This is a genomic window from Methanoculleus sp., from assembly GCF_030019085.1.
Taxonomy (GTDB): Archaea; Halobacteriota; Methanomicrobia; order Methanomicrobiales; family Methanoculleaceae; genus Methanoculleus.
Genome location: NZ_JASEFJ010000004.1, coordinates 1 through 113634, shown reverse-complemented (window position 1 = coordinate 113634; position 113634 = coordinate 1). Strand labels below are relative to the sequence as shown.

At 60.1% G+C, this 113634-nt stretch carries 111 protein-coding genes, 4 tRNA genes and 6 pseudogenes (1 of these 121 only partly in view); 53 read left to right on the top strand and 68 right to left on the bottom strand.

Annotation, left to right across the window (positions count from 1 at the left end):
* The 12 genes from oadA to QMC91_RS03635 all read right to left on the bottom strand — a co-directional run.
* Positions 1-1464 carry the 5' portion of a sodium-extruding oxaloacetate decarboxylase subunit alpha gene (oadA, locus tag QMC91_RS03690; RefSeq protein WP_300235512.1) on the bottom strand. 297 nt of this gene lie to the left of the window's left edge, so 1464 of the gene's 1761 nt are visible here — the first part of the coding sequence; its start codon is at positions 1462-1464; its stop codon lies off the left edge, out of view.
* 56 nt (positions 1465-1520) lie between these two features.
* Entirely contained in the window at positions 1521-2171 is a 651-nt protein-coding gene (locus tag QMC91_RS03685; protein ID WP_300235509.1) for a hypothetical protein, read from the bottom strand.
* The gene (locus QMC91_RS03680) at positions 2153-2851 is read right to left on the bottom strand and encodes an ATP-binding cassette domain-containing protein (RefSeq protein WP_300235506.1); all 699 of its coding nucleotides are present in this window, start codon (positions 2849-2851) and stop codon (positions 2153-2155) included. Before QMC91_RS03680 ends, QMC91_RS03685 begins: the two co-directional genes overlap by 19 nt.
* Positions 2851-3519 (bottom strand): energy-coupling factor ABC transporter ATP-binding protein, encoded by a 669-nt coding sequence (locus tag QMC91_RS03675; protein ID WP_300235504.1) that lies wholly within the window; start codon positions 3517-3519, stop codon positions 2851-2853. The genes QMC91_RS03680 and QMC91_RS03675 overlap by 1 nt, the downstream gene beginning before the upstream one ends.
* Complete coding sequence (locus tag QMC91_RS03670) at positions 3516-4016, bottom strand: biotin transporter BioY (protein WP_300235501.1); 501 nt, start codon at positions 4014-4016, stop codon at positions 3516-3518. The genes QMC91_RS03675 and QMC91_RS03670 overlap by 4 nt, the downstream gene beginning before the upstream one ends.
* 76 nt (positions 4017-4092) lie before the next feature.
* Entirely contained in the window at positions 4093-5073 is a 981-nt protein-coding gene (locus tag QMC91_RS03665; protein WP_300235499.1) for a biotin--[acetyl-CoA-carboxylase] ligase, read from the bottom strand.
* 5 nt (positions 5074-5078) lie between these two features.
* The gene (locus tag QMC91_RS03660) at positions 5079-5501 is read right to left on the bottom strand and encodes a DUF2111 domain-containing protein (protein ID WP_300235496.1); all 423 of its coding nucleotides are present in this window, start codon (positions 5499-5501) and stop codon (positions 5079-5081) included.
* A 31-nt stretch (positions 5502-5532) separates the two neighbouring features.
* Entirely contained in the window at positions 5533-6111 is a 579-nt protein-coding gene (locus QMC91_RS03655; protein WP_300235493.1) for a hypothetical protein, read from the bottom strand.
* Positions 6108-7544 carry an RtcB family protein gene (locus QMC91_RS03650; protein ID WP_300235490.1) on the bottom strand — a complete coding sequence of 479 codons (1437 nt, stop codon included), beginning with the start codon at positions 7542-7544 and terminating at the stop codon, positions 6108-6110. The genes QMC91_RS03655 and QMC91_RS03650 overlap by 4 nt, the downstream gene beginning before the upstream one ends.
* Positions 7545-7558: 14 nt before the next feature.
* On the bottom strand, positions 7559-7966 hold the full coding sequence (locus tag QMC91_RS03645; protein ID WP_300235486.1) for an archease: 408 nt from the start codon (positions 7964-7966) through the stop codon (positions 7559-7561).
* A gap of 3 nt (positions 7967-7969) precedes the next feature.
* A complete protein-coding gene (locus QMC91_RS03640; protein ID WP_300235483.1) occupies positions 7970-8239 on the bottom strand; it encodes a hypothetical protein in 270 nt (89 codons plus the stop codon).
* A 65-nt stretch (positions 8240-8304) separates the two neighbouring features.
* Positions 8305-8619: a DUF2551 domain-containing protein gene (locus QMC91_RS03635; protein WP_300235480.1), complete on the bottom strand. Its 315-nt coding sequence runs from the start codon at positions 8617-8619 to the stop codon at positions 8305-8307.
* A gap of 626 nt (positions 8620-9245) precedes the next feature.
* On the opposite strand from QMC91_RS03635, the gene QMC91_RS03630 reads away from it, so the two are divergent.
* From QMC91_RS03630 to QMC91_RS03605, 6 genes are all read left to right on the top strand, one after another.
* Positions 9246-10100, top strand: a complete 855-nt coding sequence (locus QMC91_RS03630; RefSeq protein ID WP_300235477.1) for a protein translocase subunit SecF — start codon at positions 9246-9248, stop codon at positions 10098-10100.
* A complete protein-coding gene (locus QMC91_RS03625) occupies positions 10097-11557 on the top strand; it encodes a preprotein translocase subunit SecD (protein ID WP_300235474.1) in 1461 nt (486 codons plus the stop codon). Before QMC91_RS03630 ends, QMC91_RS03625 begins: the two co-directional genes overlap by 4 nt.
* A gap of 60 nt (positions 11558-11617) precedes the next feature.
* Entirely contained in the window at positions 11618-11905 is a 288-nt protein-coding gene (locus QMC91_RS03620) for a thioredoxin domain-containing protein (RefSeq protein ID WP_300235472.1), read from the top strand.
* Entirely contained in the window at positions 11902-12552 is a 651-nt protein-coding gene (gene npdG, locus QMC91_RS03615; protein WP_300235469.1) for an NADPH-dependent F420 reductase, read from the top strand. The genes QMC91_RS03620 and npdG overlap by 4 nt, the downstream gene beginning before the upstream one ends.
* 919 nt (positions 12553-13471) lie before the next feature.
* Positions 13472-14269, top strand: coding sequence for an ABC transporter substrate-binding protein (locus tag QMC91_RS03610; RefSeq protein WP_300235466.1), 798 nt, complete (start codon positions 13472-13474; stop codon positions 14267-14269).
* 128 nt (positions 14270-14397) lie between these two features.
* Positions 14398-15354, top strand: a complete 957-nt coding sequence (locus QMC91_RS03605) for a nucleoside recognition domain-containing protein (protein ID WP_300235463.1) — start codon at positions 14398-14400, stop codon at positions 15352-15354.
* 8 nt (positions 15355-15362) lie between these two features.
* On the opposite strand, the gene purB is transcribed toward QMC91_RS03605, so the two are convergent.
* The 8 genes from purB to corA form a co-directional block, all read right to left on the bottom strand.
* A complete protein-coding gene (gene purB / locus QMC91_RS03600; protein ID WP_300235459.1) occupies positions 15363-16703 on the bottom strand; it encodes an adenylosuccinate lyase in 1341 nt (446 codons plus the stop codon).
* Positions 16704-16746: 43 nt separating this feature from the next.
* The gene (locus QMC91_RS03595; RefSeq protein WP_300235455.1) at positions 16747-17505 is read right to left on the bottom strand and encodes an AAA family ATPase; all 759 of its coding nucleotides are present in this window, start codon (positions 17503-17505) and stop codon (positions 16747-16749) included.
* Complete coding sequence (locus QMC91_RS03590; protein WP_300235453.1) at positions 17502-18527, bottom strand: hypothetical protein; 1026 nt, start codon at positions 18525-18527, stop codon at positions 17502-17504. The genes QMC91_RS03595 and QMC91_RS03590 overlap by 4 nt, the downstream gene beginning before the upstream one ends.
* Positions 18524-20458, bottom strand: a complete 1935-nt coding sequence (locus QMC91_RS03585; RefSeq protein WP_300235450.1) for an ASKHA domain-containing protein — start codon at positions 20456-20458, stop codon at positions 18524-18526. Before QMC91_RS03585 ends, QMC91_RS03590 begins: the two co-directional genes overlap by 4 nt.
* Positions 20446-21780: an acetyl-CoA decarbonylase/synthase complex subunit gamma gene (gene acsC, locus QMC91_RS03580; protein ID WP_300235447.1), complete on the bottom strand. Its 1335-nt coding sequence runs from the start codon at positions 21778-21780 to the stop codon at positions 20446-20448. The genes QMC91_RS03585 and acsC overlap by 13 nt, the downstream gene beginning before the upstream one ends.
* 4 nt (positions 21781-21784) lie before the next feature.
* A complete protein-coding gene (locus QMC91_RS03575; RefSeq protein WP_300235444.1) occupies positions 21785-22696 on the bottom strand; it encodes an acetyl-CoA decarbonylase/synthase complex subunit delta in 912 nt (303 codons plus the stop codon).
* A 13-nt stretch (positions 22697-22709) separates the two neighbouring features.
* The gene (gene acsB, locus QMC91_RS03570; RefSeq protein ID WP_300235441.1) at positions 22710-24746 is read right to left on the bottom strand and encodes an acetyl-CoA decarbonylase/synthase complex subunit alpha/beta; all 2037 of its coding nucleotides are present in this window, start codon (positions 24744-24746) and stop codon (positions 22710-22712) included.
* Between the two features lie 94 nt (positions 24747-24840).
* A complete protein-coding gene (gene corA, locus QMC91_RS03565) occupies positions 24841-25869 on the bottom strand; it encodes a magnesium/cobalt transporter CorA (protein ID WP_300235438.1) in 1029 nt (342 codons plus the stop codon).
* Positions 25870-26056: 187 nt separating this feature from the next.
* Between corA and QMC91_RS03560 the strand changes: the two genes are divergently transcribed.
* The 4 genes from QMC91_RS03560 to QMC91_RS03545 are packed head-to-tail and all read left to right on the top strand — an operon-like array spanning position 26057 to position 30081.
* Complete coding sequence (locus QMC91_RS03560; RefSeq protein WP_300235435.1) at positions 26057-28066, top strand: ATP-dependent DNA helicase; 2010 nt, start codon at positions 26057-26059, stop codon at positions 28064-28066.
* Positions 28054-28521 carry a methylated-DNA--[protein]-cysteine S-methyltransferase gene (locus QMC91_RS03555; protein WP_300235433.1) on the top strand — a complete coding sequence of 156 codons (468 nt, stop codon included), beginning with the start codon at positions 28054-28056 and terminating at the stop codon, positions 28519-28521. Before QMC91_RS03560 ends, QMC91_RS03555 begins: the two co-directional genes overlap by 13 nt.
* Before the next feature lie 25 nt (positions 28522-28546).
* The gene (locus QMC91_RS03550) at positions 28547-29458 is read left to right on the top strand and encodes a 2-dehydropantoate 2-reductase (protein WP_300235430.1); all 912 of its coding nucleotides are present in this window, start codon (positions 28547-28549) and stop codon (positions 29456-29458) included.
* Positions 29459-29475: 17 nt separating this feature from the next.
* On the top strand, positions 29476-30081 hold the full coding sequence (locus QMC91_RS03545) for a molybdenum cofactor guanylyltransferase (protein ID WP_300235428.1): 606 nt from the start codon (positions 29476-29478) through the stop codon (positions 30079-30081).
* 10 nt (positions 30082-30091) lie between these two features.
* Here the strand turns inward: QMC91_RS03545 and QMC91_RS03540 are convergent, their stop codons facing one another.
* On the bottom strand, positions 30092-30859 hold the full coding sequence (locus tag QMC91_RS03540) for a dihydroorotate dehydrogenase electron transfer subunit (protein ID WP_300235525.1): 768 nt from the start codon (positions 30857-30859) through the stop codon (positions 30092-30094).
* Positions 30852-31739: a dihydroorotate dehydrogenase gene (locus QMC91_RS03535; RefSeq protein WP_300235425.1), complete on the bottom strand. Its 888-nt coding sequence runs from the start codon at positions 31737-31739 to the stop codon at positions 30852-30854. Before QMC91_RS03535 ends, QMC91_RS03540 begins: the two co-directional genes overlap by 8 nt.
* Before the next feature lie 131 nt (positions 31740-31870).
* Between QMC91_RS03535 and QMC91_RS03530 the strand changes: the two genes are divergently transcribed.
* Together QMC91_RS03530 and QMC91_RS03525 are read left to right on the top strand one after the other, a co-directional pair.
* A complete protein-coding gene (locus QMC91_RS03530) occupies positions 31871-32749 on the top strand; it encodes a lactate dehydrogenase (RefSeq protein WP_300235422.1) in 879 nt (292 codons plus the stop codon).
* 7 nt (positions 32750-32756) lie between these two features.
* Positions 32757-35195, top strand: a complete 2439-nt coding sequence (locus tag QMC91_RS03525) for a DNA-directed DNA polymerase (RefSeq protein ID WP_300235523.1) — start codon at positions 32757-32759, stop codon at positions 35193-35195.
* A 23-nt stretch (positions 35196-35218) separates the two neighbouring features.
* On the opposite strand, the gene QMC91_RS03520 is transcribed toward QMC91_RS03525, so the two are convergent.
* Positions 35219-35650: a hypothetical protein gene (locus QMC91_RS03520; protein ID WP_300235419.1), complete on the bottom strand. Its 432-nt coding sequence runs from the start codon at positions 35648-35650 to the stop codon at positions 35219-35221.
* A gap of 572 nt (positions 35651-36222) precedes the next feature.
* Here QMC91_RS03520 and iorA point away from each other — a divergent pair.
* The 6 genes from iorA (at position 36223) to QMC91_RS03490 (ending at position 41188) form a co-directional block, all read left to right on the top strand.
* Entirely contained in the window at positions 36223-37992 is a 1770-nt protein-coding gene (gene iorA / locus QMC91_RS03515; RefSeq protein ID WP_300235416.1) for an indolepyruvate ferredoxin oxidoreductase subunit alpha, read from the top strand.
* Entirely contained in the window at positions 37989-38576 is a 588-nt protein-coding gene (locus QMC91_RS03510) for an indolepyruvate oxidoreductase subunit beta (protein WP_300235411.1), read from the top strand. The genes iorA and QMC91_RS03510 overlap by 4 nt, the downstream gene beginning before the upstream one ends.
* Complete coding sequence (locus QMC91_RS03505; protein ID WP_300235408.1) at positions 38573-39898, top strand: class I SAM-dependent methyltransferase; 1326 nt, start codon at positions 38573-38575, stop codon at positions 39896-39898. Before QMC91_RS03510 ends, QMC91_RS03505 begins: the two co-directional genes overlap by 4 nt.
* 123 nt (positions 39899-40021) lie before the next feature.
* A tRNA-Tyr gene (locus QMC91_RS03500) sits at positions 40022-40128 on the top strand.
* Between the two features lie 16 nt (positions 40129-40144).
* Positions 40145-40217 (top strand) — tRNA-Asp (locus tag QMC91_RS03495).
* A gap of 464 nt (positions 40218-40681) precedes the next feature.
* Positions 40682-41188: a HEAT repeat domain-containing protein gene (locus QMC91_RS03490; RefSeq protein ID WP_300235406.1), complete on the top strand. Its 507-nt coding sequence runs from the start codon at positions 40682-40684 to the stop codon at positions 41186-41188.
* 6 nt (positions 41189-41194) lie between these two features.
* Here the strand turns inward: QMC91_RS03490 and QMC91_RS03485 are convergent, their stop codons facing one another.
* A complete protein-coding gene (locus QMC91_RS03485) occupies positions 41195-41920 on the bottom strand; it encodes a protein phosphatase 2C domain-containing protein (RefSeq protein WP_300235403.1) in 726 nt (241 codons plus the stop codon).
* Positions 41921-41976: 56 nt separating this feature from the next.
* Positions 41977-42909 carry a radical SAM protein gene (locus QMC91_RS03480; RefSeq protein WP_300235400.1) on the bottom strand — a complete coding sequence of 311 codons (933 nt, stop codon included), beginning with the start codon at positions 42907-42909 and terminating at the stop codon, positions 41977-41979.
* Positions 42910-43012: 103 nt separating this feature from the next.
* Between QMC91_RS03480 and QMC91_RS03475 the strand changes: the two genes are divergently transcribed.
* The 3 genes from QMC91_RS03475 (at position 43013) to QMC91_RS03465 (ending at position 45258) form a co-directional block, all read left to right on the top strand.
* Positions 43013-43918 carry a hypothetical protein gene (locus QMC91_RS03475; RefSeq protein WP_300235397.1) on the top strand — a complete coding sequence of 302 codons (906 nt, stop codon included), beginning with the start codon at positions 43013-43015 and terminating at the stop codon, positions 43916-43918.
* Positions 43890-44468, top strand: coding sequence for a type IV pilin (locus tag QMC91_RS03470; protein ID WP_300235394.1), 579 nt, complete (start codon positions 43890-43892; stop codon positions 44466-44468). Before QMC91_RS03475 ends, QMC91_RS03470 begins: the two co-directional genes overlap by 29 nt.
* A gap of 328 nt (positions 44469-44796) precedes the next feature.
* On the top strand, positions 44797-45258 hold the full coding sequence (locus QMC91_RS03465) for a universal stress protein (RefSeq protein WP_300235392.1): 462 nt from the start codon (positions 44797-44799) through the stop codon (positions 45256-45258).
* Here the strand turns inward: QMC91_RS03465 and QMC91_RS03460 are convergent.
* Positions 45217-45810: a DUF99 family protein gene (locus QMC91_RS03460; protein ID WP_300235389.1), complete on the bottom strand. Its 594-nt coding sequence runs from the start codon at positions 45808-45810 to the stop codon at positions 45217-45219. The two genes, QMC91_RS03465 and QMC91_RS03460, sit on opposite strands and share 42 nt — an antisense overlap.
* 41 nt (positions 45811-45851) lie before the next feature.
* Between QMC91_RS03460 and aglJ the strand changes: the two genes are divergently transcribed.
* Positions 45852-46778 (top strand): S-layer glycoprotein N-glycosyltransferase AglJ, encoded by a 927-nt coding sequence (aglJ, locus tag QMC91_RS03455; protein ID WP_300235385.1) that lies wholly within the window; start codon positions 45852-45854, stop codon positions 46776-46778.
* On the opposite strand, the gene QMC91_RS03450 is transcribed toward aglJ, so the two are convergent.
* From QMC91_RS03450 to QMC91_RS03435, 4 genes are all read right to left on the bottom strand, one after another.
* Positions 46749-47297 carry an aldolase gene (locus QMC91_RS03450; protein ID WP_300235381.1) on the bottom strand — a complete coding sequence of 183 codons (549 nt, stop codon included), beginning with the start codon at positions 47295-47297 and terminating at the stop codon, positions 46749-46751. The genes aglJ and QMC91_RS03450 overlap by 30 nt on opposite strands.
* A gap of 156 nt (positions 47298-47453) precedes the next feature.
* A complete protein-coding gene (locus QMC91_RS03445; RefSeq protein ID WP_300235378.1) occupies positions 47454-48038 on the bottom strand; it encodes a nitroreductase family protein in 585 nt (194 codons plus the stop codon).
* A 93-nt stretch (positions 48039-48131) separates the two neighbouring features.
* Positions 48132-48485, bottom strand: coding sequence for a type II toxin-antitoxin system PemK/MazF family toxin (locus tag QMC91_RS03440; protein WP_300235375.1), 354 nt, complete (start codon positions 48483-48485; stop codon positions 48132-48134).
* A gap of 91 nt (positions 48486-48576) precedes the next feature.
* Positions 48577-49401: a hypothetical protein gene (locus QMC91_RS03435; protein WP_300235372.1), complete on the bottom strand. Its 825-nt coding sequence runs from the start codon at positions 49399-49401 to the stop codon at positions 48577-48579.
* A gap of 1009 nt (positions 49402-50410) precedes the next feature.
* On the opposite strand from QMC91_RS03435, the gene QMC91_RS03430 reads away from it, so the two are divergent.
* Positions 50411-51274, top strand: coding sequence for a cupin domain-containing protein (locus tag QMC91_RS03430; RefSeq protein WP_300235369.1), 864 nt, complete (start codon positions 50411-50413; stop codon positions 51272-51274).
* Positions 51275-51316: 42 nt separating this feature from the next.
* Here QMC91_RS03430 and QMC91_RS03425 read toward each other — a convergent pair whose 3' ends face one another.
* Entirely contained in the window at positions 51317-53278 is a 1962-nt protein-coding gene (locus QMC91_RS03425; protein WP_300235367.1) for a cation-translocating P-type ATPase, read from the bottom strand.
* Between the two features lie 151 nt (positions 53279-53429).
* Here QMC91_RS03425 and QMC91_RS03420 point away from each other — a divergent pair, with 151 nt between their 5' ends.
* Complete coding sequence (locus QMC91_RS03420) at positions 53430-54083, top strand: hypothetical protein (RefSeq protein WP_300235364.1); 654 nt, start codon at positions 53430-53432, stop codon at positions 54081-54083.
* Here QMC91_RS03420 and bcp read toward each other — a convergent pair whose 3' ends face one another.
* From bcp to QMC91_RS03405, 3 genes are all read right to left on the bottom strand, one after another.
* The gene (gene bcp, locus QMC91_RS03415) at positions 54084-54572 is read right to left on the bottom strand and encodes a thioredoxin-dependent thiol peroxidase (RefSeq protein ID WP_300235361.1); all 489 of its coding nucleotides are present in this window, start codon (positions 54570-54572) and stop codon (positions 54084-54086) included.
* 69 nt (positions 54573-54641) lie between these two features.
* Positions 54642-57851, bottom strand: coding sequence for an exodeoxyribonuclease V subunit beta (locus QMC91_RS03410; RefSeq protein ID WP_300235358.1), 3210 nt, complete (start codon positions 57849-57851; stop codon positions 54642-54644).
* Positions 57838-60894, bottom strand: a complete 3057-nt coding sequence (locus QMC91_RS03405; protein ID WP_300235356.1) for a PD-(D/E)XK nuclease family protein — start codon at positions 60892-60894, stop codon at positions 57838-57840. Before QMC91_RS03405 ends, QMC91_RS03410 begins: the two co-directional genes overlap by 14 nt.
* Before the next feature lie 113 nt (positions 60895-61007).
* Between QMC91_RS03405 and QMC91_RS03400 the strand changes: the two genes are divergently transcribed.
* From QMC91_RS03400 to QMC91_RS03385, 4 genes and pseudogenes are all read left to right on the top strand, one after another.
* The gene (locus tag QMC91_RS03400) at positions 61008-61184 is read left to right on the top strand and encodes a hypothetical protein (protein WP_300235527.1); all 177 of its coding nucleotides are present in this window, start codon (positions 61008-61010) and stop codon (positions 61182-61184) included.
* Positions 61100-61282, top strand: a complete 183-nt coding sequence (locus QMC91_RS03395; protein ID WP_300235353.1) for an ADP-ribosylglycohydrolase family protein — start codon at positions 61100-61102, stop codon at positions 61280-61282. The genes QMC91_RS03400 and QMC91_RS03395 overlap by 85 nt, the downstream gene beginning before the upstream one ends.
* Before the next feature lie 32 nt (positions 61283-61314).
* A pseudogene (locus tag QMC91_RS03390) lies at positions 61315-61413 on the top strand (ADP-ribosylglycohydrolase family protein); the annotation flags it as partial.
* Positions 61414-61484: 71 nt separating this feature from the next.
* A pseudogene (locus QMC91_RS03385) lies at positions 61485-61682 on the top strand (ADP-ribosylglycohydrolase family protein); the annotation flags it as partial.
* Between the two features lie 122 nt (positions 61683-61804).
* Here the strand turns inward: QMC91_RS03385 and sugE are convergent.
* The 3 genes from sugE to QMC91_RS03370 form a co-directional block, all read right to left on the bottom strand.
* Entirely contained in the window at positions 61805-62134 is a 330-nt protein-coding gene (gene sugE, locus QMC91_RS03380) for a quaternary ammonium compound efflux SMR transporter SugE (protein ID WP_300235350.1), read from the bottom strand.
* A gap of 435 nt (positions 62135-62569) precedes the next feature.
* Entirely contained in the window at positions 62570-63022 is a 453-nt protein-coding gene (locus QMC91_RS03375; RefSeq protein WP_300235347.1) for a DUF5814 domain-containing protein, read from the bottom strand.
* Positions 63019-63657, bottom strand: a complete 639-nt coding sequence (locus QMC91_RS03370; protein ID WP_300235343.1) for a DUF2150 family protein — start codon at positions 63655-63657, stop codon at positions 63019-63021. Before QMC91_RS03370 ends, QMC91_RS03375 begins: the two co-directional genes overlap by 4 nt.
* Before the next feature lie 529 nt (positions 63658-64186).
* Here QMC91_RS03370 and thiI point away from each other — a divergent pair.
* Positions 64187-65383 carry a tRNA uracil 4-sulfurtransferase ThiI gene (thiI, locus tag QMC91_RS03365; RefSeq protein WP_300235341.1) on the top strand — a complete coding sequence of 399 codons (1197 nt, stop codon included), beginning with the start codon at positions 64187-64189 and terminating at the stop codon, positions 65381-65383.
* A 198-nt stretch (positions 65384-65581) separates the two neighbouring features.
* Here the strand turns inward: thiI and pscS are convergent, their stop codons facing one another.
* Together pscS and QMC91_RS03355 are read right to left on the bottom strand one after the other, a co-directional pair.
* Positions 65582-66760, bottom strand: a complete 1179-nt coding sequence (gene pscS / locus QMC91_RS03360) for an O-phospho-L-seryl-tRNA:Cys-tRNA synthase (protein WP_300235338.1) — start codon at positions 66758-66760, stop codon at positions 65582-65584.
* Positions 66757-66939, bottom strand: coding sequence for a hypothetical protein (locus tag QMC91_RS03355; protein WP_300235336.1), 183 nt, complete (start codon positions 66937-66939; stop codon positions 66757-66759). Before QMC91_RS03355 ends, pscS begins: the two co-directional genes overlap by 4 nt.
* Positions 66940-67059: 120 nt before the next feature.
* Between QMC91_RS03355 and QMC91_RS03350 the strand changes: the two genes are divergently transcribed.
* Genes QMC91_RS03350 through QMC91_RS03335 form a run of 4 tightly spaced genes read left to right on the top strand, consistent with a single transcriptional unit; the run spans position 67060 to position 73993 of the window.
* The gene (locus QMC91_RS03350) at positions 67060-68220 is read left to right on the top strand and encodes an exonuclease SbcCD subunit D (RefSeq protein ID WP_300235333.1); all 1161 of its coding nucleotides are present in this window, start codon (positions 67060-67062) and stop codon (positions 68218-68220) included.
* Positions 68207-71380 carry an AAA family ATPase gene (locus QMC91_RS03345; RefSeq protein ID WP_300235328.1) on the top strand — a complete coding sequence of 1058 codons (3174 nt, stop codon included), beginning with the start codon at positions 68207-68209 and terminating at the stop codon, positions 71378-71380. Before QMC91_RS03350 ends, QMC91_RS03345 begins: the two co-directional genes overlap by 14 nt.
* On the top strand, positions 71380-72417 hold the full coding sequence (locus QMC91_RS03340) for a DNA double-strand break repair nuclease NurA (protein WP_300235325.1): 1038 nt from the start codon (positions 71380-71382) through the stop codon (positions 72415-72417). Before QMC91_RS03345 ends, QMC91_RS03340 begins: the two co-directional genes overlap by 1 nt.
* The gene (locus QMC91_RS03335; protein ID WP_300235322.1) at positions 72395-73993 is read left to right on the top strand and encodes an ATP-binding protein; all 1599 of its coding nucleotides are present in this window, start codon (positions 72395-72397) and stop codon (positions 73991-73993) included. Before QMC91_RS03340 ends, QMC91_RS03335 begins: the two co-directional genes overlap by 23 nt.
* A 72-nt stretch (positions 73994-74065) precedes the next feature.
* Here the strand turns inward: QMC91_RS03335 and QMC91_RS03330 are convergent, their stop codons facing one another.
* Complete coding sequence (locus QMC91_RS03330; protein WP_300235320.1) at positions 74066-74575, bottom strand: nucleotide-binding protein; 510 nt, start codon at positions 74573-74575, stop codon at positions 74066-74068.
* An 11-nt stretch (positions 74576-74586) separates the two neighbouring features.
* Complete coding sequence (locus QMC91_RS03325) at positions 74587-75459, bottom strand: formate/nitrite transporter family protein (RefSeq protein WP_300235317.1); 873 nt, start codon at positions 75457-75459, stop codon at positions 74587-74589.
* A gap of 870 nt (positions 75460-76329) precedes the next feature.
* Here QMC91_RS03325 and QMC91_RS03320 point away from each other — a divergent pair.
* On the top strand, positions 76330-78222 hold the full coding sequence (locus tag QMC91_RS03320) for a chloride channel protein (protein ID WP_300235314.1): 1893 nt from the start codon (positions 76330-76332) through the stop codon (positions 78220-78222).
* A 10-nt stretch (positions 78223-78232) separates the two neighbouring features.
* On the opposite strand, the pseudogene QMC91_RS03315 reads toward QMC91_RS03320, so the two are convergent.
* From QMC91_RS03315 to QMC91_RS03280, 8 genes and pseudogenes are all read right to left on the bottom strand, one after another.
* Positions 78233-78706 (bottom strand): annotated as a pseudogene (locus QMC91_RS03315) (4Fe-4S binding protein); the annotation flags it as partial.
* The gene (locus QMC91_RS03310) at positions 78682-79266 is read right to left on the bottom strand and encodes a molybdopterin-dependent oxidoreductase (RefSeq protein WP_300235520.1); all 585 of its coding nucleotides are present in this window, start codon (positions 79264-79266) and stop codon (positions 78682-78684) included. The pseudogene QMC91_RS03315 and the gene QMC91_RS03310, both read right to left, overlap by 25 nt.
* Positions 79267-79356: 90 nt before the next feature.
* Positions 79357-80595, bottom strand: coding sequence for a hypothetical protein (locus QMC91_RS03305; protein ID WP_300235311.1), 1239 nt, complete (start codon positions 80593-80595; stop codon positions 79357-79359).
* Between the two features lie 12 nt (positions 80596-80607).
* A complete protein-coding gene (locus QMC91_RS03300; protein ID WP_300235309.1) occupies positions 80608-81477 on the bottom strand; it encodes a site-specific DNA-methyltransferase in 870 nt (289 codons plus the stop codon).
* A gap of 154 nt (positions 81478-81631) precedes the next feature.
* On the bottom strand, positions 81632-81910 hold the full coding sequence (locus QMC91_RS03295; RefSeq protein ID WP_300235307.1) for a hypothetical protein: 279 nt from the start codon (positions 81908-81910) through the stop codon (positions 81632-81634).
* The gene (locus QMC91_RS03290) at positions 81900-82211 is read right to left on the bottom strand and encodes a hypothetical protein (RefSeq protein WP_300235304.1); all 312 of its coding nucleotides are present in this window, start codon (positions 82209-82211) and stop codon (positions 81900-81902) included. Before QMC91_RS03290 ends, QMC91_RS03295 begins: the two co-directional genes overlap by 11 nt.
* Before the next feature lie 264 nt (positions 82212-82475).
* Positions 82476-82548, bottom strand: a tRNA-Thr gene (locus QMC91_RS03285).
* 51 nt (positions 82549-82599) lie between these two features.
* Positions 82600-82872: a DUF504 domain-containing protein gene (locus QMC91_RS03280; RefSeq protein WP_300235301.1), complete on the bottom strand. Its 273-nt coding sequence runs from the start codon at positions 82870-82872 to the stop codon at positions 82600-82602.
* Positions 82873-83359: 487 nt separating this feature from the next.
* On the opposite strand from QMC91_RS03280, the gene mmp10 reads away from it, so the two are divergent.
* Positions 83360-84586: a methyl coenzyme M reductase-arginine methyltransferase Mmp10 gene (gene mmp10 / locus QMC91_RS03275; RefSeq protein ID WP_300235298.1), complete on the top strand. Its 1227-nt coding sequence runs from the start codon at positions 83360-83362 to the stop codon at positions 84584-84586.
* Here mmp10 and QMC91_RS03270 read toward each other — a convergent pair.
* Positions 84574-85131 (bottom strand): hypothetical protein, encoded by a 558-nt coding sequence (locus QMC91_RS03270; protein WP_300235296.1) that lies wholly within the window; start codon positions 85129-85131, stop codon positions 84574-84576. The two genes, mmp10 and QMC91_RS03270, sit on opposite strands and share 13 nt — an antisense overlap.
* A complete protein-coding gene (locus tag QMC91_RS03265; RefSeq protein ID WP_300235293.1) occupies positions 85128-85808 on the bottom strand; it encodes a diphthine--ammonia ligase in 681 nt (226 codons plus the stop codon). Before QMC91_RS03265 ends, QMC91_RS03270 begins: the two co-directional genes overlap by 4 nt.
* Before the next feature lie 104 nt (positions 85809-85912).
* Between QMC91_RS03265 and QMC91_RS03260 the strand changes: the two genes are divergently transcribed.
* On the top strand, positions 85913-86110 hold the full coding sequence (locus tag QMC91_RS03260; protein ID WP_300235291.1) for a hypothetical protein: 198 nt from the start codon (positions 85913-85915) through the stop codon (positions 86108-86110).
* A 36-nt stretch (positions 86111-86146) separates the two neighbouring features.
* Here the strand turns inward: QMC91_RS03260 and QMC91_RS03255 are convergent.
* Together QMC91_RS03255 and QMC91_RS03250 are read right to left on the bottom strand one after the other, a co-directional pair.
* Positions 86147-86231: transfer RNA gene (locus tag QMC91_RS03255), tRNA-Leu, on the bottom strand.
* Between the two features lie 197 nt (positions 86232-86428).
* Positions 86429-86557 carry a hypothetical protein gene (locus tag QMC91_RS03250; RefSeq protein WP_300235289.1) on the bottom strand — a complete coding sequence of 43 codons (129 nt, stop codon included), beginning with the start codon at positions 86555-86557 and terminating at the stop codon, positions 86429-86431.
* A 156-nt stretch (positions 86558-86713) separates the two neighbouring features.
* On the opposite strand from QMC91_RS03250, the gene QMC91_RS03245 reads away from it, so the two are divergent.
* The 6 genes from QMC91_RS03245 (at position 86714) to QMC91_RS03220 (ending at position 94157) form a co-directional block, all read left to right on the top strand.
* Positions 86714-87349, top strand: a complete 636-nt coding sequence (locus tag QMC91_RS03245) for a DUF4013 domain-containing protein (RefSeq protein ID WP_300235286.1) — start codon at positions 86714-86716, stop codon at positions 87347-87349.
* 297 nt (positions 87350-87646) lie between these two features.
* On the top strand, positions 87647-89173 hold the full coding sequence (locus tag QMC91_RS03240; RefSeq protein ID WP_300235284.1) for a 2-isopropylmalate synthase: 1527 nt from the start codon (positions 87647-87649) through the stop codon (positions 89171-89173).
* Positions 89130-90809, top strand: a complete 1680-nt coding sequence (gene ilvB / locus QMC91_RS03235) for a biosynthetic-type acetolactate synthase large subunit (RefSeq protein WP_300235282.1) — start codon at positions 89130-89132, stop codon at positions 90807-90809. The genes QMC91_RS03240 and ilvB overlap by 44 nt, the downstream gene beginning before the upstream one ends.
* The gene (gene ilvN, locus QMC91_RS03230; RefSeq protein WP_300235280.1) at positions 90806-91309 is read left to right on the top strand and encodes an acetolactate synthase small subunit; all 504 of its coding nucleotides are present in this window, start codon (positions 90806-90808) and stop codon (positions 91307-91309) included. Before ilvB ends, ilvN begins: the two co-directional genes overlap by 4 nt.
* A 194-nt stretch (positions 91310-91503) precedes the next feature.
* Entirely contained in the window at positions 91504-93048 is a 1545-nt protein-coding gene (locus tag QMC91_RS03225) for a sodium:solute symporter (RefSeq protein ID WP_300235277.1), read from the top strand.
* An 833-nt stretch (positions 93049-93881) separates the two neighbouring features.
* Positions 93882-94157: a hypothetical protein gene (locus QMC91_RS03220; protein ID WP_300235274.1), complete on the top strand. Its 276-nt coding sequence runs from the start codon at positions 93882-93884 to the stop codon at positions 94155-94157.
* A gap of 45 nt (positions 94158-94202) precedes the next feature.
* Here the strand turns inward: QMC91_RS03220 and QMC91_RS03215 are convergent, their stop codons facing one another.
* The 7 genes and pseudogenes from QMC91_RS03215 to QMC91_RS03185 form a co-directional block, all read right to left on the bottom strand.
* On the bottom strand, positions 94203-94466 hold the full coding sequence (locus QMC91_RS03215; RefSeq protein WP_300235271.1) for a hypothetical protein: 264 nt from the start codon (positions 94464-94466) through the stop codon (positions 94203-94205).
* Entirely contained in the window at positions 94402-95730 is a 1329-nt protein-coding gene (locus tag QMC91_RS03210; RefSeq protein WP_300235268.1) for a hypothetical protein, read from the bottom strand. Before QMC91_RS03210 ends, QMC91_RS03215 begins: the two co-directional genes overlap by 65 nt.
* Positions 95720-95986, bottom strand: coding sequence for a hypothetical protein (locus QMC91_RS03205; protein WP_300235266.1), 267 nt, complete (start codon positions 95984-95986; stop codon positions 95720-95722). The genes QMC91_RS03210 and QMC91_RS03205 overlap by 11 nt, the downstream gene beginning before the upstream one ends.
* Before the next feature lie 280 nt (positions 95987-96266).
* Complete coding sequence (locus tag QMC91_RS03200; RefSeq protein WP_300235263.1) at positions 96267-97433, bottom strand: Fic family protein; 1167 nt, start codon at positions 97431-97433, stop codon at positions 96267-96269.
* 89 nt (positions 97434-97522) lie between these two features.
* Positions 97523-97744, bottom strand: a pseudogene (locus QMC91_RS03195) (transposase); the annotation flags it as partial.
* A 139-nt stretch (positions 97745-97883) separates the two neighbouring features.
* Positions 97884-98489 (bottom strand): ATP-binding protein, encoded by a 606-nt coding sequence (locus QMC91_RS03190; protein WP_300235261.1) that lies wholly within the window; start codon positions 98487-98489, stop codon positions 97884-97886.
* An 18-nt stretch (positions 98490-98507) separates the two neighbouring features.
* Complete coding sequence (locus QMC91_RS03185; protein WP_300235258.1) at positions 98508-99350, bottom strand: DUF4062 domain-containing protein; 843 nt, start codon at positions 99348-99350, stop codon at positions 98508-98510.
* Positions 99351-99710: 360 nt separating this feature from the next.
* Between QMC91_RS03185 and QMC91_RS03180 the strand changes: the two genes are divergently transcribed.
* From QMC91_RS03180 to QMC91_RS03170, 3 genes are read left to right on the top strand one after another with little or no spacing between them, the layout of a single operon-like run.
* On the top strand, positions 99711-100766 hold the full coding sequence (locus QMC91_RS03180) for a hypothetical protein (RefSeq protein ID WP_300235255.1): 1056 nt from the start codon (positions 99711-99713) through the stop codon (positions 100764-100766).
* Positions 100757-100897 (top strand): hypothetical protein, encoded by a 141-nt coding sequence (locus tag QMC91_RS03175; protein ID WP_300235252.1) that lies wholly within the window; start codon positions 100757-100759, stop codon positions 100895-100897. The genes QMC91_RS03180 and QMC91_RS03175 overlap by 10 nt, the downstream gene beginning before the upstream one ends.
* Positions 100894-101184: a UDP-glucose/GDP-mannose dehydrogenase family protein gene (locus QMC91_RS03170; protein ID WP_300235249.1), complete on the top strand. Its 291-nt coding sequence runs from the start codon at positions 100894-100896 to the stop codon at positions 101182-101184. Before QMC91_RS03175 ends, QMC91_RS03170 begins: the two co-directional genes overlap by 4 nt.
* Positions 101185-101317: 133 nt before the next feature.
* Here the strand turns inward: QMC91_RS03170 and QMC91_RS03165 are convergent, their stop codons facing one another.
* A complete protein-coding gene (locus tag QMC91_RS03165; RefSeq protein WP_300235246.1) occupies positions 101318-101707 on the bottom strand; it encodes a DUF86 domain-containing protein in 390 nt (129 codons plus the stop codon).
* Positions 101667-102284: a nucleotidyltransferase family protein gene (locus QMC91_RS03160; RefSeq protein ID WP_300235243.1), complete on the bottom strand. Its 618-nt coding sequence runs from the start codon at positions 102282-102284 to the stop codon at positions 101667-101669. Before QMC91_RS03160 ends, QMC91_RS03165 begins: the two co-directional genes overlap by 41 nt.
* Positions 102285-102434: 150 nt before the next feature.
* Here QMC91_RS03160 and QMC91_RS03155 point away from each other — a divergent pair, with 150 nt between their 5' ends.
* The 6 genes and pseudogenes from QMC91_RS03155 to QMC91_RS09970 form a co-directional block, all read left to right on the top strand.
* On the top strand, positions 102435-102626 hold the full coding sequence (locus QMC91_RS03155; RefSeq protein WP_300235240.1) for a hypothetical protein: 192 nt from the start codon (positions 102435-102437) through the stop codon (positions 102624-102626).
* 299 nt (positions 102627-102925) lie between these two features.
* Entirely contained in the window at positions 102926-104326 is a 1401-nt protein-coding gene (locus QMC91_RS03150; protein WP_300235237.1) for an ATP-binding protein, read from the top strand.
* A gap of 107 nt (positions 104327-104433) precedes the next feature.
* Entirely contained in the window at positions 104434-104697 is a 264-nt protein-coding gene (locus tag QMC91_RS03145) for an NAD-dependent epimerase/dehydratase family protein (RefSeq protein WP_300235234.1), read from the top strand.
* 587 nt (positions 104698-105284) lie between these two features.
* On the top strand, positions 105285-106679 hold the full coding sequence (locus QMC91_RS03140) for an ATP-binding protein (RefSeq protein WP_300235231.1): 1395 nt from the start codon (positions 105285-105287) through the stop codon (positions 106677-106679).
* A gap of 498 nt (positions 106680-107177) precedes the next feature.
* A complete protein-coding gene (locus QMC91_RS03135; protein ID WP_300235228.1) occupies positions 107178-107651 on the top strand; it encodes a UDP-N-acetylglucosamine 2-epimerase in 474 nt (157 codons plus the stop codon).
* A gap of 27 nt (positions 107652-107678) precedes the next feature.
* Positions 107679-108947 (top strand): annotated as a pseudogene (locus QMC91_RS09970) (nucleotide sugar dehydrogenase); the annotation flags it as partial.
* Positions 108948-109253: 306 nt separating this feature from the next.
* Here QMC91_RS09970 and QMC91_RS03120 read toward each other — a convergent pair.
* From QMC91_RS03120 to QMC91_RS03095, 6 genes and pseudogenes are all read right to left on the bottom strand, one after another.
* Positions 109254-109775 (bottom strand): GNAT family N-acetyltransferase, encoded by a 522-nt coding sequence (locus tag QMC91_RS03120; protein WP_300235219.1) that lies wholly within the window; start codon positions 109773-109775, stop codon positions 109254-109256.
* 4 nt (positions 109776-109779) lie between these two features.
* Positions 109780-109926: a hypothetical protein gene (locus QMC91_RS03115; RefSeq protein ID WP_300235216.1), complete on the bottom strand. Its 147-nt coding sequence runs from the start codon at positions 109924-109926 to the stop codon at positions 109780-109782.
* A gap of 69 nt (positions 109927-109995) precedes the next feature.
* Entirely contained in the window at positions 109996-110127 is a 132-nt protein-coding gene (locus QMC91_RS03110) for a hypothetical protein (protein ID WP_300235213.1), read from the bottom strand.
* Between the two features lie 151 nt (positions 110128-110278).
* Positions 110279-110326: pseudogene (locus tag QMC91_RS09965) on the bottom strand (hypothetical protein); the annotation flags it as partial.
* A gap of 374 nt (positions 110327-110700) precedes the next feature.
* On the bottom strand, positions 110701-112101 hold the full coding sequence (locus QMC91_RS03100; RefSeq protein WP_300235208.1) for an ATP-binding protein: 1401 nt from the start codon (positions 112099-112101) through the stop codon (positions 110701-110703).
* Between the two features lie 289 nt (positions 112102-112390).
* Positions 112391-112897, bottom strand: a complete 507-nt coding sequence (locus QMC91_RS03095) for a hypothetical protein (protein WP_300235205.1) — start codon at positions 112895-112897, stop codon at positions 112391-112393.
* A gap of 389 nt (positions 112898-113286) precedes the next feature.
* Here QMC91_RS03095 and QMC91_RS03090 point away from each other — a divergent pair, with 389 nt between their 5' ends.
* A complete protein-coding gene (locus QMC91_RS03090; protein WP_300235202.1) occupies positions 113287-113430 on the top strand; it encodes a DUF4258 domain-containing protein in 144 nt (47 codons plus the stop codon).
* A 112-nt stretch (positions 113431-113542) separates the two neighbouring features.
* Positions 113543-113634, top strand: a 92-nt coding sequence (locus QMC91_RS03085; protein ID WP_300235518.1) for a helix-turn-helix domain-containing protein, incomplete at its 3' end; no start/stop codon positions are given.

The following is a 113634-nucleotide window of genomic DNA, read 5'->3' as shown; positions in this document are numbered from 1 at the left end:
GATCCGGACAGAGAAGATCTCACCATCCACCTCAACCTCCATGGAGTGCGGGATCTCCGCAACCCTCATCGGCGCAACCTGCGGTGCCTTATCAGGGATGACCTCCGGCTGACGCTCGCCCCGGAGGAACGAGGGAGCGATGCTCGGGTAGAGGATGTAGGTTAGAACATCCTCCTCCTTTGAGATCAGACCCAGTTCCATCGCCTCCTTCTTCATCTTCTCGTAGATCGGTTCAAGCAGATCCGCCGGGCGAACCGTTATCGGTTCCTCATCACCTATGATCCGCCTCCTGATCTCAGGGCGGATCGGGGCCGGTGGACGGCCGTAGAGCCCGAGAACATAGTCCTTAACCTCACGGGTCACGTTCTGATAGCGTTCCCCGCCCATGAGGACGTTGAAGACCGCCTGGGTGCCCACGATCTGACTTGTTGGTGTCACAAGCGGGGGATAGCCGAGATCCTCCCTCACACGCGGGATCTCGCGGAGCACCTCATCCAGGCGGTCGAGCGCGTCCTGCTCCTTGAGCTGCGAGACCAGGTTTGAGATCATCCCGCCAGGAAGCTGGTAGATCAGCACGTCCGAGTCGACCCGCTCGGAGATGGAGTTGAAGAGCGGTTCATATTTTTCCCGTATCTCACGGCAGATGTTACGGACCTTCCGCAGTTTGAAGAGATCGATACCGGTATCGCGTGGCGTCCCCACAACGCTTGCGATGACACTCTCCGTCGGAGGCTGGGAGGTGCCAAGAGCAAACGGCGACATCGCTGTATCCAGGATATCCACGCCTGCATCGATCGCCGCCTGATAACTCATCGGCGCAACACCGCTCGTGCAGTGCGAGTGGAGACAGACCTTAACGTCCGCCACCCTCTTGATCCCGGTAATCAGATCGCGGGCGTCGTGCGGCATGATCAGGCCGGCCATATCCTTTATACAGATCGAGTCACAGCCAAGCGAGTAGAGTTCCTCCGCCATACCGATGAACCCCTCAACGGAATGAACGGGGCTTGTCGTGTATGATATCGCACCCTGAAGGTGCGCTCCGACGTTCCTGACCCCCTCCATTGCCTTCTTCATATTCCGGATATCGTTCAATGCATCAAAGACGCGGAATATATCGACCCCGTTTCGCGCCGCCGCCTCAACAAACTTCTCCACCACATCATCAGGATAGTGCCGATAGCCCACGAGGTTCTGGCCGCGCAGGAGCATCTGGATAGGAGTGCGCTTCAGTTCGGCCTTCAGCGCCCGCAGGCGGTCCCATGGGTCATCATCCAGAAACCTGATGCAGGTATCAAAAGTCGCTCCGCCCCAGGCCTCGACCGAGAAGAACCCCACATCGTCAATTGCACGTGCGAGCGGGACCATATCCTCAGTTCGAAGACGGGTGGCAATGAGAGACTGATGGGCGTCCCTGAGCGTGGTATCCGTGATATGGAGTGGACCTAAACTGGCAGCACACATCGAATAATACACCTCGAAGGGCCGAGAAAATATCAATAAAGCCTCTCAAAAATTCATCATACTAATATAAAAACGTCGCGAAGGAGAAGGGCGGGTAAAAGACCGAGTAAAAACGCGGATATAGATGCCAGAATCTCGTTTAAACTCGTCTGAAACCGCGGACATACCACTCCTCCCGCCGTGTAGCCCCTGACGGTGAGCAGCCGTGCAATCTCGTCGGCTCGGCGGATCTCCGTTATGACAAGATTGAGGGCAAGCGGCACGATAGAGCGCAGACCGGGCCGGATCCCCTTCAATCTCATGGCAAGCCCCACCTGCTCGATCTCCTCCCGGATAATTCCAAGACCGGCAAGCCCCATCTCAGCGATAAGCCCGATATCAAACCCTGCACGGTTCCCGAACGCCCAGACAGCCACGGCAAGCGCCTCGCCCTCCGCCGTCGCTGCATACGCCCATGCCGCAAGGAGTAGGATCACGCTCATCCGTATGAAGTAGGAGAGTCCGTTCCCCCCACCCCACGCCGAGACGAGCGCGGTCAGGCCAACCATTGCAAAGAGAGGGAGGAGCACGCGAGGCTGAAGCATGGCATCTGTGCGCCGTCTCGCAACCACCAACCAGACGAGAGCACCAAGCGCCCCCCAGACACTCAAGAACGAGGCAAGCGAGAGGACGGCGATGGAAAGAAACCTCAGTCGCGGATCCTGCATAACGCCTCACGGGCATCGGAAAGCCTGATGTTCTCCGGTTGCGCACCCCTCTCCAGAGCGTAGGTAAGGTATGCCGGGGCGTGCCTCCATGAGGAGATGGCCCCGGGAACACTCCCGCGTCCGATCAGGGCGCCATCCTCCATCTCCCAGATGGCATCCACCCGCGGGAGAACCGATTGTTCGTGCGAGAAGATGATCGTCGTCCCGGACCCGCGCTCCTCGATCATACCGCAGACCCACCTCTTTGTCTCACAGTCCAGCGAACTGAAAGGTTCGTCGAGCAGCAGCAGGTCAGGACATTTGATAAACGCACAGGCCAGGGTCAGCCGTTTCAGTTCACCCCGGGAGAGGTGAAACGGATCGTCATCCGCACGTTCCTCAAGTTCTGCAAGTGCAAGCACCTCATCCGGGGCGATTCCCCAGGAGGCGGCCTCCCGTGCAACCGTGGGGGCTGTGACCTGATGTTCTGGGAACTGGAGCAGGAGCAGAACCGATTTGACATCCTGCCGCCGGACGGTGCCTCTGTCTGGAGTGAGGAGACCTGCAAGCAGGAGAGCAAGCGTAGATTTCCCGCTCCCCACCGGGCCGCTTACGAGGTGGATCCCCTCGCCGAAGGTGCCGCTTCCACGCAGGCAGAACCCATCCCGTCCAAAGACCACCTCTCCAAGTTCAACCCTCATCAGCGGAGCCTCCAGATTGCCGGATAATAGCAGGTCTCCTTGAGGATCTCAAAGACCTCTTCCGGAGTCCCACTATACCGAACGCGGCCCCCCTCCATGAAGATAACACAGTCCGCCATTGCCGCGGTATCCATCGACTGTGTGCACCAGAGGACGTGAGCCGCCGGGCTCTCCTGAACCACCTGCCTGAGACGTTTGGCCGTCACGGCATCCAGGTGAGAGTCGGCCTCGTCGAGGACAAGCACCTCGGGCTCGCCGGCACAGGCCGCAGCCAGCGCGACCAGCACCTTCTCGCCGCCGGAGAGCGAGGCGACCCTCCTTTCGAGGAGATCTCCGATGCCGACCATCCTCGCAGCCGCCATAACCATCCGCTCTGTCTCCGGGCAGGGTTGGTGGCGGAACCTTGGCGTCGACGCCACCTCATCGTAGACCCGGGAGAAGAGCAGCGTCCGGTCGGGAAACTCCCCGACCCAGCCAACCCTCAGCGATGATGGCGATCGTCCCAGGATCCGGATCGTCCCGGTCCCGGGCTCCTCGATCCCCGAACAGACCTCAAGCAGCCTTGTTTTGCCGCTCCCGTTCGGCCCGATAACGGCAATGTGGCGTGCATCCAGCGTAAGCTCGGGGATCTCAAGCCCCCGGTGCCTGAGATCGTTTATACGGATCATGCCAGCCGCTCCCCTATAGCGTATGCAGCCGCGATCTTAACCATGTCACCGACGATAAACGGCGCAACTCCGAGGAGTATTGCCTGGTAGATAGGGAGCGACGCCGAGAAGGAGAGCCACGCCACCCCGAAGACGTAGGTAACCGCGGTAGCCGCAACCAGCCCGGCAGACCGGAGTTTCGGGGACTTGTGCTCGTAGGCAACCCCGGTGACAAGGGCAGCCGGGATGAAACCGACCAGAAACCCTCCGGTAGGCCCAAGGAGTATCCCGAGACCTGCCGTGCCGTTGTGAAAGACCGGGAGCCCGGCAGCGCCCAGGAGGACGTAGAGGGTAACGGGGATCACCCCGTAGCGTTTCATGACGATCCCGGCAAGGAGCACAAATAGGGTCTGGAGTGTGAGCGGAACGGGTGGCAGCGGTATGGAGAGCCAGCTCCCCGCAGTGATCAGCGCAATAAAAGTGCCGCTAAGGGCAAGAATCCTGGCCCGCTGGATCATGTCAACCCTCCCATAATGAGACGGTTGACAATAAAAATCCTGTCAACCAAAGATAGACAGATGGTTGACAGGAAGATCAGATCTGGAAACAGTCCCCGGCTATTACCCGTTCAATCTTCCCGTTATCCTTCCTGATGAGGAGGGCACCGTGTTCATCGATATCTATAGCCTCCCCGGAGAAGGTCTTATTGACCGTCCGGATTGCCACCCGTCGATCGAGCGTCAGGGAGAGGCTCTTCCACTCGCGGATTATGGACTCATACTCTCCATCCTCGAGCTGCTGGTAGCGTAGCTCAAACTCGCGCAGGACGCGGGCAAAGAGCGAGACACGGTCGACCGGGTGACCGACCTCGGTCGCAAGCGTTGTCACCGTCTCCCGGAGGGGTGATGGAAGTTCATCAGGGGAGACGTTAGCGTCGATCCCGATCCCCAGGAGGGCGTAATGAACCGTATCTGCCTCCGCAGAGATCTCCAGTAGCAGCCCGGCGACCTTCCTGTCGCCGATGAAGATATCATTTGGCCACTTGATGAGCGCGCTGAGATCGTACTCCTTGCGGATGGCACGGGCGATCGCGATCGACCCGGCCATGGTGATCATGAAGAGGTGATCGAGCGGTATCTTCGGTCTTAAGATTATGGTGGCCCAGATTCCACCGGGAGGAGACACCCAGGCGCGCCCGAGCCTCCCCACTCCACCGGTCTGCTCCTCAGCGATGATCACCATGCCATGCAGTTTCTCCGGATCTGTCTCGGTAACAAGTCTCTTTGCGACCCAGCCTGTGGAAGCGGTTCGCTCAAAGTGGCGGATCTGCCTGCCTATGACCTTTGTGCGCAGTTTCTTGTTGAGTTCATACGGAAGAAGCCGATCTGTCCTTGCCTCCAGACGGTAGCCTTCCGTCCGTGATGACGATATATGGTATCCCAGTCGCCGGAGTTCACGTATCTGTTTCCAGACGGCCGATCGACTGATCCCCAGTTGCTCTGCAATCTGTTCACCCGAGATCGGGCCGGGCGACTCTTCAAGAATCTTCAGGACTTTGATTGCCGTTTCGTTCATGTCCATTACCTTTTCGCTGCAGGTGACTCGGTCGGGAGCGGGCACGGATCCTCGCCGCATACCTCTTTCCGGATCGCCGAGGCCTGCTCCATGAAATCCACAAGATCAAAGATCCCGGTAACATCAACTATACCGATTGCAGCGATGACACTACCCTCATCGTCCCTTATCGGTGCCACCACCACCGGGATCCCCTTGTAAGGCCCACTCTGGGGTCTGACCCGTTTTGTGACGTTCCCGGCAAGCACTGCTTCGAGAACCGGGCCGGTATAGGCTCTGTCGATAACCCTCCCCTCTTCGAGACGAACGCCGGGCTTATCACGTGATCGTGCCGTGACGGGCAGCCGATTGAGCAGTTCGTGGATGCACATCGCAAGCGGGGCGAGATCGCGTGCATCTGAAGACGCGGAGATGATATATTGATCCATGGCCGTATCCATACTGTTCATCACGGTTGATCTAAAATAAGGTTTCCCTATCAGCACACGAGAACTCCGCCAAAAATTCTCGTGATGGATATTCATGAACACTGGTAACCAGGATCACACCCTCTCCAATCTCCTTACTGATCAGGAGCGCCTCCCCATCCGGTGTGGCGGCAAGAGTCTCCCCCCCGTGGGATGGAAACGTTCCGTCGCACTCTACAGCGTTCAGATCGTAGCCGGAGATGAGAGAGTTGTAAGGGCTATCAGCGGTAAACCGGACAGCACGAGGCCCATAGGAGTGCACATACGTCACCGGGATGGGTAGCCAGTCGTAGGCGTCCTGACGCGTAGACGCTGCGCCAAAGACCAGTAACCTCCCACCGTTCTCAACGAAACGCTCAATCCGGCCGCTTGAGGCCCGCAGAGCCGGCAGGAGTTTTGAGTATGTCGGGTTTGCAAACCCCGTAGGCACTATTAGCGCGACAAACCTTCCGCGCCAGAATGGGGTTGCAAGCATATGAGGGGTGATCGCCTCACAAGACGCACCGCAGTCTTCGATCAGCCGCGAGAAGATGAGAGGGGTGTCCCAGAGCAGCCCGACCCTACAGGTCATCCCTTGATCACCCCGAGCGGTTCCAGCCTGGCGACGATCGCTGAGAGACCCAGAACGTGCACCACACGGACAACCTCCTGGCTTGGTTTGTAGGCCTGGGGCGCCTCTTCCGCGATGGCCGCATCGCTGTGTGCACGTACCAGAATACCTTCACCCGCCAGTTGTTCCCTGACCTCTTTCCCGAGAACCTCTTTCTTCACCTTCGACCTGCTGAGCACCCTTCCTGCGCCGTGGCAGGTGCTGCCCCACGTCTTCTGCATCGCGGTCGTTGTGCCGCAAAGCAGGTAGGAGGGTGTCCCCATGCTCCCGGGGATGATCACAGGCTGTCCGACTCCGGCGTATTCATGTGGGATCTCAGGGGCTTTCGGCCCGAAAGCCCGTGTTGCGCCCTTGCGGTGGACGCAGACCTCCACGGGTCTGCCATCGACCTCGTGGCGCTCGAACTTGGCGACGTTATGGGCTACGTCGTAGACGAGTCGCATCTCGTCGTAATCAAGCCCGAACATCTTTGCAAATACATTCCTGGCCTCGTGCATGATCACCTGCCGGTTCGCCCAGGCGTAGTTTGCAGCGCAGACCATCCCCCCGTAGTAGCCCCGACCCTCAGGGGAGTCGATTGGGGCGCAGGCAAGCTGGCGGTCAGGAAGGTGTATACGGTATTTGCTGAGCGCCGCTTCGAGCGTCCGGAGGTGATCGGTTGCAACCTGGTGGCCAAGTCCGCGTGAACCGCAGTGTACCATGAAACAGACCTGTCCCTCTTTGAGCCCGAAGGTCTCTGCTGTCGCAGGGTCAAGAATCTCGCGCACCGCCTGAACCTCCAGGAAATGGTTTCCGGCGCCGAGCGTCCCGAGCTGCGGCACGCCGCGCTGGCGTGCCTTTGAACTCACGGCGTCAGGATCGGCCCCGCTCATCGCGCCTTCAGCCTCGCAGCGGGCAAGATCGGCCTCTGTGCCAAACCCGCGCTCAACCGCCCAGCGTGCGCCCTCGACCATGACCCTGGAGAGATCCTTATTCGAGATCCGCAGCGTGCTCTTTGCCCCGACACCGGTCGGTATTGCTGCAAAGAGCCGCTCGATCAGTTCCCGCCTCTTCCCGGCAAGGTCAGATTCGGTCAGGGGGGTCGTGATCAGTCGGACACCGCAGTTGATATCAAACCCGACCCCGCCGGGAGAGATGACCCCCTCGGTCATATCAAACGCGGCGACCCCACCTATTGGAAACCCGTATCCCCAGTGGATGTCGGGCATTGCAAGTGAGTACTTCACTATACCCGGCATAGTTGCAACATTTGCGAGCTGACGCACCGCCCCCTCTTCAAGCGTCCCGGCGAGTGACGCCGAGAGGAAGAAACGTCCAGGGACGCGCATGCCCGGGACGTAACCGATCGGGACCTCCCACTCGAGGTCGCCAACCCTATTGATTCCGGCAAGCATATGGAATAACTCCTTCAGACATCAAGTATGATCTCAACAACATAACCCTCTTCGTCTCTCCTGATCTCAAGCCCGGAGTAGGACACGCCCTTGATGAGCGTCCCGCCAGAGTGACGGGCAGGGTCGAGAGGCTCGCCACGCAGAACGGCGGTGAGACGGGTGCCCTGGATATTTACATCAAATGTGCAGAAGACGACATTTTCAACATCGGTGATGAAGAGCAACTCCGAGAGGTAGTCAAAGAGGAGGGAATCCAGGCTCTCTGCCTCAACTTCGATCCTTCGCTCTACACCCCTGTCCTTGCAGCACCCATACATCACCTGAAAGATCGCCCGGCCCGCCTCGGCAAAGATCTCATCCAGGGTCGCGCCCCGCACCCGCAGACGGAGATCGGCGGTGTGCTCCAGTTCCTCAAAACTCATGATCTAGTAATCGTCGTAAAAGAAAGGGATCATACCCCTGTGGATGCAATCGAGGTAGCGCGCCTGGTACTTCGAGACGTATATTGTATAGTCACCAACCGGGATCTGCAGATCGGTCGTTTTCGGTGGTTTAACAGATACCGGCAGGAGGATGGGTCCCCCACAGGATGTGCTCACCCTGAAGTCGCGTTTCCTCTGGAGGATGTATGATCGAACATCCTCTGTTATATAGATGCTCTGTGACTGGCCTGGCTCCTCAACGTCGCTTTGCATGATGATCACCTATCTTGGTGCTTTGTGTAAAAAGAGGTATGGGTTTTCAGGTTTCCTCCAGAGGACTATGTGGTCCCCAGGATCTTTGTCACCAGATCCACGTACTGCTCCTTCAGCTCATAGATAGAATTTGTCCCCTCAGCGTTTCGTCTCACGTGCAGGATACCTATCCGGGATGCAATAATGCCGACCATGGATGCGATGGAGTGGTAGGTGATTGTGAAGCGTTTACGCAGTGTCTCGTAGATCTGTGGTATGGTGAGCGCCCGGACCTTCACGAAGAGACCGAGCAACTCATGCCGGAGTCCATCCCGATCACGTGATAGATAACTTTTGAGTCGATCCTCTATCTCTTTTTTGAGCTCCCCGGGGGATCTCATATGTGCTTGTAATTGGGTATTTTATATATATCTTTTCATTTTATTCGTTTATCGGGTATTCTGACGCCTGGACGACAATTGTCTGACAATTCATTGCCATATCCATTATAATGACGTCGTTTCCGGACGGAGTGGTGAAAGGTCTGGATGAACGAGCGAATGGACGAGTGCAGGTTTTGAGGCGATCTCAGGGCGAATGCCCTCGTTTTCGTGCGCTCACACGAGGCGGCGTGGGTGCCCGCACTCACCCCGGAGGAGCTCGTGCCCCATGCCCGCAAAGCACCCAACGAGAAAAGAAGTCCCCTGTCTCGGCGTGTCACCGGAAAGACATCTTAACCTCTGGAAAACCCCCCACCTCCAGTCTCCTGCATCCCCGCTAAAGATCTTTCGTGGCTGGCCGCCCGTGTCTTCTCGCAAAAGCCTCACAAAACCCCGGTAAACCCTGGCCTGGCCGAGAACCATGTGGACAGAAGTCGTGGCGATACAGATCACCTGAAATCCGCCCCCCCCCGGCGTCCATCCCGGAGAGGTTCATCAAACCGGGAAAAAACTGGATCGAGTGGCCAGACTCCAATTATCAACAAAGCAACACTCTTTATCAGTTTACAGTTCTACACTGATACAGCATGGAATTTGCCAGATACGACGTCAACAAATACACTCCGCGGCAGATGGTGACGCTGCCACTGGTTATCCTCCTCCTGGCGCTGGTGGTGCTCGGTTACACCACGCTCTCCACGGGCCTGCCCATAACACCGGGCATCGACTTTGTTGGAGGAACAGCAGTCACCCTCTTCACGTCCGAGAACAAAGAGACGATAGAGGCTGCCTTCGCCGACTATCCGCTGTTGTCTGTGGGTGAGGGGATCGGCGGCGGGAGATACATCCAGTTCGGGCCGATGGACGATGCAGAGTATCTGAGTCTGGTGACGCTCATAAGCGAGCGCTATCCTGATGCGAAGATCGACCAGATCGGCGAGACGTTTGGAAAGACGCTCCAGCGTCAGGCGTTCCTCGCACTCCTCTTCTCGTTCATCGGTATGGCCATTGTGGTCGTTATCGCGTTCCGAAATCTTGTGCCAGCAGGTGCGGTCGTCCTCTCGGCCTTTGCCGACATGGCCATCAGCGCGGCAGTCATGCAGATCGTAGGGATTCCGCTCTCGCTCGGGACGACCGCCGCGCTCCTGATGCTGATCGGCTACTCTGTCGACAGTGACATCCTCCTGACCACACGGCTACTGAAGCGCAAGGGAAAACTCGATGAAAAACTTGCCGGCGCGTTCAGAACGGGGCTTATCATGACGACCACGACCCTTGCGGCCATCGCCGCGATGTGGGTCGTCGCAACGGTCGGGCAGATCCAGATCATCAGTGAGATAGCAAGCGTCCTCCTGATAGGTCTCGTGGTCGACCTGATGAATACCTGGATGCTGAACGCCGGGATCCTCAAAGGATACATTCTCCGGGGGGGTAAGAGATGAATACCGAAATCGTCAAGAAACTTCTCAAAGACTGGAGGGTCGCTCTGCTGATCCTGCTCGTGATCGGTTCACTTGTGGGCATCTATCTTGCCCCTCCAAACCCGGAGAAAGGGCTTGAGGGTAACCTCCAGTTCGGTCTTGACCTCGAGGGGGGCTCGTGGCTGCAACTGGAGTTCCAGTCGGTTGTCGTGGGCTACTCAACCGATGGATCGGTTGATGACCTTGTGGCGAACCTTCGGACGGCCCTTGATACCGAGGTCATACCCATAGATGAGAATCATCTTGAGATCCGAAAGAACGTCCAGCGTGCAGACCTTGAACCGATCTTTGCCGAATCAGGCGCTTCGATCGTCACCTACCAGCAGGGGGTATCTGCCTACACCGCAGACGAGGTGAAGCGGATCCTCAACGAGAAGGTGAACGCTCTCGGGATGCAGGATGCCAGGATCAACCTGCTCACCCCGACGGGTAGCGGCTTCCCCCAGTACGTGCGGATAGAACTTGCCGGCGTGGATATGGCGACTGCCCAGGAGATCGTCGGTAAGCAGGGTGTCTTTGAGATCAGGATCCAGACGGCGGGCAACGAGACACAGCACGTCCTCTACGGTGACCAGATAACAAGTGTCAGCGTGCCGCAGAAGGATCCATACACCCAGGAGTGGGGTGTCGGGTTCACGCTCTCCGAGACGGGCGCCCAGGCGTTCCGGGAGGCCGCCCTCAGATACGGCGCTGTTGACAACCCTGCGGCCCACAATCTCATAATGCTCCTTGACAACAAAACCGTCTACAGCGCTCCACTCTCAAGCGACCTTGCAACACAACTCCGCACCGCCCCGGTCAGGTCGCTCTCGGCCACCACCGGCACCGGCGATGCCGGACTTGAGTCCGCGATGGCGCTTGAGATACACCTGCGGGCAGGCGCCCTGCCGGTCAAGGTGGATATAGTAGGTTCAGGTTCGGTGCCTGCAGCGCTTGGAGAGCAGTTCAAGATGACGGTTGCCATTGCCGGGTTGCTTGCGCTGCTTACGGTAGGAGTTGTTGTCTACTACCGATACCGTGAACCCGCGATCGTGCTATCGATGGTTGCGATCAACCTCTCGGAGATCATCATCCTGCTCGGGATCGCACGGTTCGCAATCCAGCTTGACCTTGCCACCATTGCCGGGTTGATAGCGGTGATGGGTACCGGTATAGATCAGCTCGTAATCATCACGGACGAGGTACTCCACGAGGGCCGGGTCCCATCGCCGAACCTTTATATGAAACGTTATGGACGGGCGCTCGGGATCATTGCGCTGGCCGCTGCAACGGTCGTAATAGCCATGCTGCCGCTGGCGCTGATGGATCTCTCCACCCTGAGAGGTTTTGCCATCATCACAATCCTTGGTGTACTGGTCGGCATCCTGGTCACCAGGCCTGCCTATGGAAAGATAATTATGACAATCCTCTCGAGATAATAACCCTACACAACCTTTATTGCCCCGTTTTTACACAGTGTTTGAACGGGGTATATTTGTATGGGAAAACCGGTTTTAATGGATTTTTTCGCCGAGTGGTGCGGTCCGTGCCACCAGCAGTCGCCAATTATCGATGAACTCAAGAGGAGAATGGGCGATCGGGTTGAGATCAGGAAGATCGATGTAGGTGTCGATTCTGAGGAGACGCGGAGGTATGCTATGAAATACGATCTTCAGTTTGTACCCACGATCGTCATCGAGAAGGACGGAGAAGTTGTCCGGAAACTGGTGGGCGTTCAGGACCTGGCCACGCTTGAGAGCATCTTGAAACCGCTGGTGGAGAAGTGAAGATCGGGATCGTAGGTGGAACCGGTGAGATCGGGGAGGGTATGGCGCTCCGCCTCTCGCCGAAGTATGATGTGATTGTCGGGTCGCGGGAGGAGACAAAAGCTGTCACGACCTGTGAAGCATGCCGGGAGGCATTGGCGGGGCAGGGTATCCCCTGCAGTCTGAGTGGCGTTTCAAACCAGCGTGCGGTTGATGAGGGGGATGTCGTCGTCCTGGCGATACCATTCAAGCATGTGGCACCAACGCTGAAAACGCTGGGAGGTTTTGAGGATAAGATCGTTATCAGCCCTGTAAACCCGATCGAGCGAGAGACCTACTTCTACTATGCCCCACCACCAGAGGGTTCTGCGGCCATGATGATAAGAAGTATGCTTCCAGAAACCGCAACCGTATGCGCCGCGTTCAACAACATCGCCGCGAACAGGTGGAAAAAGATCGACGAGGAACTGGACTACTCGGTCGCCGTCTGCTGCGATGATGCAGCAGCCAAACAGACGGTGATGGAGATCGTCAACAACGTCTCGCACCTCCGTGCCTACGATGCGGGGCCGCTTGCGGCCGCATCGATGGTCGAGAGCGTCACACCCCTCCTTCTCAATATCGGGCGGTTCAACAGGATGCGGGATGTCGGCGTCAGGTTCGTCTGAACACCTTACTTTTGACCCGGGTGAAGTAGTCCCCGGGTACGAGATCCCCCCCTGTTTTTGGTTTGACCGGCATCACGCACAGCCACCAATACCGTGGCGGTTGAAGGGTGGCAAGCGAAAGTGCTCAACGATGGCGGTGTTATACCACTGTAGCCCCCTCCAGAAACACCTGGATCTTCAGCCCTATTTTACCGTTAGATCCGCACTTCAAGGCTCAAAGATCGCTCCTCTTGCAAAACTACACTCGCTCTTGGCCTGATATCGGATCCTGGTAGTTTAAAATCGTGAAAATGTTTATCAGTTGCATTGTTGGCGGTGATGTAAATTGCCAGAAACACGGGGGAGACTCTGGAGAAGACCCATGCACGGCCTTGCCGGGAGGTGGGGGTGGTGTTCCGCGAATACTGTTCCCGGTGACACGTCAAGACTGGGGCGGGGAACGTTCCGTCCCCCTCCCCGTCAGCCCCTCTCCCTGAGGGCGATTCTCCATGGATACCGTGTCCGGGAAGGTATCTCTCAGGATCGTCTCACTCACGCTCCCGTGCAAGGCCAACCGGGCCTATCGCCACGGACTGCCCGCCTCCCCCCTAAGGGGGCGGGGGGCGGGCAGCGAAGGCTGTTCGACCCGAGATGCAGGAGACAGGGGCGATTCCACATCGACACACTGCTCTGCAGGTATCTCTACTGGTATCAACACAACTCCATCACCGAGATCCTGTTTCTGCCCCTCGCCCCCGAGGTTTAGAAAGGGATCCTTCGCTTTATGTGGAGTCACTGAACCGTGGTGCTCCGGGAGCAGAAGATCTGTCGAAATGCCCGGGCAGGTTGAGGGTAAGGTCTTGCAAAGTGGGTTTAAAGAAAGTTCCTGGAAGAGGCAGATCAAAAGGTTAATTGTACGCATCCAACAAACTCCTCCATCATGAGAAAGCAAGGTATTCTCACGCTGCTTGTCTGTATTGTCGCAGTGCTGGCAGTTGCAGGTGCAGGTTGCACCGGCACAACCGAAGAGAACGGTGCCGCCGGAGAGGCGAGACTGAAAGACTCCTACATCGTCGGTATCGACGGGGCGTATCCGCCGTTCAGTTATGTCGACAAGGACGGCAAGGCCCAGGGATTTGATGTCGAGTCCATGAGGTGGATCGCCGAGAAGCATGGCATCGACGTTACGTTCATGGCAGTAGACTGGGATGCCATCATCCCCACGCTCCAGGCTGGAAAGATCGACATGGTCTACGCCGGAATGACCATCACCCCCGAGCGTCAGGCAGTGGTGAACTTCACCAACCCCTACTGGACGGTCGACCAGGACGTTGTTGCCCGTGAAGACTCAAACGTGACGATCGAGGACGTTCTTGCTGGCAGGGCGGTTCTCGGAACGCAGCGCGGATGTACCGCTGCGCTCTGGATCGAGGAGAACCTGATCGAGACCGGGAAGATGCCGGCCGCGAACCTGAAACTCTATGACAACACCCCGCTTGCCGTCAACGACCTTGAGATAGGGAGGATCGATGCGGTTATGTACGATGACCTCTCCCTCAAAGACATAATCGAGGGTAAACCCGTGAAGGTCATCGGTTCCGTCGAGACGGGGGAGCAGTTCGGCGTCGCCATCCGGAAGGAGGATACCGCACTCCTTGAGTTCATGAACCAGGCGCTTGCAGAACTTCAGGCCGACCCCTACTGGGAGGAACTCATAGATAAGTACAACCTGAGGTAAAGCGGGGCAAAAACCCCCTATTTTTGCGTTAACTACCCCGCGCCTCCCCGAAGAGGGATGGTTCACACCAGTTCCTGTCACCGACATGGTTACGGCCGTTTGATGACCTATAACGTCTGGAGAGGGATGTGGGAGTGGTGCCGGTGTTATCCTACGCGGTGAGGGCCGTCCTGCTCGTGACCCTCGGGATTGTCATAGCAAACATCCTCGCCGAGACCGGGATCTTCTCCCGGTTTTCATCGCTAACAGGCCCGTTCTGCAGACTCTCCGGCCTCCCAGAAGCATCTATCCTCTCGATCATCGCGATGGGGGTCAACGCAACGGCGGGAAAATCGATGCTCGCCAACTATTACCATGAAGGGAAGGTAAGAGAGCAGGAGGTGATCCCGACCCTCATCATGGGCGCATTCCCGGTGGTCCTTGGCGAGTCTCTCTTTCGGGTCCACCTCCCGGCAGCGCTGGTTCTCCTTGGCCCGGTTGTTGGTGGGATCTATACAGGGTTGAACCTCTTTTCAAGCGGCATCCAGGGATTCTTTGCTCTCCTCTACAGTCGCCGGTTCCTTGCAGATCATGGGCGTCCACAGGTACAGGTTTCGGCTCCCGCTGCACCGGATACACCTATCGCACTCAACCGCGAGGTCGTAATATCGGGGTGCAGGAAGGCAGTCCCGACACTCAGGCGCGTTGTCCCGGTCACCCTGGCCGCGCTGATAGTCTTTGGCCTCCTCTCAGAGACGGGGGTCATGAAGATCGTTGGAGCAGCGTTTGACCCTGTCCTGCAGATCGTCGGGCTCCCGGGCGAGAGTGCCGCGGCGCTCCTGGCCCAGTTTGTTCATTTCTCTGCCGGTTATGCGATCGTTGCATCACTGATCGAGACCGGCATCCTCACAACCGGGACGGCGCTCGCCACGCTTGTCCTGGGGAGCATGGTGGTCATCACCATGATCTACATCAAGTACTCGGTGCCGCTCTACCTCTCGCTATTCGGCCGGTTTGGTGTCAGGGTTTCGCTGGTCACCTACGCGGCAAGCATGGCCGCAAAGGTGGCAACTCTTCTGCTGGTGATGGTTGTGGTGGTGATGTAACTCCCCACTCACGAGCAGAGCGGCCGGAGTTTCTCGATCACCCTCTCCACCTGCCTGACCGCCGTCCCGATATAGACCTCAGGGTCAAGAAGAGCGTGAAGTTCATCGGGGCTGATAAACTTCGTCACCTCCGGGTGCTCGCCGAGCACCTGGGCCAGGTCGCGGTCCCCGGCAAGTGCCTGCATGCTCGCCGTCCGCATAACCTCGTGCGCCTCCTGTCGGTTCATGCCCCGCTTCGTCAGTTCGATCATCACCGACTCGGCAAGGTTCACGCCGCGCAACAGCATCAAGTTCTTTCTGATCCCCTCATGGTTGATCTCGAGCCCTTCCAGCACCTCGATCATCACCTTCAGGATGTGGTCGGCAAGCACCGAGGCCTCCGGGAAGATCACCCGCTCAGGAGCGGAGTTTGTAAGGTCACGTTCGTCCCAGAGAACGTTGTTTAACAGCGCCGGTTCGACCGCGGAACGGACGATCCTGGCAAGCCCACAGACCTGTTCGCTCCTGATCGGGTTTCGTTTATGCGGCATGGTGCTTGAGCCCACCTGCTTCTTCCCGAACGGCTCTGCAAGTTCACCGATCTCCGAGCGCTGCATCAGCCGGATCTCAAGCCCGATCTTGTCAAGCGTCGTTGCGACGTTTGCAAGGAACATAAAGTACTCCGCGTAGCGGTCGCGCGCTATGATCTGGTTTGAGACGTCCACAGACCCGATCCCCAGGATCTCCATCATAGTTGCCTGGATATCTATACCGGCATCACCGAGCGCCGCCTGCGTCCCCACCGCCCCCGTGAGTTGACCAACGATGACCCGGGACCGCATCTGGCGGAGTCGCTCGATATGACGCGCAACCTCGCTTGCCCAGATCGCGAATCGGAGACCGTATGTTGTCGGGACGCCGATCTGGCCATGGGTACGGCCGGCACAGACAAGGGTCTTCGTCCCCTCGCTCCGGTCAAGGAGGACTGATAGGAGTCGCTTAAGTTTCTCCTCGATCAGTGCCAGGCTATCACGGATCTGAAGCGCGGTTGCCGTATCCAGGATATCGTTTGAGGTCGCTCCGTAGTGGATCCAGCGGCCGGCGTCACCGCAGACCTCGGCGATCGCCCTGACGATCGCCATCATGTCGTGGTTGATCTCGGCCTCGATCTCCTTTGCCCTCTCCGGCCGTGCCCCGGGCGCGCAGACCGCGATCGTCTCAGCATCCTCGGCGGGGATCATCCCGTGCGCAGCCTCCGCACGGGCCAGAGCCACCTCGACCGCGACGATCGCCCGGAAACGGTTCTCCTCGCTCCAGACGGCACGCATCTCCGGTGTGCCGTAGCGGTAATCGATGGGGTGAATTGCCATGGTTGGTACCTGTTTGGCCTGTCGCGTTAAAAAGGGGTCGCGGTCATCCCCGTCGTCTCTGGTCACAGATCTCGACCACCCTGGAGGCGAGGTCACGAACCGCCGCTCGCGCCGGACTCTCCTCCGGTATACCGACGATCGGCGTTCCCCCGAGGTCTGCCTCATCGACCGCCGGGTCCTCCGGGATCCTGGCGATAACCGGGAGACCGCTCTCGAGAACAGCGTCCCCATGGTCACGGTTGACGACAAGGAATACCTTCTCCCGCTCAAGACCGAGCGACTCTGCAAGGTCGCGGATGCGGTCGGCAGTCCGGATCCCCCGGGCACCAGGATCGCTTGCTATCAGCAGGATATCCGGTCTTCTGATCGTCCCACGGGCTATGTGTTCCATCCCGGCCTCGGAGTCCACGATGACATACCGGTAGTCGCGTTCGAGTGTCTCGATGCACTCGGTGAGGAGCGCGTTTGGGAAACAGTAGCATCCCGACCCCTCCGGTCGTCCCATGGCAAGGAGGTCGTAGCCCTCCGCCTCCGCAAGCGCCCGGCGAAACCGGTACCTGATGTAGCCTGTCCGGTCCATGCCGGGCGGGATGGAGCGGGTAAAGGCCTCCTCGCGCATGCTCCCGAGCGTCTCGTTGAGCGTGATCCCGAGAGCCTCGTGGAGGTTCGCGTTCGGATCGGCATCCACGGCAAGGATCGGACGCTCGCCTGCCCTGACCATTGCGTCGATCAGGAGCGCCGAGATCGTGGTCTTTCCCGTCCCGCCTTTCCCGGATATGACAACTGTGCACGGCCGGGTCATACCTCCTCACCCCTCAGGCGGCGGGAGAGCGCGGCGGTCGCCTCCATGATCGCAACAGCCTCACGCACACCCGTGGTCTTGATCCCGCAGGTCGGCGTGATCATCGACTGGTGGTCAAATAGGCCGGGATCGATGGTTCCGGTTGCACGGGCGCGGATCTCCTGAAACCTGGAGAAGAACGAGTCTGGACCCTCCGCGGCAAAGACGGTGTAATCAGCCGGGACGATCCCCCAGGCCACAACACCGCCATCCTCCATGTATTCCGCAATCTCATCGAGGTATAGCAGAAACTCGCGTGCGTAGGTCCAGGCGTCGATCGAGACCACGGCCGGCCGGAGACCCAGGACGAAACTCCAGTCGGTGTTTGCGCAGCAGTGGACGCCGAGCCCACCATCCAGGAGAGCGGCGATATCCTGGAACGCAGACTCTGCGACCCCTGCATCCACCGGCACGACCGATGATCCAAGCGAGGAGAGATAGGGATCGCTCAGCACCACCAGCGTCTCCCGGGCCCCCATCCGCTCGCGCATCGCGACCTCACACCACCGCGCCCGCAGGCCCAGGAGTTTTCCAAGCAGGTCGGCGTACTCGGGGTCGTAGAGGATGGGTCGGCGCGTCTCATCCACCACCTGCATCCCGAACGTGACCGGGCCGGTCACCTGGCACTTGACCAATAGCGCGCCCGAAAGGTCGTGGGCCATCATCGCATGAAACCCGGAACCGTAGTCCCTCCCGACCGCATAGGGTTCAACGTTCCCCTCAAGGTAGTCGAGCAGGATCCGCTCCATCGCCTCAGAAGGATCGATGCTCCTGTCGACAACGAGTCTGCCGTCCCTGATCACGCCACCGGGCAGGTGCTCGGAGTCCGCAAAGACTATCCCCTCCAGAAACCCCCGGTTCGGCAGCGTGGGCACGTATGGGATGCGGGGAAACGCAGCAAGCACCGCCCGGCAGGCCTCCTCGGGGTCGCGGTGGGGGAGCGCCCCGACCCCCGTCGCATTGAGTTCTGGGGACGGTATCATCCCTGTCGTGACCCCACCCCCTCCCTCAGTCTGCACGCCTCCAGCATCTGCTGCACGCGCGGGAATAGCGAAAGATCGGTGTGCGGCAGGAAACAGCTAGATGTATAGCGGTCCATGAAGGAGGGGTCGGCGTTCAGTTCGATGTAGGTGATCCTCCTTGCAAGGCCGTCGAGTTCTTTCCGCCGTTTGCGGTTGACCAGCGCGATGTTCGCGCCCGTGATCGCGCCGTTCCCGATATTCTCCACACGTTCAAGAGGCACCTCCGGGATCAACCCGACCGTGATTGCGTTCTCCTTGTTGATGTAGTTCCCGAACGCCCCCGTTAAGCAGACCCTCTCGATATCACGGGGTGCCAGACCTGCTGCATCGAGGAGCGTCATGCAGGCGCCGTGGATCGCGGCCTTGCTCATTACGAGGTTTTTAATGTCGTTCTCGGTGATGACGATATCTTTCCCTATCGGTGTCTCTTCTTTCCAGGCCACAACAAACTCAGGGGCATACCGCCCCCTCCTGATCCGGGGGTGATCGATCTCAAGGTTGATCCCGCCCGTCCTGTCGATTACACAGGCGCGGAGCAGCTCCGCAAGCAGATCGATGAGGCCCGACCCGCAGATACCACGGGGCGCCACACCGTTGATGGTTGTGTAGGTGGGCGTGAGTGTCTCGGGATCGATCCTGACGCTCTCTATCGCGCCGGGGTTTGCCCGCATCCCAAACAGCACCTCCCCGCCTTCGAGGGCGGGGCCGGCAGCGCCCGAACAGGAGAGCATCCAGTCGCGGTTGCCGAGCACAACCTCAAAGTTCGTGCCTATATCGATCAGAAGCGTGACCTCCTCGCGTTCCGTCATCCCGGTGGCCAGGATATCGGCGATCACATCGCCGCCAATGAAGTTCGAGACAGCCGGAAAGGTGTAGATCCCGGTGTTCTCATGCGTCGCGATACCGACCCGTCGGGCGGCCGTCGAGAGCATCCGCTGCACCACCGGGATGTAGGGCTCGGCGATCATGTATCCCGGGTCGATCCCGAGAAAGAGATGGGTCATCACGGTATTTCCGGCAACCATCACCTCAAATATCTCCTCAAGATCGACCCCGGCGGCATCCGCGGCTTTCTTCAGCGCCTCGTTTATGCTCTCCGCTGCGAGTTGCTGTAACCGTGCAAGACCACCCTTCCTGGAGAAGTTCACCCTCGAGAGGATATCCTCGCCGCAGGAGATCTGCCGGTTGTAGTTGGACGCCGTTGAGAGGATCCGGCCATCTACCAGGCTCCAGAGGTAGACCACGATCGTGGTGGTCCCGAGGTCGACCGCCGCCCCGTATAGCCGGCCGGTGGTGTCGCCATCATCCACATTGCTCAGTCGGTACCCGCCGGGCACGAGCGCGACCGTGGCGGTCACGTGCCAGTCGCTCCGGCGGAGCACCTGCGGAAGGTAGCGGAGGACGCCAAGCGGCGCGTAGACACGGTTGGGTGGCGGTCCACCCACCCCTTCAACCCCTTCCAGCAGTCGTGTGAGGTCGGGTGTGGTGTCATCGAGTGACGGCGGACTCAGGTAGACCTCATACTTCCTGACGGCAGGGTTGAGCGGGATCTCCTCTAGCCCCTGGATCTCCACCAGGATCTTCTGCTCCTGAATGAGTGATCCTTCAGGGACGTCTACCTGGACGTCACCGGTAACGGTCGTCTGGCAGGCAAGGCACGCACCGCGCGCGATCTCCGGATCAGAGAAGAATTTGCGGAACTTATCGCGGTCAAACGAGACGCTCCCGGTCTTCACGAAGACCAGACACTTCCCGCACTTTCCCTGCCCGCCGCAGACCACGTTCATCGCAAGACCGGCCGCACGTGCTGCATCAAGTAGGCTTGTCCCTTCGGGGACGCTCACCTTCCGGTAGCCGGGAAGAAACGTCACCGTCGGCATCAGGTCTTCCACTCCTTCTCGAGGTACTCCGGGAGATCGGCTGCATCCCTGGGTCCGACCATCACCTTCCAGCCGGTTGCGTCCTCGATCTTGCCGGAGAGCGGAGCGGCGTAGCCCGGGATGATCAGGATCCTGTGATCCACCAGGTCGGCGACGCCAAACTTCTTTAGAGCATCGGCCACCATAGTCTCCGTCAGTTTACCGCCGGCAACCGAGGTTAGAACCGAGAGCCCTTCCGTATCCACGATCAGGAGGTGGCAGGGCATCCGGGAAGCCTCGAGATAGCCAACAATCGTGAAGTAGGTGAGCGAGAAGTTCACCGTGAGGAGGACGGGCGCGTCCCGCTCCGGGTTGTTGATCGGGTAGACCCCGGGCGTAACCTGGATGGGGTGCTGCGGGTCGGTGTAGATGTTCTGGCGCAGGGTGAGCGCCGCCTCCCGTGAGGCACGGGAGAATCGTGGGGTGACGATGATCCCCGCATACTTCAGGATGCCTGTAGCGACTGCAGCATCGGTCTCCCCCAGGGCTCCTGCGTCCAGGTAGATCGGGTAGCCAAGTGCGGGTTCCGTCCGCTCGATGGCGCTCCTCCGGATCTCGGTCGCGACGGTGATATAGCCCTGGAGCGACCCCGGTGCAGGGTCGATCAGCAGGTCGGCGACCCCTGCCTCCGCACACTTTGCGGTGATGGCAGCGAGGTCTGCCGGCGTCCCGGCCCGGACAACAAGAGGCGATCCATACTGTTTTGCAAGCGCGGCCAGTGGCTCCCAGTTATCAGCGGTCGCCGCGTGGATCAGCGGCCGGTACTGCCCCGCTATCGCAAGGGCTGCTTCAAAGGCCGTGGGATCGTCGGAGATCAGCACCAGGGGGAGACTGCTCCCGCCGCCGGCAAGCCTCACGGTCTCTGCGAACCGGTCGGCGCTCCCGCTCTCGTTTCTCACCGCCACACCGTTGAGGACGAGGTCCTGGCCCACGCGATGGACGACCGTCTCCCTGACCTCATCCACAACGGATCGCACCTCCACCTCAGTCCAGGTATCGGAGACCTCAACCATGATCCCTGGCGGGTGGTAGAAGGTCTTCTCGTGCCTGAAAAGGACAAACTCCTCGCCTATGGTGACCGATCGCTCGCCTGCACCGATCGTGACCGCCCTTACCGGCGGCCTTGTCACTCCCCCGAGAAGCGCCTTTGCCCCCGGATCGAGGTCAGGGCAGGCCTCAACATCCGCCTTTCCCGTCGCAAGTTTCATGGCGAAGGCCAGGCAGGTCGGGTAACCGCACTTCTTGCAGTTCGTCTTCGGCAGGTGTTTATAGATATCAAGTGCTTTCATCGCCATCGGTTCAGGCCTCCAGCACCTTTTTGAGTCTCTCCACGGTCAGCGGATGGCGTACGCAGACGACCGAAGCCCCGGCAACAAAGGCGGAGTATGCCGTATAGAACTCCCATGCGACCGCCATAGCATCCTGCTCCTCCGGTGCGGCCTCCCGTACCTCCCGGATGGAGAGTGTGTCGGTAGGAGCGCTGATCATCGGCATCGCCAGGTCGTCATCGCCGGCGATCGCGGCAAGACGTATCCGCTCCATCACCGAGTAGGAATACTCGAACCCGTATCCAAGCGCCCCCGTGTAGGGGTCGATCACTATGCGGTCTTCCGGCACGCCCGTCTCGCGGAGGAGGATGTTTAACTGTTTGGCCAGGTTGACATCGATGGGCGACTGTGCGATCACCAGATGCCCGTATGCCAGCGCCGCAGCGGCGACGCTCCGGTATCTGTCGGCCTCTGCCGTCCCGAGGAGGAGACGCTCCCCCTCACCCGCTTCACCGCACCGTCGGAAGACCTCGCTGTCAACCTGGGGGTCGTTACTCCCCTCGATTATCAGGGGACGGGTCGTTGCCTCAAGCACGCGCTCTGTTGTCGAGGCGATATCTGCGAACGCATTAAACCCTCGTTTTTTGGTGCTGGTAAAGTTCAACCGCACAAGGTCTGCACCGTATCTGCGCTCCGCTGCCTGTGCCCAATCCTCGGGGTTGTTTACAAGGTCGCCCACGTAGTTGCGAACGACCGGCGGCCAGATCGCCGGGTCGTCGCAGATCTCAAGTGCCACAAGGCGTCGGCCGGCATCGTTGCCGCAAAAAGGCAGACCCCGGTCTCCACCTATAACGTAGGAGACTTCCCTTGTTCCCCCCTCAGCGCGTGTTGCGCCGAGACGCACCTCCCGGATGGCTAACTTATCAGGACTGTTTTCACTCACAGATAACTCCTCCTCAGATCAGCGGTTTCATAGCGAGCGCCGGATGCTCGACCCGTTCGAGGAACGCGATCAGGTCCTCGATCGTCGGTGCCGTGACCTCGTCCGCGATCTTCTCATACATCTCAGGGATCCCCGCCGCTGCAAGCCTCTCCCGCAACCGGTCGCCGAGTTCCTCCCTTAAGGAGGTCGGCATCCAGACCACCCGGGCAATACCGCCCTCGGCCTGCAGGAACCTCTCGCTCAGGATGTAACTCTTCGCTATCCCGAGGAACCCGGGGGTCTGCGCACCGCCCCCGATCGTCCCGGCAAGCGTCGAGAAGGTCATACCGAGCGGCGTCTCCCCCCGGTAGTCACGGTTCACGATCAGGACACCGTTCACCTCCGGGACTATAGCCGCGATACACTCAAAACACCCACAGGCGGTCATCGGATAGTCTATTATGCTGTAGAGTGAGACCCGTTCGGTCTCGCCGTGAGAGGTCTTCTTCACAAACCGGTTCACACCTGCAAACTCACCGCGGAGGGCTTCGATCACCTCCCCCTTCTCAACCGGCTGGTTTGCCCCGGAGGGCGTGATCTCGTGAGCAATCCTGGCATCGAGCCATGTGATCGCGCCGCAGAGCGCCGGGCGTTCGGGGGTTATGATGCAGACGTGGTTTGGGGCAAACGTCTGGCAGAGGGTGCAGGAGTAGAAGACCTCCACATCGTCATCCTTCATCCCGGCAATCCGTTCGTCCCGCCTCTTATAGATCTCACGCGCCTGCGGGAGCAGTTCCTCGACCTTTGCTCTGTCGGTCACAAGTGTCACCTGGATCGCCTCGATGTGATCCGGAAACTCCATCTTGAGTTTGTGGGCAAGCAGTGTCCCGATATCACGGATCCTGACACCTTTTGCCACCGCATCCTTCGATAGCCTGACCCAGATCAGGTCGCGCTGGGCGACGTGCCAGGACCCCTCACCGTAGTTGATGAAGGTGTGGATCCGCCTCTCAAGCACAGGTTCGTAGTCTGGCTTCATCCTTTCGCCGGCAACGTCCACCAGGATCGCAAGCGGGAGGGCGGAACCTGCCGGGACGTCATCGACCTCAGGACCGATGACGGTGACCTTGCCGTCCTCGACCTCCTCCCGCGGTCGCGTCCGGAGGAGTTCGAAGGCCGGTGTCCGACCGCCGCCAAACTCAACATACATCTCCTCTTTGCGGATGCTTTTTCCCTCAAAAGCAGGGGAACAGGCCATCGGGATCGGGATCGCCGTAATTGTGACCCGTATTCCGCGCAAATCCATACCCTTCTGCACGGCCTCGCCAGAGGCGACCGGGATCCACTCCCCGCCCCGGTAACCCCCGTCGACGGTCAGGATAGGCATCCCGAGAGCCCGGAGTGAGTCGACAAACGCTATCTCCTCATCGGTAAGGCCGGGGAAGACGATAACAAACGCCTTTGCCCTCTCAGCGGCGTAGACGAGAAGGGCAGAGGCGTCCCCGGGTTTCACCCCACCAAACATCATAGCAATCCTGGCAAGGATGTCAGCGAAATGGATCCCGCGGGCGCTCTCTGGACCGAGCGGCACCAACCGATACTCAAGTCCCAGCCGGACACCGGCACCGGAGAGCGCCTCCACCACGCCGCCGGCGAGGAAGGTAAGGAGGTACTTCTCCTGCATCTCCCGGCAGATGGCGGCGGCCGCATCTGGGCTCTCCGGCCTCCCTACGATGAGGCCAAGACCTATGACGCTACCGTCGACCAGGGTGTAGCCGAGCTGCCGGAGAACGGTGTCCGGGATGAAACCAGTGTATGGCGGTTCAACCGCTCCTTCAGCAGCCATCAGGCATTCGCAGGCGACAAGAAGGTTGTTGCCGGACTGCCGGTATGCTTCACGCGCTCCTTCGGCGTCACGAACGGCAATCCCGGTGAGGGCATAGGTCACCGGGAGGGCGTATGCGGTATCGGGATATTCTGGTTTGCCGGAGAGGGTTTGCAGCCGTGCATCGAGTCTGATGCGGCCGCGTTCTATAGCCGCATCAAGCAAGTCCGTCTCTATCTCGTTCATGGTGCCATCAGGAGGAGTTACTCCTTACGCGCCCATAAAAGGTTGTTTTGCGTGCACGACAACGGGGCGACCCGTCATACATCAGGATTCTGACTCAGATCCATCCCTTCCTCCTGAAATAGATGAGCATGGTGGCTGCAACGACCATCATCGAGATGAGGGATGCCTGGTATCCAAGCGGGTGGGAAAGTTCGGGCATGTACTCAAAGTTCATGCCATAGATCCCGGCGATGAACGTAAGCGGAATGAAGATCGTGGCGATGATGGTCAGGACCTTCATTATCTCGTTCATACGGCTGCTCTGGCTTGAGAGGTAGATATCCAGGATCCCTGACATCATATCCCGATACGTCTCCACGGTCTCGGCAACTCCTACGGCGTGGTCGTAGATATCGCGGAAGTAGATGTGGAGGGCGTCACTGATCAGGGGCGACTCTCCTCGTTCGAGCTGTGCAACAATGTCACGGAGCGGCCAGGCAGAGCGCCGGAGCGCGATCAGTGAACGTTTCAATGAGTATATCTTCTGGAGCGTCTCCCGGTCGGGTTCCGCCATCACCTCCTCTTCGATAACCTCTATTCGCTCTCCAAAAACCTCGATCACGCCGAAGTAGCCATCGACGATTGCGTCCAGCAGGGCGTAAAAGAGGTAATCCGGACCCACGCTCCTGACCCGGCCTCCGCCTGCACGTAACCGCCCGAGAATTCGATCGAATGTCCCGTCGGGCTGCTCCTGGAAGGATACGATGTAGCCATTCCCGAGCAGAAGGCTGACCTGCCTGCTCTGAAACCCCTCGTCACCATCGACGGCGACCGCACGAACAGCGACATAGAGGTAATCCTCGTACTCCTCGATCTTCGGTCGCTGGCGGGTGTTCATGATGTCTTCCCGGGTCAGGGGGTGTATGCCGAGAGCGGTCCCGATAGCCTCGACAATTTCGGGGTCGTGGACACCGTCGACGATGATCCAGGTGACCGTCCGCCGGGAAGAGGGGAGCCGGATCTCCTCCGGGCGACTGCACTTCCACTCGGAGAAGTGTGTTGCATCGTAGTCGATGACGGTGACCGTTACAGGGCGTGCATTGGACTCGTCCAACCCGGGGTTCGAATCCTCTGGCTGGCTCATTGGAGGTAAGATGGATCCCGGCTATGATGAACCTATCGAAAGGTAAAAACGGGTGCTGCAGGGTGCGATCTTACCGGCATCCTCAGGATCTATGGGGAGTGGCCGATTCCACGCACCGGAACAGATAGTCGTTCACTTTAACACCGGAGACCCAAACTAAATTCATACAGACGACAAACCTAATGTAATGGACGCTCTCGACGACTGGTTCCCGTACCGCGAATACCGCCCCCACCAGCGGGAGATGCTTGAGGTGGCCGCATCCACCGCACGTAATGGCGGCATCGCCATGATCGATGCGCCGACCGGGAGCGGCAAATCGAGCGTTGTCGCCGCGCTCCTCTCCGAGAGTCGAGGGCGTAAAGTGCTCGTCGCTGTCAGGACGATCAGTCAGCTTACAACATTCATGCGCGAACTCCAGTTCATCCGGCAGAAACGCGGCAGGCTGAAGTTTGCCTACCTGATAGGTAAGTCCAGCATGTGCCCTCTCGGCGGCGAAGGGGACGTCTACCGTCGTTGTGAGGGGGTAAAAGCGTTCTCGACAGCACTGATGAGGGAACGGGCGCAGAAAGGCTCCCTTGTCCCGGCAAACGATCGCCAGATCCGGCAACAGATCCGTAAGATTGACCCGGAACACCCCCTGATCTGCCCCTACTTCATCCAGGGTAAATCGTTCATAGAACCCGAGGACGGCGGACTCAAGATGGTCGCCTCCACGGCGCTCCGCGTCCGGGCCGAACGTGTGAGCACCGAGTTGATCCTCCCCGAGCACCTTATCCGTTTCTGTGGTGATGTCTGCCCCTACGACACCATGATGCATGCCGCCCGCGATGCCGACGTGGTGCTTCTGAACTTCTATCACCTCTTCGACGATACCATCCGGGAACAGATCTACATGTCGCTCGGAATCGAAGCGAAGGACGTGCTTCTCCTCATCGACGAGGCGCACAACTGTGGTGACGTCGTCCAGAGCATCGAGAGCGTGACGATCGAGGAGCGTGACATACTGCAGGCCGGCCACGAACTCTCCGGCCGGGGACAGTCAAAACAGGCGGAGGCCGTCTCCAGGATCCTGCCCCAGATCACCCGGTTCATGGAGGCGCTCAAAGACTCACACGAGGTAGAGGACTGGTTTGACCCCGGTATCTTCCAGCGGATGACCCTCTCCGGCACGCTCTATCGGAGCATTGATGAGGTTGTGGACGACCTCCTCAAGATCAGTGAGGGGATCCGCGAGAAGAACATGCAGGTAGGGGAGTTCCGGGAGAGCGCGATCGAGCGGTTGACCGGTTTCTTCTACCGGATCCTTCGTTCCGCATCCGACCCGGCCTACATAACCGTCTACAGGAAGGGAGAGGACGGGAGCGTGACGCTTGAGGTCCGAAACATCGACCCCGGCACAAAACTCCAGGAGATCGCCGGGGCGCACGCCTGCTGTGTGCTCATCTCCGGCACGCTCGCTCCGATCGAGAGCTACCGTCGCTACTACTTCGGCGATCTCCCCGTCACCACGATATCCATCCCGAACGCCTTCCCCCCGGAGAACCGCCGTATCCTCTGCGCAGAGGACATAACCACCGCCTACTCCATGCGCCGCAACGCCCAGAACCTGGCGCGGACAGAAGACTACATAACCGCGTTTGCCTGCCTGCCGGGGAACCTGGCGATCTACTTTCCATCCTACGACCTCCTCAACAACTTTGCCGAACGCTGTTCAAAGCGGATCCGTAACAAGCGGATCTACATCGAGTCCCGGAACAGCCAGGAGTCAGCCGCAATGCTGCGGGAGTTCATGAACCTCCCAGGAACCGGTACCTCCGGTATCATATTTGCCGTCTGTGGCGGAAAGTGGAGCGAGGGTCTCGACTACCGCGGCGAGATGCTCTCGGGCGCGCTCGTCATCGGTCTCCCGCTCGCGCCGTTCAACCGCGTCCGCAGGATGGTGATCGACTACTTCAGGATGAAGTTCGGCGAGGAGGGCGAGTTTATCAGTTACACCCTCCCCGCGATCAACCGCGCCCTTCAGGCGCTCGGCCGTGTGCTCCGGACACCGGAAGACCGGGGGATGCTGGTACTCGGAGAGAGACGGTTCCTTGAACCGGGGGTTCATGCCGCCCTGCCGCCCTGGATGCAGGAGGAGATGATCCCCTGCACCATCGACCTATTCCGGGAGGAGGTGGAGAGATGGCGATCCTGACCGGATCCTGCCGGTTCGGGCTCTGGCACGTCCACGTCTCCTGGGAGGGTAATCTGGTCTACAGGGTGCGGTTTGCGCGCCAGGGGATCGAGGGGCCCGTCCCCGAAGAGATCCGGCGCTACTGTGCCGGCCGGCCGGCAAGACTCGCCGACCTCCAGAGCATCGCAACCGCTGGTGGGGGGGTGTACCCCCGGATATACCGTGCCGTCCGTGAGATACCCTGCGGCGAGACCACCACCTACGGTGAGGTCGCCCGGACGGTCGGCACCGCGCCACGTCTGGTAGGCCTGGCGATGTCCCGGAACCCAACGCCCATCGTTGTCCCCTGCCACCGCGTCGTTGCAAAGACCGGTATCGGCGGTTTTTCGCCCGATCCAGCGATCAAGGAGGAGTTGCTTACCATGGAGAGACGGGGAACTGTCTGCAGGTCAGAAATGAGAGAAGTTAACAGGTAACGCTGTCCATAATATAGTTGTTAAGATGAAGGTCGTGTTAATGGGCGCCGGGGCTGTAGGCCTGACCATTGCCGCAAAGTTGTCCCGCGTCGCTGATGTTCATGCTGTCGCCCGCAAAAGACATGCGGATGCGGTCAAGCAGCAGGGTTTCCGGATGACCGGTATATGGGGCGAGGGGACCTATCGGTTCAGCTGTTCCGAGGAGATCCCGGCCGCCTGGCAGGATGCCGATTACTACATCATCACCGCGAAGTCCACCGAGACGGAGGCGATATGCCGCCAGTTCGCCGAGACCATCAGGGGGCGGGAGGTGGTGAGCCTCCAGAACGGTATCGGAAACGAGGAGATAATCGCCCGGTTCACCGATCGCGTCATCGGTGCGATGATCATCACCGGGTTTGAGTGGCAGGGCGATGCTGCCGTCCACGTATCCGTCGAGGCTGCGCCCATGAAACTCGGGCGATTCCCCTCCGGCACCGACGAGGCGGTGGAACGGCTTGCCGCCCTTATGCGGGATGCCGGTATCCGGGCAGAGACTACCCCAAACATAAAGACCGATATATGGTCAAAGACCCTCTACAACTGCGCGCTCAACCCGCTGGGCGCGCTCATGAGCGTCCCCTACGGAGCGCTCACCGACCCCCACGCCTGGACGGTTGTCACCGCGATCGTGAGGGAGGCCTACATCGTCTCGGAGGCCGAGGGTATCCCCCTCCCCTGGAAGACGGCAGACGCCTACCTTGACTACCTCAGGGAGGATCAGTTGCCCGCAACGGCCGCCCACCACTCATCGATGCTCCAGGACATCAACCGCAAAAGAAAGACCGAGATAGACTTCATGAACGGCGCTGTGGCAACGCTCGCCGAGAAACACGGGATCGCCGCGCCCTACAACACCTGTATCACCGAACTGATCCGGTTCAGGGAGCGACTATAAGGAAGGGTGATGAGCACATGCGGTCTGCGATCGTCCTTGTAGGCGGGGCGGCAAGGCGTGCCGGAGGGAGGGAGAAGTACTTCTTCACGTTCCAGGGCAGGACGTTCATCGAACGCCTAATAGAGAGACTGCAGGGGGTGGCAGACGAGATCGTGGTGGTTGCACGTGACCCCGAGCAGTGCGAACGGTTCTCTCACCTCGACGGCATCAGGTGTATACCGGATCTCCGGCAGGGGCTTGGTCCCATCGGCGGACTGCATGCGGGGGCGCTCGCCGTTAACGGCGAATACGTCTTTGTCGCCGCCTGCGACATGCCCTGCATCCATCCGGGTGTGGTGAACCTTCTCTTTGATGCCGCCGTAGGGTATGATGCCGCCATACCCTGCTGGAACGCCGACATGCTCGAACCGCTCCATGCGGTCTACCGGACGAAGGCGCTGCGCGACTACCTTGGCGAACACGACTCGCTCTCGCTCCGGCCGATGATCTGGAGCATGAATACATGTTACGTCCCCGTGGAGAAGATCCGCGAGATCGATCCCGACCTCATGACGTTTACAAACATCAATAACATGGAAGACCTGGAGTCGATCGACCCCTCATCCGAGCGCGAGTCCTGTTAGGCAGGGGTTTTTACACCCTCTGCCTTCTTCCGCTTGCATCACGCGCGTAGCGCCCGAACTCGCTATCCCGCAGGACCGTGCCTGGAAAGACCGGGCCGTCCCTGCAGACCCGGAGACCATGGGGGTCGATACAGCACGACCCGCAGAGGCCGACCCCGCACTTCATGTAGCGCTGGAGAGAGAACTCACCCCGCCCGGCATACCCTTCCCGCTCGAGTATCCGGAGGACGGCCGCCATCATGACCTCGGGGCCGCAGACACAGATCCGGTCGAACCCTCCCAGGTCGACCCTCGAGATCAGTTCGGTAACAAACCCATGATGCCCGGCGGTGCCGTCATCGGTTGCAACCATCAGCGTCGCCGCGCTGCTTATCCGGTCGGTAAAGAGGAGCTCGGATGCCGTCCGTGCGCCGAGGAGGAAGACCTCAACCTGGCCGGCCGCGACGAGTGGGAGCAGCGGCGTGGCGCCGACGCCACCGGCGATGGCAAGCGCCCGGTGCCCGGATACGGAGAAACCGTTCCCGTAAGGCCCCCTGATACCCATAACGTCGCCTTCCTGCATCGCGAAGAGCGCGGCAGTCGCGTCCCCGACCTTCTGGACGGTGATCGAGGTGGGGGAGGAGAGAGCCATCGGGATCTCATCCACGCCCGGTACCCAGACCATCACAAACTGTCCTGGCCGGGCGGAGATCTCGTGGTCAAAGTGAAACGTCCTGATCGAGGGCGTCTCCTCCACGATCCTGGTTATCTTCACCCCGATTGGCATCCCCTCATGCATGAGCACACCCCACGATCTCTCGCGCGTCCAGACCGTCGCTGCCGTAGAGGTCGTCAGCGATCGAGGCGAAGATACGGGTATCCTGGACGACCGCGCTCCCGATCTCGACCGCACATGCCCCGGCCATCATCATCTCGATGACGTTATCAGCGGTTGAGACCCCACCACAACCTATGATCGGTATAGAGCACGCCTCGTAGAGATCGTAGACGCACCGGACGGCAACCGGGAATATGGCTCTCCCCGAAAGTCCGCCAAACCGGTTCCCGAGCACCGGTCGCCGGAGAGATGTGGAGATCCGCATCGCCTTCACCGTGTTGATGGCAACCAGCGCGTCAGCCCCGCCCCGCTCCGCGGCAAGCCCGATCTCGGTGATATCGGTGACATTAGGTGTGAGTTTCACCCATGTCGGAACCCCGAGCGACGCCACCGCCCGGGTGCATTCCTCCACAACGTCAGGGTTGCTCCCGATCGCAGCCCCGTAACCCTCGGCGTGGGGGCAGGAGAGGTTCAACTCGAACCCGGATACCCTGGCGGCGAACCACCCGGCAACCGTCCGGAACTCTTCCGGGGTCCCGCCGAAGATGCTCGCGATCACCGGTTCGCCCTGAAGAACGCCCAGTTCCTCCGTAAACGCGGCCGAGGGGTTGGGCAGGCCCATGGCGTTGACGATACCATCTTCGAGGACTACCAGGCAGGGGCCGGGGTGCCCCTCCATCGGCGCAGGACCGATGGATTTGGTGACCACGCCGCCTGCACCGCACCTGAGGATACGGGCAAGCGATGCCCCCGTGCTACCGAGGATCCCGGCTGCCAGAATGAGATGGTTCTTCAGTCTTATACCGCCGACCTCGACCGGGCCAGGATTAAGCACAACCATTGAAAAAAGGTAGGAGCAGGGTATTATTATACTCTCGCGCCAAGTATACTGAGAGAGAACTGGCCGTTTTCGTGCGGAGAAATGACCCATTCTCGTGCACGAGTTCTCAACCAGAATCCAGATCGATAACCATGACCTCGCTTGCAATCCTTGGCGCAGGAAAAGTTGGGGGCGAGACCGCGTACCTCTCCGCTGTGCTCGGTCTTGTGGACGAGATCGTCCTATACGATGTATACGAACCCCTCCTCCGGGCGCAGGTGTTTGACCTGCAGCATACCGGTCTTGATCTCACGATATCCACCGATAAGAGGGCGATGCGGGATGCCGACATCTTTGTCTTTGCAGCAGGGACTCCGCGAACGCCGGAGATCAGGACACGGGCCGATCTCCTGGAAGCAAATATCCCGGTGGTGAAGAGTTGCAGCGACCTTCTGCAGGGCTTTACCGGGGTTGTCATCACCATTACAAACCCCATGGACGCAAACAACTACGGGTTATGGAGGATGGCGGGGATCGACCGGGAGCTGTGCATCGGGTTTGGCGGGCAGCTCGACAGCGCCAGGTTAAACGGGTTTCTAAGTGAGGCCGGGATCCCGGGGCAGGGCATGGTGCTCGGGGAGCACGGGGAGCACCAGGTGCCGGTCTTCTCGAAGACGGGTTTTGAGGTCCCCATAACAGAGCGGGAGGCGATCCTTGAGAAGATGCGGGGGGCGAGCATGGAGGTGATCCGCGGTAAGGGCGGCACCGTCTTTGGACCTGCCTACCACATCGTTATGCTGGTCGACGCGGTCCTGCGTGATCGGCGCCAGGTGCTCCCCTGCTCGTGCGTGCTTGACGGTGAATACGGTCTATCCGGCTGTTCCCTCGGTGTTCCGGCCAGGATCGGTCGCGAGGGGATACTTGGGATCGAGGAATGGAGGCTTGACCCCTGGGAGTCCTCAAAGATGGCAGAGGCGGGGTCGTTTGTGCAGCAACTCTGTAGGAGATTCGATGGCAAACCAGGTTCATGAATCGGTTATGACTGTTCCGACAACGCTGGAAGACTTCGGGCGGATCCGGATCGGTATCCACCAGGTGGAGTACAGCACAGGGGCAGGGTTTGAGATCCCGGTTATCCATATATTCGGGAGGGACGCCTCCGGAAAGGCTGTCAGGGTTGATGTCACCGGGTTCAGGCCATACTTTTATGCGCCGGTCGATCAGGTCGATGGCAAACCCCTCCCGCAGGAGGTTGAGGTAGAGCCCGGGACAACCTATCGCTCCATACGGGGAGACCTCCTCCGACGCCTCCACACCAGACGCCCTTCTGACGTCCGTAACGTCCGCGATAAGTTTGCGCCTCACTTTGAGGCCGATATACCGTTCACAACACGGTTCATGATCGACTGCGGTCTCACCGCGGGTGTTGAAATTACCGAAAATGCCGCTCGATCGCCGGATGGCGCCTATGTGGTGGCGTATCAGGACCTGAAACCGGCAGATATCAAGGCCCCTGCCCGGGTCTGTATAATGGATATAGAGTGCGTCGATGAACACGGTTTTCCGGAACCAGAGCGCGACCCGGTTATCGCTGTAACCTGCTGGGACTCGTTTGAGGACGACTACACTACCCTGCTATGGCAGCCGGGCGTTGAGCCCGGCGACGCCTCCGAACTCCGGGTCGATGAGCGGCACAGGGTCGTCCGCTATCCGGATGAGGTCTCGATCTTCCGGGGGCTTGCGGACTACATCAGGGAACGTGACCCGGATATCCTTTCAGGCTGGAACTTCGTTGATTTCGATATTAACTACATTATAAAGCGGATGGCGGCACTCGACCTGAGGGCGGAGGATCTGGCACGTCTCCCGGGGCGGACGGAACGCGAAGCCATACGGGGGAGGGCGGTCTTCGATCTCCTGGCCGCTTACCGTAAGATGCACCAGGCCCAGAAGGAGTCCTACAGGCTCGATGCGATCGCGGAGGAGGAACTTGATGTGAAAAAAGTCCGCTACAGCGGAACGATCACCGACCTCTGGCGTTCCGACCCGGCGCACCTTGTGGAGTATAACTACCGTGACGTCGAACTCTGTGTCGGGATCGATAGAAAAAACAGTCTCATCGAGTTCTACCGGGAGATTGCCCGCTATGTCGGATGTCCGCTCGAGAATACGCTGAACTCATCAAACGTAATCGATATCTACGTTCTGCGGAAGGCGTCAGGCAGGTTTGTCCTCCCCTCAAAGGGGCATGCTGCCGGGGACGAGTTTGAGGGCGCGCTGGTCTTTGAGCCAATCATCGGTCTGCGGGAGAACGTGGTGGTCCTTGATTTGAAGTCGCTCTACCCGATGGCGATGATGACGATCAACGCTTCGCCCGAGACGAAGAACCCGAACGGTGAACTGCGCGCTCCGAACGGCGTCCGGTTCTCCCGTGAACCGGACGGGCTGACAAGGAAGATCCTTGCCGAACTCTTAAAGGAGCGGGACGAGCGAAAACGTCTCCGCGACCGATATCCCTTCGGATCGCCGGAATACGTTCTCTACGACCTCCAGCAGAACGTCCTGAAGGTTCTTATGAACTCCTACTACGGGGTATCGGGCTACCCGAGGTTCAGGTTGTACGACCGCGAGATCGGGTCTGCCGTCACCTCGGTCGGCCGGGCGATCATCCGGCATACGAGGGATCTCATCAGCAGACTGGGTTACACCGTCCTCTACGGCGACACCGACTCCTGCATGGTGGAGATCCCGTCGGGCAACCTCCAGGAGACCATTGCCCGTGCAAAAGAGATCGAGGCGCAGGTGAACGCGAGTTACGATGAGTTCGCAAAGACCGAACTGAACGCCGATAAGCATTACTTCTCGATAAAGTTCGAGAAGGTTTATCGCCGCTTCTTCCAGGCCGGGAGGAAGAAACGGTATGCCGGGCACCTGGTCTGGAAGGAGGGGAAAGAGGTCGATGAGATCGATGTTGTCGGGTTTGAGATCCGGCGTAGCGACTCGCCCCAGATCACACGAGAGGTGCAAAGCACGGTACTTGAGATGATCCTTCGCGGGGATAGTTTTGAGGAGGTGCGGGAGTACCTCCGCGATGTCATAAGGAGGTATCGTCGCGGTGAGTATTCCCTGGACGAGGCCGGTATTCCCGGCGGGATAGGGAAGAACCTGGACGGTTACGAGAACGATGATGCCCACATCCGGGGGGCGAAATACTCAAACGAGTATCTCGGGACCGACTTCAAGCGCGGTAGTAAGCCGAAACGGGTCTACATCAAGGCGGTGACGGGGAAGTACCCGCGGACGGACGTGATCTGTTTTGAGTACGCCGATCAGGTGCCGCCGGAGTTTGTAGTGGACTGGGAGACGATGCTTGAGAAGACGCTGAAAGGCCCAATATCGAGGATCATCGAGCCGCTCGGTTGGAAGTGGGCAGACATCGACCCGTCGCGGACGACGCTCTTTGATTTCGGGATGTGAGAAAAGGGTTTGAAGGGCTGACCTTACGCGAGGCCCCTCTTTGCGAGTTGTTCCTGGAGGACGGCGTTACGTTTGAGGTTCTTTGACCAGATGATACGGCCGCTGACGATCCGCCAGGCGTCCATCTCCAGAACTTCGATCCACGCGGGAACGTCGTGAACGTCAGCTCCGGCAGGCACCACCAGGACCGCCCTGTCGACGTTGATATTGTTTGCGGCAAGTTCGCGGCAGATCTTCTGGAGTTCGTTGACGGCGTTCGGGGAGACCTTTGAGGTCATCTTAAAGTTTACAACCACCCGCTCCGTCCTGCCGGCAACCCGGCGGGATAGCAGGTAGTCGGGCTGCACATTGCCGTAGACCGGTTTTTGCTCGTAGCGCCAGCCATCCTGCGGAGAGAATCGCCTGGAGAGTGCCTTCTCGACATCAAGATACGTTGAGTTCTTTATGCCACCCATATCAATATCCTCAGGCTTAGTGTATGGTCATGGTCGGTTATAAGTGTTGTAGTATTCTGTTCGACGGTTTCACGCCGGGTTGAAACTGTTCGCGGGGGTGATCTGAGGGGATGTTGCATGCAGATGAAGACGTGAGATGGGGGCAACCCCCTGTCCCGACATGTCGCCGGGTGAGTATCTTAACCTCTGGAAACCCCCCAACCTCCCGGCCTCCTCCCGCCCCCTCAAGGGGGCGGGCAGTGAGGGGTGATTGGCCCGGTGGCGGTGCACGGGGCAGAAGCAGGAACGCCAGGATGACTCCACAGTAACGCGGGAAAGACACCCAGGCGACCCTACCGGTGGTCAATCCCCCCGCGGGTGGGGCTGACGTGGAGGGGACGGAACGCTCCCCCGCCCCCGTCTCACCGTGTCACCCTGGCACTCTCTTTCCTGAGAGGAGTGCACCCCCCCGTCCTGGCATGCCAGCCAAGATGTCTCCCGTAATGGCCCGGCCAAACTCTCAGACCCCAGACCCCGGAAGGACCAGATCGCTATGTTCAATGCCGAGGATTCAGGTACACTTGAGTAGAACAATGACAATACAATACCTGCTAGGAAACGAGGCCATTGCTCACGCATGCCTGGAGGCAAAGATCGATTTTGCCAGCGGTTATCCGGGGACACCGTCCTCCGAAGTGATAGACACCCTCCGGATGCAGGATGAACGTTCCCTCGCACTGGAATGGTCAACAAACGAGAAGGTCGCCCTCGAGAACGCGCTCGCTGCCGCATGGTGCGGTCTGCGCGCCATCTGCACGATGAAACACGTCGGTTTGAACGTGGCGGCCGACCCCCTGATGACAAGCGCATACACCGGCGTCACCGGGGGACTCGTCATCCTCTCGGCGGACGACCCCTTCGCACACAGCTCCCAGAACGAACAGGATACCCGGCGGTATGCCCATTTTGCCCGGCTCCCCTGCCTGGACCCCTCGTCCATCCAGGAGGCGCACGACATGGCCCGGGACGCCTTCACCCTCTCCGAGGAGGTAGGGCTGCCGGTCATCCTCAGATCCACAACCCGCATCTGCCACTCAAAGGGTGATGTGAACCTCGGCGAGATCGGTACGGAGCACCGGACTGCCACGTTCCAGCGCAACCCCAAACAGTACGTCGTCATCCCGGCTCACACCCGGCCGCTGCATAAGGCCCTGAACGCAAAACAACCGGCGATCAGAAAGCGACTCTCAGAACTCGGCTACAACCGCTACACCGTCCGCGGCAGGACCGGCGTCATCACAGGCGGCGTCTCGGCCGCCTACGTCCAGGAGGTGCTCGGCGACGACGTCTCGCTTGCTATCATCGGAGCCTACCCCATCGACGAAGACTGGCTCCGGGAGTTTGTCGACCAGCACAGCAAGGTCCTTGTCGTCGAGGAACTCGACCCCGTCATAGAGGAGGTCGTCCGGCGGGTGGCGACGAAGACAGAGGTCTACGGCAAGATGAACGGTACTGTCCCCTACGAGGGAGAGTTCACCCCGGCAACGGTCGCAAACGCCCTTACTGCGGCCGGTATGACCGCGGCGACGACCTTCCCGACCGTAAACCCCGTTCCGGGAGTCCCGCCCAGGCCGCCGATCCTCTGTGCCGGGTGCATGCACCGCTCTACGTTTTATGCGATGCGCCGGGTATTTCGCGACGCCATCTTCCCGAGCGACATCGGGTGTTACACCCTCGGGCTCCAGCTTGGCGCCGTGGACACAACCATATGTATGGGAGCCTCGATCACCATCGGGAGCGGGATCGCCCGCTCCGGGGAGAAGCACCCGGTCGTCTGCACAATAGGCGACTCGACCTTCCTCCACACCGGGATCCAGGGGCTCCTGAACGCCGTCTACAACGGCGCCGATATGGTCGTTGTCATCCTGGACAACCGGACCACCGCCATGACCGGTCACCAGCCAAACCCCAACACGGGGGTCAGGGCCACCGGTGAGGAGAGCACCCCGATCTCGCTTGACGCGATCTGTCGCGCATGCGGCGTCTCCTGGGTCGAGACGGTCGACCCCTACGACCTCCCGCTGCTGCTTGAGACCTTCCGCCGGGCAAAGGAGCGGGACGGCGTCAGGGTGATCATCGCAAAACAGCCCTGTGTCATGATCGCACGCAGATACGGCATCCGTCGCAAACCCTATACGGTCGACCCCGGGCGGTGCACCGGTTGCGGCACATGCCGGGCGTTCGGCTGCCCCGCGATCGCGTTTACCGGGGAGACAGCAACGATCACCGACCTCTGCGCCGGTTGCGGCGTCTGTGCAGATATCTGTCCGTCGGGCGCGATCATACTGGAGGGACGGAGATGAAACCATCGTTTGATATCCTGATCGTCGGGATCGGCGGCCAGGGAACGGTTCTCGCCTCAAACGTCATCGGTGAGGCGTGCATAATCGAGAACCGGAGCGTGCGCAGCGCCGAGACACACGGTATGGCGCAGCGCGGAGGGTCGGTGGAGAGCCATGTCCGCATCGACGGCAAACACGGTTCTCTGATAGTGCCCGGGACGGCCGACCTCCTTATAGCATTCGACCTGCTTGAGGCACTCCGCTACCGCCACTACCTCTCCCCCGGCGGGAGGCTTATCGTGAACCGGCACCTTGTCGTCCCGACGCCGGTCTACCAGCAGGGGATGGAGGCGCCGGGCGAGGAGGATATACTTGCAGCCCTCTCTGACCTCGATCTCACCTGCATCGATGCAGCAGCAATCGCAGAGGAGGCGGGAAACATCCTCTCGCAGAACATTGTTATGCTAGGGGCGGCGTCGGCGGATATCCCGCTTCGGCCGGAGAGTCTGGAAGAGGCGGTGCGACGCTGTGTGCCGCCAAAGACGGTAGATGTAAACACAACCGCCTTCCGACTGGGGCGGGAGAGGGGTGCAGGGTCGTCGTGAGTGAGCTGGATACCGTCGGGGCGATCAGGGTCGATGAAGCCGGGCGAAAACGGCAGATCGAGTTCTTTGAGGATCCCCGCCTCCCCGGCTACATGGAGCGGTTGATCGAGTCATACATCGAGAAGAAGACCGGGAAGCCCCCGGACGACCAGGTGGTGCTCGATCGGATAGCAAATGCCATCCTTGCCCAGAAGAGCAGGTACTGGAAGGAGCGGCAGGTGAGTTATCGGAAGGCCTACCACGTCCTTGGCTACCTGGTCTACCATGCTCCGGTCTACGTGGTGCAGTTTGAGCATATCCTATGGCAGATCATCGAGCAGGGGCTTTCAAAACAGCATATGCGTATCCTCGACCTCGGCACCGGGCCCGGGGTGGTGCCGCTCGCAGTCATCGACCTTCTCAACCGGATCGGGAGCGGGACGGCGGAGGTCCATGCCGTCGAGCGCTCTGAGGAAAACCTGGAGGCTTACAACGCCATCGTCCCGGCCGCTGCTGCAGCGGCGGGGGAGAGGGTGCGGGTGGAAAGACCTATCCGCGCCGATATCGAGAGGCTTGACCCCGCCGACCTCCCCTGCGGGATAGACCTCATGGTCTTCTCAAACGTCCTGAACGAGGTTCGTAACCTGGAGATCGAGCAGCGCGCCGAGATCGTCGTCGCTCTTGCAGATCGGCTCTCGTCCGACGGGACGATCGTCGTTGTGGAACCCGCTGACCTTGCCAACTCGACCACGATGCGCCGGACGGTTCGGGCGATCGCAGACCGGGGGCTTACCATATACGCCCCCTGCTCGTTCATCCAGGGAACCGCCTGCAACCCGGTGCGGTGCTGGACGTTTGAGCAGAAGGGCGAGATCCGGCCGACACGGTTGATGGAGCGTCTCGCGGCGCGGAAAGACGGTTACAGGTTCGTCAATCTCGATCTCAAGTACTCGTCGGCGCTCCTTCGAAAGGACGGAAAGACGCAGCACACATACCGCGTTCCGCCGGGGGCGAAGTTCGCACGGCTCTCTCACCTCCGGCAGCACCGCGACAGGAAGATAAACGTTGTCGGGTCGCTAATATCAGGGAACCTGGGCGATGCCAGGACGAAGGTCTACAGGGTCTGTGACGGGACACCCGCAGACCCGGTCTATGCTGTCATCCCCGCGAGCCTCCGCGGCACAAACCGTGAGGTGCTTGATGCGGTTGCCTATGGTGATATCGTCCGGTTCTACGGTGTTCTTGTCCGGTTCAACCGGGATCACGACGCCTATAACCTTGTGATCCTGCCCACGACCAGGATCGAACCTGTCAGGGAAGTGCAGCCAGCGGGTGCTACATGAGGGACGCTCTGCGGGGAGATACCGGCGGAGAGGGAGACCCCCGGGAGACGTCGGTCGTCGCAACAGTCTCCGATTCTGCGAAATGTTTAATAGCAAATCGCTCTAACAATGTTAGAGCAGGGACCCGCCTTAACTCAGACTGGTAGAGTGCGCGGCTGTAGTATGGTCATCGCTTTCGGGCGAACTGCGCGGCTACCGCGATGTCCCCGGTTCGAATCCGGGAGGCGGGATCTCCTTCACGAGTGTGCCCAGGTAGTGTAGTGGCCTATCATGACGGCCTGTCACGCCGTCGACACGGATTCGAATTCCGTCCTGGGCGTCATTTTTTCTCTCTTATATGGCAAAGTGCCTCGCCGTCTGCTGAACGGGGAGCCATTTACTCTGTTGTATAAATATTTGGCCTCATTACCCCTCTCTAATCTGTGAGATCGGGCCTTTTCTCAAGGAGAGATAAATAGAAAGTGTTAAGTAGGTGGTTTAAATTTTATTTTAATGAAAAGATATATATCGTAGAATAAACATCTACCTTTATGCACGCTGTGGGGAACTGGTTTGCAGGCGATCTCTTATTCTATGCTCTCGGGAGAGTCATCACCGGGGTGGGAATTTTTCTTTCACTCTGCCTTATCCTTTATATAATTGGTAATCTGATCTGATGAGCACTGGGTGCCCTCCAGGATACGACGCGTCTCCAGCGTCTCCCGGAGGGCCTGATGACTTATTATTTACCCACTGCAACGTATGATCGATGTTCTCAGCATACACCGCGGATGTGAGACCCCCATGACCCCGAACCCTGTGGCATCCGGAGACGACCGTCTGGAGAACCAGATAAAGGAACTCGTATCGATGCTCTCAAGCCCGGAAAAGGGGGTGCGGGAGGATGCGATGCACGGGTTTGTGGCTATAGGAAGACCGGCCGTGCCCGCCTGCATCACCCTCCTGGAGAGCGCTGACTGGAGGGTGCGTTACCGTGCGGCCGAGGCTCTCGGGTTGATCGGCGGGCGTGAAGTGTACGACCCTCTCCTCTCTGCCCTCCATGACAGCAAAGACCACGTCCGTTACATGGCGGCAAAAGGGCTCGGGTTGATCGGCGACTCCCGGGCGGTCGCCAGCCTTGCAGCCCTTCAGCGCGACGAAAACGAGTTCGTGCGGCGGAGTGCCGCCCGCTCTCTCGGTCAGATCGGCGGCGAGGAGGCGGTCAGGGCACTGCGTCAGGCCCTCGAGATCGAGACGGAAGACGGTGTTCGCACGGTCATAATTCAGGCGCTCAGGGATGCCGGGCAATAAGCAGGGTCATCGCGGTTTCGCGACGATGACCGTTGTGTTATCGGTGCTTCCGGCATCCCTCGCAGCATCGATCAACTTCCGGCACGCAACCTCCGGATCGTTTGCCATCACGATCCGCTGGATGACTTCTGCCGGTACGTAGTCATGAAGCCCATCAGAACTGAGCAGCAGGACCGACCCGGGAGATAGTTCCATCTCGTCGAGATCGACCTTTACACCGGCTTCCAGGCCGAGCGCCCTGGCCAGGATGTTCTTTGCCGGGTGATAGATCGCCTCCGCCGGAGATATCATCCCTGCATCCACAAGACTCTGGACGTAGGTATGGTCGTGTGTGTGCCAGACCGAGGATGACGTTATGATATACGTCCTGCTGTCGCCGACCGTCCCGATCCAGCACCTGGCCGACTCCCCTGCAATCGCCACTGAGAGCGTTGTTCCGGCGTTCAGGCCCCGTTCCTGGTTGAAGGCAAAGATCGCGGTGTTGATCCGCCGGAACGCGTGTTTGAGCACCTCCGCAGGATCGATCGCAGAGAGTTCCTCGCTGGCGGTCTCTTTCAGGATCTCGATCGCCATCCTGCTTGCAACATCCCCGCAGGCGTGCCCCCCGAGCCCGTCTGCGATGCCAAAGACGTGATAGCCGTTCAGCAGGCTGGCAAAGCAGGCATCCTCGTTTCGCTCCCTCATGCCGATATCGGTCAGCACCGCATACCGGAGCCAATCCCCTCCCCTCACCTCTGATCAGGAGTCTAGTCTTTCCGCTCAACCTGATAGTCTTTTTGCATCACCTCTTAGAGGATCCCACGATGGAGACCGTTCTCTCGCGCGCACCTGACAGTGCAGGCATACTCCTCCGCAGTGATCGGACGCCGCAGCGCTGCAAATGCCGGGTTTAGCCCGCCCCGCAGCACTCTACCCGCCGGGCGGTACTGGCCCATGATGTTCACGTAGGAGTCACGCGACACCTCCCTGGCGATGAACTCTATCACGATCTCACTGTTTGCAAGGTTTGCCGGGAGCACAAGGTGCCGTATTATCATGCCCCTCAGAGCGATACCGTCCTCGATCACCAGGTCGCCGACCTGCCGGTGCATCTCTTTGAGTGCAGCCTTCATGCTGGCAGTGTAGTTCGGGGCGTGCGAGAGCGCCAGTGCCACATCGTCCCGCCCGTATTTTGCGTCCGGCATGTAGATATCAATGACACCCTCAAGGAGTCGCAGCGTCTCCACAGAGTCGTATCCGCCGCTGTTGTAGACCAGCGGGATCTGCAGATCCATCCCGGCGGCAATGTTTACAGCCATGAGGATCTGGGGGACGACGTGTGTGGGCGTTACCAGGTTGATGTTATGGCACCCCATCTCCTGCAACCGGAGCATGATCCCGGCGAGGTCGTCGCAGGTGATGGCGTAACCGACCCCACCCTGACTGATCTCGAAGTTCTGGCAGTAATCACACCGCATGTTACAGCCTGAAAAGAAGATTGTTCCAGACCCTCTCTGGCCGACAAGCGGGGGTTCTTCCCCAAAATGCGGGTTGTAACTTGCAACAACCGGCAGGAGCCCGTTCCGGCAGAACCCGGTCTCGCCCTCTATACGGTTCACATGGCACTCCCGGGGGCAGAGAACGCAGTCGCGGAGCACCTCATACGCTCTTTCTGCACGCTCTTCCAGTTCGCCGCTCCGGTGGAGGCGCAGGTATCCGGGTGAGTGCCCTGGTTCTGCCATTGTACTCACCTTGTTGCCCCGGGGTGAAGTAATTTTGTTCCGGGCGGGGCTTCACCCGATCATTTTGAAAAGGTTAATCCTGTCAATGAAGAATAACCAGCTTATGCCTGGCGATCGTTCACCTTTGCAGGGAGCCACCATCATCTGGTTCTTCATCCTCGTTTGTATCATGGGGGTGGCAGTCCTCCATGGTGCGGAGATCGCCTCGACCGTGGAGACGTTTGTAACCGGTGCGCCCGCTACGGGGGAAACCGGTCAACCGGTGGTAAACATCACCGACCTTGAGACCGGGCCAAAGACCATCAACCTGCCATATGTCCTCCGCGGTCGGCCCGGTTCGATCCGGTTCGATGCCTACCGGGGCGTCAATGACTATCTGTCCACAAAGTATCCTGTCTCATACCCGGATGAGCTTGACTACTGGCTCCAGTTCATCGATGAGAGCGTTCAGGATCGATACATGAACCGTCTGGTCGACAGCATCCGGGCCGCCGAACCCGACCGCGCCAACCAGGTGCGGGCCGCTATCAGTCTGGTCCAGAAGATCCCCTATATAGACTACGAGTTCGATACGCCGGCCAAGTATCCCTACCACGTCCTCTACCATCAGAACGGAGACTGCGACGAGAAGTCGCTCCTGCTCGCCTACCTCCTGCGCGAACTGGGATACGGTGTGGCACTCTTCGAGTTCGAGGAGGAGGGGCATATGGCCGTCGGCATCAGGGCTCCCGAAGACTGCTGTTACCGCAACACCGGCTACGCGTTCATCGAGACCACGATTGCCTCCATCCCGACCGACGCCCTGGGCGAGTATGGTGAGGAGCGGGTCAGACTGAGGTCAGATCCAAAGGTCTTTGTTATATCAGAAGGAGAAATTTTTGAAGAGATCCGGCGCGAGCATGCTGATGCCATCGAGTGGAACAGGATACGTGACATTGGCGGAGACCTGGATCAATACAACTACGGACGTTATCAGACGCTTGCCCGGATCTACGGAATGGACTACTAGAGCCCGACCGCCCCGGAGGGGAGCAGCCCCCTCCCGGCGGGCCGCAACCAGCGAAAGCGGTGTTTCTGACACCCATGGCGTTCTCATCCTGGTCGGCGTCACCGTCATCCTCGCCGTTCTTGTCCTGCTGATGGTGCTTGCGATGATCCCGTCCTGGTCATGGGCGGAACCGTCTCAACCACCGATCATCATAACAGGGGTCTCTCACACAAGCGCGGCTACCGGTAAAATGACCTACGCGAGCAGGGTGACCATCCTCAACAACGGCAGCACGGTATACGAGAACGATTACCTGAAGGCGGAATTTTACGTGAACGGCCAGAGGGTATCTATCGTCCAGACCCTCAACGGCTACCGTTTCATCCAGTCGCACCATTACGGCGTAAAGACCGTCGGCGGTGAAGGCTGCCGCACCCAGTACTGGAACCCCGGGGAGCGGATAGACATAGACCTCTCTGACGCGACCTTCTACCCCGGTGCCGAGGTTCGTCTGGAGGTCATCGATAAACGCGACGGGAAGGTGATCTCAAAGCATGCGGTGAGGGCCTGAAAGACTCAAAGATGGTGGAGATGCATAGACCGGGGGAAGGGGTGGTTGGCTCCTTACAATCCAGCATCTGAATACATCCTGCTGACACGTCAAGACATTGGCGGGGGGCCGTTCCGCCCCCTCCCCGGATGGTGATTCTTCATAGATACGGTCTCCAGGGAGAGACAACCTCCGGATCGTCTTATTCCACCTCAGGACACGGCCTTCCGGGCCTATCGCCATTCGCTGTCCGCCCGAGGAGGGGAGGGAGCGGGCGGGAGGCGCCGGTCTCCTCAAGTAAAATACCGTTCCCCATACTTTTTCTACCGGGACGTTCTTAGAGAGAGGCATGTTCAGATCGATACTCGTGGCAGTCGATGGCTCGGATATCGGCCAGAAGGCGCTTGAGCAGGGGCTTGCCATCGCCCGCGCCATGGAGATCCCGGTGCACGCCGTGCACGTCATCCAGACCGCTGTCTACCCCGCACTGGTCCTGAGCGATCTCCCTCCCCCTGATATTGCCCAGCAGGCCCTCCTTGACGCCCTGGAGCGGGAGGCCGACGAGATCCTGGCCGACGCGGAGAAGACCGCAGCCGCCGTCGGTGTCCCGATAACCACCCACAAGCAGGTAGGCCACCCGGGAGCGGAGATCATCGCACTTGCGCGGGAGGTCGGTGCCGACCTGATAGTCGTTGGATCACACGGCAAGGGCAGGCTCGGCCGGCTATTCCTGGGGAGCACCGGCTCATACGTTGTCGATCACGCAACCTCAACGGTCATGGTAGTCAGGGGCGGGCCCGGGAGTTCCTGAGGATCGGACGAGACCTCTGGCGATGAGCCGCGCCACACGGACAGGTTCGGGCACCCTCCCCTCGTAGGTGAAGTTGTTGCAGAGCCGTGCGGCATCTTCCTCTGCAATGCCGCAGGAGCGGATGAATAGGGTGTAGCCGGACCGCAGCCCGACCGGCATCCTCTCACCGAGCCTTCGGTATGCAGCGAGTCGTGCATCGTCGCCGGGGAAGTAACGGCGGATATCCTCCTCGAGCCCCTCCGAGTCCTCGTATGTGACGATGATCACAGGGAGACCGGTCGCCTCGTGCACCGTCACCGGGTCGATTATGTTATACCAGGCGATGACGTTTCCACCGATCATCAGGAAGTTGATATCCCGTCGGGAAAGGCGCCTGTAGAGCCGAATAACCGCATCGGTGGCGTCCATGCCTCCGACGGTCACCCGGGCAAAACCAACGCCGTCGATCCGGAGATCCTTACGCATGACCACACCGGCAAGCGTGGAGTATTCGCGGCCGGTGTAACTCTCCGCGATCCCGAGAGCGCGGAGCCCCGGTTTGGCTATGTGCATACGAAGTGCTTATTGTTGCCGACCGGGATATAGTACATTCGATGAGCATCGAGCGCGGTGAGGTCTGCGTCCTCATCCCGACGCTGAACGAGGCCCCGACGATCGGTGACCTGGTCAGAGGGTTCAGGGAGCGCGGTTATGAGCATATCCTTGTAATTGATGGAAACAGCACCGACGGGACACCCGAGATAGCACGCGAAGCGGGAGCGGTTGTGCGGACGCAGACGGGGAAGGGTAAGGGCAACGCCATAATGGAGGCTCTGGAGATTATAGATAAACCCTACGTGCTGATGCTCGACGGCGACGGCACCTACTCGCCGGATGATGCGGAGAGGGTGCTCGAACCTCTCGGGCGGGGGTTTGACCACGTCATCGGAGACCGCCTGGCCTGTCCGGAGAAAGGGGCGTTCACGAGGTTGAACCACCTTGGTAACCAGATCCTCAACCTGGTCTTCAGGATCGCCCACGGCAAGGATCTACACGATATCCTCTCGGGCTACCGCGCTTTTACACTCCGCTCGATCCGGCAGATGAACCTTAAAGAGGCAGGATTTGAGATCGAGACGGAGATGGCGGTTGAGGCGGTTAGAATGGGGCAGCGAGTAGCGGTCGTCCCCGTTCGCTACCGCGCAAGGCCGGGGACTGTCACCAAGTTAAACCCGCTCCAGGACGGGATCCGGATCTTCTCGACCATATACCGTCTTGCGAAGATGAACAACCCGATCTTTTACTTCGGGATCATCGGGCTCTTTATATCGATCATAGGCGGGATCATCGGCGTCTACGTGGTTCTCGAGTGGTTCAAGAACATCGAGCACCTGCCGCTCACAATCCTTACCGTCCTGCTGATCATGATGGGATTCCAGATGTTCATGTTCGGGGTTATAAGCGACATGCTGCTCGGGTTTCATCGCGAGACGATACGCCAGATCGAGCAGTTACGCAACCCCCCGAAGCCTCCCCGATAGGATGAGGATCCGGCAGGCATACTCGGCGATTGAGGTGTAGATATACGCTTCATCCAGCGTTTTTCCGGCGGCAAACGTGCCGTGCCCCCGGACCATGACGATATTCCCGCGAAAGAGCGCTTCGGCAACGTTTTTTGCGATCTCGTCAGTTCCAGGCTCCCCGGTCACAACCGGGATCTCCGGGCAGAGCAGTCTCCCCTCGCTGTCGGCGGGCCGGATGACCTCGAGATCGAGCGATGCAGCGACGGCGTGGACGGGGTGCGCGTGGACGATTGCACGGTGCGGGGTCGCCCTATATACCGCCCGGTGGACGCGGTACTCGCTCGAGGCCTCCGGAGGGGCATTGCCTTCATAGGGCACGAAGACGGGCATCTCACCTGAATCGAGGTACGCGCCGGTCCTGGTGATGCGAAACCCTGCCTCCCCCTCTGCCCGAACGCTCATATTCCCGAAATTTGCACCGACCAGTCCCTCTGAAAAGAGGCGGTCTCCAATCCGTTTAAACTCCTGATCCAGCATCTCCTGGCCACTCCAGCGTTAATTGTTCTCTTCGTGCCGGGATATCTGCATGCCGTTTGAGGCTGGTCCCGGCGGGAGAATAAAGGGGGGGCGGTGTTGAGAGGGGGTGCCCGCCCCACAGTGCCAGCTATACGCGGCTTTCAGGCGGCCAGGGTATCACGGGATCCAGGTTATCACCGGTTCACGTCGTGCCGGTTTCGGCGGGAGGGTGGCGGGATACCCGAAGACCAGCGGTGCCACTATGCGGTAGTCGCCTGGAACCTTTAACTCTGCAAGGAGGTCCGGGTTCTTCTCGACTATTGTCGCAGAACCGATCCAGCAACTCCCGATTCCAAGCGCCCAGGCGGCGAGCATCATGTTCTCTGCACAGAGTGCGCAGTCTATGATACCTGATTGTGCCTCCTTTGCGCTGAGAACAAGAACCAGCACGGGGGCGTTGTGGAAGAGGTTGAACTCAGGACTCCTGAGCACTGCCAGAAACTCCTCTGAACCCGGGCCGCCCGCGCTGCTGACTATCTCTGCCAGGATCGGTCTGCAATAGTCTGAGACCCGCTGCATCAGGTCGCGGTCTTTCACAACCACAAACCGCCAGGGCTGAAGCCCCATCGCGGTGGGGGCCTCAATGCCCGCAGCGATGATACTCTGCAATACATCACCCGGAACGTCCCGGTCGGCGTAGTTGCGAATGCTCCGACGATCCCGGATCACGGAGAAGACCGTGGACTCTCTATCTGTCTGCATGGTACACCGGTAACCGCCGACGGTATTTATACCCTGCACCCTGTCCTGATACTTCCGCTCACGATCGCGATACCGTCACCGGCGATCTGCGTCTCAACGGTGGCGCCCGGCCGTCCCGTGCACCCGTGTCATGGCCTCCCGGATGACAGCAAGCGTCCCGGGCAGAAGCGAGCCTTTCTTACCGGCGACGTCCCCCGCCCGGATGGTTACAGGATGTGCGGCCAGGACGTAGCTCTCCGTAAAGAGGTCGAGTCCACCAATGGCAAAGTCGTTAAGCGAGATCGGGATCGAGATACCATCGCTGGACGGGCCGCTCGAGACCGGGCAGACCAGCAACCGTCCCCTCTCTCCCCCTGTTATGACCACCACCGGGCGTACCTTCCGCTCACCGCCGTCTCCGATGCGCACGGAGGCCAAAACGACATCGCCGCTGGCGTAGCGCCCCATGTGATTTATCTCTGGCAGCAGAAACGATAAATGGGTTGATCCGGGCAGGCGACACCGAACCCGCGAAGATGGCGCCCTGCCCCCCGCCTGATCAGGTACCGGAAATACGTTCGCGGTCACGCATTTTGGTCTGGTCCTTCGTCTTCTCCCTCACCCTCTCTATCAGGGGATACCCATCATCGGGGTTGCCGGACGCCGGTCCCTTCCTGTTACCGGGCTTGATGAGAGAGACGGCACCCCTGCCAACGACCGTGACGTAACCATCCCCGGTCACCGCGCTGCCGTTAATGGTCAGGTTGCCATCGCCCGCCAGGGGCGCAACGTCCGCCTGCCGATACTTCAGGATGAACGTGCCGCCATCCTTCATAGAGTAGTTGACCTTTGTGGGGGTTGCGTTTCCGATTGTAAATGTCGATGGATCCGCCATCGTCACGTTTGTGTCGCCGGTTTCGGCAAACCCGAGCCACTCAGAGACGCCGACAAAGATTGTCATGAGACCTCTGCTCTTCTGGTTCAGGACTCCCGGGGCCACCTTCACCCCCGCTGTCTGCGGGTTCACTGTCACGTTCAGGGAATCGGTGGCCACGATGCCGGTAACGTTGTTCTCAACCGTCACAGTGACCGTGTAGATACCTGCAACCGGGTACCTGTGGGTTGCATGGATGGTTGCGTTCTTCTCGTCGCCTGCCACAATCTCTACAGGGCTTCTCACTGTGCCCCAGTCGATGAAGGCTGAGAGGTTCAGCAGATCGATACCGTCCGTGTCGCTGCAGGTCGCAATAACGGTTACCGGTTCGCCGGCAAGCACGCTACGGTCTTCACCTGCATCGACCACCAGCGCGGCCTGCACCGCAGGGGCCAGCAGGGTAACAGCGATCAGCAGCATGCTGATCTGAGTGGCAGTAATCTTCTTCATGGATACTTCACCTCGACCTGATACTCTCCTTCATCCCCTATTTGAGCGCATTGAGCTCCCTGGTTAGTTCAGTAAACTGGATGGTGGCATGGTCATTACGGGATCTCCTACCGGTCTCTGTAAAGACCCTATCGGCCACACCCCAGAATCACGGGGGGCCGGGTATCATGGGTCACGGTGGCGGTCGATGATCTGGAGAGGGACCACCATCGTCAGCGTTTCAGACACCGGTCATTTGTTCAAGAGGATTCGAAGGTGGCGATCTTGTTTATGGCCCCCTCAAGATTTCACCATTCAGCCACCTTTCGAGTCTTCGTCTTCGCGTTAACGCCAGGTGTGATGGTCGCCCCTTCCAGAAGTACAATCACAACAGCGGTATTTTTACAATTATCCAGAAATAATAGCATGATTCTCGTAAATAAGCTGTTCAAACATACTTTGCAGGGCCCTACCCTCATCTACCCGGGCATTGCGGCAGGTAGTCTGCTCCCGGAGCACCACGGTTCGGCGACTCCACATAAAGCGAAGGTTCGCTTTCTCCACCCCGGGGGCGAGGGGCAGAAACAGGATCCCGGTGATGGAGTTGTGTTGATACCAGCAGAGATACCTGCAGAGCAGTGTATCCATGGAGAATCGCCCCTGTCTCATCGTGTCACACAGACACTTTCTTCCCTGGATGGAGAACACCGCCACCTCCCGCCCCTTCAAGGGGCGGGCAGTGATCGGCGATAAACCGGATGGCCGTGCAAGGTAGGTTCCACCCTGGTGCTGGAGATGCACTCCCGGACACGGTATCGATGGAGAACCACCCCCGTGGGGTAGGGCTGACGGGGAGGGGACGGAACGCCCCTTCCCCTCTCTTGACGTGTTACCTGGAACAGTATTCGCTGACCACCCCCACACCACCCGGCAAGGGTCTTATCCAGAGTCTTCCCCGTGTTTCTGGCAATTGCCCGCCAGCAACGCAGATGATACACATTTTTCATCCTTCCACCGCAGAACTTTCAGCATGTACAGGATTGTCATTCTCATCCTCGCCTTTATCCTCCTCTCCAGCGGATGTATTGCCACAGATAAACCTCCGATGGAAGCTGGAGTCAGCCTGATCGCGCCGTCGGACCCGGTATCCATATTTGACGGTCAGGCAACATATACCGGGATCATCGGCGAGGAGACCCCGCAGATTCAGACAAACTACAGCATGGGCCTTGTCGTCATCGCACCGGGCAACGCGACACCGCCGCACCGCCTTATCAATGCGACAGAACTCGTTTACGTGCTCGATGGTGAGGCTAAGATTTGCTGTGAGAACGAGACATTAGAAGTCCGCGAGGGAGAGACCATCCTCCTGCCGGAAGGAATGCTGCAGTCGATAGCACAGGCGGGGGAGACAGATCTCCGTTACATCACCGTGATCCAGCCACCCTTTACGCCTGCAGTCGAGATCCTGGGTGACGCGCCCGGGGCGATCGACGGGGTAACAGACCGTGCGCTGCTCGTCGTCGCCGACCCGCGAGAGGGGACGGAGTGGAGCCTCGAAACAGGAGTGGCGGTCCACACCCTGATCAATCCGGTGTTGATGAACATGACCGAAACACCGATCGACTACAGCATCGCCTACGTTGAACTGCTCCCCGGCGGGTATCTTAGATATGACGGGATTCTCGGCTCTTCCGACCTCCTCTACGTGATCGATGGTGAGATCGAGGTTTCAACACCACTTGGAGAGACGATACGCGTTTCTCCCGGGAGCGCCGCACACATCCGACCAGACCAGGTAAAAGAGACCAGGAACACCGCAGACTCGACAACACGAATCCTCTCTCTCATCGACCCTGCATGGACGCCGGAGAAGACCTCCCTCTTTGAGTAGATCCTCTCCTTTTTTGCCAGATATTCGTCTTCCGAGGCCCTACTATAAAGGATTGTCCACACCCGGCCGACCTATCCGGAGAGCGTTTGCGATGACCACAAGCGAGAGCCCCATGTCCCCGACCGCCACCGCCACCCAGAGAGAGACCAGGCCGAGTATGGCAAGCGCGGCTATCCCGAGTTTAACGACAACCGCCGATGTGACGTTCTGCCGGACGACCGAGACCGTCTTCTCCGAGAGAGATACAAGGTAGGCAACACGGGAGACCTCATCTTCCATCACGACGATATCCGCGGCTTCTATCGCAACATCCGAGCCCATCGCCCCCATCGCCACACCCACATTTGCCCGGGCAAGTGCGGGGGCGTCGTTCACACCATCGCCGACCATAACCACGATACCGTAGCGCTCCATCAACCGCTCGACCATCGTCACCTTCTCCTCCGGGAGGAGACCGGCATAACACTCATCGATCCCGATGCGCCGGGCCACCGCCTCGCCGACACGCTCGTTATCCCCGGTGAGCATCACCGTCCGGATCCCACGCGCCCTGAGAGCGGCAACCGTCGCCTGCGCGTCTTCCTTGATGACATCCGAGAGCGCTATAAGCCCGATAACCCCTGACACAGTCCCGACGAGAACGACTGTCTTTCCGTCAGCCTCCAGCCGTTCATAGACCGACCGCCACTCTACGGTATCCTCACCGGCAGATGGTGCAGAGTTTCCAACCGTGTAGACCCTGCCACCGATCCTTCCCTGAACGCCCTTTCCCGCAGTCGAGACGAACTCATCGACTTCATGGAGAACGAGACCCTCCTTTTCGGCACGCCGGAGGATCGCCTCCGCGATCGGGTGTCCGGATCGCGACTCAAGTGAAGCAGCGATGGAAAGCACCTCCTCCGCCGGAACGCCGAACCCCACAACGTCCTCCACCTCAAACCTCCCGGTTGTGAGCGTCCCGGTCTTGTCAAAGACTATCACCCTTGCGCGCCCAACCGCTTCCAGGGCGTCACGACCCTTGATCAGCACGCCGTTGTGCGCCGCGGTCGTGATCCCGGAGACCATCGAGACCGGGGTGGATATGGCAAGCGCACACGGGCAGGCGATGACGAGCAGGACGAGCGCCCTGTAGAACGCGTCAAGGAACGGCACGCCAAGAGCAACCGGAGGAACGATCGTCAGGACGACGGCGATGAAGATCACGGCCGGCGTGTAGTATCGGGAGAACCGCTCGATGAACGTTTCTGTGGGGGAGGGATGGGCCTGGGCCTCCTCGACCAGCGCCGCAACCCGGGCTATCGTGCTCTCCTTCACCGGTTTCGTCACCCGGACCTCAAGGTAGCCCTCGATGCACTGCGTCCCGGCGTAGACCGCGTCTCCTGCACCCTTTGCCACCGGAACGCTCTCACCGGTGATCGCAGCCTGATCGACCGACGACCCGCCGGCAACGACGACCCCATCGAGCGGGATGGCGTCCCCCGGTCTCACGATCACGATCTCCCCGACACCAACCTCTTCAACACCGACCGTCACCTCAGCACCGTCACGCCTGACCCGGGCCGTCTGTGGTGCCAGTTGCAGGAGCGAGGCTATCGAGCGTTCAGCCCTCCCCGCGGCGTACTCCTCCAGGAACTCAGCGATGGCATAGAGGTAGAGCACGGTCGCCCCTTCGGCGGGATTCCCTATCAAAAATGCGCCCGCTGCAGCGATGGAGATGAGCACCGCGATGCTGAACCGGAACTCGATAAGAGAGATGATCGCAGTCTTCAGGACATCGCGCCCGGATACGACCGCTGCAACGAGCAGCAGCAGGGCTCCAGCGAGCGTCCAGGTGGTGGTATAGACAGCAATTATCCCGAAGAGCAGCAGAAGACCCGAGACGATAAAGACCGCGATCTCCCGGCGGTCGACGACCGGGCCGTGGATCACGCAGACCCCTTCACGACACATGCTACAGGACGTTGATACTTCACGTTCACGTGCCGTCGCGGCCACCCCCGCCACGCCTCCCTCTCGCGCTGAACCGCTGCATGATAACCTTATCTTCTGTATCGCAGCCATAAAATATGATTTGAGGGCTACACCACAGGTCGTCGGGGATTGAGAGATCTCTAACCGGTCTGTTTTTCACCGACCACCACCAAACCCTCCCGGCATGGTAGACAACCCGGAGATCACCAGATCAGCGCTCAGGATGGCGCGCGAACGCGGGGCGGACGTGGCCGGTGCTCTCCCGGCCGCAACCCTCCTTGACTGCCCCTCGGCGGTCGCGGAGGGATGGCGGGGAGCACGGGACGAACGGGGGACCTACATCGTCCTTGGCCTCTACCACGACCCCGATAAACCCGAACTTGACCTCTGGGAACCCGGTCGAGGGACGCCCGGGGACCGGATCCTGGCGGGGATCGGGAGAGACCTCGTCCACTGGTTGCGGGAGAACCACGACATCAGCGCACGTCTCATCCCCTACCAGATCGAGGATGGCGGGATCTACCTCAAGGACGCGGCCTGCCTTGCCGGGATCGGGCGGATGGGCAGGAACAACCTTGTCCTTCTCCCCCGTTACGGCCCCCGGGTGCGGTTCCGGGCGGTGTGGGCCGACCTGGACTGCCCGGAACCGGACCGTCCCGAGAGGGAGGATCCCTGCAGAGACTGCCCGGGCTACTGCATCGCCGCCTGCCCCATGGACGCTTACGCCTCCGGCCGGTATGACCGGGAACGGTGCATGGCACGGATGAACGCCGACAAAGCCTCAGGGGGGAAGCGGATCGACCACTGCCGGGCCTGCGAACTCGCCTGCAGGGAATGACTATGCAGCGGCAGGCCCTGCCGCCAGTTCCTCGAGTTTTGCCTTCACCTCGTCGACGTGTCCATCCACCTTCACGTTCCGCCAGACTGCGGCGATCTTTCCATCGGGATCGATGATGAAGGTACTCCGGTCGACACCCTCATACTCCCTGCCGCAACGCTTCTTCCTGACCCAGGCACCGTATGCCCCGATCACCTCGTGGTCGGGGTCGGAGAGGAGATGAACGGAGAGGTTGTTCTTCTCGGCAAACCGCTTGTGGCTGCGGGGCGGGTCAGGGCTGATGCCGATAACCCTGGCGTTCAGGCGTTCAAACTCCTCCATCTCCTCCGAGAACGACCTGGCTTCCAGGGTGCAGGCCGATGTGTTGTCCTTCGGGTAGAAGTAGACCACCAGATAGGCACCCCGCATATCCCGGAGAGATACAGGCCGGCCGTCTGCATCCGGGAGGGTAAACTCGGGCGCCGGCATGCCGGGTGAGAGTTCTGTCATAGAAGTGAGAGATACCCTTCGAGGATATAAGAATAACCCTGAACATACGCCCGGTTTCCAGCGGCAGGGTCATCGGATCTCCCGCCCTATAGCCTCAAATACCTCCTCCTCGTCCACCACAACCTCCACCCAGCGGTCGGCGTCGACAAAGTAGAGGAATGGCGTGACCGGAGCTCCGAGGATCATTTCGGCTGCGTGCCGGTAGATTGTCATCTGGACGGCGTGGTCCCGGGGGTCACCCGGCCGTCCTGTCTTGTAGTCGATGAGCAACCACGTCCCGTCCTGCCGCTTTACCAGACGGTCGATCACGCCGTGGACGGTAACGTTCCCGAACCGGACCAGAAACGGCACCTCGCGCCGGTCAAAGACCGCATCCTGCATGAGGGGAGAGGCAAGGAACCGGTCGTAGAGTTCCTGAAACTCCGAAGCCCGGGCGCCATCCATCCCGTAGCGCCGCAGCACAGCGGCGGGGTCACACCCAAAAAAGACCTCATGGACGACCAGACCGCGGATCCGCGCCTCCTCTCCCGGAACCATCCGGTCGTGGAGACGCGCCTCGATCTCGCTCACGGAGTAGACGCGCTCCTCGTCACCGGCCAGAAGGTCGGGCGCCGGAACCCCGGGGGGCTCCTCCGGTAAGATCGGCAGGCAGACGGGAGCGGTATCCGGTATATTCACCGGGATATCTGCCGGGTCAAGGGTGATCGGGATCCGCAGTCTCCCCAGGATCGCCTCGCCCCGCTCGTAGACCTCATCGGATAGTCCAAGGGATGTGGCAAGCCAGTCCATCCGCGTCCTGCCCTTCGCAAGGCTCTCGGGGGCGGCGGTCGGCCTCTCCCCGCTGAGGACGAGGTGGCTGGCCGCCCTCGTCAGGGCAACGTAGAAGAGACGTTTGCGTTCTGCCTCCTCCTTCTGCCGGTGTTCCTCGTTGAGTAGCCGGAGGATCGGTGTATCCTCGCGCTCGTGATCGTTTGCCGGGTTCGGGATCGAGACGCCGAGCAGCAACCCCTCGCCCTGCATGATCTTTGCTCTTGTTGCGCGCGGCGTCTCCGCAAGGTCGGGGACCACGACGACCGGGAACTCAAGCCCCTTTGCAGCGTGCACGGTCATGATCGAGACCGCGTCTGCTGACGCAGGGTCAAGAGGGGCGTCGCCTTCTCGCCCGGCGTCGTCGATGGAGCGTCCCAGGTCGTCAACGAACTCTCCGAGCAGTGGGGATCCTGCGTCCCTCGCGATCGCGATAAGTTTCTCGACGTTTGCTACGGCCTGTTCGCCCCTGGCCATCCCGCCAAAGACTGCAAAGACCCCGGACTCCTCAACCACCCTTCGCAGCAGGAGGGCAGGATGGAGTCTCCGGGAGAGCGAGAGCCAGCACCGCAGGGTTGCCGCTGCGCTGACCGCATCCGCGCCCTCGTCCGCCTGCAACCTTTCCCAGAGCGAGTCGCCAGACAGTCTGGCGATACAAAAGAGCCTTGCATCCGAGAACCCGAAGTAGGGCGAACGCAGCAGACCGTAGAGCGCTGCATTGTCCAGGTGGTTATCCAGAAAACGGAGGATGTTGTAGAGGTCGTATACCTCCTGGCGCTCGTAGAACCCGAGTCCCGCGTGGACGCGGTATGGAACGGCGTAGCGGGCGAGCGCCCACTCGTAGAAGGCGAGGTTGGTCCGGCGCTCAAGAAGGATGGCGATATCCCCGTAACCCGCAGCCCTGACCTCACCCCTGCTGCTGACCTCTTTTTCCCCTGACTCGACCATGTGGCGGATCTTTCGCGCCACCATATCGGCCTCGGCCCGCCGTCCAGCCGCCCGGTCGCCGGACTCGGGGCTGAGAAGGAGTTCAACCGACCCGCCCCCGTCACTTCGACCCGGTCGCAGCGGTTCGTAGAGGAACTCCCAGGGTCGGCCGGCCTCCGCCATCAGGGCGCCGAAGATAGCGTTTGTGAACTCGAGAATCTCGGGGGTGCTCCGAAAGTTGGTATCGAGTGCAACCGTCTCCCCGCCAAGTTCACGCTCGATAAACCCGCGGGTATTCGTAAACTGGGTCACATCGGCCTCCCGGAAGAGGTATATGGACTGTTTCGGGTCGCCGACGATGAATAGGTGTGCACGTTCGGCCAGGAGCGCACGGATGATCTCGTTCTGGATGGGGTCGGTGTCCTGGAACTCATCGACAAGGATGAACCTGAACCGGTCACGGAAATGCGAGGATAGGATCTCCGGCCGGTCAGAAAAAAGCCGGTGGGTGCGGTTGACCAGGTCGTCAAAGTCGAGGGCGTTAATTCTCCGTTTCTCCGCCTCGACCGCCTCCAGGAAGGCCGAAAAGACCCTGCCCAGGTCATGGAGAAACTCAAGCGTCGCCAGCGTGAACGGCTCTTTCGGGTCGAGTGTGAGGGATTGGGCGTCCGCGTAATCGCTGATAGCGTCATCGAGAGAGGCGTAGGCCGCCCGGAGGCGTTCGAGGTCGTCTCCCGCCCAGTTCTTCTTCTGGCCCATATTCCTCCTGAAACGCTGGCCCCTGTGAAGGGCGGCGACCCCGGCAGCGTCCACCCCGCCCGCCAGCAGGGGTTCGATCGCCCGCAGGTAGGTCTCCGCCGGGTCACGCTCACCCCGATAACGGCCGGCAAGATCCCTGAGCGTCTCGATCGCGTCCCCCGCCCGGAAAAGGAACCCCTCGACCGCCGCTCTCCGATGCCGTTCCAGGGCCGTCTGCCAGGCCTCGATAATATCGTCCTCGCTCCTCTCGAGCGCGGCGAAGAACGCCTCTGCGGCGATGCGGCGTGAATAGAGACTCTCGATATACTCCTTGAGACCGTATCTCCCGACGGCCCGGAGCGCCCCGATCACCGCTTCCCGGCACCCCGGCGGCGGGTTGCCGTGGACGAGACCGTCGATCACCTCATCCCGCAACCGGAATGCCTGCCGTTCGTCAAGGACGGTAAATGACGGGGCCACACCGGCCTCGATGGGAAACTCACGCAGGACCGAGGCGCAGAAAGAGTGGAAGGTCGAGATCTTTGCCCACATGAACTCATCCCGGACGGCGTCCCAGCGTTCGCCCTCTTTCTCCGCGATGGCCTGACGGACGCGGACCTTCATCTCACCGGCCGCCTTCTCGGTGAAGGTCAGAGCCAGTATCTCGCTGAAGTTCACCCCCGTCTCGATCAGGCTGATGTACTTCTGCACGAGGACGTGCGTCTTCCCGGTGCCGGCCCCGGCGGTGACGCACCTGCTCTTGCTGTGGTCAAGCGCGGCACGCGCCTGGCGTTCAGTCAGCCCCATCGGGTGTAACCTCCTTCCCGGCGACGAGAAGTCGTAGCGGGTTGAACCGGCAGACCGTCCGGAAACCGCAGTAACCGGGGCATGAACCGGTATCGGAGCGGGGCGGGAACCGACCGGCGCGTATGCCGGCCAGGTGGCGTTCCGTCCAGGAGAGGGCGGTCTCCACCACTTCCCGGACTTCATCGAGACTGTTTCGCCGGGAACCGGAGAAACAGTCCTCAAGCCCGGCAGCCCGGAAGACCGGTCTGTTCCTGACCTCGCCGCGTCTGATAACATAGTAGGTGCCCGCGACCCCCTCCATCCCGGTGAGTTTCTCGACCGCCAGGAGGTACAGGGGCAGCTGGAGGGCTTTCCCGGCAGCGATATCCGAAAGACGGGGATGATATGACCCGGTCTTGTAATCGGTGATAATAAACCGTCCCCCTGGCAGCACGTCGACACGGTCAACCCTGCCCCGTAACCGGATGGTTCCATCTCCAATCGGGATCTCGACCGGGCCAGGTGCCCCGGGCAGCCCGAACGAGACCTCAAACGCCCGCGGGAGAAGACCTGATGCGGCAATCTCCATCTCGTGCTGGAGGAACCGCTCGAGCAGCCCTCTCCCTGCCGACGGCGATCCCAGGAGGTGTTCCTTCTCCGCGGCCCAGGCGGGGGTATCGAGCAAAAACCCGTCCACCTCATCGCTCGCGATCTCGAGGATCCGGCGGAGGGCCTCCGGGTAGCAGGTCTCGTCGATCGGAGGGTTGCCTTCGGACGTCCAGTCGGAGTAGAAACGGTAGACGATCCGGTGGATCAGGCTCCCGCGTTCCTGAGCGGTCAGGTCAGGATCGGCCTCCGGCAGGGGTTCAAACCCGAGGACTCGCTCCATGTAGAACCTGAAAGGACAGTCGGCGTATGTCTCAAGCGCTGTCGGGGAGATGACCACGCCGTCGCCGAAACGTTCGGAAAGCACCGCGAGTATCGCAGGGTCCTCCTCGAGAACTCCGTCGTAGGGGGAGTCGTAACCGCCATACCGGTGATAGTTCTCGATGTTGAGTCTACGAATTGTCTCGCGTGCGGAGAGACCCGGCGGCACCCGGGAGGGGACGTCCCCCCGTGCGAGGGTGGCACCCGCCCGCCGGGCCGTGGCAAGCCTGGAGTCCGGAAACTCTCCGTCGCCCCAGATCTCCGGGTGGAAACCCTCCAGGACGGCATCGATGAAGACGGAGCGGACCAGCGGCGCTGCGTCCTCGGCCGCGGGCCAGCTGAGGTAGACGCGCCGGCGTGCGGAGAGGAGAGCCGCGATGAACTGGTAACGCTCCTCCCTGAGGATATCCTCTCCCGTCCGCGTCCCGAGACGCCTGGTCTCCGCGTCGGTGGAAAACGGGAGCCTGGTGGTCAGGCGCGGCATCACCCCTTCGACCAGGTCACCGATGAAGAGGTAGGGGATCTCGAGGTGCGCAATCTCGCGAACGCCGACTACCTGAACGAGACCCAAATTGGGGCGCCTGTAGACCCGCGTCCCGGCGGCAAGGTGCCGGAGCAGGGATGAGAACTCTGCAAGCGGTATCTCCTCGTCCGGAAAGAGTCGGGCAAGACGGTCGAGCGCTGTCAGGATCTTCCAGAACTCTTCTCGATCCCGGGCCTCGCCCTCGAGCAGCCCGGGATCACCCTCCACCGGCATGATCGGTGCTCCCCACCGTTCGAGGAGCGAGCGGTAGGCAGTAAGGTGCTCTGAGAGCGTCTTTCTCCCCTCAAGCGTTGCAACTTCGGCGATCAGTTCCCTGACGATCTCCCGTGCAGCATCGATGGCGGCGATCTTCGCCTCGAGCCCGGGGCGTAGAGGTTCAGGCGTATCGGGTGCCGCCAGTTCATCGTCCAGGGCGCGCCTGAGCGCGTCAAGCCGGTCGTCCCAGGGCCCAGATCTGATCCGGGCCTCACGGGAGATGAGATCGAGCATGCAGCCGTCGAGATCCGGGAGATACGGCGAGGTCGCAAGGGCAACTATCTCCTGCCGCCGGTATCCCCGGAGCGGAACCGAAACCAGATCGAGCAGCGTCCGGATAAGAGGTGATGCCGTGAGCGGCCGACCGCCCGGGGCGGAATAGGGTATCCCGAAGTCAGGGAAGACCTCCTCAACAGAGGGGAGCGCCGATGCGAAGTCGGGGAAGGCTACAGCGATCTCATCTGGACGCACGCCGTCGGCGAGAAGGTTTCGGATCTCCTGCGCGATCGCCCGGACCTCGTCAGGCCGGTCGCGCCGCTCTGCAACGTAAATATACCCGAGAGCCTCCAGGGGTTCGTGACGGGCGAAGAGAGCGGTGAGACTCAGGCGGCGGGGGTCATGTTCCGACCCGCCGTCGATGCGAAGACCGGGGCGGAGCCACTCGCCGTCGTCGGCAAAGACTGCGGGGTCTGCACCGGATGGGAGCGAGTAATGAAACTCTTCTGCGGTCTCCCGGAGAGCGAGGAGAAGGTCGCGCTCAAGCGGCATCGGTTCGAAGAGGCCGTATACGTAGACCGCAGGGGGCCCGCCGGTCTCGGCGATGAGGTCTGAAGCCCTTGCGATGAGCGTGCTCTCGTCGACCAGGTCGTGGTCGTCCAGGAACCGGAGGTATGCTTCGAAGAGGGCGGCGATCTCGGCGGTTTTACCGCCTGCAAGGTCACCGAGGGCGGCCGGATAGTCTACTTTGCGCATGATGAAGACCTCAAAGAGGGTCGCGAGTTCTTCGACGGCACCGGTAGCGGCAAGGAGCGGGTACCTGCCGGAGGCAAGCAACCGGGCAAGGATGAGGCGGGTATCCGAAGCCGAGATCAGCGTCTCCCCTCCTGCATGATCGAGAACTACTCTTCTTGCGAACCTGGGGAGGGTGGTTATGCTCTCTGTCAGCACCGGCAGAGCCTCCGCCATGGCAGGGCGGCGGTAGACCTCCCGGACAATCCTGGAGGTCGGAAGGATGAGGACGGTGCCGAACGGGTCTCTGGCGGCGGATCGCCGGAACTCTGCTATGAACGCATCGAGCCCTTCACCGGGCAGGTTACGGTAGAGGACGGCGGGTGACATGTGGGCGAACTCTCTCTTTGAGGGTTATCCGGGATACAGATGGATGAGTGTTGTCATTTGGATCGGCCAGAGACCGCAACCGTCTTCCGCATGGATTACCCGAACTCTTAACCATGGAGAGGATCGAGCGATACCGCGGTTGCCTGCTCGGCCTGGCCGTCGGTGACGCCCCCGGTCTGCCGGTCGGGTCACGCCAGCCCCGGGGATGGTCGGCGGGGGGCCGCACAACCTCAAACCCGGCGAGTGGACGGACGATACCTCACTCGCGCTCTGTCGTGCCGAGAATCTGATCGAGAGGCGCGGGTTTGACCCGATCGATCAGCTGGAACGATACACCCCCTGCTATCTTGAGGGGCGTCTATCAAGCGCGGGAGACTTTTTTCCATAGGGACGGGAACCCGGGGGGCGATCGAGCGGTTCATGAGCACGCGGGAACCGTTCCCGGGTCTGACCGATGAAGAGTCCGCGGGCAATGGTTCGCTGGTGAGGGTCTGCCCGGTGCCGATCTTCTACGCTGCCGACCCGGTCAATGCGATCGAGGTCGCCGGTGAGAGTTCGAGGGCCGCCCACGCGCTGCCGGTGGTCCGTCGATGCCTGCCGCTACTTCGGCGGTCTTATCCCCGGTCGCGGGCTACCGGGAGGAGCACCCGCCTGTCCCCGCGTTCGATGAGGTTGCAAGGGGGTCGTTCTACTACGGAACCGCCGGCAACCCGGGGACGGGGTGTTACGTTGCGGCCTCGCTTGAGGCAGCGCTCCGGGCGTTTTCCAGGAGCAGCACCTTTGAGGAGGGTTGTCTGATGGCGGTGAACCCGGGGGAGGATGCCGATACCACGGGAGCCATCTACGGCGTCTCCGCGATACCGGCAGACTGGCTCTCGTGCCTTGCAAAACGTGACCTCATCGAGTTTTATCACGCATCCGAACTGAGTTTCAGCCCCACGATCCCGGCAACGATCAGGAGGAGGCAGAGGAGGCGGAGAGCGCTCCGCGACTCGTCAAAGAGCACCAGCCCCGCGATGACCGTTCCCACCGCACCGATACCCGTCCAGACGGCGTAGGCTGTCCCGAGAGGAAGTCCGGTGAGCGATCGCGAGAGAAGGTAGAGGCTGCCACCCATCAGGATGAGGGTTACCACCGACGGCCCGAGTCTCGTGAAACCCTCGGTGTACTTCAACCCGATCGCCCATCCGGCCTCCAGGACCCCGGCAAAGAAGAGGGTTACCCAGACTCCGTTCTGCATGATACCTCAGGTCTCTGACCGGAAGAACGATATATCTTGCCCGGAAGGGTAGCACGCCAGGTTATACGGGAGAGTGGCAGAGAGCATAAGCGGTCGGGCAGGGCAGGACGGGTCGATAGCGCCCATGGAGGGGGGCCGTGTATGGGGTGGGTTTCAGCCTGATGCGGGAGATGCACGCCAGGACACTGTGCCTATGGAGAACCACCCTCGTGGGGGAGGGGGACGGGACATCCCCCCGCAACCCGGCCGCTACCGCGGCCTCCTCACGCCCCCCCGGGGGCGGGCAGTGATCGGCGATAGCAGGGAAGGCCTTGCACGGGGAGATACCTTTCCGGGAGACTGTATCGATGAAGCATCGACACTCCCGCGTCCCTTCGAACACCACAGGGAGGGGCGTCCACGGGAGAGAACAGGAGATGGTCGGGAAAAGATGGTTCACTGCTCGATCTTCTTTATGTGCTCGATGGCGCTCTCCGCCACTTTCTCCCGGCCCTGGAGTTCCGCGACGTCCCGTATTGCCTCGAGCATGTGGACAGAGTCTTCAAGGAAACTCAGGATGTCGGCCGGGTAGAGATCGATCCCGTATTCCTCGAGGAGGTGGGCGCTGATCTGGCGGTGGTCAAGTCCCATCTCCCGCAGTTCGATGATCGTCAGGGTAAACTTGCGCTCCGGACAGCCACAGTATGGAGCGTTCTTGCATTTGCAGTCCAGGAAGTCGCGAAAGATTGCAAGGAGGTTCTCCTGCATACGCCGGTCAAGGTTCTCAAAGTTTACGCCACGCCCAACCGCTTCGAGGAACCCGCCCGAGAAGACGTGGTCCTGGAGGCGGAACCCTGCTGCCCGCTCAAGTTTCCGTGCCGCCCTAAACCGGGCCTTATCTGCGATCAAGCCGCTTCTCCAGGCTCCTCGTCAAACTTTGCAAGCGATTTCATGGCGTTACTCATCGTCTCGATCTCAACGAGCCAGTCGTCAAAGAGGCTCAGGTTCTCTGCGTCTTCCTTGATGTACTTCGAACAACAGGTGGCACCGTCGATCACGGTGGCCCCGATGTTGGCCGCAATCTCGAGCGCCTCATCGAGGTTTGTATCGCCGATGGCCCGGCCTTTCTTCACAAGTGTCTTGATATCAGTATTAAACCCGCCCTCGAGATACTTCCGGCATGCTGTGAAGAGCACGATCAGGCTCAACTGGAGCGATCCAATGAGATCCTCGAGTCTCCCCTCCGGTAGCCCGGTCATGACGAGCAACTCCACGTCGTTGAGTTTTTCTATGGCCTCCTCTTTTGTTAACCGGCCGTTCTGGTAGAGGCGGATGATCTTTAAGACCGAGAGTGTGATATCCTCGGCAAAACTGTATAGGATCTGCTCCCCTTCCGAGACCTCTTCGCCTTCTGCGGGTTCAAAACTTGCTTCCTCAAGTCTCCCGATCCAGTTGTCCCACCGCTCCTGGTTATAAAAAATATAGAAGAGCTTCATCGGTTCTGCTTCTTTAGCAGCCGTTTTCGTCGCCGATTTTTTTGCCATATCAGTACCTTCGGAGTGCCTCTGTTAAAAACCATTTGCTTGTACTGCAGGAAGCAGGGGAAGATCAGGTCACCGATCTGAACTACAAAACTCGCCACCATTGCCGGGCAATATGCGCGGCGGGCCTCAAATCACACCCTATTGAAAGATCGTTTGTAGACCGGTCTCACCTCCCGGCGCTCAATAAGGGGCGGCAAGTGTGTGGTAACGGAGGTCGGAAAACCGCGTCTGGTTCCAGGATAAGAATTCTGCGGGTCTGAGCGCGAACCGACGAAGGAACACGTTCCCGGACTCTCGCGGGGTGGGGCTGAGGCGAAGAGGGCAGAACGCCTCCCCCTGTCTCAACGTCTAAGCCTGATACTCCTTTTCTCGTAGCGGCGAGCGACTCATCAAACCGGGGCAGAGCCAGAAAGGTAATGGTTTGATGGCCTCAGAGAATTTGCCAGATTCGCGAAGATTCATCAGGGACGACCGAGCACATGATAGGGTGATGAAGGGCGGTTCGGGATCGGATCCAGTCCCGCGCTTGATGAGAGGGGCCGAACCGGTGGAAGCGGTGATGGTCAGGTACGGCGAGGTCTTTCTCAAGAGCGAGCGGGTGAAACGACGGTTTGTCTCGACCATGGCGGAGAACATCGCCCTGGCGCTGGAGGCCCAGGGGCTCGCCCACCGCATCGAGACCCCGCGGGGACGGATCATTATCTACGGTGACGACCCGGCCCGGATCGCCGCAGCGGCCGCCAGGGTCTTTGGGGTGGTTAGCGCAAGCGTCTGCACCGTGACGAAGCCCGAGATCGGGGTGATAACGGCAGCGGCCCTCGAACGCGCAGAGCGACGCCTCCGTCCCGGGATGTCGTTTGCTGTTCGGGCCCGGCGGTCTGGTGTCCCCGGCTTCTCCAGCCAGGAACTTGCGGCAGCGGTCGGATCGGCCATCCTCGAACGGGTGGACGGTGCCAGGGTTGACCTGACACGACCCGATTACGAGGTCCATGTCGAGGCAAAGGAGTTCGGCGGTCTGGTTTACGATGATAAGATACCCGGGCCCGGCGGACTCCCTTACGGCACCCAGGGAGAGGTTGTCAGCCTCCTCTCGGCGGGGATAGACTCGCCGGTTGCTTCATGGCTGATGATGCGCCGGGGGTGCCGTATGCTCCACCTCAACATGCATGGCGGTCGGTTCGGCGGGGTCGACGTGGAGCGAAACGTCCTCGAGAACCACGCTCGCCTCTCCTCCTGGGTGCCGGGCCACGCCCTCGACCTCCTTGTCGTGGACATGGAACCGTTCTTTGAGGTCATCACCGCCTTAAAAGAGCCACGTTACCGTTGCGTCCTCTGTAAACGGTTTATGCTCCGTGTGGCAGGCATCCTTGCAGGGGAACAGGGGGCACACGCCATCGTCACCGGCGATAACCTGGGTCAGGTGGCTTCCCAGACACTCGCGAACATGGCGGTGATCTCCGCCGCAACGACACTCCCGCTGCTCCGACCGCTGATCGGGTTTGACAAGGAAGAGGTTGTCGGGCGCGCCCGCAGCATCGGGACGTTCGAGGCTCATCCCGGAGACGTCGGCTGTGCGGTCGCCCCCCGCTACCCCTCGACGGCAGCGCCTGCTGAGACGATCGCACGGATCGAGGAGGAGATCGATGCCCCGGGGCTGGCGAGAAGGGCGGCGGCGAGTGTGTGGCGGTACCGGGCGAAGAATGGGGTGCTCGAGGAGGTTGGGTGAGAGGTGGTTGCAACTCCATCATGAAAGACCGTTTCTGAAGTTTTGCGCCGCCACACCCCGCGTCGCGATACCCCCTCGAGATCCGTGCAATCAGCATAAATGATCAGGGGATGCGTGAGAGCCCCCGGGGTCCAGGTGTTTGACAGAACACCGCCCCGATCCACACGCCCCCGCTCAAAAGAGAGGTCCGAGGATCCCTCAGAGACAATTCAACCCGTTATCCCGCGCAATCTCGACAAACGCCTCCGAGAGATGCCGGATCTGGTTTTCGGTCAGCCCAAAGGTGTTGAACTTCCAGACCCGGGTTGAACCCGGGATGACACCGATAACACCCCTCTTCTTGAGGTCGTTCGAGAGGAAATAGCCCTTCTTCTTGTGCTGCTGCGCAACGCGGTCAAAAGACTCACGTGTATCGACCCGGGTCAGGGTGTGCCTTCTCGGGTACTCTGAGAGCACCTTCGTCCCCTCGATGGAGAGAAGGGCGTCAACGACCGCCTGAGAATGCGCAACCTCCGTCTCCCAGCCTTTCACCCGTTCCTGGACGTGAGGGAACGAGGCCATCATACCGACGACGGTAACGCCCATCAGGGTGCAGCCCATCATCTCGACCTCCTTTATCCCGAACGTCCTCCCGGTCAGATCCCCCCTTGCCTCCGTCGTCCGGAAGACCTTCCCGGCGTATTCTTCCACTGTCGCAAGAACCCCCGATGGTGCCGGGGCGGCCATGCTCTTGTGCCCCGAACCCACCAGGAAGTCGGCGCCAAGCGCTTTTCCGTCGACGGGCATGATCCCCACCGTGTAGGCGCCGTTGACCAGCACCGGGATGTCATACTGGTGGGCGACCTTTATGATCCCGGCAACGTCGTGGACGTTCCCGTACTGGTAATCGACATGGTCGAGGAAGAGGAGCGGCGGCGTCCTTGAGAACTCCCGGATCACCGCCTCTATCCTCTCCGCCGCAGCGTCGGCGGTGATCCGGTTTGATCCATCCTTCGGGATCTCGCGCGGGACCCCCCCCGCCTCCTCGATCGCCAGGTACTCCGTATAGTGGGCAAGCGAGGTCAGGATCACCGGGTCGCCCCTCTCCACGAGACTGCTCGCGACCGCCTGGAACCCCCGGCGCGCTCCGGGGACCACCCGCGCGGTATCCATATTCAGCCACCGGGCAAGGTCGGCGTGGAACTGAGCGATCGGAGGTTTCTGGATATAATCGAGCCTGAACGGTTTCCGGCAGTTGTCACAGACCGAGTAGCCGTCGGCATATGCTATCACCGCCTTCATGGCGTCCGCGGTTAGCCGTCCCCCTGCCTGGATGGGGTCGATGTTGATGTACATCTCCTCCACATCGCGGACCTCGATATCGGAGGCGCACTTCACCCGACCAGCTCCTCTTCAAGGATTGTAACCTGCCGTCTCACCTTTTCCAGGATTGTTGCGGCACGTTCTCGCTCTCCCTCGTCCAGTTCATGATCGGGAGCGGTCTCCCGGAGAAGGAACCGGATATCGGAGAGAAGGAAGAGTGCCTGAAAAACTGCATCAACGGCCCTTTTTGACATAATATCACCATACAGATATCAGTGAGGGTATATTAGATTGCGCGTATTATGGCCTTTGAACACTTTCACGCCGCGCAGATCAGGCATTTATACTCTGGCCACAACGGAGTACTATAAAGCATGAAGATCGTTCACCTGGCGGACACACACCTTGGATTATCGGCCTTTAGCCGCGTCGACCCGGAGACCGGGATGAACCTGCGTGAACAACTCATCTACAACAACTTCCTCGCCGCTATCGACCGCATAATCGCCATGCGCCCCGATGCGCTCGTCCATGCCGGCGACCTCTTCCACCAGGTCAAACCAAAGACCCGCGCCTACACGACGGCGCTCGACGCACTCTCACGGTTGCACCAGGCCGGGATTCCCATGATCGTGGTCGCGGGCAACCACAGCATGGCCAGGACGCGTTACACGGCATCGCCGTTTGAGGTGCTGGAACGCGGGGGCTACCGTGCAGCAGACCTCTACGTCGCCCACAACAACCGCTACCGGCGGGTCGAACTGGGGGAGACGGTCTTTCACCTCATCCCGAACATGATCGAGCCCGGGGGTTATCGAAGGGCGTTTGAGGAGATCGAGTTCTCCGGCGGCACGGACGTGCTTGTCACCCATGGGCTTGCAAGCATCCTCTCTGACCACCGACTCCACACAGTCGCCGAGCACGAACTTGACGCGACCCTCCTCTCCGACCGGTTCGACTACATCGCGCTCGGCCACTACCACGGCCAGGTCCAGGTCGCGGATAACGCCTGGTACAGCGGGTCGCTTGAGTACTGTAACTACGGCGAGATCGACGATGAGAAGGGCGGACTCCTGGTGAACCCTGCCACCGGAAAGGTCGAGCATATCGACCTTCCACACACGCCGATGCTCAACCTGGGCCGGATCAACTGTGACGGTCTGACGGCCGGGGAGGTTGTCGCGTCCATCCTGGAGGCGGCCTCCGCCCGGTGGGACGAGATCGAGGGCGCGATCTGCCAGATCACGCTTGATGGGATACGTCGCGAGACACTCCGCGCCCTCGACCAGAAAGCCCTCCAGGACCTCCGGAACCGCAGCCTGGACCTGAAGTTGCGGGCCATGGCCGTCGATGACCCTTACCACGTATTTCATCAGGACTCGCTTGCAGGTCTCGACTACGTCACCGAGTTCGAGAGGTTTGTGGAGAAGGAGCATCTTGCGCCTGCCGACGCAGAGTTTGTGAAGAAGACCGGGACAGAGGTGCTCCGGTCGGTCATCGCACGCCACAGGGAGGGAGAGAGTGCTGCTGAATAGGCTCCGGATGAAGAACTTCAAACGGTTCCGTGACCAGGAGATAATCTTCCAGGACGGTATTACCGGGATCATCGGGAACAACGGCGCCGGGAAGAGCAGTATCGTCAGCGGTATCCTGTTTGCGCTCTACGGTCTCCAGGGAACCGGGCTTGACGGTGACTACATCGTCAGCTCGTTTGCCGGCCCGCAGGACGTCTGCGAGGTCCGACTGGACTTTTCTGTCGGCGGGAACGATTACGCAGTTCTCCGGAGGTTCAAACGCCGCCCGTCCTCGACCCTGCATGAGGCCAGCCTCCACCTGAACCAGAAACTCCTGGCAAACAGCGTCCAGAAGGTATCTTCGGAGATCCAGCGGATCGTGGGGATGGGGCCGGGCGACTTCCGGAACACCATATACGCCGGGCAGAAGGAACTCCTCGCACTGCTCGAGAGTCGTGCCGGGTCAAGGAAAGACTGGTTTATGCAGGTGCTGGGCATCGATTACCTCAAAAAGGACAGCATGGAGTATCTCAAGGAACTCATAGATGCCCGGGAGGGGACGTGCCGGGAACTCTCCGGCAGGCTCCAGGAACTGGACGCTGACGGGATCCGCGAGCACCTCCTGGAACTGCGGACAGCGCTTGCCGGTGCGGAGCAGGAGGCAGCGAAGGCCCGGGCCGCGGAGACCGACGCCCGCGAAGAGGTTGAGCGTGCTCGCCGTGAGTATGAGAGGTTGCTTGCCCTCCGTGAACGCTACCGGGAACTTGGGCGTGAGGAAGAGAGGCTAACGGCCGATATCGAGCGGCTACGGGCCGAGTGCCGGGATATGGAGCGCGAGATCGCGGCCCGGCAGCGACTCAGGGCCGACCTTGACGAACTCCAGCCCCTCGCCGACCGCTACGAGTCTCTGAGGTCAGAGGTCGCCGCGCTTGCAGAGGAGAAGGCGCTTGCCGGGCGCCTGGGCCTCGAAGCAGCCAGTCTCGAGGAGCAGATCCGTGACCATGCCGACCGCCGTTCAAAGATTGAGGCCGACCTTGCGGCGCTTAAAGAGGATGAGCGTACGGTTGCCGCACTTGAAGGGGATGTCAGGGACGCCCTATCTCTTCGCGAGCGTATCGCGGCGATGAAAGCCCTTCAGCCAGGGTATGACGCCCTCCGGGAGGAGATCGCACGTCTGGACGGGCGGTTTGCTCACCTGGAGCGGCTTGTCGTGGAGAACCGGGCCGAGATCCAGGACCTCGAGGAGAAGGAGAGGCTCCTCCGTGCGCTCGAGGAGGAGACCGCGGACTACGAGAGCCTGCTCGCCCGTCTGGAGGTGTTTCAGGAGGCGCAGGAACACGCGCGACAGGTGGAACGGTCTCTGCGCGAGGTCGAGGCCGCATCCGCGGCGGTGCGCCGGTTCGAGAGCGAGATCGCCGAACTTGCCCGAGAGATTGCTGAACTCGAGGGCGTCGAGGAGCGGATCGAGGCGGCTGAACGGAGGAAGGACGACCTGACGTCGCGGATCAGTGCCTTCGCCGAACGCCGGGAAGCGATCCTCCGGGAGATCCAGAAGGTGACCGGGCACCGGGAAGAGATCCTCGCCGCCGGGCCTGAGGGGACGTGCCCGATGTGCCACCAGGGTCTCGGTGACCATTACGATGACCTGCTTGCTGACCTCGCATCAACCGCCGGATCGATGGAGAGGGCGCTTGCCGATCTCGAAGAGGATTACGCACAGGCGGTTGCCGGCCAGAAGAGCCTCGCTGCCGAACTAAAGAACCTATATGCCCAGCGCACAACCCTCCAGCGCCTGAAGGAACAGCAGGCTCTCTCAACGTCCCGCTACGAGCAGAGCGCCGACCTGATGAGGCGGTGGCAGGCCGAAGCTGAGGAGCACCGGGCCGCGATCCGGGCTCTCGGTCTTGAAGGTTACGACCCGGCGGAACATGACGCTCTCAGAGAACGGATCCGCGTCCTTGCCGGGAAACGGGCGACGGCCGATACCCTCCGGGGCGAATGCAGCCGTCTTTTGCCTCTCCAGGAGGAGAGGAAGCGACTCATCGCCGATGTTGCGGATCACCTGGCCCGGAGGGAGGAGGCCGAGGCCAGACTCTCACGGCTCGGGTTTGACCCGGAGGCCCTGAAGCGCCTGGAAGCAGAGGCAGCGGCCCTGGAACCAGCATCCCGGGCATACACCGAGGCGCAGACCAGACTTGCGCGGCGGCCGGCGCTGGAAGATGACCTGGATGCTATCACCGCCAGGCTCGATGGGCTCCGGGAACGGTTGCAGGGCGTCATGGACGAACTTGCCGGTCTCTCGTTTGACCCGGAGCGATTCGAACGCCTCAGCCAGGAGTACGACCGTGCCGAATCGGCGTATCGGCGGGCGCTCGAACTCCGCGTCCGTCTCGAGGAGGTCCCACGACTGGTAGAGGCACTCAGCGCCAGGCGCGATCTCCTTGGAGAGAGGGAGGCCGAACTGCTCCGCGTCCGCTCTGCCATCGAGGAACTCGGGTTTGACGACTCGATGGTAAATACGGCGGAGGAGAGGGTTGCCGGTTGTGAGCAGAACCTTGCGGCGGCACGGGATCGTATATACGCCGCCGGCCTTCGGATACGAAGCCTCGAGGCTGAGATCGAGCAGGAGGGCACAAGGCTCTCCCGCGCAGAAGAACTCGGCCGGGAGCGTGACGCGCTCACGGTTGAGATCGGGCGGTTGAAACTGACCCGGTCGCTGATCAAAGACTACATCGACTACCTCCTCCAGGTTGTCCGGGGCAGGATCGAGGAGGAGGCGGGCCGGGTGCTTGCAGAGATCACCGACGGGCGTTACAACACGGTCATGCTGGACGACGACTTCGCCGTCCTCGTCCACGAGATGGGGGAGGACTATCCGGCTGACCGGTTCAGCGGCGGGGAACAGGACGATATCGCCATCGCTCTCCGGGTGGCCCTCTCCCGGTTCCTTGCCGGGGTGAACCAGGTGCACGACTCAACGTTCCTGATCTTTGATGAGATCTTCGGGAGCCAGGACGAGGAACGGCGGGCAAACCTCCTCCGGGCACTCCGGACCCAGGAAGCGTATTTCCCCCAGATCATACTCATATCCCACATAAGCGAGGTCCAGGACGAGTTCTCGACGACGTTGCTCGTCGAGATGGGCCCGGACCAGACGAGTCAGGTCAGGGTGGTCGACTGATGGACGCAGAGACCGCCTACCGCGAGGCGATCCGGCGCGTGGCGGCGAGGATCCGGGACTGCGCCCCCTCAGACCTTTCCACGCGGTTTGCAACCGCAGGCGGGTTTGATGCGACCACCTACACCCATTTCGAACCCGGGTTTGACGGCGCCGTCTGTGCGGTGGACGGGAGCAACGCCATCATCCTTGACGCCGGAAGTTTTGCCATCGCCGCCGTCAGGGCCTCGGTCAGTACCTGTGCCCGCGGCAAGCGCCTCTACCGCCGGACAACGCCGTTGCACGTCCTCACGGTCAACCCCGGCGCCGGGAACAGTGACTTCGACGAGATCTTCTACGACTGTTTCCGCCGTCACCCCCGGGCACCTCTCGACCACGACGACCCCGCCCGAAACGCCGCCGTCGTCCGGGACACCCTGGAACTCTGGTCGGCGATGGAGATGGCCGCAGAACTCGATACAGGCGACCTCCTCGTCCTTGACGGCACGCTCCAGGTCCGGCACGCCAGCCACGCCGAGGTTATCGAGGCTCTCCTGAACCTCTGCAACCTGCGTGGGGTTCTCATAGCCGCGGTGACAAAACGGACATCCCTGACCTGGGGCGGAGGATACCCGGTAGTCCCGGCGGCGGAGGGGCTTGCACGCGACCTTGGCGTTGTCGCGCCCTGGTACCTCTGCGTCTCCGGCGCAGGCGACCTGATCGACCGCCAGGAGACACAGACCTGGAAACAGAGGGGGGAGCAGTACATTGCGCGGTTGCACCCGCGTGCAGGGCGGGCGTTCAAGGTGGAGATCCCGGGCTACTACACCCCCGATATGGTTGATGCGGTCTTCTCCGGGCTTGCGACCTACTCTGACGACGGGAGGGTGACGGGCTACCCCTACCCCCTCCTCGATGCCCATCTCACAACAAGGATAACGCAGGACGCGGTCGAGCAGGTCCGCCAGGATATCATCGGCGGTCTGGACAGACTTGGGATGAGCCTTTCCGACTACGTCGGCATATTTGGTGATTACCATGACGAGTTTGATCGATATTGACGGCGATGACGCCTCGAAATATCGCCTGATCGGCGATCGGGTGCTCAGTTACAGGTTTGCCGTCCCGCATGACGAGAGACTCTACCTTGGAGATGTCTTAAAGATCACAGATGGCGTCAAGGGGCTTACGTTCTTTGCAAAGGTGAGCGACCTTGTCCACGACTGCAACTTTTCCGACCCGAAATGGGACACCCGCCCCCACACCGAACATTTCTACGGCATAGGTGAGGACGTCTTTATACTGGTCGAGGCTACACCGCTAGGCTACGTCGGGGGAGACGGCGTCTTCCGTAAGCCCCGGACGATCCCGGCAAAGTTCTCACGCGTGGAGCGCCCGGAGTCCCGTGATTTTGGGTTCCTGCAACAGGTGATGGGGGATATCGAGGTGGGGGTGATGAAGAACGGCCAGGGCGTATTTAGAGATGTCAGGGTGGCGCTCCACGCGCCGGTGATGCGCCAGCACATGGGCGTCTTTGCAACGACCGGGATGGGGAAGAGCAACTTCATGAAGGTCTTCTGCGCTTCATGCATGCGCGCCCGCAGGTTCGGGCTCCTTATAGTCGACCCGCACGGGGAGTACGTGGCCGGAGGACGGTCCTCGAGCGGCGAGGCTACAAGGGGGCTCCTCCACTACCAGGCTGGCAGGGATGGGCTTGCGGTCTTCTCCACCAGAGGGGACGATTTCATCAGGAAGTATCACCTCAACCGCCTCTACCTTGACCACGACGATTTCAGCGCGCCTGACCTCCTCCTGCTCTACGAACACTCGCCGCCCCAGCGGGAGGTTGTGGAGATGCTCGCGGACAGGCCGGGTTCGGACCTGATTGAGTTCTTCCAGACGACCGATTTCGCGACGTTTGATGCCGGGACATACAGGGGGCCGCATCCCGGGATTGCACGAGACCTCAAGAACTTCTCGCCGAGCACACTCTCGGTTGTGCAGCGGCGTATCGCGGGCATGATGAACCGGAACCAGCGTTTCTTCAGAAAGCAGGGCTCGTCGATCCCCGATATCTTAAAAGACCTCCACGAGAACAGGGTCGTCCTGATCGACATACCCGGCATGAGCGAGCAGAGCGAACTCTTCGTCCTCTCGATCATAACGCGAAGGATAATGCGGAGCCATCAGGGTGAGGATCTCGATGGCGAGAGGGAGCCAAAACAGGTGCTGATAACCATCGAGGAGGCGCAGCGGGTGCTGGGTTCAGGGCCCGGAAGCACAAGGACGTTCCGGGAGGCGGCGATGGAGGGGCGGAAGTTCGGTGTGGGCCTCTGCGTGGTCACCCAGCAGCCAAAGAACATCGACGCCCGTGTCCTTGCGCAGATAAACACATTTGTTGTGATGGGACTCTCAGATCGCGGCGATAGAGAGATCATCGCAAGCAGTGCAAAACAGGACCTCTCGCGCATGGATACCGAGATCCAGACCCTTGAAGCGGGAGAAGCGGTCATCAGCACCCTCAAGATACCGTTCCCGGTGAGCACCCGGATCCATCTCTACGAGGACTATATCGAGGAACTCAACAGGAGACCTGCGGCGCGGGCGATAGACGAGGGGCTTGAAAAGACGTTTTAGGATCAAAATGCTGAATGTGAGTGAGGCTGGAAATCACCCTGTTTCCTTAGCCCCTTCGCTGAACTGAATAAATCAGGATTGCTGATCCTTCTTGACTTTCCTTATGGAGACGCAGTTTATGGCTGCATCCCCTGCCAGGATGTAGCGTTTGACGACCGTCCCGAGCACCTCGACCAGATCCCCTTCGTGAATGTCTTCCGCCGGTGAGGTGAACATCTTTACCGATATCTCACCTGTACGGTCGGCTACAAGGTACTGCGGCCGGTTGAGGAACTGGAAGTAAACCCGCTCGACAACGCCTTTTATGCGCACCGGTTCGCCGAGCATATTCAGGTTTATCGCCCGGACCCTGACGGGTTTTGCCTCCTCTTCATACATCGGCACCAGCGATGCATACTGCTTCTGGCTCATGTAGTTGAGCGCTGCAGGTATGATCAGGAGCAGGGCAAGGAGCGGCACCCCGAGGATAAGGATCGATAGATCCCCGCTAACGGCAACCGTAGCGATTAAAAAAAGTGTGAAGATACCAAAAACGACCAGAGATATGGTCGATATCTTCACATCGATTCCTTTGATCTTCATCAGGTATCTCGTTACTTGAGTGCCGCAATCTCCTTGCGGAAGGCGACCCAGTAGAGCACACCCACGAAGAAGAGACCACCGATTATGTTGCCGATGGTTGCTCCGATAAGGTTGTTCGTCCACATCGTCACCCAGTTCAGGCCTTCAAGTTTCGCGGCGCCGATGGTGGCAACCTGGTCAGCGCTCAGGTAGCCCTTTGTCATGAGAGCTGCAGGGATGAAGTACATGTTTGCGACACAGTGCTCAAACCCGGTGGAAACGAAAGCCATGATCGGGAACCAGATGCCGACGATCTTGCCTATGGCGTCGTCAGCACAGATACCGAGCAGGATGGCCAGGTTGACAAGCCAGTTACAGGCGATAGCTTTGAGCAGAAGAGACCACTGTCCCATCGTACCGGCATAGGCCACCTTACCCAGCCCGATGTTAACGGCAGTGAGACCGAAAGCGTTGACGGTCGCGGCTCCTGTTGCGCTGAAGCTTGTCAGCGGGCCGTTGGCCATGATGTAGGCGAACACGATCGACCCGATCAGGTTGCCGATGTACACCAGGATCCATAGTTTGATCACACTTGCCCAGCTGATCTTGTGGATAAACGCTGCCATTGGAGCGAGCATCGCATCACCGGTGAAGAGCTCCGCACCGGTCAAAACGATGATAATAAGCCCAACAGGGAAAACACCACCAAGAATCAGTTTTCCTACACCTGCACCCAGGAAATCCGCCGCACCGGTACTGCAGACCGTTGCGAGGGCACCACCCATGGCGATGTATGCTCCTGCCATGAATCCACGCAGGATCATGTTCCAGGCCGGCAGGCCAGTCTTGTACTTCCCGGCATCACCAGCTTTTGCTACGATAGCAACTGGAGGATGGAATACCATTTTTCATACACCTCTCTAAACGTCCTACCTATACCATCAGGTAATTCAAATGGATAGGTCTAATTAATCAGTAATTAGAGAATGCTATTAATACATTTCGAAATGATCGCTATGCGCAGCGAGTACAGCCCAAACTCAGACGTTTATCATCGCCGTGAGTTAATTGCCATAATTAAACATGACGGATCGATAAACGATGCTTCTGCCTTTGCTTTTGAGACCACGCGGAATATAGGTGATTTCAGTGGGTTGTTCGAGCGAGCATGTTAGGGCGGGCGCGCAGATTACCCATTCCCCATCCAGATCTATATCGGGGTAACGGACGCCAGGTAAAATCGCCTTAGACGCCTGCGCGTCGGGACGGCTTCGGGAACAGGTGCCCTGACCAGATGAATGACAGATTTTTGGGAAAACAACCCTTTTGCTTCAATTTCCGGGGTCCGCCCCCATGCAGGACAGGGCTCCTTTTCAAACGGATTTGAGGGTCCCGTGGCACCCTCCCCGCCCGGCGGTGCGCTCTGTCCCTCCGGGGTGCCTTCGATTATGGCCGCCTGCAAACCGCCGTCCGATGCCACGCCCCTCCTGGTGAGAGGGATATACCGGCCCTCTGGCGGTTGTGGTTTCGTCTCTGCTCTTTCCCCATCCCCACGGATAACGCGGGCCATAGGAGCATTGTCGGGCCTCTGGTGGTGAGCGGTACCTGGACACCGTCCGGGGAGATCGCTGAGAGAGCCCAGCGATGGCGGTGAAGAGGGGTAAAAGAAAATGCCGCACCGGGACGTCCGGCGGTGATGCGCAACCCTGTACCGCTGCCACCGGTGAAAGTCAACCATTTTAAATAAGTGTTAAACAAATTTATGTCATAATTCCATGCAGATCGAGGAAACCGTCACTTCCTACAGGAGGGTAATACTTATCGCCATCATCGTCGGGCTCATCTCCGGCGTCGGCGCTCTGTGCTTTTTCGAAGGATTGAAACTCGGAACTGCATTTTTCATGGAAGGCATCGTCGGGTTCGATCTCCCGAAGGAAGGGCAGACTCTCCAGGATATCGGTCAATGGGCCCCTCCCGATCACCTCTGGATGATTCTCCCCGTCATCTGTTTCGGAGGGCTAATCTCCGGCCTCCTGGTCTACTCCCTTGCCCCGGAGGCGGAAGGCCACGGGACCGATGCGGCAATAAAGGCGTTCCATGGAGAAGGACGGGTACGCTGGCGCGTCCCCCTCGTCAAAGCGGTCACTGCCGTCCTGACCATCTCGACGGGAGGGAGTGCCGGGCGTGAAGGGCCGACTGCACAGATGTCGGCCGGTTTCGGTTCGATCGCCGCCGATCTTTTAGGCCTCTCCGCCCATGAGCGGAGGCTTGCTATCGCCACCGGTGTCGGCGCCGGAATCGGCACGATCTTTATGGCGCCTCTCGGAGGGGCGATCCTCGCTGCGGAGATCCTCTACAAGCAGGACTTCGAAGCCGAAGCGATCGTTCCTGCGTTCCTCGCCTCTGTCATCGGATATGCCATCTTCGGTCTGGTTGAGGGGTTTGAACCGGTCTTCGGCCCCGGGGCAACCTCCTGGAACGTCTACCAGATTCCTCTCTTCGTTCTCCTCGGCGTGGTCTCGACTGCAGTCGGCCTGATTTACATAAACACCTTCTATGGTACAAACAGGATTTTTAAAGATATATTCAGCCGCCTGAACCTCCCGAATCACTTCAAACCCCTCGCAGGAGCATTCCTCACCGGCCTGTTCGTTCTTGCTCTTGCGGCTCTCTCTCCCGAAGCGGCAGTCGTCGGTCTCGGCAGCCTCGGAACCGGATACGGGTTCACGCAACTCGCGCTGTATAACATGCTCCCGATCGGGGTGCTGCTGTTCCTCCCGTTTGCGAAGATCCTGACGACGTCGCTCACCATCGGCTCCGGGGGGAGCGGCGGCGTTTTCGCGCCGGGGCTGGTGATCGGCGGGGCGACGGGGGGCGCCTTCGGGTCCCTGCTGCACCTCGCCCTCCCGGGGATCGTGCCTGTCGAGTCCGTGCCGGTCTTCGTCGTCGTCGGGATGATCGCTCTCTTTGGTGCGATCTCCCACGCACCGATCGCGGTCATGATCATGGTCGTGGAGATGACCGACGACTTCTCCCTGCTCGTCCCGGCGATGGGTGCCGTCTCGGTGGCGGCCCTCCTCATCGGTCAGTCCACTATCTTCCGCGAGCAGGTGCTGAACCGGTCCCGGTCGCCTGCTCATCGTGACGAGTATATGGTAGAAATACTCCAGGATATTCATGTGAGCGATGTTATGGTGCCCCGCGACCGGATTGTCGCCGTATCGCCCGGTGATACCACCGGGCGGGTGCTCCGCCTGATCGACGAGACGCTGCATACCGCGTTTCCGGTGCTCGACGGGGAAGGGAAACTCGTCGGCATGATCGCTCTCGATGATGTCAGGGATCACCGGATAAACGGCGAACACGACGTACTGGTGGAGGATGTCATGACTCCACGGGTGTTCACCGTGCATCATGCCTGCACGCTCCGCGAGGCTCTGGCGCTGATGACCGAACACGACATCCATCACCTGCCCGTCGTCCCGGCAGAGGACCCGAGGACGCTCTCGGGGTTTATCAGCCGAACGGACATCATGAAAGCATATATCAGGAGAGCGTCTCAGTCCGGGGCAAAACACCGCCTTACCGGGAACAGCACCCTGATCGGACCGGGTACGGCATCCGAGAAAAGCCCTGACGGGAAAAAAGGGTCGGTAGTGGAGAGGTGAGAAACCCGGATCAGCGGAAGATATCGAAGATCTGGCCGCTCCCCGCCGCATCGAGGCGCTTTCTCCCTGTCGTCTCCTCGACAGGAGCCAGCACCGGCGGGGTCATATCCTCGCCCGGGTGGAACCCAGAGAGTTTCTCGAGATCGGTCTGGATCGCGTGGAGGAAGACCGGGTTCGAGATCTCCACGGGACAGAGTTCCTCGCACTGGCCGCAGTTGACGCAGGAGTCGGAGATGTGCGCGAACCGGATCTGGTGGAACATGAAGGGCGGCGGGATCACGCCGGGTTCGACCGGGTAGTCTTTCTTCGTGCTGCAGTCTAGGCAGTAGCAGATCGGGCAGTTCTCGATGCAGGAGCAGCACTTGATGCGCCGGCTCGTCTGCTCCCGGATCCGGTTCAGGCGCTCCGTGCCTTCGCCGAGCGCCCCGGAGCAGCGTGCCCGCCACTTATCGCCGAGTTTCAGCATCGCGTTCTCGACCTTGCCGCCGCTCCTCTCGCACGGATGATGCTCCGCCCGATGAGCGGGTGCTGCTCGAAGGTGTTACTCCCGAGGACGAAGACGCACTTCGACTCGGCGATGTCCCTGATCGAGTTGGTCATCGCACCGGACCCGAAGACCGCCGCGAGGCCCCGCGACGGTGGATGCGTGGCAGAGCCGGGCGCAGTAATCGACGTGGGGGTCCTGAGCGCCACCCGCGCGAACTTCTGCATCAGGCAGTTCTCCTCGTTCGAGGTCCGGGCGGAGGAGAGGCAGGCTATCTCGTCGGGTTTGCAGGACCCGAACTTCTCCGCGATCAGGTCGTAGGCCTCGTCCCAGGTCACCTCGACAAACTCGCCGTCCTTCTTGATCAGCGGTTTTTCGAGGCGGTCGGGGCTGTTGATGAATTCGTGGGCGCAACGCCCTTTGGGGCAGAGTTTTCCCCCGCTGACGGGTGAGCGCTGCCGGTGCGCCGCGTCGAATGCCTTGCCGTCCCGGACGACAAGTTTGAACCCGCACCCGGTGCCGCAGTACGGGCATGTCGTCGATACATACTTGATTTCCATCATTTTCCCCCCGGCAGGGACTACATACCGCCCGAGTTATATATCAGGCATGGTCCGGGCAGATTTTCTGATGAATATCGGTGGCCTGTGTCACGGCATGCCCTGGATCACCAGCGCCGCCGCGAGCGTGACCACCCCGGCCACCGAGAGCGGGAGGGTGTAGTTCCGCACGACCGCAGTGAAATCGTCGCCAGTGGTTCGTTTTAGCAGCCAGAAGAAGGGATCGCTTGCGTAGGAGAACATGAACGCCCCCGCGGAGACCATGAGCACCAGGGCAACCGGGTTGATCACCAGAACGGCCGGGATGGTGGCCAGGATGGTCGCGGTGATTGAGGCGGTGACCACCCTTGAACCCTGCGCTGCCTGAAGCAGCGCCGCGATGACGAAGGGGAGGAGGGTTATGGGGAGATAGGCCGTGACGAGCGCGGTCACGTCCGCCGAGAACGTGCTTGCTGCGATGACGCCGCCGAACGCCCCGGCGCCGGCGAGGTCAAAGATGATGATCCCGGCGTTCTTCGTCCCCCGTGCAACCGCCCGCTCCCTGATATCGCCGGGAACCGTGAGAAGGGCGGCAAATAGTCCGGCAAGGAGCGCCAGGTTGACGTTTGCGAGGGCGTGAAGCGGGGGGATGAGAGTGCCTGCTGCAAGAGCGACCAGGATGACCAGGAACGGCAGCCAGGCGCGGGGGTGCCATCCGGTCGCCTTTGTCTCCGGCGGTGCCGCTGGAAGACTGCTCCTCGACCGCAGGGCAATAAGGAGACCGGCGAGGAGGATAAGGGAGAGTGGGATGGCGAGAAGGTTGAACTCCCACGGGTCGCCGGGGAAGAGGCCTGGCGTGGTTATCATGGAGTACACCACGGGGGCGGGGTAGAGGAGGACGTAGGAGATCATCCCGGCGATACCGGCGCAGTAGAGGAGGGTCTTAGAGGCCTCCCGGTCGGTGTGGAGGCCTGAGACGATTGGAGCAAGGATGAGAAACGAGGTTATGCCGCACATCAGCGGCACGGAGAGGAGATAGCCGGCCGTTCCCGCTGTGGCAAGGGGGCGGCGAACAGCGCCACGGATATCGGCGACGATCTCTTCTATCCGGCCGCTCTCGCGGAGGACCCCGGCGATATTGATCCCGCAGAATATCACCACGCCAAGGGTGGCAAATATCCTGCCGGCCCCGCCCGTGATCGAGGTGATGACAGTCTCCGCCGGCAGGCCGGCAAGGAGACCGAATACGATGGAAGTCCCGACGAGGGAGAGAAACGGCGGGAGACGGTATCTGAGGGAGGCAACGGTGATCAGAACAAGGGCGAGGGCGAAGGGTATAAGGGCGTTCATGGTGTGTATCCGTCAGTCTCCGGGATCTCCTCTCCGGCGGCACGCTTCCTCGATCCTGGTCTTTGCGATCCCCCGGTATGCCGGGTCGATCTCAAACCCTATGTAATCCACGCCAAGCGATATCGCCGCAAGCGCCGTGCTACCGATCCCCATGAATGGGTCCAGGACGAGCAGCCCCGGCCGGCAACCGTGGAGCCGGATGCACATCTCGGGCAGTTTTACCGGGAAGGTGGTGGGGTGAGGGAGGGACGAACGGATGGTCGGATACGGGATAAACCAGGTGTTCCCCCGGTCGCGGAGGTCGCGTTTTGCTGCTTTCCAGCGGCCGATGTTGCTCTTGTCCTGGTAGGCCACGCCGATAGCCAGTTTATCGAGCGTCACGTCGCCATTCTTTGTTAGATGGAAGATGTGCTCGTGGCACTGGCTCAGGTAGCGGGGACTGTTCACGGGCTGATAGTGGCCGACGGCGATATCCCCGGCGATCCTGTCGTAATCGCCCACATCTTCCTTCTCGATCGCGATCGACTTGATCCAGTGGATGACGTTCTGCAGTTCAAAGTGCGCCCGGAACCGCTGGACGACGTCGAACGGTATCCAGGGGTCCCGGGGTTTACCGCCGACGTTGAGGAAGAAAGAACCGTCGTCGGCGAGGACGCGTGCCGCTTCGGCGGCGACTTCTCCCATCCACTCGAGGTAATCCTGGCGCGGTTTCCGATCGTGGTATGAGTTGTAGTTTTTTCCGATGTTGTAGGGCGGCGATGTGACGATGACGTCGACCGAGCCTGCCTGAAGGCGCCGCATGCCCTCGACGCAGTCCATGATATGGATGGTGTTGACGGCAAGCCCGCACACCCCTCTCTCCTCTTCCGTCACTCCGATCACTTTCAGGTTCGCGGTCCAGGGCAAAAAAGGTGAACGAAATACGATCCGGGGTCCTGTCGTCGCCGGCGAGCGTGAGGGTGAATTTAGCTTGAAACTGCCTGCAAACCCCGGGGTTACGGCCTCCGTGATCGGGTTCCTCCTCTTCCTCAGCCCGTTAGATATACCAGGGCCGTTCATCGATGCGATCGACCTCCCTGGCGGGGTGACCACACCGCGTGCGACGTTGCCGGCGCGGGAGATGGTCGGCGAGCGCCGTCCTCCTCCTCGTTGTCCCGGCGCTCTTCTCGCGGCTCTTTGCCGACCCGCTCGTGAGCGGCGTCATGATCACGATGCCCGCCGCCGCAAACACGGTCATCTTCGCGGAGCAGTAGGGTGCCAACGCCAGTCTTACGTCACAGATCGTCTTCGTCTCGACGATCGGGTCACCTGTCACGATCCCGCTGATAACGATGGTGCTGCTCCATGAAAGACCGGGCCTCCCCCTCCTCAGACCCCTTGTGCGAACTCGCCGACCTTTGCGACAGAGGCCTGGTCTTCCCGCCGGTGTACCCAAACTCCTGCATGTAGCGCTCCCCTGTGCAGGCAGCAAGTTCGTGACAGGATCGTTCTGTGGGCGGGCGTTTCGTGCCGCGCGCCGACAGACGCACATAGCGACGATCTGGGCGCACACTGATACCCCGCCGAGCGGTGTCCGGCTGGGTCTCCCGGGCGCCGTAGAGGGGGTTACAGCGCATGATCGCCGCCGGGAGGTATGAAACTATTTCGCGATGGGTTATGTCTCCGGGAGTGCTTCTACAGAACTCGCCGGGGTGGCTCATGAGTCGCCGGCAAACGTGTGCCCGGTACATCGACGAGGCGCACCGGGTGCAGTGGGGACCGTCCCGGGAGATGGTATACCAGAACCGGCCGGTTGAAGCATTATATCTTCTTCGTTCCCGGATATGTAAAGAAGACCGGAAATTGCCCCAATTTTGAAAAGAACTGCACAAAATCAAAAGAGCCCCAGCCGAGATTTGAACTCGGGACCTGCTGATTACAAGTCAGCCGCTCTGCCAGCTAAGCCACTGGGGCATACCTTACTTACTGGGAGGTCTCCGGTAAAAAAGGTGGCGCCGGTGCTCCTCACCCATCGCCGGCATCACCCTGCCGGTGACCGTGCTCCCATACGACCTCGCCGTCGTAGAGAATCCGCCGGATCCGGTGATAGGGGATGCAGGCGACGTGGGTTCCGGCGTCCACCTCCATGTACTGGGGCTCAAGCGAAACGACCCTCCCGCCCCGAACCGTCGAGCGGTCGCCGGGCGCACCCCGGTCGACGTAATCGATCTCGACACGGGAGAAGTCATACCCGGGGTCGTGGTAGAGCCGTAGAAGCAGCCGGTGACTTGTCCGCATCACTCACCATGACCTGGTGGTCCCGGCAGGGCATAAACCCACCACCGTTTCCTGGCAGGGTGCGTGGAGAAGAATTCAACCGTCCCGTGTGAACTTCTTTCACCGGTCACGGGAGGGCCAGGCAGGGCGTGGCGATTCTCCCACGGAAATATCTCTCCGGTAAGACCGTGGGGGAGGGAGCGGAACACCCTCCCTCTCAACGTGTCACCAGAACACCCCCACCTCCCGCCCTTCCTGGGGGGAGGGCAGTGATCGGCGATGGCCCGGATGGCCGTGCACGGGGACGGTAATGAACACTCCAGGACGTTTCTCACAGGGAAACCCGGGGAACGGATCCCCCGTGCGGCGGGGCTGACGGAAGGAGGGCCCGCAGCGAGGCACATCCCCCTGAAATCTCTTCGGGGAGAGGTTTATCAAACCAGGGCATTGGATTGATGGCCCCGCTGTGCAACGTTCAATACAGAGTAACACCGAAGGTACCACCAGGATGTCGCACCTCACCGTCGATCTCGGGGGCCGGCCCGGCCTTGACTGCCGGGGGTTCTGCTCGTACTGTTACTTCAAACACGTCAGGGGGACGACCGCTTTCGGCTGCAGGTACTGTCTCCCCTTCAAGAAAGGCTGTGACTACTGCACCCGTGGCGTGCGTGAGGGCTACGAGGGGTTCAAAGACCTCAGGACGGTCGCCGACGAGACGCTCGCAAACCTCCAGGTGATGAACGAAGACCTCGACCGTGTCACAATCAGCGGCGGCGGCGACCCGAGTTGCTACCCCGAGTTCCATGACCTCATCGAACTCCTGGGGAGCATGGAGGTGCCGCTCCACATCGGCTACACAAGCGGCAAGGGGTTTGATGACCCCGCGATAGCGGACCACCTCATCGATAACGGTCTCTCCGAGGTCTCATTCACCATCTTTGCCGCCGACCCGGGGCTCCGGCGAGACTGGATGCACGACCCGACGCCGGAAGTCTCGCTCTCCATCCTCGACCGGTTCTGCGAGGAGATCGATCTCTACGCCGCCGCTGTCGTCATTCCCGGCGTAAACGATGGTGAGGTTCTGGAGCAGACCTGTGCCTGGCTGGATGAGCGGGGCGCAAAAGGGCTGATCCTGATGCGGTTTGCAAACCGCACCGAGCAGGGACTCATCCTCGGCAACGCCCCCATCATCGAGGGGCAGCGCATCCACACGGTCGACGAGTTCCAGAACCTCGTCACCGACCTGAACGAACGGTTCTCGATGAAGATCAGCGGAACCCCGCTTGGCGACCCGACCATCGGTTCTCCGTTTGCAATCCTCCACGAACCCGACCTCCTCAGGAAACTCCCCCGCGTCCAGAGACGTGCGAGCGTGATCACCGGGAGCGTCGCTGCGCCCTACATCCAGCGGATACTCTCGATCCGTGGCTCAATATCCAGGGTTGTTGCGGTCAAAAAGGAGATCGCCTGCCTCATCACCGCCGACGACCTGGCCGGGGTGAACCTATCGAAACTCGAGGACGTCGTGATAATCCCAGGCCGGGCGTTCGTCCACGACGCCGAGGCAAAGGAGATCCTCTCCGCCGATGGTGTCGACCGCGAGGTTCTGCGTGGCCCCGAGATGCTGACGGCCGATGCGGAGACGAGCATGGGGATGACCCGCAACGAGGTGCTCGATAAGGAGATGGAAGGGATCGCGGCCCTGATCAACACGATCAACCGCTACGGCCGCTGATCCACCAGTCCGAGGAACCGCTCGATCAGCCAGTCGTTTCTGACCTCGGGGTGAAAGAGGAGGCCGTAGAGCGGGAGGAAACGGTGCCGGATCGCCTGGACACACTCTTTTGAGGCCGCAAGCGCCACGAACCCGCCAGGCACCCCGACAGCGCATCCACGTACCTCGTAGGCGGAGAACCTCTCTTTTCCGGCAAACAGGGGGTCGGGGCTGAGCACCTCCACCTCGGTCATACCGATCCCGCAACCGGGTTCAACCCCGGCGCCAAACGCCGTGGCGAGCGCTCTCATGCCGGAGGATATACCGAGCACCGGGCGCTCGAACTCAAGGAGCCAGTAAAAGAGGTCTGGTCGCTCCGCAAACCCGGTGTCCATCAGCGCCGTGCCGCAGAGGATTGCCGCGTCTGCAGCCTCGATATCGGGTGCGGTGTAGTGGCGGGTGTTAAACTCTCTGCCAGATCTCCTGAGGAGTCGCTCGACCGGTGTAACGAACTCCTCCCGCGAGAGGGAGTCCTCGCGGTAACAGAGGTCGATGACGGAGATCATCGTGCCACCAGTCCCGCCCGCTCTATCCTGAAGACGCCGTTGTGGTTCCGGTAGACCCTCGACCCCTCCTCGATCGCGACCCGCCGGGAGAAGAATGGAGCGTCGATGACGAACGTCTCGAACTCCCCGCCCTCCCCGGTGAGGGTGATCCTGTGTTCCCGGGCGATCATACGGAGTTCGTCGAGGGTGCGGCGGTCGATCTCCCTCCCGAGCCATGACCCGTCAAAGGGCGAGGCGAAGACGCCCGTGATGATGACCCGGAACCCGGCATCCAGGAGTTCCTCCATGTATTCATCCTGGTCTGCAAGCCAGAGCGGGTTGAAACACCAGAGCCCCAGTTCATAGCAGACCCGCTGGAGACGTGTCGCCTGGTAGACCGAGAGGATAGCCCCGGTCACGAGACCCTCGATCCCGAAACGTTCCCGTGCGGCAAGGAGTGCACCTCGAAGGTCGAGAAGTTCGGTCTCTTTCTCGCCCTCCGTCTCCATCTCCAGGAGAGGGAGTCCGGCGGACTCGGCCTGGAGCGCGGCAAGCCGGATGTTCGGGGTGTGGAACATGTAACTCTCCGGGTTCCGGGAGACGATCGTGATCAGGCAGACCACTTCCTCCTTCTGCATCGCCTTCCAGCAGGCGAAGGCCGAGTCTTTCCCGCCGGAGAAGAGAACGCCGAGTCTCATAACTGGTTCCCGTAGTCTTCTCCGCAGTGCATTATAATCCCTCCCGTCGGTAGGAGGGGGATCATCAACCTTATATACTATCCGGACGTTTAGCCGCTTTGAGGGTGAGGGGCACGAGGGTTGAAGGTGACCAAAACTCTGATATCCAGATGGTGGTGGACTGTATCCTGGTTGACTACCGGGTTGACGCCGCGTTTCGAGACCGGGTGGCCCGTGCGCTGATCGAGTGGGCAGGAGAGCACCCGGCGGAGTGGGGGAGACTTCTTGAACGCTGCCGGCAGCGCCAGTCGGTGGCGGTGTGAGGGGTCTTCCCGGCAATATGGCTGGAAAAATCGGAGTGCGAGGGGTGAGATTTGAACTCACGAACTCCTGCGAGACCAGGCCCTCAACCTGGCGCCTTTGACCTGGCTTGGCAACCCTCGCACCGGTACGGTGACGGTTGGCGCATCGGTCCTGTTATCGCGCCCCGTTTACCTCATTCAATCTGCCTTCTTACCTAAAATACCTTTGTTCGTGGCCGCGGGCAGACAGGATACCACCAGAGCACCGTTCTGGGGGGACGCTCGCCTGCCGTCAGGCCAATGAACGCGGATACCTGTTATCAGTGGGGATGACCGGGCTCATGATCTCCCGCCAGAGACCTCAACCGGGAACCCGCCATGCCGCCCCTCCTCGATCTGGCAGAACCCGGAAATGTTCATTCCAGGAAGTTCGGAAGCACGGGACGCGGAGGTCACATCCTTCAGCATACGCTCTCATCACGAGGCGCTTCATCCTCCCGGGTTCCCCTGGAGGGATCTGGTCACCGGGCCCGCGCATGCGCCATCCCCTCTTCAGGGCGGGGTAGTTCACCAGGATGTTTTATATGCCCTATCTGCGCATCCTGAAGCGTCGGAGTTTTACTTATGGATTATGGCAAGATGCTGAGCGATTCGTTCAGTTATGCAAAAGGTGCTGTCTGGGGCAAATGGGTCCGGTGGATCCTGCTCGTCATCAGCACTATCATATTCCCGCTGATCCTGGGGTATATGGTCAGGATCTACAGCGGTGTCAAACCGGCCCCTGATGTAGGAAACTGGGTGAGGACGTTCATCGACGGCCTGAAACTCATTATCATCGGTATCATCTACAGCATCCCGGTCTTTATCGTGGCGCTCATATTTGGGGTGCCACTGAGCGTGGCCACCGATCCAGCGGCCACTGCCGCCGGTATCTGGCTGCTGGTCATGATCATCGTCGGGCTGCTGGTCACGCTGATCTCGACCATGGGTATCATCCGGTTTGCACGGAAGAACAGCATGGGCCAGGCTTTTGCTTTCGGCGCCATCCTCCAGCACATCGGAAAGATCGGCTGGGGGAGTTATATCCTCGCGCTCATCATCCTCTGGGTTGTCGGGCTCGTCTTTGGCTTCATCGCTGTTGTGCTGGCGCTGATCCCGTTCATAGGATTGCTGATCCTGCTCTTCCTCTACCCTGTCTGGATCATCTTTGGGGCACGCTACCTGACGCTGATCTACGAGAGCGCCCCGGAACCGGCGTGAAAACACCCCCTTTCTATTTTAACTCGCGGGGTGAAGGGGAGATATTGCTATACTGACGGTTGTGCCCTCCCTGATACCTTCGTTCCAGACCACCTCCTTCCCCGGGGGCGGGCAGTGCGTGTACCCGTGTCATGGGGGAGAGATCCCACCGGAGATCTGATGAACGCCCTTTGTTTTCCCGTATCTTTCCAGGGAGTGGTTCATCAAAGCAGGGCACCGCCTCCACCGAGGCCATCAAACCTGCCCAACCTTTAAGTACCCTCGCCACCAACCTTCTTCCGGTGGAAACCACTATGAGTGATTGTTTTATTTGGTGAATCGATCCGCTTTTTTGATACCACGTTACGGGACGGCGAGCAGACACCAGGTGTCAGCCTGACGTCGGCCGAGAAACTTGAGATTGCAACCCACCTTGACAGCATCGGCGTCCACGTCATCGAGGCGGGTTCCGCTGCCGCATCCGCCGGAGAGCGTGAATCCATCCGCCTGATCGCAGGGGCCGGGCTCAAAGCCGAGACCTGCACCTACGTCCGTGCGCTTCCCGCGGACATCGACCTCGCCGCCGATGCCGGGGCAGACTCCGTCCACCTGGTAATCCCGGTGAGCGACCTCCACATCACAAAGAAACTCCGCAAGACCCGGGACCAGGTCTGCGAGATGGCCTGGAGCAGTGTCGAATACGCAAAAGAGCGCGGGCTCATCGTCGAACTCTCCGGAGAGGACGCATCCCGCGCCGACCAGGCGTTCCTGGCAGAGATATTCCGGGAAGGGGTCGAGCGTGGCGCAGACAGACTCTGTTTCTGCGACACCGTCGGTCTCCTCACACCCGAACGGGCGGCCGGGATCATCCCGCCGCTCCTCTTTGCCCCGCTCTCCATCCACTGCCACGACGACCTCGGGTTTGCGCTCGCAAACACCGTCGCCGCTCTCCGTGCAGGGGCTTCCGCCGCCCACGTCACCGTCAACGGTCTTGGCGAACGTGCGGGGAACACCGCCCTCGAGGAACTGGTGATGGCGCTTGAAGTCCTCTACGGGGTCAAGACCGGGATCGTGACCGAGGAACTCTATCCCCTCTCGACCCACGTCTCCCGCCTGACAGGGGTTGCGCTACCGACCAACAAACCCATCGTCGGCGAGATGGCGTTCACCCACGAGAGCGGGATCCACGCCCACGGCGTGATGCGGGACGCAAGCACCTACGAACCCCTTAAACCCGAGAGGGTGGGGAGGAGGAGGCGCATAGTCCTCGGGAAACACTCCGGGTCCGCGGCGGTCGAGGCCGCGCTCCGCGACATGGGTTACAACCCGGACGCCGCGCAGCTTGCCGAGATCGTCGAACGGATCAAGCGGATGGGGGACGCCGGGACGCGGATCACCGATGCCGACATCATGACGATCGCCGATACCGTCATGGAGATCGAGTTCACCCCCTGCCTCGAACTGCGGCAGTTCACCATCGTCTCCGGGAGCAATGCCATGCCCACCGCTTCCGTGACGATGCGTGTCAACAGCGAGGAGATCACCGGTGCCGCGGTCGGGAACGGACCCGTGGACGCGGCAATCCGCGCGCTCCAGCGCGCAGTCGCGGATGTCGGGGATGTACGGCTTGACGAATACCGTGTCGACGCCATAACAGGGGGCACAGACGCCCTCGTCGACGTCTCGGTGAAACTGAGCAAGGACGGAAAGAGCGTTACCTCACGTGGCGCCCGGACGGACATCATCATGGCAAGCGTCGAAGCGGTTATCACTGGTATGAACAGATTACTCAGGGAAGAGCATGAAGACCGGAGCCAGGACTCTGATAGAAGCGCTGCAGCGTGAAGGGGTGGACACCATATTTGGCTACCCCGGCGGCGTGGTGTTGCCGATCTACGATGAACTCTACGACTCGTCGATCCGGCACATTCTGGTAAGGCATGAGCAGGCAGCGGCGCACGCGGCCGATGGCTACGCGCGTGCAAGCGGCCGCGTAGGTGTATGCCTTGCCACCTCCGGCCCCGGCGCCTGTAACCTGGTCACCGGGATAGCGACGGCCTACATGGACTCCATCCCGATCGTGGCGCTCACCGGCCAGGTGCCGACCGCTCTCCTCGGGAACGACGCCTTCCAGGAGTCGGACATAACCGGGATCACGATACCGATCACGAAGCACAACTACCTGGTGAAGAAGGCCGCCGATATCGACCGCGTCGTTCGGGAGGCGTTCTACATCGCCAGGACCGGCCGACCGGGCCCGGTGCTGATAGACCTCCCGAAAGACGTCACCATGGGTGTGGTGGATGAGGTATCCTCCCCGCCGCCGGCGGAGATCTCCCTGCGGGGCTACCAGCCAACATACGATGGCCACGTCCGCCAGATAGATAAGGCGCTTGACCTGATCGCGCGTGCGGAGCGCCCGCTCGTCTACGCCGGGGGAGGTGTTATCCTCTCCGGGGCCTCGACCGAACTCCGGGAGTTTGTCGAGACCGCTGCCATCCCCGTGACAACGACCCTGATGGGGCTTGGCGCCATCCCCGGCGACCACCCCCTCAACCTCGGGATGCTCGGGATGCACGGTACCCAGGCCGCAAACTACGCTGTCACGGAGTGCGACCTCCTGATAGCAATCGGGGTGCGGTTCGATGACCGGGTGACCGGGAAGATCGAGGCCTTCGCCCCGAACGCTCAGATCATCCATATTGATATCGACCCGGCCGAGATCGGGAAGAACAAGAAGGTCGATGTCCCGATCGTGGGGGATGTCGGGAGGGTGCTCCGGGCGATGCTTGCACGGATGCAGAAGCACGGGGATACGGCGAACTGGGTGAACCGGGCGGGCACCTGGAAGGCACAGTTCCCGCCGGGTTACCGCGACGACGATCGTCTGCGACCGCAGTATGTCATCCAGCAGCTCTCCGACCTGATGAAGGGCGAGGGGATCGTCACAAGCGAGGTCGGCCAGAACCAGATGTGGACGGCGCTCTACTACTGTTTCAAGAGACCGCGGTCATGGATAACCTCGGGCGGTCTCGGGACGATGGGCTACGGGTTCCCGGCGGCCATCGGCGCCCATTTCGCCCGGCCTGGCGAGACGGTCGTCGATGTCGCGGGTGACGGGAGTTTCCAGATGAACATCCAGGAACTTGCGACGGTGGCGCACAACAACATCCCGGTGAAGGTGGTGATCCTGAACAACATGTACCTGGGGATGGTCCGGCAGTGGCAGGAGCTCTTCTACGACAGGCGTTATGCCTACACCGAGCTCTCGCCGGTGGACTTTGTCAGGGTCGCAAACGCCTACGGTGTCGAGGGGATAAGAGTCGAGGAGAAGGCCGAGGTCCGCGAGGCGCTCGAGACGGCGCTTGGCCACGATGGGCCGTTCGTCCTGGACTTCAGGATCGAGCGTGAGGAGAACGTCTTCCCGATGGTCCCTGCCGGTGCCGCGATCAACGAGATGATCGGGGTGCGTCAGCCATGACATCGCATACGCTCAGCGTGCTTGTCGAGAACCGGGCGGGTGTCCTCTCCCGGGTTGCCGGGATGTTCTCCCGCCGGGGGTTTAACATCGAGAGCCTGGCGGTCGGGACGTGCGAGGAGCCCGGGATGAGCCGGATCACGATCGTCGTGAACGGCGATGATGCTGTGGTCGAGCAGGTGATGAAGCAGACCAACAAGCTCATCGATGTGATCAAGGTCTCCGACCTGACGGAGCGTGAGAGCGTTGAACGGGAGCTTGCGCTGATAAAGGTGGCCGCGGAGAGCGGCCCCGTCCGGGCCGAGATCATGCAGATCGCAAACATCTTCCGGGCACAGATCGTGGATGTGGGGACGAGGACGCTGGTGCTCCAGGTCGCCGGGGATACCGATAAGATCGATGCCCTGGAGAAACTCCTGCGACAGTACGGGATCAAGGAACTCGTCAGGACGGGTAAGGTTGCCCTCCTCCGCGGGTCAAAGACCGTGAAGAGTTCCAAATAACTTTTTTTGCGAGGTAAATGGGGATCGGGGCGATCTCCGATCGATTATGTTATATGTTAGCGTGCCACACGCTGTCACAGTATGACGATACTGGGATTACCACTCCACACGATACTCTACGTGGGCGGCGCTGTCGCCCTGGCTTTTGTGTTGTTGATCATCTGGGGTCTGCGGTTCCAGGAGGATGAATCCTGATGGCGGATCTTACGACGATCGCCCTGATCGGGATTTACTTCTTTGCGCTCCTTGCTATAGGCAGCTGGGCGTCGCACAAGATCCGGAACACGGAAGACTACATCCTTGCAGGGAGGTCGCTCGGGTTCTGGATCTTCACGATCCTGGTTGTGTGCTCGATCTGCAGCGGGATGACGCTCCTTGGGGTCAGCGGGTTCGGGTATACCTCTGGCTGGCCGGGGATCTGGGAGCAGATATTTGTCCCGCTTGCTGCCTCGTTCTGTATCATCTTCTTCGGGGTGAAGCTGAACGCTGTCGGGAGGGAGCGGGGCTACATGACAGTCCAGGACTACCTGGCCGAGAGGTTCGAGAGTCCGCGGGGGATGCGGGCGCTCTCGGCGGTCTCGGGGATCCTGGTCTCGCTGATCTACCTTATCGGGCAGTATGCTGCGATCAGTATCGTGCTGGTCTGGATCTTCGGTATACCGCACTGGCAGGCGCTCCTGATCGCGGGTGTCATCATCATCGCCTACACGGTGATCGGGGGGCTGTATGCCGTCTCCTGGACGACGCTCTTCCAGGGCGGGATCCTGATCGTGGGGGTGCTCGCGATGGCGCCGTTTGTCATCAGGAGCGCCGGGGGGCTCACCCACATCAACACGGTCCTTGCCGGGATCGACCCTAACTTTGTTGAGCCCTGGTTCCCGAGTCCGGCCTACGCTTCCTATGCCTATGCGACGCCGGAGTTCCTGTTTTCGTTTGCCATCCTGCTGATGGTGGGGCTTGCGTGTGCGCCCCATGTCATCAACAACGTCCTGGCGGCGAAGGAGTCGCGATACTTCAAGTGGTCGCCGCTTGTTGCGTTTGGCATCTACGCGGTCGTGATGTTCCTTGTGAAGTTCACCGGGTTTGCGACGAGGGTGCTCGTGGAGGAGGGGAAGGCGGTCCTCCCCGATGTCGTGAACGCCCAGGATTTTGCGTTCATCGTGGGCGTGGAGTATGCGATGCCTAACATGCTGTTATGGGGCATTTTTGCGGTGATTGTGCTTGCGGCGGTGATGTCGACGACGGATCGCCTGATGCTCACCATAGGCACCTCGTTTGGCTGGGACATCTACAAGAACCTATTCCGCCCTTCGGCCTCCGAGAAGGAGGTGCTCCTGGTCTCGAAGATCGCGGTTGTCGTTGGGGCGGGCGCGACGCTTCTCATGGCCATCAACCCGCCGCAGATGCTTGCCTGGCTGATCTGGATGGGTATCGGGGTTATGCTCGCGACGTTTGCGGTCCCGCTGCTGGCCGGTCTCTACTGGAGAGGGGCGACCGGGCCGGGGGCTATCGCGAGCATGGCGACGGGGCTTGTGGCGGCGGGGGTCTTTGGCTACTGGCACAAGTTTGTCGCGCCGCTCCCGGTGCACTTCAGTTTCTTTGCGCTCCTGCTCTCGCTGCTCGCGATGGTCGTGGTGAGTCTGATCACGAGGCAGAACTCGCCGGAGACGCTCGATTGCACCCGGACGGGCTGGTTCATCCAGGGCCGGGCGGCCGCGGGTGAGGCAGAGAAGGAGTGAGAAAGGGGGTTTTACCCCATTGTTTTTTCCTGTTGAGAGCTCCTGGAGAGGAGCGGTGAAAGGGGTTTATCCTGCGGGGGTGAAGGGGGCGGAGCGGGAAGACCCCGCCCGAGAGGCGCGGGGTAGTTCACCATGGTCTCAACGCAAGTCGGTAACGTCTCTGTTTTCCTGTACCCTGTCTTCTTGCGTGATCGTTCACTCTCGCCAAATACTTTCTGCTGGGAACCCACTGCTCCGGGTCCGCGATCTGGAGCAATGTCCATCCGAATGGGTCCGATCGGTCTCTGAACAGTGTCTCTCCGCTTGGGAACGCCCCGACCACCTTGATTCTCTGTTTCATTTCTTTGTTGACCGTTTCATCATGTTCGTCGTTCTGATCCGTTTTCCGTGTCTGCCTGGATGCGCCGGGGCAGGCGGCGGAGGCTGCACTCCGGATGCCGGTGCGCCCGTCGGGGATGATCCGCCGGACCCGATTAACCCCCGTGCTGAGCAAAGACCTCAATGACCAGGTCCGGACGTTCTTCTGTGGCCGATCGAGCAGGCGATACCGAATTTCTACGCGGATGTGCTGTACTTCGGAATCCACGACGGTTTCAAGACTTCCCTCCGGAAAACCGGGGCAGGAGAAGGGTGTTCGATCCTCGTACCCGTTCCGATGCGCATTCCGCACATCGGTTCGCTCTACCCGGCAGCTTCCGCCTGGCGGAGTACCTCCGCGTGCATCGTCTGGTTGAGGAACCAGATGATGAGGGTCTTCATGCCATTTCGGCAAGATCCTTTCCAATAGGTGCTGCGGGTTCCGGGGGCTGATTCCCCCCGGGCTGCCGCTTCTGATGCTTCTTGGCCATATCCTCGTGTCGGGCCCATATCCTGGTGAGGGAGGTGCTCCCGAAAGGGAGGCCGTTTGCGTCCCCGTCCTCGTCGGCGATGAGGACCCGGCCGCCGCCATCGAGAAACGCCTGCAGGTAGCCGACCTCTTCGGGCGCGAGGATGAGGAGGGTCGCGCCGGGAGGGAGGTTGCGGACCTCCTCTGCGGCGAGTCTCGAGGTGCCGTTCCAGCCGACGTTGCAGCGGCTGTACTCCTCGGTGGTGTGGCGACGTGGGCGTAGGCCGCGCCGCCGGCGAGGAGGAGGATGAGGAGGACCGCCCAGGCCTCACGCTGCATGCTCGCCACCTCCGAGGGCTTCCTCCTCCATCGCGCGAAGTTCCTCCTCCGTGGCGGTCTCGCCGGCGTAGCGGATCCGCTCGTAGCGTTCGAAGAACCCGGCGTGATTGGTAGCGATGCGGGCGCAGTCCCGCGCGGTCTTCGTCCCCGGGATCCCGAGCCGGGCACGGAAGAGGACGGTCGCGGCTTCACGGGGCGGGAGGCCGGCGGTCTCGACCTGCGGCGGGGTCTCGTCGGGGCGCTCCGGGACCACTGCCGGCTCTGCCGCGACGGGCTCCTCCTAGGGCCGGCGCCGCCGGAGGTACCACCCGGTCCCGAGGGCGGCCGCTGCCGCCGCTACGAACGGGAGGGGGGAGAGCCCCTCGCCCCGGACCTGGACTGTTTCTGTCGGGCTCGCCGAGGCGTTCAGGGGATAGCCCGCGGCGTGGAACTCCGCCCGGAGGCTGTGCTCCCCGGCGGGGAGGACAATCTTCATCCCGTAGGTGCCGTTGTCGTCGACCCTGATGAGGACCGGGGGCGCCCGCGACCGGGAGACCTTCCGCGGTCGTGAGGTTCCCGGTGCAGGCGACGGCCGTCGCGTTCACCTCTGCGGCGGCGAGGTTGATCGTGGTGTTCTGGGACAGGACCGTAAACGTCGCGACCGTGGAATAGACCGCCCCTGCGACGGCGTAGGCGAGGTGCGGTCCGGCGAAGGTCCGGCCGACCCGGTAGAGGTAGTTATAGGTGCGGTCGTCGCCGAGGGCGGCGGTCCCGGCAGGCCGGCTGTCGACGTAGACCTCGATGGGGGTCCCCGGGGTGCCGCCGGTGTAAGTCCCGGCGATCCGGAAGGCGTCCCCGTAGCGCCCCTCGGCCGGGGCGATGGCGATAGCGAGGGGGGACGTTGTACTCTTTGTACTGATGCCGGTCTTCTCCCGCCAGTCGTCTGCGGCGTCCGCGACCTCGGCGAAGTTGTCGACGCTCTCGTGGTAGGGGGTGGCGTTCGCGCCGTAGTGTTCGGCGATCCGGGTGGTCTCCGCTTCGCGCCCGGCATAGGCGGCGAAACCTTCCTGCATCTTCCGCCGGAGGGCCTCGCCCTCGTAGACGACGGCCATGTGCTGCTCGTCGTCGCCCCGGACTTCGATCTCGAGCCTCTGTAAGTCTTCGAACCGCCGGGTGTCGTTTAAGAGGGTCGCGAGAGCCTCCTGGTTCTGCCGGTTGTTCCGCTGGAACTCGCCGATGTCGGTGCCGGAGACGTCGAGCGTGACGACCAGCCGGTCGAATTGGCGGGAGAGTTCGCTGTAGCGGGCGAGGTCGCGCTCGGCGCTCTCGTAGTCCTTGAGCCGGATCGTGAGGGCGAGGGTCCCGGTCTCGCCGAGGAGGTCGTCCATCAGGGGGACGAGGGCGTCGGCGTTCCCCGGCGACCGCTTTTCGATCGTCGCGGGTCGGCATGGGCGGCGGTCGAGATGTTCTCCGCGGTGTAGAGGATGGGGGAGGCCGCCTCTCCCGCGAGGATGATCTGCGAGGCTCTCATGCGGCAAGGATCTCCAGGATTTTTTCTGCGACGATGCAGGCGAAGAGGGCGACTCCTGCGGCGATGAGGTAGCCGGGATACCGCATGTACCGGGGCCGCGAGAACGCCCCGTCGATCAGGACGGCGACGACCAGAAGCCCGATGAGCGCGAGGACGAAGAAGACCTCGAGGTCGACCGTGCGGTTCAAGATCATGAAGAAGATGACGACGATGAGCCAGACCGCGAGCACGGCCGCCGCAGTGTATTTCTTCGCACCTGCCACCCTGATCCTTTTTCGGCTCTACGGGTGATAATTCTATTGAAATTGTGGCATTCCTGTTCCGGGCGGCTCCGTGGGGCGGCGATGATGATCGGGAGGCTCGCCGCGGGATCCGCCTACGTTAAGTTTTGTTAACGTAGAGAGGACTTTCCTCGTCTATGTTAAGTCTGCCTTATTTAACGGGGGCTGACTCGTGCAGGCCCCCCGGAGCAGAAGGCTATCTGCCGACTCCGTATCGGGCAGGCGCACCCCCCCGAAAGACCCGGTGCTTCTGGTGGGGATCTCAGTTTCCGGGGCCCGGTCGGGTCCCCTGCTCGATGATCGAGACGTAATCCGTGAACATGTACTTTTTGAACCGCTGCCTCCCGGTGATCTCCTTTAAGATGCCGATATCCTCCAGTTTCCCGATCAACTGGTATGCCGTAGGCGCGCTCACCCTGAGCACCTCCGCTGCTTCCCGCGTGGTGATGATCGGTTCATCGAAGAGTACGTACACCAGTTTTACGGCGTTCGCTCCACCGATGTCGTGCTGGAGGAGCGTATCGATGACACTATCTTTCAGGCGGATGATCTCCCGTGCCGATGCGATCGACTCGTTTGAGACCTCGATGATTCCCTGCAGGAAAAACCGGAGCCATGCCTCCCATGCTCCATCTGTCCGGATCTCGTTCAAGATCCGGTAGTACTCCTCCCGGTGTCTTTTGAAATAAATGCTCAGGTACAGGAGCGGTTTTGCAAGGATCCCTTTCCCACAGAGGTAAAATGTTATGAGCAGTCGCCCCATACGGCCGTTTCCGTCCAGGAACGGGTGAATGGTCTCGAACTGGGCGTGAATGAGAGCGATCTTGATGAGCGGCGGTATGGAGCCCTTCGCGAGGATGAAGGCTTCGAGGTCCTGCATCAGGGCTTCAACGCGTTCCGGCGGTGGCGGCACGAAGACGGCATCCCGGATCGAGGTTGCCCCTGATCGGGCTATATAATTCTGGACGGCCCGGAAGTTGCCCGGCTCCCGATCCGAACCCCGCGTCCCCTTGATCAGGATGTTGTGGATGTCCCTGATGAGATCCAGGGATATCGGAGCATTTTTGAGTCGTTCCAGCCCGCTGTCCATGGCTCGCAGGTAGTTGACGACTTCCCGGAGATCGTTGATGTTTTCCGTCGGTTTGAGGTTCGCCTCGAACTCCAGGACCCCTTTGAGCGAGGCCTCCGTCCCCTCAATCTGTGAGCTCAGCAGCGCCTCTTTCTTCATGTACATGGCGATGAACAGGTCGGGGTTGGGGAGCGTCACCGCTATGCCGTCGAGCCTTGCAAGCGCCCGGTCGGCTTCTGAGAGGAGGTATTGTAGTGTTTCATCGTACACGATCGGTGGGTCGGGTGGGAGGCTCTTTGGTATAAATGCGTTGTAGCCGCCTTTTTGGTGGACGAAACTCCCGGATCGACTCTCTTGCATGGTGCACCTGTGAGATGAGTGTTTTCTAAGTTAACTTTTGCTTACTTAGAGAGGTGGATCGTCGTCTATGTTAAGTTTTCTGTAACTATTCAGGGCACCCGATGAGCCGCCGTCGGCATGAAGGGTGTTCCCTCAAACACCCTTCTCAGTTCCGGTAATACCAGGCGATCATGCTTCTTGATCGTCGATATGAATCCTCTGACCCTGCGGAAATTCATAGCACCCTCCTCACTCCGGAATACTCCGGAGATCTTCTGTATCAGCTTCATCATCCGAAGGTCTCTCTCGGCCTGATTGTTGGTGAAGGGGATGTTGAAAAGAAGAAGATCTAATCTATCAGAGCCTTTGCCGATTGCCTCCTCGTCACCTCTTTGAGCCTGCCGTGGTTTACGCATCCCCTGGAAGAAGGTGACGACCAGCATCTGCGTGAGAATCCCGCACTCTCCGACACTACTCATCTCCTCCTTCGGTGATCTCCCAGCGGCCACCCTTCTTTGGACCTACCCGTTTGAGCTGACCTGCCCGCTTCAGTTGTTGGATCTGCCATTCAATCCCTTTGGGTGTGATGCCGATCTGCTCTGCGAGCTCATTCGTGCTGATAGATGGGTTGGCTGCGATCAGGGCCAGGATCTTATCCCTAGTTTTTTCCCTAGTTTCTTCCCTAGGTTTTTCCCTAGGTTTTTCCCTAGATTCGCCGGTACCTCTACCCTGGGCCCGGCGGATGATCGTCTGGAACCCATCACTGACGGCAAACTCCGGCTCCGGCAGCCCGGCCTCAGTACAGTGCCGGATCATGTCCCGCGTTCCCGTGCCCATCCGCTCGATGTAGCCGGTCAGGTACATCGGCTCTGCGAGGAGCGGGTTGCCCGGCACCGACCCATGGGGCTGCCGGAGTTTCTCCAGGGTCAGGGACGGCGGGAGGGTACCCGGGTTCCAGACCTCCAGGCGGTCTGCAAAGAGCATCACCTGCACGCTGCCGTTGCTGGTGTAGTCGCGGTGGGCGACCGCGTTCACGATCGCCTCCGCCACCACCACCTTCGGAATCTCATAGCGCACCGGCGCCTGCGGCCCGGCTTAGCGGGTTCCCACAGAGAGAGCGATCTTGCTCAAGACGAAGTCCACTGCCGCGTCCACGAGATCGAAGACCGTGCCCTTGTAGACCTGATAAGACGGGATCGGTTTGGCCACCTCGGTGCCGTGGAAATGGGCGCACTTGATCTCGGAGGAGATCAGGAACCGTTGCGGCTGTTTCACGAAGAGGAGGACCGCCGCGTTCGTCAGCTGCCCGCTATCAAGCAGGTTCAGGTGCTCCAGCAGTTCACGAGGAGAGGCGTCTTCGGCGAGGGGGAACCGGCGGGTCTTCCTGGCCGTGTGGATGAACCACGCCATACGCTCCGGATCCAGATGCTCTGGCGTCGCCTTCGTGCACGGGGCCGCGTCGAAGGGGCCGGAGCGGATGAGCTGCTTCTCCACCAGGTAATCGACCAGCGCTGCATAGAGGCCTGCGACCAGTTCTGAGGGGGTGTTGAACCGCTCCCGGATCAGCCCGGCCTCTGCCCTTCCGACGAGAGCACGCATCTTCGGGTGACGGGCAGCGTCGTCCGTGCCCCTAACGTAGATGAGCCGGTACTTCCCTTCGGCGGTGGCGAGGTCGAACTCCCGTTCTGTCGGCGAGACTCCTCCGGCGTTCTCGGAGCCGTAATCGTTCCCGAACAGCCCGACATAGATGTCGCAACGCCGGACTTCATCGAGGTATGCAACGTCCATGCGGCGGTCGGCAGCCGGAAGCTCCTCGAAGAGGAAGACCTCGAAGAACCGCCGCATCAGCGCGTCGCCCCGGAGGTAGTCGCGGAGAGCCGCCCGCTCGTCGGCGAACTCCTTCTGCACGCTGCTGATGAAGATCCGAACGGGGGTCATGCAGTTCCCGCGGAATTCATCGCAAATGCTCCCGAACGAGCCGGCGAATTCCGGTCTTTTCGACTGCCACGTCTGTCCTCCGTATATCTTTGGTTTCCTTCCGAGTATTTTCTTGGGTATGAAGAATAATATAACGACATATTATGCCGATGTGGTTGTTTTGCCACTACTGGAGTTTAGATTCTACTCAAACCGCATCGGTGTTAACGATTTGCACCGTATGGTGTCGGGCGATGACACGATGCCACTACATTTTCGGTTTATCAGATATCCAGTTTTTGTTAATGTGGCCTCCGTACGGCCATTCAAAATAAGAACTTTTAAAGTCCACCGTGCTTTAACCTACTCACTAGTGATTTCTTGCTATCAGAAAATTACGAGCTGCGGGATAAAGTCGACGAGAGATATGAGCAGCTTGATATCGAAGTATACTCCGATGAAATTTTTGAAGTCGTTGATCCACGAGATGGAACCAAGTGGATTTACATTGGTATACTGTTTATCCCACTCGATAAGAAAGAGTCTTGTCTAAAGATTTTAAAGAACTATCGATGTTTTAGGTATGGAGATTGGTCAGATAATGAACACGAGTGCTCACATCCATGTGGGTATCACGATAAAAACAATACAGAAGTTCACTACAAAGAGGTTCATAAATCGGATGCTAGATTTAAGATTGCATGTAAATGGATTGAATTCATATCTTCAGGTGCATGTGCGAGAGGCGATAAGAAGATTTTTTTCAACATTCTGGGTATAAATCTCACAAACTTAAAACTGGATCAGTTTGGCTCGGATTCTGATCGGATATTGACAATTTACAACCGTTTTTATAGAACGACACTACTGAGCGGACTCAAATACTTTTTCAAGGATTACAAAACTCTCGTAATTCATAAGATCTATCACGATGATGGGAGCCAAAAGAATCACAAGTATTGTTCATGGCACCCAATATATAAAATTAGCATCCAAAATGAACACATTCTAATCCTTGACGATGAGATAGAGTTCATCGATTCTGATCATAGAAAGAGCAACAGAGACGAATCACAATTCATTCAGCTCATGGATATCCTCCTTGGTGCAGTGTACACGTGTCTTCATAACGAGTCGAACAAGCATCAAAAGAAGAAACTTGGCTATTTGTTCAAATCAACTTTGGAAACACTACTTGACCGTCGGAAGCACGAATCTAGCGACGTAAAGATTGGAAGTTATTACAGAAGCAATTACCGTAGAACGTATCAAGTAGCCTTTTTTCCCAGCACAGAGATGGAAGATCAAGAATTTCAACAAAGGTTTGACTTAGATGATCTCTCCAAGGGTTTACTTCAAGCAAAGGATCTTTTCTATTATGATAGACCCGTTGTAGTGAACAACCCAGATCAAACTGATTTGTCAAGATGGCTTTAATTGCCATCTGTCCCGAGGGCTGGGAGCCCTGCTACGGGTCCTGCTACACCCACAGGATCAACAACTTCATGCTCGATCACATGCTTCACCTGACAGAGTCGGCGCTGCGAGAGGTGGGGAAGGCTCTTTGAAAGGTTCAACAATTGCCCTGCTCAGCCGGGCCTTCATCAACGACTCCGACGATGCCCGGAACACGCCGGCGGAGCCGTTCCGGGATGCGGCGCTCGCGGCCGGCGCGGAGGTCCGGGTGCACGACCCCCGGGTGGATCCAGCGACGTCGCCGGACGCCCCGTCGGGGCTCTCGCGGGATTTAGAAGGGGTTCTTTCCGGCGCGGATGCGGTGGTGGTCTTTGCCGGGCACATGGAGTACCGGGGGATCGGGCGCGGGGATAAGAACCGGCATGCGCTGCAGGAATAACACATCTTTTTTAGGCTGTGTTAAACGCAAGTTTCCCTGATCTGGGCGTTGGGGTGGTGGAAGGTGTTCGGGAAGAAACGTGAACTCAAAGATCTCGGGATCGCGGAAGAGGTCCTGACCAGCACCGATCCTGCTATACGCGATCGTCGGGGGATCCCTTACGGCTGGTTCCTTTTGATTTCCTGGCCTCATCGAGAATTGATCTGATCCCCTGCTTGAGGGCCGGGAGATCATCGCGTATGGTCAGGAACACGGCTTCGTAATCCACACCGAAGTAATGGTGGACGATCTTATCTCGTGTTCCAGCTGCCTCCCTCCAGGGGATCTCCGGGTGATTGTCACGCAACTCCGGCGAGACCATCTTTGCCGCCTCGCCGACAATGGTTAGCATGCGCTCGATCCCGGCGCGTTCCAGCCGTCGATCCCTGAGATCTTCCACCGACGAGATCCCACGGGAAAACTCCTCGATGCTGATTATGGCGTCAAGGATGTGACGGAGATACGCGAGGTCTTCCGGCGTCATAGATCACCACAGCATCACGGTAGATTGAATCGGCAAGATAGGGGCTCACGGCATTCTCGGTGACGAGGTCCACCTTCATGCGGAGCGCCCGGGTGAGTTCATCCTCGATGCGGATGAGCGAAAAGAGGCTTTTTTTGCGGGCGAAACGGACCAGGATATCGATATCGCTTGCCGGGCCGGCATTCCCCCGTGCATACGAGCCGAAGATCGCGATCCATTCGGCATCGTTTTTGGTGAGTATCGCGACGATAGTCTCACATATCGTCCTGGTTAATGTGTGTCCTGCCATTTCGACCGTACCTGTATGCTGGTTGGTATGACGCTCACCACGTATCAGTCTTTTGAAGGATGATGCGGCTCGTCGGGGAGCGTGAGTGATGAGGTTCTCGTCAACCATCCTCCCTTTTGTCGCGGGCATGATGCCGTAGGTGGCACCATGCAGGGATAGCCAGGCGAGGTGAACGTGTATTGGACCATGGCAGGGGTCGACTCCTCTCCTGACGAGAAGGGGGGCATCCGCGGCCGGACAGGCGCTTTTCCGCCGAGGTTTCTGAATATAATCCTTACGGTTAGCCATTTTGTGTTCCCCGCCCAACTGTCCCGCGGGAGGGGTACCAGGATGACCGAAGAGAAGACCACCCGGGAGCCCGGTCTTGCGAGACGAACCGGGACGTGAAGTGGATCTGCAAGATGCTCGCGCGGATGGCGGGGCAGGACGCGATGGTTCGTGAGTGCGACTGCCGTCCCGGCAGGAGTTCGAGCACCGGAGGTGCGACTCGCTGCAAAGAATGAGAGCCGGCTCCGGGCGCTGGAGAGGTGGCGGGCGGAGAAGGCCGGAGAAGAGCGGAGGGTTTCCACGATCGGCGCCGGGGCGGGCGGGGTGGTGGCGGTGATTGTGAGGGTGATTGGTGGGGGGTGAGGACAACGAAAAAGCGTTCAAGATGATTTTGGAGAAGAAGTTCAGTTCAGAACAACAAATTGTATAATAGGGGATAGTGGGGCCCCCTAAGGTGCTTGAACGGCCAAAAACTCGCACAGTCCAGCCTCTCCTGGAAGGTTGTGTTCGGATTTTTAACCGGTTAAGTCTGTGACGATGCAGTTTTGCAAGAGCTTTAGGGCGCAGAAGCAGGGACTTATTGACTAATCTGACAGGTCCACAGGCATCCAGTCACGACGCATCAGTTTGTTTAAAATGATACACTTCATAGTATATTACTCATGAGTGTCTTCATCGACCGGGACCGTGAACTCTCCCACCTCCATGAGCGGTACAGGAGTGACAAAGCAGAATTCGTCGTGCTCTATGGCCGGCGGCGGGTCGGAAAAAGCGAACTTATCGACCAGTTCCTCCGTACCGCTACTGGAATACACCTGGTCGCACGGGAAGAGTCGAAACACCTGCAGCTCCGGAAATTTTCTGCAGACCTGAGCGCCTATTTCAAAGACCCGTTTCTTCAGAAAACCGGTTTTTCTGACTGGGACAGTTTTTTCGAGTATCTCATCCAGCACGCAGATGACCGTATCGTGGTCGCTATCGATGAATTCCCCTACCTGATCAAGGAGGACCCCTCGCTTCCCTCGATGCTTCAGGAATACTGGGACCGGCGCCTGAAGGAGACCCGGATCTATCTCATCCTGTCGGGATCGAGCATATCGATGATGGAGTCGGCGACCATGGAGTATGGGAGCCCTCTTTTTGGCAGGAGGACAGGGCAGATTCTCCTGCAGCCCCTCCGGTTCATCCATGTTCTCGAATATCTCGGGGACATGAAGAAGGCAGTTGAGTTCTATGCTGTCTTTGGAGGGACACCGGCATACATCATGGCCGTAGATCCGGAACGGGACATCATGAAGAACATCGAGGAGAAGGTGATGCGAGAAGATTCGTTTCTCTTCAGGGACGTGGAGTTCGTGCTCAGGGCCGAACTTGTCGAACCGAGGTACTACTTCTCCATCCTATTCTCTCTTGCAGGAGGAAACCACCGGATCGGCCTCATCTGCAATGATACCGGCCTTTCCAAGAGTGTCGTCAACAAGTACCTCTCGATCCTTATTGACCTGAAGCTGGTGCACCGGCGCATTCCCGTGACTGAAGGCCACAGGAGCAGAAAGGGGCTCTACTTCCTCTCAGACAACTTCTTCGACTTCTGGTTTTCTTTCGTCAACCCCCATCTTGAGATGCTCGAACGCGGCAACGCCCCGCTGGTTGTGGACCAGTATGTACGGCCGCAATTTGCGCGGTATGTCGGAAAGCACTTCGAGGAGATGGTGATGGATCTCCTCGTTCATATCAACGGAGATGGTTTCCTGCCGTTTGTATTCACCAGGATCGGGAGCTGGTGGCACCGTGGGGAGGAGATCGATATCGTCTGCCTCGCTGAGAACCCGCACCGGATCCTCTTCTGCGAGTGCAAATGGCAGGATGGGGTCGATGCCGCAGAGGTCTTTGCGGGGCTGCGGCGGAAGGCACCGCTCGTCTCCTGGCACAACGACAGGCGGAGCGAGTACTTCTGTGTCGTTGCGCGGTCGTTCTCGCGCAGGGCCGATGGGGAGGGGATCTCTCTCGACCTCGATGATTGTGCGGCGCTCATGGACTGTGGGCGGAGAGCCAGAGAGTGAGGTTTCCCCGCCCCGATTGGATGGGGCCTCCTGCCACGTTGAGGTGAAGCGCCGGTAAGGCGTAATAAGGGTTATTGTATCCACATAATGTGGAGTATATTCGGCGGTTGGAGTACAATACCTTCTTCGTGCGCTCCATCGTCACCGGCGGTGCCGGCCCGGGATCAAACCTTGCAGTGACCCTGGCAGGGCACCACGACGTCATCATCATCGACAACCTCGCCACCGGGCGGCGGGTGAAGATCGAGCACCCCCGGGTGACGGTTGTCGAGGCGAGCATCACCGACCTTGATCTTTTAATGGAGACCTTCCCGGGTGCGGACGGAATCTTTCACCAGGCAGCGATCCCCTCGGTGACGAGGCGAACGTGACCGGCACGGTGAGCGTGCTCGTGGCGGCGAAGGATTGCGGGGTGCCTGCTGCAGTGTGTTGAAGAAGCAATGGTGTCTTTGTGAGCGTCTCCATACCTGCCTGGTCAAGGGAGGCGAGGTTCTCCTCCACCTCCAGATCTGGAGAAGTTCACTCTGCTGGTAACAGGTCTGCTCCGGATGGTTCTACACTCTCATCGGAATTCATCTGTTGATCAATGATGTACCGGAAATCAGATCGCGTAGATTATCACCGGGCACAGCAGAACATGGATTGATGAACAGTTACTGACCGGGCGTCCTCCCCGACCCCTCCGTCCGGACCCTCAATGATATGCGATGCGTGCTGGCCAACCCGGACCACAGAGCCGGAGCGAAAACCCTAACATACCCGGACTTCAATAGCAGCGTAATTATTCCCCATCGCTTAAACGGTAAAATGACAAACACCCACATCTGGAGACACACTATGACCAGAATTGAAGGGATCAGAGCAGACACCCACTTCAAGGACACTGAGTTTCTCTCGCGAATCCAGGATCGCGGCTGCATAAATCCCTCCGATCCGGCATGGTGTGAGGGCGAGTCTCATGGATGACCTCCCTGCTCTTCTTGCCCGCTTCGAAGGGCGGCGGATCGACTTTAAGGAGGAAGTGAGCAGCAATCTCTACAAACTCCTCTCCGCCTTCGCCAATACCGCCGGTGGTACGGTTATTCTTGGTGTCAGAGACAGGGACCACGCCGTCACCGGCATCGATCTCAGGAACAACACAATCAAAGTCCTTGCAGACAGCATAACCACCAGGCTCGGCATCCACACGATCATTGAGACCCACGAGATCGATGGGAAGCACGTTCTTACCATTTTCGTTGAGCAGGGCCGCGTCCCGGTCGCCTATGACGGGCGGTATTACACCCGCGTCGGTGACACCACACGCGAGATGTTTCCCGACGAGCTCCGGGAATACTTCCAGCAAAGCATCGAATGGGACGGCATTACCGGGCCATACACATCCGACCAGATCGACGAGGAGACGGTCAGGCGTTTCCTTGCCCTGGCAAAGGCGGCAGGCCGCCTCACCACGATCGAACCCGATGAACCGATCGATAGCGTTCTCCGGCGTCTTGATCTCATCAGGGGCGGGCAGATCAGGAATGGAGCTCTCATCCTCTTTGGCAGAGACCCGCAGAAGTACTTCCCCAACAGCAACATCAGGATCGGCAGGTTCAGGCGGGCTGACATCATCATCGGCGATCATGAGATCCGGGGAAACCTCTTTTCTCAGTTCGATGAGGCCGAGCGGATCATCAAGAGTTACATTGGCGTCAGGTATGACATATCTGAGAAAGCGATGCAGGAGTCCTTCCAGAGGAAGGAAGTCTGGGACTACCCGCTCCCGGCCATCCGCGAGGCCCTGCTGAACGCCCTCATCCACCGCGACTACTTCAACAACACAGTCCAGACCCAGGTCAGGATCTTCGACGACCATATTCGCTTCCACAACCCCGGCCGCCTCCCCGAAGGCATCACCCTCGAGACAATCCTTAAGGAGCACTACTCCTATCACCGCAATCCAAAGATTGCCGAGATCTTCTACCGGGCCGGGCTCGTCGAGCGCTATGGATCCGGGATCGAGCGGATGATCAATGTGCTCAATGCGGCGAGCCTGCCGTTGCCGGAGATCATCAGCACACCGCTTGGATTCACACTCACCATGCGCAAAGATCCATTCACAGAGGAGTATCTGCAGGAACTCGGGTTGAACAAGCGGCAGGTTGCTGCTATCTCCTTCCTGCGAGTTCATGGCACCATCACCAACAGCCAGTACCAGGAGCTCAACGCCGTCGCCGCAAGGACCGCGGTGAACGATTTAAACGATCTTGTCAGGAAGCGCATCGCTGAACGGAGAGGCCGATCGCGGCGCGACACCCACTATATTCTCGCTCCTGGCGGGGGAGGGGAACAGGGAGACGATGCGCGATAAATGCGTGATGATGCGCGATAAATGCGTGATACCCTCCGTTCCATTTTTCTCCGCGGGCGAGGACGCGATGCTCCGTCAGGAATGACCGTCCGCAGGATGCGATGTTCCAACGAAATGCGACGGGCCAGGGGGCCGGAGCAGGAGCACCGGAGGTGCGATAACCGAGAGTGAGAGCGGTCGACTCTACAATCAATGTAACTTCTGCTGGAGGCACGATCTCAACCAGCCGCCTCCTCTATCGCTTTCTCCGGCAGCGGCAGACGTTCAGCAGTAGAATCAATAGAGTTGCCGGTATACCCCAGGATTCTCAGTATGACGTGGTGGGAAAGGGTGCGATACGCAAGGGTGAAAGAATCTCCAGATCTTTCCCGGTGGAAACCATGCATATACCCATCGCCCAGCCTTCCCTCGGGAACGAGGAAAATAATGCCTTTCTCGCTGTTCTTGCCTCGGGCATGATCCCCCAGGGCCCGGAGACCGTTGCGTTTGAGGAAGAGTTTGCTGCATACTGTGGTGTCCCCCCGCGCCGTCGCCACAAACAACGGGACTGCCGCCCTCCACGTGGCGCTGCTCGCCGCCGGGATAGGACCGGGCGACGAGGTGGTCTTCCCGGCCCATCCCAGGACCAAAAAGAACCTTGATGCTCACGGGATCAACCTTGCGGAGAACGTCAGCGTTGTTGAACCGCTCCCCTACTTCGATATGCTCACCCTCCTTGCCGGCGCTCAGGCGATCCTGACCGACTCCGGCGGCGTCCAGAAGGAGGCCTACATCCTCGAGGTGCCGTGCGTGACCCTGCGGGAGAACACCGAGTGGGTCGAGACCCTGGAGGGCGGCTGGAACGTCTTTGTGGGTGCGGACCCGGACCGGATCGTCGCCGAGGCAGAGCGGGGCGGAGGGCGGCCGGTACGCAGCCCGGTTCGGCGACGGGCGTGCTGCAGAGAGGATCGCGGCGATCATCAGAGAATGTGAATGCAGACGGTGAACGTGCCGGGTATCGAGCACGTCTACGGCTTTCAGCGGGACTCCCCCAATCGGGGTATACGATCTCAACCGGGGGGTCCCGCTCAGGGATGAGGAACCAGGGCCTGAGCACCTGCTGCCAAAGATCACCGGTGCGGGGAAGTCCTCCTCTGCACCACCGATTGTTCGAAGGTCGCCGGGTGCGATGCAGTGACCCTCGCGATCCAGACACCGTTTAAGGACAAGAAGGACCTCCTCCCTGACTTCACACCCCTGATCAAGGGGCTCCGGAACGTCGGCCGGCACGACCGCCGGGATGGCCCGGGAGATCCTGGAGGCCGAGTCCGGGCTCGTCGCCGAGAAGGACTTTGCCCTGGCGCACGCCCCCGAGCGGGTGATGGTCGGCCGGCTCCTCCGGAACATCCGCGAGCACGACAGGATCGTCGGCGGGATCAACGATGTGTCCACGGCTCGTGCCGTGGAGCTCTACTCCCCGGTCCTCACCGCCGGCACGGTGATCCCGATGACCGGCGACCGCGGCCGAGGTGACGAAGACCGCCGAAAACACCTTCCGCGACCTCCAGATCGCGGCCATCAACCAGCTCGCCCTCTACTGCGAGGCGATGGGGATCAACGTCTACGCTTGTCCGGGCCGGGGTGGCGTCGCTGAAGGGCGAGGGGATCACCCGGGCGATCCTCTGGCCGGGGGCCGGGGTCGGCGGCCACTGCCTCACGAAGGACACCTACCACCTGGAGCGGGGGGTGCAGGTGCTCGGCGGCGATCTCGACTGGCCCGAGGGCCGGGAGTCCCTCTTCACCCTCGCCCGCGGGATCAACGACTTCATGCCCGAGCACATGCTCCGGCTGACAGAGTCGGCGCTCGCACAGGCGGGGAAGGGTCTCGCGGGTTCGAAGGTTGCCCTCCTCGGCTGGGCTTTCATCAATGACTCGGACGACGCGACGAACACGCCGGCGGAGCCGTTCTTTGAGATGGCGAAGGCGGCCGGCGCGGAGGTCCGGGTGCACGACCCCTGGGTGGACCCGGCGACGTCGCCGGACGCGCCGCCCGGTTTGTCGCGGGACCTTGCGGAGGTGCTTGCCGGCGCGGACGCGGTGGTGGTCTTTGCCGGGCACAAGGAGTACCGGGGGCTCGAGCCAGCGGGGGTGAAGGGGTTGTGCGGGTCTCTCCACCCGGCGGTCGTGGATGGGAGGAACGTCGTGGACCCGGATGCGTGGATTGCCGGTGGCTTCGCCTACCGCGGGATCGGCCGGGGTGGCAGGAACGGGCATGCATTAAGGGAATAACACCCCGTTCCCTCTCATTCTACCGATCTGAGGAGAGCCTTTTTCCACCCGGGCAGATTCGGTCTCCGTCAACCCTGCTACCGGGTCGCCATTCAGCGTTGAATGCCCGGGGGGGCTCTGGATCGAGCTGACCCCCACCTTATGGTGCCATAGGCTACCCGCCACGGGAGGGATTGGTTGCCGGGTGAGATCACTTGCCACGAGGAGGAAGTGTGTTGAGACCTTCACCGTCGATTTCTCCCCGACGCACTTCGGATCGCCTCCTCCGGGTCATCCGCAAGAGCGGTCCGGGGTTCGGCCGCGTGCTCACACTATCAGGTATTCCATCTCCAGCAGTTTGTGATAATCCATATACATATGGATCGGATCGGTGGATCTTCGGGTTGCTCGTTTGAACCCGAATTTCTCGTAGAATCCCACGGATTCCTGTTTTGAATCCACGGTGATGATCCTGCACCCGACATATTTTGATATATTCATGGTGAGCGCCAGAACCTCACCGAGCATCAGAAACCCGATACCGATCCGTTGATATTTTGAGGAGGTTGCCAGTCGGGCGATCTTGAGAGCTGGGTATTTTCGGTAAGGATACCCTCGTTTCCCGTCCTCCGGGGCTACCTGCTTGACATCGATGCAGTCGGCGACGAGGGTGAAAAATCCGACCAATTCAGAGTCGATATACGCAAGGTGAGTTACCGACAGCCGCTCTTCCTGATATTCCCTCGAATCCTCGATCAAGAACTCATCCAGATCGGCATGACCAAACCTGAAGGCTGATACATCAAGGTCCCTGGATAGTGGTAAAAAATGGAGTTCGGGGAGAGGCATATCTTCACAGGCGCTGATCTTGCGCTCTGTGCGCCGCAAACCGGATCAGTTTCCGCGCGTCGTCGGTATAGGTGGGCCTCTCCATGTACTCATGGAAACGCCGGGCATCTTCGCCCTCAAGGGTAAGCCCGAGTTCGATTGGTTTTGCCATTGTTACTCCACCTCAGGATATGATATAATAATCGTGGCTACCACAAATAGGTTTCGTCAGGCTCCCGGGTTAACCCTCTCCGAGCTCCCGGATCCGCTCATCACCCCGGAGATGCAGGGGGTCTTTGCATCGGTGAATATCCTTGATAGGGTTGTGCAGAGAGACCGTCGCGCCGTCGGCGAGCGCCCGGATCTCGACCACGCCTCCAGTGGGGGCGAGGTACTCGATTGCTCGGCGGCGATCCCCCGCTTGACCTCATCGAGGTATCGGCCAGCGGCGCCGGGCAGCCGCAGACCTGCTCGAAGATGCTCCGGTAGACGGCGAGCTGAGTGTGGTCGTGGTGGCAGTTGATGCAGGCCAAGACGACCTGCCCGGGCTCCTCCCGGGCCATGGAAAAGATCCGGCGGACGGTGGTGGTCTTCCCGGTCCCCGGCGGCCCGCGGAGGACGGCGTTCCGGGGGCCGGCGCCCTGGAGGAGGAAGGCGAGTTCCTGGCGTCGCGGTGGTGGAGGTGGTCGGGCATGTAGGCGAAGTCGAAGACGTCGGGGTCGTGGAAAAGGGTCTGGTCGCTACGGAGAAGAGGTAAATGTGTCATAGGAGAGACTGTAGAGGAGGGTACTGTTAAAAGAGAACCGTGCGCGCGTTGAAAGTGAGGGAGGGGCGGTCCCCTGATGCCGGCTGTCCGCAATTGTCCGGATACTGCTACCGGGATCTGTGCCTGATCCTCTGATGTTCGGCAGTTTTGCTCGTTGGGTATGGGTTTTATCCTTTTCTCTCAGTCCGGGTTCTGTCCGGGATTGTCCGCAATTGTCCGCAATGACCGGAATGATGGATTGAGCACATATCGCCGCAGTCGCCCCTCCCGTTTCACGGCAATGACACCCATTTCGGCAAGAGCGGAGAGATCGCGTCGGGCAGTTCGGGCGGTGCATCCGTAGATGTTTCCGTACTCTTCTGTCGATATGGAGGGATGTATCTTGAGGTGCTCTATAACTCCGCGCTGACGCTCATTCAGCAGTTCCGGACGCTCTAGAAGTTCATTAAGCACCGAGCCAGTAAAGGTAACGATGAAATCGCTGCCAGCTTCCTGGAATTGCGGTTCCGGGAGGCCGTCTCGTTTGCACGCGGCGATCATGCTGAGCGTGCCTGAACCCCACTGTTCGATATACCCGGCAAGGAACAGGAGTCTCGCGATGGTTTTGTTTCGTGGACGCGAAGCATGCTCGACTCTCAGGAGATCGACCGTGATGCCGTCCGGCAGTTTGCCCGGATTCCAGATCTGTAACCTGTTATCGAAGAACCGGATCTGGACGTTGCCCGAGGCGGCATAGTCACGATGGCAGACAGCGTTGATCACCGCTTCCCGCAGGGCATCCAGTGGGTACTCCCGGTGCTCCTCCCGCTGCATCTTTCCCGGGGCAACCCACGCTGCTTTCTGGACAGTTTCATCGATGAACCGGCCGGCCTCTTCGATAACCTGATCTATTCTGCCACGCAAAACCCTCATGTTAAGGTAAGTGCTTGAGATCTCTTCGCCTTTGAACCTGGCGCAACGGACCTCCGACTGGACGAAAAAACGTTGAGGGTCTTTTCCGAAGAAGAGCATAGCAGCATTGGTCGGCACTCCTCTGCTGAGCACGCCAAGTTTATCAAGCGCCTTCTCGACAGGGATTGCCGGATCGCCATCGAACCTCCGCGCGCGCTGCGTCCGTTCAAGAAACGCCCTGACCGAGGCAGCATCGATGTCATTGAGATCTCCGCCCCTGCAGGGCTGATCATCCCAGGGAACTGCATGATCGTTGAGGATCATTCGTTTCAGTTCGTCCGGGGGCATGACGCGGTTCTCTGTCCCCACCCGCATGTACGCGATGCCGTCAAGGAAGTATGGCTTGTTCATCCCCTCGGGAACCGCGATGACGATCAGGGACTTCCCCCCTTCTTCCATAACGCGGATGTCCGGCGAAGTCTCCGGCTTTATCCGGGAGGTGATCTGCTGTGAGATCTTGCGGAGCGAGTGGTCGGTAGGATCAACGCCTACGACGGCTCCGGAATTCGTTCTGCCGAACGAAATGATGCCCCCGTGGTGGTTGAGAAACCCGCAGACCGATTTGAGCGCCGGCTCAAGAAGGGAGAGGGATTTTTTGAACTCCATCGTGTCGGATTCGTGGATGGCCATGCAACTGCTGCCCCGCAATAATTATTCTTTGCAGTACCATAAGGTTCTCTCCCTTTTGCGTGTTGCCATTCACACAGCCTATGGATACAACCCTGGAATCGCGTTCCTCTCAACGACTCCGGATACACGTTGTCAGGGTGAACGTTTTTCCCGGGTCTGTTTCAGCGGTCAGTCACCGTCATATCGGCCAGAAAGGAGTGTTCCGGCTCAATACTCTCACGATGGATGAATTACCAGTTATCCAATGAGTGAGTCCATCCAAAAAAAGAGCGGGGGGGAAGAGTCCCCCTCACGCCAGGGCGGGCACGGCGTCCGCCCAGGTCTCGACCGCGGTCCGGACGGCGTCGTCCTGGTAGGACGAGATCCGGACGCTCGTGCGGGTGAAGGTGACGTAGTAGTCGTCACCCGACGGGTCGTGGCACCTGAGCTGGGCGTAGTAGGTCTCGCCGGCGAAGTTCCGCTCGGCATCCCCGCCCATCGCCGTTGCCAGGGTCGCGTTCGCGAGAGCCTCCGCGGCGTTCGCCTCGAACGCGGCGATCGTCGGGGACTGCAGGGAGACGGTCCCGACCTTCTTGCCCTCGCCGTCGACGAAGTTCACCTTCGCGGTGTAGTGCTCGCGGTTCCGGACGACGGCGGGAACGGCTTCGCCGCCGGCATCGGTATACCCGACGCACCCGAAGGGGTTGTCGTCGACGACGGACTGGACGAGGGTGTTAAACGACGTTACGTCGGCGATCGGGACGGCGAGGTCCCGGATTGCCGTCCTGTTCACGGTCTTCTGCACGAAGTCTGCCATGGTTGGTTCTCCTCACGGCACAACACTCTTGGTCGTGCCTGGCAGGAAGACGCGAAGCGCCTTCCGTGGCACGGTGCAACCATTTCGGTTGTGCCTGATAGGAAGATGCGGAGCATCTTCCGTGCCTGCATGGTCCCGGGAATATGACAGACGATTATAGGGTATACCCGGGAGAAGGTATCAGCCTGACTTTATCGGGAAGACTGAAAGAACCACGCCGGAAGAATACCCATACTGTGTGAGCCGAGAGGGCAGGCTTCCCGTGGACTGGCGGTCAAGAAGGTTTTTGTGTGTATGAGATAGAGTTGATCCACAAGGGAAGAGCGTGGGTCACAACAGGGAGGATATCATCGGGTTGGTAAGCCGGGATTCAGTCATCATCTCGCATCATGCCCCGGGTCAGAATGTTTGAGCGCAACATCTCCACCGATGATCTCTTCTCAGCCATCAAGGTCAGCGAGATCATCGAATCGTATCCCGACGATGAGCCCTGTCCCTCCCTGCTCATGCTCGGATTTATCCTGCGGGGGTGAAGGGGGCGGAGCGGGAAGACCCCCCCTTCAGGGGGGGGGATGAAAGCAGAGCCACCCTTCGTCACACAATTGCCAGAAACTATACCTTATTGTAAGAACAAATAACACTTATATGCTCCGAGCCTACAAGTATCGGATGTATCCATCGAGAGAGCAGGTTACGCTCCTTATGCAACACATCCATGCCTGTCGGTTTGTGTATAA

What these genes read in the sequence shown, in the direction of transcription:
- QMC91_RS03685 (WP_300235509.1), bottom strand. Translation starts at nt 2,171, where the DNA reads ATGCAGGATCCGCGACTGAGGTTTCTTTCCATCGCCGTCCTCTCGCTT.
- QMC91_RS03680 (WP_300235506.1), bottom strand. Translation starts at nt 2,851, where the DNA reads ATGAGGGTTGAACTTGGAGAGGTGGTCTTTGGACGGGATGGGTTCTGC.
- QMC91_RS03675 (WP_300235504.1), bottom strand. Translation starts at nt 3,519, where the DNA reads ATGATCCGTATAAACGATCTCAGGCACCGGGGGCTTGAGATCCCCGAG.
- QMC91_RS03670 (WP_300235501.1), bottom strand. Translation starts at nt 4,016, where the DNA reads ATGATCCAGCGGGCCAGGATTCTTGCCCTTAGCGGCACTTTTATTGCG.
- QMC91_RS03665 (WP_300235499.1), bottom strand. Translation starts at nt 5,073, where the DNA reads ATGAACGAAACGGCAATCAAAGTCCTGAAGATTCTTGAAGAGTCGCCC.
- QMC91_RS03660 (WP_300235496.1), bottom strand. Translation starts at nt 5,501, where the DNA reads ATGGATCAATATATCATCTCCGCGTCTTCAGATGCACGCGATCTCGCC.
- QMC91_RS03655 (WP_300235493.1), bottom strand. Translation starts at nt 6,111, where the DNA reads ATGACCTGTAGGGTCGGGCTGCTCTGGGACACCCCTCTCATCTTCTCG.
- QMC91_RS03650 (WP_300235490.1), bottom strand. Translation starts at nt 7,544, where the DNA reads ATGCTTGCCGGAATCAATAGGGTTGGCGACCTCGAGTGGGAGGTCCCG.
- QMC91_RS03645 (WP_300235486.1), bottom strand. Translation starts at nt 7,966, where the DNA reads ATGAGTTTTGAGGAACTGGAGCACACCGCCGATCTCCGTCTGCGGGTG.
- QMC91_RS03640 (WP_300235483.1), bottom strand. Translation starts at nt 8,239, where the DNA reads ATGCAAAGCGACGTTGAGGAGCCAGGCCAGTCACAGAGCATCTATATA.
- QMC91_RS03635 (WP_300235480.1), bottom strand. Translation starts at nt 8,619, where the DNA reads ATGAGATCCCCCGGGGAGCTCAAAAAAGAGATAGAGGATCGACTCAAA.
- QMC91_RS03630 (WP_300235477.1), top strand. Translation starts at nt 9,246, where the DNA reads ATGGAATTTGCCAGATACGACGTCAACAAATACACTCCGCGGCAGATG.
- QMC91_RS03625 (WP_300235474.1), top strand. Translation starts at nt 10,097, where the DNA reads ATGAATACCGAAATCGTCAAGAAACTTCTCAAAGACTGGAGGGTCGCT.
- QMC91_RS03620 (WP_300235472.1), top strand. Translation starts at nt 11,618, where the DNA reads ATGGGAAAACCGGTTTTAATGGATTTTTTCGCCGAGTGGTGCGGTCCG.
- QMC91_RS03610 (WP_300235466.1), top strand. Translation starts at nt 13,472, where the DNA reads ATGAGAAAGCAAGGTATTCTCACGCTGCTTGTCTGTATTGTCGCAGTG.
- purB (WP_300235459.1), bottom strand. Translation starts at nt 16,703, where the DNA reads ATGGCAATTCACCCCATCGATTACCGCTACGGCACACCGGAGATGCGT.
- QMC91_RS03595 (WP_300235455.1), bottom strand. Translation starts at nt 17,505, where the DNA reads ATGACCCGGCCGTGCACAGTTGTCATATCCGGGAAAGGCGGGACGGGA.
- QMC91_RS03590 (WP_300235453.1), bottom strand. Translation starts at nt 18,527, where the DNA reads ATGATACCGTCCCCAGAACTCAATGCGACGGGGGTCGGGGCGCTCCCC.
- acsC (WP_300235447.1), bottom strand. Translation starts at nt 21,780, where the DNA reads ATGGCGATGAAAGCACTTGATATCTATAAACACCTGCCGAAGACGAAC.
- acsB (WP_300235441.1), bottom strand. Translation starts at nt 24,746, where the DNA reads ATGAACGAGATAGAGACGGACTTGCTTGATGCGGCTATAGAACGCGGC.
- corA (WP_300235438.1), bottom strand. Translation starts at nt 25,869, where the DNA reads ATGAGCCAGCCAGAGGATTCGAACCCCGGGTTGGACGAGTCCAATGCA.
- QMC91_RS03560 (WP_300235435.1), top strand. Translation starts at nt 26,057, where the DNA reads ATGGACGCTCTCGACGACTGGTTCCCGTACCGCGAATACCGCCCCCAC.
- QMC91_RS03555 (WP_300235433.1), top strand. Translation starts at nt 28,054, where the DNA reads ATGGCGATCCTGACCGGATCCTGCCGGTTCGGGCTCTGGCACGTCCAC.
- QMC91_RS03550 (WP_300235430.1), top strand. Translation starts at nt 28,547, where the DNA reads ATGAAGGTCGTGTTAATGGGCGCCGGGGCTGTAGGCCTGACCATTGCC.
- QMC91_RS03545 (WP_300235428.1), top strand. Translation starts at nt 29,476, where the DNA reads ATGCGGTCTGCGATCGTCCTTGTAGGCGGGGCGGCAAGGCGTGCCGGA.
- QMC91_RS03540 (WP_300235525.1), bottom strand. Translation starts at nt 30,859, where the DNA reads ATGCATGAGGGGATGCCAATCGGGGTGAAGATAACCAGGATCGTGGAG.
- QMC91_RS03535 (WP_300235425.1), bottom strand. Translation starts at nt 31,739, where the DNA reads ATGGTTGTGCTTAATCCTGGCCCGGTCGAGGTCGGCGGTATAAGACTG.
- QMC91_RS03530 (WP_300235422.1), top strand. Translation starts at nt 31,871, where the DNA reads ATGACCTCGCTTGCAATCCTTGGCGCAGGAAAAGTTGGGGGCGAGACC.
- QMC91_RS03525 (WP_300235523.1), top strand. Translation starts at nt 32,757, where the DNA reads ATGACTGTTCCGACAACGCTGGAAGACTTCGGGCGGATCCGGATCGGT.
- QMC91_RS03520 (WP_300235419.1), bottom strand. Translation starts at nt 35,650, where the DNA reads ATGGGTGGCATAAAGAACTCAACGTATCTTGATGTCGAGAAGGCACTC.
- iorA (WP_300235416.1), top strand. Translation starts at nt 36,223, where the DNA reads ATGACAATACAATACCTGCTAGGAAACGAGGCCATTGCTCACGCATGC.
- QMC91_RS03510 (WP_300235411.1), top strand. Translation starts at nt 37,989, where the DNA reads ATGAAACCATCGTTTGATATCCTGATCGTCGGGATCGGCGGCCAGGGA.
- QMC91_RS03490 (WP_300235406.1), top strand. Translation starts at nt 40,682, where the DNA reads ATGACCCCGAACCCTGTGGCATCCGGAGACGACCGTCTGGAGAACCAG.
- QMC91_RS03480 (WP_300235400.1), bottom strand. Translation starts at nt 42,909, where the DNA reads ATGGCAGAACCAGGGCACTCACCCGGATACCTGCGCCTCCACCGGAGC.
- QMC91_RS03475 (WP_300235397.1), top strand. Translation starts at nt 43,013, where the DNA reads ATGCCTGGCGATCGTTCACCTTTGCAGGGAGCCACCATCATCTGGTTC.
- QMC91_RS03465 (WP_300235392.1), top strand. Translation starts at nt 44,797, where the DNA reads ATGTTCAGATCGATACTCGTGGCAGTCGATGGCTCGGATATCGGCCAG.
- QMC91_RS03460 (WP_300235389.1), bottom strand. Translation starts at nt 45,810, where the DNA reads ATGCACATAGCCAAACCGGGGCTCCGCGCTCTCGGGATCGCGGAGAGT.
- aglJ (WP_300235385.1), top strand. Translation starts at nt 45,852, where the DNA reads ATGAGCATCGAGCGCGGTGAGGTCTGCGTCCTCATCCCGACGCTGAAC.
- QMC91_RS03450 (WP_300235381.1), bottom strand. Translation starts at nt 47,297, where the DNA reads ATGCTGGATCAGGAGTTTAAACGGATTGGAGACCGCCTCTTTTCAGAG.
- QMC91_RS03445 (WP_300235378.1), bottom strand. Translation starts at nt 48,038, where the DNA reads ATGCAGACAGATAGAGAGTCCACGGTCTTCTCCGTGATCCGGGATCGT.
- QMC91_RS03440 (WP_300235375.1), bottom strand. Translation starts at nt 48,485, where the DNA reads ATGGGGCGCTACGCCAGCGGCGATGTCGTTTTGGCCTCCGTGCGCATC.
- QMC91_RS03435 (WP_300235372.1), bottom strand. Translation starts at nt 49,401, where the DNA reads ATGAAGAAGATTACTGCCACTCAGATCAGCATGCTGCTGATCGCTGTT.
- QMC91_RS03430 (WP_300235369.1), top strand. Translation starts at nt 50,411, where the DNA reads ATGTACAGGATTGTCATTCTCATCCTCGCCTTTATCCTCCTCTCCAGC.
- QMC91_RS03420 (WP_300235364.1), top strand. Translation starts at nt 53,430, where the DNA reads ATGGTAGACAACCCGGAGATCACCAGATCAGCGCTCAGGATGGCGCGC.
- bcp (WP_300235361.1), bottom strand. Translation starts at nt 54,572, where the DNA reads ATGACAGAACTCTCACCCGGCATGCCGGCGCCCGAGTTTACCCTCCCG.
- QMC91_RS03410 (WP_300235358.1), bottom strand. Translation starts at nt 57,851, where the DNA reads ATGGGGCTGACTGAACGCCAGGCGCGTGCCGCGCTTGACCACAGCAAG.
- QMC91_RS03405 (WP_300235356.1), bottom strand. Translation starts at nt 60,894, where the DNA reads ATGTCACCCGCCGTCCTCTACCGTAACCTGCCCGGTGAAGGGCTCGAT.
- QMC91_RS03400 (WP_300235527.1), top strand. Translation starts at nt 61,008, where the DNA reads ATGGAGAGGATCGAGCGATACCGCGGTTGCCTGCTCGGCCTGGCCGTC.
- QMC91_RS03395 (WP_300235353.1), top strand. Translation starts at nt 61,100, where the DNA reads ATGGTCGGCGGGGGGCCGCACAACCTCAAACCCGGCGAGTGGACGGAC.
- sugE (WP_300235350.1), bottom strand. Translation starts at nt 62,134, where the DNA reads ATGCAGAACGGAGTCTGGGTAACCCTCTTCTTTGCCGGGGTCCTGGAG.
- QMC91_RS03370 (WP_300235343.1), bottom strand. Translation starts at nt 63,657, where the DNA reads ATGGCAAAAAAATCGGCGACGAAAACGGCTGCTAAAGAAGCAGAACCG.
- thiI (WP_300235341.1), top strand. Translation starts at nt 64,187, where the DNA reads ATGAGAGGGGCCGAACCGGTGGAAGCGGTGATGGTCAGGTACGGCGAG.
- QMC91_RS03355 (WP_300235336.1), bottom strand. Translation starts at nt 66,939, where the DNA reads ATGTCAAAAAGGGCCGTTGATGCAGTTTTTCAGGCACTCTTCCTTCTC.
- QMC91_RS03350 (WP_300235333.1), top strand. Translation starts at nt 67,060, where the DNA reads ATGAAGATCGTTCACCTGGCGGACACACACCTTGGATTATCGGCCTTT.
- QMC91_RS03340 (WP_300235325.1), top strand. Translation starts at nt 71,380, where the DNA reads ATGGACGCAGAGACCGCCTACCGCGAGGCGATCCGGCGCGTGGCGGCG.
- QMC91_RS03335 (WP_300235322.1), top strand. Translation starts at nt 72,395, where the DNA reads ATGACGAGTTTGATCGATATTGACGGCGATGACGCCTCGAAATATCGC.
- QMC91_RS03330 (WP_300235320.1), bottom strand. Translation starts at nt 74,575, where the DNA reads ATGAAGATCAAAGGAATCGATGTGAAGATATCGACCATATCTCTGGTC.
- QMC91_RS03325 (WP_300235317.1), bottom strand. Translation starts at nt 75,459, where the DNA reads ATGGTATTCCATCCTCCAGTTGCTATCGTAGCAAAAGCTGGTGATGCC.
- QMC91_RS03320 (WP_300235314.1), top strand. Translation starts at nt 76,330, where the DNA reads ATGCAGATCGAGGAAACCGTCACTTCCTACAGGAGGGTAATACTTATC.
- QMC91_RS03310 (WP_300235520.1), bottom strand. Translation starts at nt 79,266, where the DNA reads ATGGAAATCAAGTATGTATCGACGACATGCCCGTACTGCGGCACCGGG.
- QMC91_RS03305 (WP_300235311.1), bottom strand. Translation starts at nt 80,595, where the DNA reads ATGAACGCCCTTATACCCTTCGCCCTCGCCCTTGTTCTGATCACCGTT.
- QMC91_RS03290 (WP_300235304.1), bottom strand. Translation starts at nt 82,211, where the DNA reads ATGCGCTGTAACCCCCTCTACGGCGCCCGGGAGACCCAGCCGGACACC.
- QMC91_RS03280 (WP_300235301.1), bottom strand. Translation starts at nt 82,872, where the DNA reads ATGCGGACAAGTCACCGGCTGCTTCTACGGCTCTACCACGACCCCGGG.
- mmp10 (WP_300235298.1), top strand. Translation starts at nt 83,360, where the DNA reads ATGTCGCACCTCACCGTCGATCTCGGGGGCCGGCCCGGCCTTGACTGC.
- QMC91_RS03270 (WP_300235296.1), bottom strand. Translation starts at nt 85,131, where the DNA reads ATGATCTCCGTCATCGACCTCTGTTACCGCGAGGACTCCCTCTCGCGG.
- QMC91_RS03265 (WP_300235293.1), bottom strand. Translation starts at nt 85,808, where the DNA reads ATGAGACTCGGCGTTCTCTTCTCCGGCGGGAAAGACTCGGCCTTCGCC.
- QMC91_RS03250 (WP_300235289.1), bottom strand. Translation starts at nt 86,557, where the DNA reads ATGCTGAAGGATGTGACCTCCGCGTCCCGTGCTTCCGAACTTCCTGGA.
- QMC91_RS03245 (WP_300235286.1), top strand. Translation starts at nt 86,714, where the DNA reads ATGGATTATGGCAAGATGCTGAGCGATTCGTTCAGTTATGCAAAAGGT.
- ilvB (WP_300235282.1), top strand. Translation starts at nt 89,130, where the DNA reads ATGAAGACCGGAGCCAGGACTCTGATAGAAGCGCTGCAGCGTGAAGGG.
- ilvN (WP_300235280.1), top strand. Translation starts at nt 90,806, where the DNA reads ATGACATCGCATACGCTCAGCGTGCTTGTCGAGAACCGGGCGGGTGTC.
- QMC91_RS03225 (WP_300235277.1), top strand. Translation starts at nt 91,504, where the DNA reads ATGGCGGATCTTACGACGATCGCCCTGATCGGGATTTACTTCTTTGCG.
- QMC91_RS03220 (WP_300235274.1), top strand. Translation starts at nt 93,882, where the DNA reads ATGCTTCTTGGCCATATCCTCGTGTCGGGCCCATATCCTGGTGAGGGA.
- QMC91_RS03200 (WP_300235263.1), bottom strand. Translation starts at nt 97,433, where the DNA reads ATGCAAGAGAGTCGATCCGGGAGTTTCGTCCACCAAAAAGGCGGCTAC.
- QMC91_RS03185 (WP_300235258.1), bottom strand. Translation starts at nt 99,350, where the DNA reads ATGACCCCCGTTCGGATCTTCATCAGCAGCGTGCAGAAGGAGTTCGCC.
- QMC91_RS03175 (WP_300235252.1), top strand. Translation starts at nt 100,757, where the DNA reads ATGGCTTTAATTGCCATCTGTCCCGAGGGCTGGGAGCCCTGCTACGGG.
- QMC91_RS03165 (WP_300235246.1), bottom strand. Translation starts at nt 101,707, where the DNA reads ATGACGCCGGAAGACCTCGCGTATCTCCGTCACATCCTTGACGCCATA.
- QMC91_RS03160 (WP_300235243.1), bottom strand. Translation starts at nt 102,284, where the DNA reads ATGGCTAACCGTAAGGATTATATTCAGAAACCTCGGCGGAAAAGCGCC.
- QMC91_RS03150 (WP_300235237.1), top strand. Translation starts at nt 102,926, where the DNA reads ATGAGTGTCTTCATCGACCGGGACCGTGAACTCTCCCACCTCCATGAG.
- QMC91_RS03140 (WP_300235231.1), top strand. Translation starts at nt 105,285, where the DNA reads ATGGATGACCTCCCTGCTCTTCTTGCCCGCTTCGAAGGGCGGCGGATC.
- QMC91_RS03120 (WP_300235219.1), bottom strand. Translation starts at nt 109,775, where the DNA reads ATGCCTCTCCCCGAACTCCATTTTTTACCACTATCCAGGGACCTTGAT.
- QMC91_RS03115 (WP_300235216.1), bottom strand. Translation starts at nt 109,926, where the DNA reads ATGGCAAAACCAATCGAACTCGGGCTTACCCTTGAGGGCGAAGATGCC.
- QMC91_RS03100 (WP_300235208.1), bottom strand. Translation starts at nt 112,101, where the DNA reads ATGGCCATCCACGAATCCGACACGATGGAGTTCAAAAAATCCCTCTCC.
- QMC91_RS03095 (WP_300235205.1), bottom strand. Translation starts at nt 112,897, where the DNA reads ATGGCAGACTTCGTGCAGAAGACCGTGAACAGGACGGCAATCCGGGAC.
- QMC91_RS03090 (WP_300235202.1), top strand. Translation starts at nt 113,287, where the DNA reads ATGCCCCGGGTCAGAATGTTTGAGCGCAACATCTCCACCGATGATCTC.